The sequence below is a fragment of the Bacillus sp. DX4.1 genome, assembly GCF_030348195.1.
Lineage (GTDB): Bacteria > Bacillota > Bacilli > Bacillales > Bacillaceae_G > Bacillus_A.
In genome coordinates, this window is sequence record NZ_JAUCFT010000006.1 from 173,014 (window position 1) to 288,356 (window position 115,343).

The following is a 115,343-nucleotide window of genomic DNA, read 5'->3' on the forward strand; positions in this document are numbered from 1 at the left end:
TAGCGGACATACAAACACGATTCCCTCAAAATTTCAGTCAAGACATATGTAATTATACTGAAAAAGGAAGACAAAAACTTATCAAAAGCTTAAAAGGTAACATTGCTAATGAAATACAAAAAATGTTGCTATCCTCCAGTAAAGGGAAAAACATGGAGTATACAGATAACAGAATATCGAGATATTCCATGCAAAATGGTAAATGTGCTGTCACAGGAATCTTTTTACTAGCTGATGATGCGCACTGCCATCACAAACTACCGAAAGATATAGGAGGAACTGACGAGTTCAATAACCTAATTATTGTACATAAATTTGTACACAGACTGATACACGCTACAAATGAAGAGACGATTAGAAAATATATGAGAATACTTCAATTGAATGATAAACAATTGAAGAAAATAAACAAACTCCGTAAAGTTTGTAATCTAGTTGCTTTAGTATAAAAGGATAAGATGGGACGCTGTATGCGATGAAAGTCGCACGTACAGTGTTAAGCGGGGGAAAAGATGGAGATAACTTCAAAGTCTTACCTATCGCAACTAAAAAGCAGCTAGCAAAAAGCTAACTGCTCCATCAATTCTAAAATTAGTCTTTAGATGTGTCTTTAACTTTGTAGTTTTCAGCAGAATTTACAGTAGCTGCGATTTTTTGTTGCTCATTACCAGCAACATGTCCTTCTAAATAAATTTCAGGTGTCGCATATTCTCCTGAATGACCAATACTCGTAATTGTCACATCAACATTATTTTCTTTTTTAAAGTGTTCAATAGTGGCAAGTTTAGCAGTTTCTTCGGTTTTTGGCCATGCTTCTTTACTGAATTCGTCTGGTGTGCCGTAATCCATAATTGCATACACATAAGCACCCAGTGTTAGTAACATAGCACTTCCTAATACAAGTAGGGGTTTCACTAATTTCTTACTCATGTTCATTAACCTTTCAATTCCATTCTATTGTGTAGTTGTTTTGTTCTGGTGAACACTTTGAAATATAAACTATCTTAAAAGTTTTTACTATTTCATTAGGTGACAATAGTATTACAGTTTTGTAAGGTTCTTTAGAAAAATCAGTTCAATAAAAAAATTAATAAAATCGTTATTTGAATAAAAGAAACCCCGGTTATTTACGGGGCTTCTAAGGGTAATTGTCAAGTAATGACGTACTCGACTAATTAACAATAACATGAATTTTTTGGCAAAAATACTGGTAAATGTGTCCAAATGAATAGGGTCATCATTTTGAACAAAAACGCTATTTTAGTAGCAAAGGAGGTCTTTGGAAATGGAAAAACAAATCGCAAGGTTAAAAGAGGAAATTCCTGCAAATTTACGACTAATCAAATAAAAGAAGCCCTGCAGGAAATGTTACAGGGCTTCGTACAGCTGAGATGTGTCGTACTCAACAAAGAAATCGTAACATGAATTTCTTGGAAATAAAACTGGTAAATGTGTCCAAATAAGACAAGCCCTAGCCAGGGTAAGCTAGAGCTACTAAGGGTGTTAGATTGCCGAATATGACAGATCTACTTTTTAAGTGTAACACGTGATTTTAGAAGATCTGATAAATAGATTTTACAAAATAATGAACAAAGAGGAAATTGGAAATGAAGTATGTAATCCAAAACGTAAAAACAAAGAAATATCTTAAACACAATGGCAACTACAATCCAGACGCTTATCACTTTAGCGATGTTAAGACCCCAGAAGAAGCGGAAAAGTATCCGTCAAAAGAACATGCTGAATTCGTTCAAATGTGGCATGCGGATACGTCTCAGGAATTTGAGATTATTGAGGTATAAATGAACAAAAACTTCATTTTGTAGAGAAGAGGGGCAAGAATAATGAGTACTTATTGAGAAAATGCAGTTAAAGAGTTTTTTGAGAAACAAGAGAGGGAATATAGAAACAAAAGAGCAGCTAGCAAAAGCTAACTGCTCAGCCCTTAGGGGAAAGGGAGAAAGAGATTAGGGAACTACAGATTTGGATTATAGCTGTTTATCAGCCTACTTACAGTATTGACGGGATTTTGAATATTATTCAGTAGGGGAAGAGAGATGGGAAAAGAAATTTATCCATTTAAAATCATACTTAGAAATGAAGATATAACAGTCGGAGGGAAAATATTCGCACCAAACGGACGAGAAGGAACAATTACTTGGTTCTGGTGCAAAAATCATTTAATAGAGACATAGAGAACCTACACAATCTGTTCAATTCCAGATTATGATACAATTCCAAATAAGTTATGTACAAATTTAACTTCATTTTGGGTAGACTTCACCTGTCGGTGAAGTTGTCCTTTTTTCATCATATGCATGGCTTCAACACCACTCAATATAGAAATTGCTGTTTTAAATGACTTGAATCCCAACATAGAACGCACACGTTTCTTAATAAAACGGTGATCTTGTTCCACTATATTATTGAGATATCTAACTTGCCTTAGTTGTATGCCTTCAGGCATATGTTTCTCTTCTTTCAACTCTTGAATCGCTACAGGATAGGCAGGGTTCTTATCTACTGTTATCACGCGAGGTTTAGAAACGTACGAAAAAGCCAAGGCTTTCTTGAAAAAGCGCTTGGCTGCTTGTTTATCTCTTGATTTACTTAGATAAAAATCAATTGTATTACCTTCTGAATCGACTGCACGATATAAATACATCCATTGCCCTTTTACTTTAATATAAGTTTCATCGACTCTCCACGAGTCATTTGTTGATTTAAGATGATGTCGTACTTTCTCTTCTAATTGAGGTCCATATTGATGAACCCAACGCATAATCGTTGTGTGAGCAATTGATAATCCTCTTTCCTCCATCATTTCCACCAGGTTACGAAAGCTCAAATTGTACCGTCGGTACCACCTTACTGTTAATAAGATTAGTTCAGGCTGATAATGCTTCCATTTGAACAAATTTTCCTTTTCCATACTGATCACACACCTTTTGTAGAGTAGTAATATCAGTATGTCCAAATTTAAGAGATTTTTTGCACCAGAACCCTCATTTTTAAGGGCACAAAGTATTTTAAGAGTTTTTTCGTTCATATGAACGAAAGTTCATTTTATTTTGGCTCTTAAGTTGATGGGCATGGGGTATCGCCACACATCCATCAACTTAAGGATTTGGACTATTCTTGAAGTTAAAAGCACGTTACCATTCTCTTATATTAATGAGAAAGGGTGACGTGCTTTTTATGAATATGCATCAAAAACAAGAGTTGTCTTTATTTGCCGAAGAGTTATATCGATATATGTCTCCCGCTACACTTAATCAATTGGCTATAGAAGCAGGCGGCATGAAACGAAAACGTAAATGCCACGGGCATCATTTTTTATCTTTGTGTGTATGGTTAAATCAACAGGTCGCTACTACCTCTCTTACTCAACTTTGTAGTCAATTAGAAACTTCAACAGGAGTTTTATTAAGTCCGGAGGGACTTAATCGACGATTTAATTCGGCTTCTGTAGCCTTCTTTCGAACTGTATTTACTACACTTCTACAAGCTAAAATTGGAGGGTTATCTAAGATTTCTCATTCTCTTTCTGCTTACTTTGAGCGCATTCGTATCCTTGATTCTACAACCTTTCAAGTTCCAGATCGATTCGCATCTACTTATCCTGGTGCCGGAGGATGCAGTCATAAAGCTGGTGTAAAAATTCAACTAGAGTATGACTTATTGAGTGGAGAATTTTCTGATGTGAAAATTGAACCAGGAAAACGGAGTGATCAGGCGTATGGTGCGACTCGAACAGGTATGATACAAAAGAATGAACTATATATTCGTGACCTAGGATATTTTCGTTTACAAGACTTTAAGTCTATCCAAGATAAGCAAGGATATTATTTATCACGTCTTAAATTACCAACTAAAATATATAGAAAAGAATTCGAAACAGTGGTATTTAAAACAAAACCCGCTCAATTGAGACCAGTATATATACAAGTTTATCTGGAAGATATCATGAAAGAATTACAACCTGGCCAAGTGTATGAGTTACATGATGTATATGTAGGGAGTAAAGACAAGCTTCCTACTCGTATTGTGGTTTATAGATGTACGGAGGAGCAAACACAGAAACGCCTACGTGATCGATCTATTCGTGAAAAGAAAAAGGGGATTACATATACAGATCGTACGAAGCTTTTACAAGGAATTACGGTATATATGACAAACATTCCTTCGGAATGGGTACCAAAAGAGAAAATCTATGATTTATATTCACTGCGTTGGCAAATTGAGCTGTTATTTAAAATATGGAAATCTTGGTTTCAAATTCATCGTTGTAAATCTATAAAACAAGAGCGGCTAGAATGTCACCTTTATGGACAACTCATTAGTATCCTATTATGTTCTTCTACTATGTTTAAAATGAGAGAACTCCTGTTACGTAAGAAACAGAAAGAGCTAAGTGAATATAAAGCGATGTACATGATTAAAGGTTATTTCTTACTGTTTCATCAAGCATTACAAAAAAACACCCAAGAATTATCAAAGATTCTCCTTCGTCTGTTTAACCTCCTACAGCGAAACGGACGAAAATCCCACAGATATGAGAAAAAAACGGTCTTTGATATTTTGGGTGTTGTTTATGAGTATACCACTTCCATTCATCAGGTAGCATAATTATAGTGAAAAAATTGTAACCCGTCAGGGTTTATTTGATATGCCTACTTTTAGGATATCTATAAAAAATAATGAAAAACTACATGGAAAGATCCGCCTTTGTATAAACATATACCTTAAGTTGATGGATGTGGGGTATCGCCACATGCCCATCAAGCTAAGAAAAGCAAATACCCCCAAAACGAGAAATTTGACATCTCCAGGTAAAAATGTACAAACTTTTTGTTTTTGGGGCGTTATAAAATTCTTAAGTTGATGGAAATGTATGGTGACCCCTATAATGAATTTATTTATAAAAAACGCAAGTTTTTCAGTGGCTTCTTGGAATACAGGGTTCAAGCCGCTTAAAGTATTTTTATTATTTCCACTGTCTACTTGACAGGGAGCTGTTCAAAATGGATCCTTTTATTTCGAGATATCAAAAATTAAAATATTCCCCTCTTATTATCTGAAGAATATGTTATATATTTCAGGCGTCGTATACAATTTTCCTTACAGTCACATATTTTAATTGTTAAGTTGAAACTTAATCGGGCTTTTACGGCATAATCTCACAGATAATTCACCATGTTAACTATACGTTATAAAAAATCACTTTTCTTTCATACGAGTAAAAATAACATCATACATATCGTTTCCATAATTTAAAGATCGCTTCACACGAGAAATTGTTGCTGTACTAGCACCTGTCTCCTCTGCTATATAATGATAAGTATTATCATTATATAGCATTTTAGCTACTTTAAATCTTTGAAATATTGTCTTCATTTCATTCATTGTGCATAAATCATCAAAGAAGCTATAACACTCCTCAACAGTTTCCAATGCTAAAATTACTTCAAAAAATTCATCTAAATCTTTTCCACGTAATTTATCTATCAGCATATGCTTACCTCCACTTTCATTAGAGTAGCCGCTACACCACAAGGGGCTTGCTTTTCATTTCGTACCCTTTCTTATACAATTTGTATTTTTTCTACTATGATGTATACCTATATACACTCTGATTTTTCTAATTCTTATTCTTTCCTATATCAAATATACTTACTCTAACATGTATCCTACTTAAAAAATTAACACCATTTATTTTCCAAATGCAGATTATATATTTCACATTTTAACGCTTTAAAGGGTATAAAATATTATATCACTATTTTTTATTTTTGAATTACACCTCTATATTAAATATTCGTGACGATTTTTTGTCTAAATTACGTATTTTCACAAACTAATTATTGAAAATAATACACCAATAACTAGTCTTCTTTTTGTCAAAAAAACAATACAATCATTATGATAGTTAAAATATCTCTCCTCTTAACATAGAAAAATCCCCTCTAAGCCTCATTCTTCCCTCCACTTTATCATGGAGTTTTGTTGAATTACTACTTAAAGGGGATAATATCAAACAATAGCTTTTATAAAGCGAAAAATATTGTAAGATTTAACCAGCCTTTTTATGTCCTTTTGATTGAATTTTCGAATTTCCAATAAAACCCAAGGTAATATGAATAATAGGAACTACAAAACAAAATACAGCGAATGGAAGATAATGCAAAGTAGATACACCAAGTGTACCAGTAATAAATACACCACTTACTCCCCATGGAATCAATGGATTAACAGCCGCCCCAGCATTCGCTAAGATTCCGGAAAGGTTTTTTGAATCCACATGAATTTTTTCAAATTGTGATTTAAATGCTTCACCTGGTAAAATAACTGATAAATACTGTTCTCCTAGCAGAATATTGACCCCCATCGAACTTAAAGCAGTCATTAGTATTAAGTTTCCTTTCTTACTAACCATACTCGATATTTTAGAAATTAACTTTTCAATAATTTTCACTTCTACTAACAATCCACCTAATGCCAAGGCAAGAAGAATAAGAGAAACAGACCACATCATACTTTGCATTCCACCGCGAGTCAGTAGTAAATCTACATTCTGCACACCTGTTTTAGAAACAAATCCATCTTGCATAAAGCTAGCAATTTGCTCAAAACTAGTATGTGGGTGGTACATATAACGTATAAAGACTGTAATAGTTATACTAAGTAATAATGTCGGAATAGCAGGTACCTTTTTTCTAGCACACAAAAACAATACAAATACTGGAACTAATGTGAAAACTGAAATAGTAAAAGATGAATGAAGCGTTTGAATGAGTTCTTCGATTTTATCTCCATCTGATATCGAAGTGCCATGTCCCAAAAATAGGAAAAAGATAAGGGTTATAACAAAGGCTGGAATAATTGTTCGCATCATACTACGAATGTGTTCAAATAAATCCACTTCTGCAATAGCTGCTGCTAAATTTGTTGTATCAGATAACGGTGAAATATTATTCCCTAAAAATGCACCTGAAATAATAGCACCTGCAATCATCGCTGAATCTAAGCCCATCATTTGACCCATTCCTAAAAATGCAATACCGACAGTTGAAATTGTTGTGAAAGAACTACCCACCATGATTCCAACAAGTGCACATACAACAAAAACAGAAGGTAAAAAGAATTTTGCTGATATAATTTTGAATCCATAAATCATGATAGTAGGAATTGTTCCTGCGGCAATCCAAACGCTAACCAAAATTCCAATTAGCATAAATATAATAATTGGAATTAATCCTGGTAAAATTCCATTTTGGATTCCTTTATGAATTGCATCCCAAGAAACACCTTTCATCCTAGCAAATAAAACAACAATTCCTATCGCAATTAAAATTGGTACTTGAGGAGGTAAACTGAAGCCTATAATACAAGTCCCTATAATTGCTAATAAAACGACTAAAAGAAAAGTACTTTCTTTAATAGTTACATCTCTTTTCATTTCAATAAACTCCTTATCAGTTAAATGGTCATTGAATTCTTTCCATTTACTATCAACGTTTGTGAAAAATTACACATTTAATATCTAAACATTATATTTAATCAGAAGCAATAGAAATCGAATCCATATCCAAATCATAAAAGGGCATAAACAAAATGTTGGATGAGTATATACATGAATTACTAATCATACCAATAAATGTTTATGCCCTCTTTATTTACCTAAAAATATTTAACAGTTAACGTAAATCAGCTTTATGATAGGCACCGTGCCAAACTGGACCAACAAATTCATTAAAGTCAAAACCAGACTTAATCCCTTCTGTTGTAAAGTCTTTTGCCTTAGCCACAGCGGCTTGAATTGAAAGTCCTCTAGCAAGTCCAGCTGTAATCGCTGCTGCAAAAGTACAACCAGCACCATGGTTACAATTCGTATGAATTTTCTCTGCTTCATAAAGAACAAACTCTACTCCATCATAAAGTAAATCAATCGCACTATGGTTCGTTAGGGACTTCCCGCCCTTAATCACAACATTCTTAGCACCAAAATCGTTAATTCTTTTTGCTGCTTCCTTCATATCATTTACTGTTTTTATCTCTTGCACTCCAGATAACTGACCTGATTCGAATAAGTTTGGTGTTACAATTGTTGCCTTTGGTAAAAGAAAATCACGAATTGCAATTCTGTTTTCAGGATGGAGTGGTTCATTTTCTCCCTTACAAACCATGACCGGATCAATGACAACATTTTGCATCTCATATGTTTCAATTACATCACTTACGAGCTTAATAATATCTATAGATCCAAGCATTCCTGTTTTCATTGCATCTAATTTGCCATCAGAAAAAATTGTTTTTAATTGTTTTTGTACAAGTTCCTTATCAATTGGATAAACATGATGATGCCAGTTATGATCAGGATCCATTGTGACAATTGTTGTGATGGCACTTAAGCCAAAAGTACCATACTCTTCAAATGTTTTAAGATCAGCCTGCAATCCTGCGCCTCCACTTGAATCAGAACCTGCAATCGTTAATACTTTTTTTACCGTCATATTTTCACTCCTCAATTGTTCTTCTAAAGTGAAACTTTTCTTAGTGGGATTTCCCTTCAGTCCTAACCTAACTTCTTTATTTCCACCGACTTTTAAGAGGAAGGTCTACTGCCCGCGAATAACAGGATAATCAAAAGCAATTATATAAAGATGAATGCATAACAACTTCCTAACGTTATGCATTCATTCTATAAAAATAATTTTCTACTAAATTTATTCCGCTACATTGTAGATTTTTTCAAGTTTCTCTTGAATTGCTTTTTCCATCTTCACAGCATATTCTTCAAATACATCTTTATCATGAGCATATGGAGATAATGCACAAGCACGTAGTACTGTTACTTTACCTTCACGATCCCATTCTCCTTCACTAAATCCTAGACTCTTCACAAATGGAAGTGGGCTGTTACCATAGTCAGGAGTAGCAAAGTCTGTGTGAGATGTAATAAATTCATTATTATATAATCCACCTTTAACGTAAGAAGCGTGATCAAAGAAATCATGATTTAATTTGTTCATTTTTTCTAAGTCTGTATTCCCTTCTTCATTAAACACATAATCAACCATGTTGAAATCAGGTTTTGTTAATGGATGCACACGAATTGTTTTATCGCCAACTTTAAATTCTTTTTCACTTAAGAAATCATAGAAACGATAAGCTCCTTCAATACTTGCACCAATTAATTTACCATAACCCGTTACATTTAGCGGTAACACTTGATGAGCTGTCCAAACTGCCGCTGCAGTTGCCCCTGCTTTAGAGCCTTCTAACATATATGCACCTAATAATGCTGGAATATCTGCACCTTTTTCGAATACATAAGTTGCAAAGTACGAAATCACATCACGCATTCTAGTATCTTTAATAACAATACCGCCTGCAGAATAAGGAATATATCCCATTTTATGTGGGTCAATTGTAATCGTTTCTGCTTGATTCATTGCTTTAAATGAATGATACACTTCTTTCGTTAACCATTCACATTTTTCAGTGAAGATGTTATGTTTTACGTACATTTCTTCTAATTGATCCCATTCGATAAATTCGTTATTTTCATCTAAGAAAATAGAGCGAGCATAACCACCATATGCAGCGTCTACATGAATGTAGAAGTAGATACCTTCTTCTGCTAATTTCTCACGAAGTTCTACGATTTTATCAATTCGATCGATTTGACCTTCTTCTGTTGTACCGATAACCCCAACAACACCTAGAACAGGAATTTCTTGCGCTGCTAGTTCACGAATTTTTTCTTCTAATTTATTAATATCCATACGATAGTGATCATCAACATCTATTTGCTCTACAGAGTCAAGACCAACACCGATAATATCAGCAGCTTTTAACCAGGAATAATGTTTTGTTTGTGGGATTAACCATTTACCTAGTTTTTGTAAATGTTCACCACTACGTGCAGAATGACTTTTAATTTCATCAATTTTTTCAGGAATTTGGTCTAAAATATCTAGAATTTCTGCTGTAGACATATTAAGTAATTCCCATTCAGATTTACCCCCAACAAATTCAGGAGCCACTTCTTTAATAGCTAGTGGTAAGGATTTCATATTACGTGCATACCATAATCCCTCTAAGTTAGCGATGGAACCATCTGCGCAAATATGTCCCCAACTTTCACCTTTTTTATAGCTCATAAGCGCAGCAAATTCATGTCCAACTTCCTCTTCCATTTGAGAAGTACCTGGTGAAGATTCATATGCTACGTTATTACCATTCCATAACATTGCAGCTGTATAAGCAATGATAGAAGGCATTAATGTTTCAGAGTTCATATGTCCCCAGAAGCGACCAGCAGTATGCCAAGGTAAAGAATGTGTACGTAATTTAGAAGATAGTACATTGAATACACCACGGATATGATCGGCAGTTTCTTGGAAGCTTTGAGAGCTTCTATCTTGAGGTGTAATAACAGGTAAATCTTGTGGCATATAATTTTGTCTCCAGCCAACATGCTCATCTACCATTTTTAATAACAATTCTTTAAATAAATCTGCATTTTCTCCTTTGTCTCCTAAGAATAATGCTTTTAAATTAATATCGGGCATTTCGTATTTCATTTTTATTTCCTCCATTATCTTATAAAATAAATTATTTAACGTCGTTAAGTTTTTAATTTTAGTTTGCTTGTTTTAAATTTTCCTCTTTATTATCTTCTTTCTTCCATTCTGGTTTCTTACATTTGTTGATAATAAGAGCGATCCCAATCATAACGACTGTAGCACCCACTTGATAAATTACGTAACCAGTATACTGACTTGGTTTTAGAATGGATGGCGGAATCAAACTTACAATAATCGTAAGTACAATACCTATCATTGAGAGAATAGATACAAACCACATTAATCCATTCCCTTTATTTCCTAATCTAAAAGGTCTCTTCACATTAGGCATGTTATAACGTAAACGGATCGCTGAAATAGCAATTAAAGCATATACAATACAATATAAAATCGTTGTTGTAATTGTAATAATTAAGAACGCACTATTAACATCTGGAACTACTACATATAAGAAAGATACTAACGAAATAACAATCGCTTGAATCATTACAAACGTGATTGGAATGTCTTTCTTCGTTCTCTTTTGAAAGAACTTCGGTAAATTTCCTTCCTCTGCCACTTTAATCATAGATTTACTTGGTCCAAGTACCCATGCACTTAGCTGTACTAAAACACCAATTAAAATCATTAAAGAAATAAGGTTAACAAAGATGGATGGAATTCCTAAATCTTCACAGAAAATTAAATACGGTTGTGTAATGTTCGCTAATTCTAACTCACCGCGTGGCACTGCATTAGAAACTGTTAAACCAGCAATAATATTAAAGATTACTAATAAAACAACAGAGGCAATAACAGCAACCGGATAGTTACGTTTAGGATTTTCAATATTATTTGCATGTACAGATGAAATTTCTACCCCTGCAAAAATAAAGATGATACCTGATAAATACGTTAAGCTGCCTAAATCTTTGAAATTAGGAATTAAATCACTTGGTTTAAAATCTCCTAAGTAACCGTTTGGTTGAACTCCATTTTTGATCATATAAATAACACCTAGAACAACGAGAATAACAAATGGAATATATACACCAATAACTGCGCCCCAGTTACCTGCAACTTTAACCATATCAAACTTAAGGTTTAATAAAGTTACGCCCCAGTATGAAATTAAGATTAAAGCAAAGATAAAATAATTGTTTGAAGATAGCTCCGGTTTATCAATAACATAGCCTAGTAAGACACCTACTGTTGATGAAACCATTACCATTCCAAAAAACATTTGAACCCATAATAACCATGAGGTAACAAATCCCCACTTTTCGCCTAATGCATTTCTCACCCAAACTTGAGGCCCACCTTCTTCAGGAAATCCTGTTGAAAGCTCCGCCGACATCAAGGCAATTGGAAGGGCGAATACAAGTGCAGCAACTAACATGTAGAAAATTTGCGTCCATCCTGTAATGGAAAGCGTTGGTACACTACGTACTGTGCCAAAGAATGCCATCGTAATACCAATTAGCCCAAATAGCGTTAATTTTTTTGTCTTGGCCATAACTATATCCTTCTTTCCTTTATTTAATTTTTACGGAATCCATTATTCCTGATTCATACAATGAACTAATACGCTAATTTTTAAAGAAATTGTATCGTCTAAAATAAACTTTTTAAAAACTAGGGTATTAAAACAAAGTCTTTCATAAAGTATATAGAATCTATAGCACCAACCCTTTCCGCTACTATAAATATGATTTTTTCGAATATCTTTTCTGTTCCCCCTTAAAACACAGTGAATAATATTCATTCAAAATCATATATTCCTCACAAGAACCTTTCATAAAACTCAAGTTTTAATTTGTGTAATGATTCACAAATTAACTTACGACGTCAGTTTACTCCTGCATATTTGTTTTGTCAACAACCATAAAAACCTTTATATCACTATGTTTGTCGAATAAAATGAAAAACTTTTTATTTAAAGCATTAAAGATTTAATGCTTTTATCTATTAAAGCGTTAAACCTTTCATTTATAAAAATACAAAGAATAAATATACATTTTTCCTCAAAAAAATTCATTTAAATTAGCACAAAAAAGAAGAGTGAACCTTCTTCACTCTTCTTTATCAACAGCTATTCCCTATAGAATTACTATTCTAAAAAAGGATTCATCCTCTCTTCTCTTAAACCAGGATGCCATTCTAGCATATGCATAAACGCCTGATTAGCAACTGGATCGTCTATGCATAATTTATTCACCCCTAAATGAAAATCATTTTCATTTATTGATTGGTCTGCTATACTTTTTAACAATCTGCTATATCCAACTAGACGTCTAGATGTAATAATCTTACTTTTCCGAAGCGGGATCTCACTTTTTTGTTCACGAAACTTTAACAATTTTTCTTGGAATATTTCACGTCTATCTTCTTTTCCATTCATTACTTTCACACTTACATATAAATCAGTTTCTAACCCTACTGCTCTGCTCCACAATGAGATCCAGTTATCATATTTAATATAGTATCTCCCCTGAAAATAACTTTTTATCATTGGAAGTAAAATATGGATTCTTGGATGATACGTGTCACCTTTTCTTATAATATCCAACATTCTAAAATAACCTAAATTTGCTTGTTGTATAGCTTTATACTTAAATAACCGATTAAAACCAATTAACATCTTATCTAATACATCATTAATTTGTTCTTCACTTATATTTTCTAACCCCAGATCTATTAATAACCAATTTACTTGCTGTTTTTTATTTATTTCTGTTGTGACATGGTGATTAAAGTATGCTAATTCTAGTGTTCGTTCCCATGATGGCAGCATAATTAATCTCCTCGCTTTCATTCTATAGCGGATTCTATTCTTCTAATTTCACCAAAGTGTAATTCTTTTTACCTTTACGGATAATGATAAATCTTCCATCAATTGAATTACTCACTTTAAAGTCTGCATTCACATCTGTTACTTTGTCTCCATTCATTAAAATAGCCCCATTATTAATATCTTCCCTTGCTTGACGTCTAGAAGGCTCAATTCCTAAGTCTACTAACCACTCAACAATATTTTTTGTTTCTTTAGAAGCCTGGAATGTCGGCATATCTTTAAATCCTTGCTCAATTTCATCTGCATTTAACGATTTAATATCTCCACTAAATAAGGCTTCTGTAATCTTTACCGCTTGTAAAAATGCGTTCTCACCATGAACAAATTTCGTCATTTCTTCTGCTAGCACTTTTTGTGCTTCACGTTTATGAGGCTCTGTTTGAACTTTAACTGCTAATTCACCAATTCTATCTTTTGTTAAGAATGTGAAGAACTTTAAGTATTTAATTACATCGCGATCATCTGTGTTTACCCAGAACTGGTAGAATTCAAATGGAGTTGTCTTTTCAGGGTCTAACCAAATCGCTCCACCTGCTGTTTTTCCAAACTTCGTTCCATCTGATTTTAATAGTAACGGAATTGTTAACCCAAATACTTTTGCTTCATGTCCTTCTAATTTACGAATTAAATCTAAACCACTCGTAATATTTCCCCATTGGTCACTACCACCGATTTGCAGTTGAACGCCTTTTTCTTTGTATAAATGATGGAAGTCCATAGATTGCAATATTTGGTAAGCGAATTCTGTAAATGAAATCCCTGTATCCAAACGGCTTGCTACAATATCTTTTGCCAACATACTATTTACACTAAAGTTTTTGCCGTAGTCACGTAAAAATTCGATAATGTTTACTTGATGTGTCCAATCGTAGTTATTTACCATTTTCACTTCATTATTGCCACCAAAATCAAATAATTTTTTCATTTGTGCTGTTAATGCGTCAACATTATGTTGTACTTGTTCTAATGTTTGTAACTGGCGTTCTGTTTGTCGTCCACTTGGATCTCCAATTGTTCCTGTTGCTCCTCCAATTAAAATGACTGGATGATGCCCTGCTAATTGGAAGCGTTTCATCATCATAAATGGAATTAAATGTCCAATATGCATACTGTCACCAGTTGGGTCTACACCGCAGTACAAGGAAATCTTTTTCTCTTCTACTAGTTCACGTAATCCTTCTTCATCTGTTTGTTGATTAATTGCGTCACGCCATGCTAATTCATCAATAATGTTCATGTCTTTCCAGCTCCTTTAATTTATAAGTTTTCTTTACTTTAAAGTAGTAAAGAATATAAAAAAAGTCCCTATGTCTATACTAGACATAGGGACGATTTTTAACCGTGTTACCACCCAGATTGTACAAATAGTATCCATTCTGCTATTCATACCACTCTTAGCAATAATATCGATTGCTACTCCGCTTAGCATTACCTAAGATACTCCAGAGTGTAATTCACAAGTTTGTTTGTGCCAGGTTCCATCAACCCCTAGCTTTCTCGATAACAGTGACAAACTGCTACTGGGCTCTTTCAATGTATTTGTTATGTTAAATTATAGTCATTATAGTGAATTAAAATTTCATTGTCAATGACATACAATAATGTTCTAAAAATATTCATTTTTATTTTTTATTATATCAAAAAATAAGGATGGACTTGTCCTCAAATATTTAATTCCCTTTGTAATTCAATATTTCAATAGGGTTTTACTATTTATTTTTCTCTTGAACGGAGATTTCAAAAATATAAATAATATTTAAATATACTTTTATTTCTTGATTTAAAAAATACTGAAATAGAAATTAGGTTTCGCTGGTTCTGTTGCAAAGTGTTTAAAACTAAGCTAAACTTTTGCAAAACAGAGTGAGGGGAATCATAAATGAGATATTTTAAAGGAAAACAATTTAAAAAAGATATTATTTTGGTAGCCGTTGGCTACTATTGTCGTTTTTCTTTAAGTTATCGTGATGTCTCTGAAATTTTGAAAGAACGTGGTGTTTCAGTTCATCCAACAACTATTATGCGCTGGGTTCATGAATATGGGCACCTGATCTATCAAATTTGGAAGAAGAAAAATAAAAGAGTGCAACTATCTTGGAAATTGGATGAGACGTATATAAAAGTCAAAGGAGAATGGTGTTACCTGTATCGTGCAATTGATAAAGAAGGGTACACATTGGATATTCAACTTCGTAAAAAACGAGATCATCAGGCTGCATATGCATTTATGAAAAGATTAGTGAAAACGTTTGGAGAACCAACGGTTCTAACAACAGATAAAGCACTGGCATTACTTTGTGCACTCAAAAAATTAAAGGAACAAGGCTTTTATAAACATACAACTCATTGTACAATCAAGCATTTGAATAATCTCATAGAACAGGACCATAGACATGTAAAACGCCGCTTTGCCAAATCTGCAGGATTTCAAAGTCTTCGCCATGCTTCGCGCACTTTGAAAGGAATCGAAACGATTCATGCTATATATAAACGAAAACGAAGTTTGCAGCCAAACTTCATTTTTTCAACGTACAATGAATTACAGCAATTACTCACAATTTCATAGAATTCAGCTATACCCCATCCTAACTTTCTATCTGTAAAAAAACTTTGCAACAGAACCGAAAGAAATGTAAAGGCAGTTGGTGGAAAGATTATCAATATCAATGTACAAACAATTTGCATACACGGTGATGATGAGCGGGCAGTTCAATTTTCAGAAAGAATTCATCCATCAGTTGTTTGGGATTACTGCGTAAACCTTGATTCCATTAGGAATCTGTATGCACCTTCAAGAACCTCGCATATTTGCACCAGAACCTGATTCTCCGCATTCATTTTTTCTAGAGTTTAGCTTAACTTAGAAAACTTTGCAACAGAACCCTTCCGTTCATTTTTCACAAAATTCATCTTAGTTTAGGAAGCTTTGCAATAGCGCCTTCCTCAATCTACCAAATCTTCATCGCACATAATTATCAATTAATATGCTCACTTTAAAGAGGACTTAAAAAGCATTGTATTAATCTATTGGGTGTATCCATCTTTAACAATATATCCAATTGAAAATTGAATACGAGTAAGGGAAGGAACTTTATGTCTAAGATGAAAAAATTAACGCTTTTTGGATTAATTGGTATTACAATGGCTTTTTTTGGAACGGTACGAAGTGTACCAACTCTTGCTATTACTGGTTGGACCCAAATTTTCTATATGTTAATAGCTGCGTTTGCCTTTGCTTTACCTATTGCGTTAATGTCAGCTGAACTTTCAACAGGATTTCCTGAGGAAGGAGGACCTCAAGTTTGGGTGAAAAATGCTTTAGGTGAAAAATGGAGTTTTGTTACTTCTTGGTTATTATGGGTTCAAATGTTTTTTGGGATGGTAATGGTTTCTTCAACTGTGGGTATTCTATTGGGGTACGTCATAAATAAACCTCAATTATCTTCAAATAATTATTTTATTTTCATCCTTATTCTAATTTCATACTGGGGTGTTACCTTATTAAATCTTAAGTTTGATATGGTCAAAATTGCAGGTAACTGGGGAGCTATTATTGGCGTATACATTCCGTTTGTTATTCTTGTTGTTCTAGGAGTTATTTATATGATAAAAAACGGTATTCAGCCTAACAGTTATTTAGGAAATTTCAAGACCAGTGATCTGGTTCCTAATTTTAAAGATTTAGGAAGCTTAACTTATTTATCAGGGATCATTTTTATTTTTGCAGGGGTAGAAATTTCATCTGTACATGCGAATAATATTGAAAATCCAAAACGTAATTATCCTATTGCCGTTATCATGTCTGTAATTTTATTAGCAATTTTTAATATTATTGCGGGTTTAACTGTTTCAAACGCAGTACCAAAAGGTGAATTGGAACTTGCCAATATTACACAACCATATTTAATTTTCTGTAAAGATTTAGGTATTCCCTCTGTTTTCGTAAATCTCATTTCATTGATGATTTTAATTGGAGTTTTAGTACAGTTAAGTGCCTGGGTGCTTGGACCGAGTAAATCTATGATTAAAGTTGCAGAAGAAGGGAATCTCCCGAAATTCTTCCAAAAGAGAACAGATAAAGATATTCCCATTACATTTGTACTCATCCAAGCAATTGTAATTTCCTTAGTATCTATCTTATATGTGGTCGTTCCAGATGTTAACAGTGCATTCTTAATTATTACAATTACCACAACAATTTTATATTGTGTTGTATACGCCTTGATCGCAATTTCTGCTATTCGTTTGCGTTATAAGATGCCAGACGTTAGTAGACCATTCAGATTGGGTAGTAAAGGGAATGGCTTAATGTGGATGGTCTTCATTTTTTCGATAACGTGTATTATTTTCACAATTATTGTAAGTCTGATTCCACCATCTATTTTAAAGCCAAGTCAATATACAGGATATATTATTTATCAAATAGGCGCTACAGTAGTAATGATTGGCATAGCACTTATCATTAACAAATACAAAAAACCAGAGTGGAAAAAAGAAAATAGGTCGTCTGAAAATTTAAAACGAGAAAACTAAAGAAACCATAAATTCTCGGTACTGTTCCTAAACTTTTGTTATTAAGTGGGTTAGTTCATTTAATTAACGGTTTTTGAATACCTTGTGTTTTGATAACAAATATTGATTTATGTGTAACATGAGATTAGTGAAACAATCTGATACTATATCTTTTCAATCAGCGCAGATATTTTAAAGAAATGTACTGCTCTAAGATTTAAATATATTATATTTTGTGTCATCTCAAAGCGGATATTTTAATGAATTTGGAGGAAATGGAAGATGAAAAATGAAATACCTGATATTAATCTGAAAGCATTATTCTTAGGTGATAAGGGGGAAAATGCTGATTTATTTAAAGAGTTGTTAATCAAATTAGTTAATGAACATGTAGGATGGCGTCAAAATTACCAACCACAAGATTTACCAGTTATTACTCCACAAGATAAAAGTTCGAAAAGTTTTTTAATGACTGCAGATCATATGCGCAGTGTGTTCAATGTACTATCTTCTAAATTACGTACAAACTCTTTACCTTGGCACTCTGCTGGCCGTTTCTGGGGACATATGAACTCTGAAACATTAATGCCTGCTATCATCGCTTATACAGCAGCAATGTTATGGAACGGTAACAACGTAGCATATGAATCTTCACCAGGTACTTCTCAAATGGAAGAGGAAGTAGGACATGAATTTGCTGCACTTATGAGCTATAAAAAAGATGAAAGCTGGGGGCATATTTGTGCGGATGGCTCTATCGCTAACCTAGAAGGTCTTTGGTATGCAAGAAATATGAAATCCCTTCCTTTAGCGATTAAAGAAGTAGCTCCTAAATTTGTTGAAGGTAAATCTGAATGGGAATTACTGAATATGTCTACAGAAGAAATTCTAGATATTTTAGATCAAATCCCTGAGAAAATAGATGAAATCAAAGCGCATTCTGCACGTAGTGGGCAACACTTACAACAATTGGGTAAATGGTTGATTCCACAAACAAAACACTACTCTTGGCTAAAAGCGGCGGATATTATTGGTATAGGTCTTGATTGTGTAGAAGCAATTGACGTTGATAATAACTATCGCATGGACATTAACAAACTTGAAGAAAAAATTCGAGAATTAGCTGCGAAAAAAATCCCAATTCTAGGTGTAGTGGGCGTAATTGGTACAACAGAAGAAGGACAAGTAGACCGTATTGATAAAATTGTAGCATTGCGTGAAAAATTAGCGAAAGAGGGTATTTACTTCTATATTCATATAGATGCTGCTTATGGTGGATATGCTCGATCTATCTTCTTAGATGAAAACAATGAATTTATTGATTATGATATAATTGATGGAGTTTATGAAAAATATGGTATTTTCAGTACGAAAAACGAATGGTTGACAGAAGATATTTACCATTCCTTTAAAGCAATGAACCAAGCTGAGACTATTACAATTGATCCGCATAAAATGGGGTATATTCCCTATTCTGCAGGCGGTATTGTTATTAAAGATACTAGAATGCGTGATGTGATTTCGTACTTTGCAACTTATGTATTCGAAAAAGGTGCAGATATTCCAGCATTATTAGGTGCATATATTTTAGAAGGTTCTAAAGCAGGTGCAACTGCAGCGGCGGTTTGGACAGCTCACAAAGTATTGCCACTAAATGTAACTGGTTTCGGGAAATTAATTGGTGCAAGTATCGAAGGAGGTTATCGTTTCTATGACTTCTTAAGTGATAAAGAATTCAAAGTTGGCGATAAAACAATTCGTGTGTACCCATTAACAAAACCTGATTTCAATATGGTTGATTATGTATTTAATGAAGAAGGTAATACAGACTTAGAAAAAATGAATAAATTAAATCATGATTTCTTCGGTCAGGCTTCTTACGTTAAAGGCGGATTGTATAATAATGAATTTCTTACATCTCATACAGACTTTGCTACTCCTGACTATGGTAACAGCCCACTTCCATTTGTGAAGAGCCTTGGATTTAGTGAAGCAGAATGGGATCGTGAAGGTAAAGTAACAGTGCTTCGTGCGAGTGCATTGTCCCCGTATGCTCATGATAAAGATGTATTCGAGGAATATGCGATTAAGATTGAAAGAGCAATTCAAGATAAACTTGAAACAATTTATCATGTAGAAAAATAAATCTAAAAGCGTGACATCTGTTAAGCCTACAATACTATTCGCAAGTTAAAGTTTACACAGTAAAATGTGAAGCATTTTAAAATATTTATTTTAGAATTATAATAAATAAATTTATGAATTAAAATTCGAAGTATCTATGGTTATGCTAAGCAGAGTAGCATAATGGTACAGTCACGGTGATAATACGATTGTTTTTAGGCAAATTTTAAAAGAGAATTCTTATCATTAATGGAGCTAGAAAATCATGAACATCATTGATGAATTAGGATGGCGTGACGCCATTAATCAACAAACAGATGCAGGGTTACGTGAATTAGTAGAAAAGAAAAAGATTTCCTTGTACTGTGGTGTAAATCCAACTGGTGACAGTATGCACATTGGGTATTTAATTCCATTCATGATGATGAAACGCTTCGTAAACGTCAAATAACTCCAAAATGTACGACAAAAGTTAATTTTGGAGTTATTTTTTGTTTGCTTCACTTTTTTTCGATACTCTGCATCTAGACGGTAAATCCGTTGACCATGGCAAGACTTTATCAATTTCTTTTTTATTGTTTAAATCGATATTGGGGAGTGTTTCAAACAAATAAAGAAGATAATGATAGGGACTTAAATTCTTCTCTTTTGCGGTTTCAATCACACTATACATGAGGGCACTTCCTCTAGCACCTCGCGGTGTATTTGAGAACATCCAATTTTTTCTCCCAATTACAAACGGTTTAATAGAACGTTCACTTCTGTTGTTATCGATTTCTAAATGACCGTCTAATAAGAAAACTTCAAGATGATTCCATTGATTCAAACAATAATTGATGGCCTTCCCTAGAGCGCTTTTGGGTAGAACACGATCTTTCTGCTCATGAAGCCATGCTGAAAAAAGGTCCAGAATGGGCCTGCTTTTTTTTAGTCGCTGCTCATATCGTTCTGTAGGATTGACATGTTTGAGCTTCCTTTCAATCGCTACTTCTGATATGATTGTTGTTTTTCACCGTCTGCATCACTTGTAGGAGCACCTGTGGAGTAAAAGGAACATCTAATTCAATGGTTGCTTCTTTCATGTGAATTCGAATAGTGGCATGTATTTCTTCTTCTATGACAGGGACCTTCATAGAAATCCAAGTCGCACGCTCATTTTTATCCTGATCTTCAGTTTCAGGCGATAATTTTTCCAGCCAGTAATATAGCTGATGAACTGGTAGGTTCTGTTTTTGACACCAAGCAGCTTTTGATAATCCACTGTTTTTATAGTCTTGAATATAAGCTTCCCATTCTTTCTTTAATAGGTGTTTTTTCATAAAAAAACCTCCACATGTAGCATGTAAGGAGATTATCGCATGGGTTATTTACAAATTGTAGGTGGGGAATATTTGACGCTTACTTAAATGTTATGTAGCCATTGTTAATTTTTGTGATTATTTATACGCTGAAAAAGCACAGTCTGTTTGAAGATTGTGCTTTTGTTTATAAAAGGCATTAATGGCATTTATATGAAATTCGTTCTTCTTTTGCTTTTTCCATGTAAAAAGAAAAGAGGGGTCTGTGTAGCAATGGAACTTTTTTACGCAACAAGTATTAGCGGACATTTATTTTAAGGGTTATTTCGTATATTAGTGGACATAAAATGCCTATTTTTAGTGATGTGATGTCCGCTAATGATACTTATAGGACATTCCACATGAGATATGTCTTTGAATATTTTCTAAAAATGGCTTGTGAAATTAAAAATCACCACATCTTAACATGAAAAAGCGGCATTTTTATTGCTTATAATGTCCGCTAATGCTTATTGCGTGATTCGGTTCCATTACTACACAGACCCCTATTTAAGAGTATTAAAATCTCTTAAGTTGAGGGGCATGGGGTACAGCCGAGATACGTGTAAAAATAGGTCATAGAATTACTTTTATTTCCAATTCTTCTTCGTGCTTGTCTCTCCCTCTGTATAAAATAGCTACCTACACTTTTAGTTTAGGGAAAAACAAACAATAAAAAAAGCCAGGATTGACTTCAATTTTATATATACGAATAGCTACTTTGCGGTCTACAGCAAGAACCCTGTGATTAAGCCAATAAAAAAGAATTCAAATTAACTCCAAACAACACCTCGCCTCTCGTATTCCATTCTATATTCAACGGCAGCTGCAATTTTGGGGCTTGCGAACCTTTCCGTGATCCAAAGCCCCAAATCAAGTCCTGAAGTGACTCCTCTTGCAGTGATAATATTCCCTTGATCAACAATTCTGTAACGAAGAAGCTCTGCCCCGTATCCAATGATTTCATTCTGCGCCAAATAGTGCATCGTCGCCTTTCGACCATTCAATATACCGGAGGCAGCTAGTAGCATACCTCCTGTACAAACTCCAGCAACGATCGTTCCTTCGTTGTGCATCTCTCTAATCATTTCGGTCAAGGTTCCAAGCTCTGCTTGCTTTCGTGCCCCATGTTCAGCTTTATGATTCCAGCCACCACCAGGTACAATTAACAGATCTGGACGATTATCCATTCGTAAAAAATCATTTAGTTTAACCGTAACTCCAAACGAAGTAGTAATTTCTTTTTTTGGTTCACTTGATATTAGTTCAACCGTAAATGGAGCCCCTTCTTCTATCGCTCTTTTGAGTACCTCAAAAGGTGCGAAAGAGACAAGCTCTCCGAAGCCGTCAAACAATACAATTTGTATTTTCATTTTTATTACACCTCATATGCTTTCTTTTGTGAATCGTAGACATATAAAACGATTCGGCGATCATGTAATTGATTTACAAAAAATCCCCCATCCAATAGAAGAAGCAATACCTCTATAAGTACAATAGGTCATAGCTGTAAATAAAAGTAAGCTTATGACCTATTTTTACACGTATCTCGGCTGTACCCCTTTCATAAATAAAGCTGTCCATAGCGCAGGCACACCAAATACTTCATTTGATTGTTCAATTTCTTTCATCTTACGTATTTCTATTTCAGAGAAGTCTTTAAAAATGGTTCTTAGCTTTTCATCTGTAAAGCCTAGTCCTCCCTTAAGACTTCGTAATCTGTATACTTCCCAATCTGTTATGTCTGCTCCACCTAATTCTCCACCTTGAACAAAGCAAGTGATTGCAAAATGCCCCTTTGGTTTTAAAGCTTTTTTTACCAAATTTATATAACTCATTCTTCTGTGTGGAGCAATGTGATGAAAACATCCTGAATCATACACAATATCATATGCTTCCTCTTCAATTTGTAAGTCAAAAATATTGTCGTAAATAAAATTTACATTTACATTTTGCTCTTTCGCTCGTTCTGTTGCCCATTGAATTGATTCTTGCGATAAATCTACTGCATCAACTAAACATCCTTTTTTAGCAAAGTAAATTGCATTCCTACCTGGACCACATCCGAGTTCCAGGACTCTTCCTGAGTTAAGTAATTTTTTCTCAAAATATTTTACTAAATTCTCATCTGGTTTATTAGCAAAAAAGGGGATTCCTTTTTCACGATTAGAATAAAAATCATCCCAAAACTGAGTTGGTTCACGTAATAATGAATCTAACATCTCTAATAAATCTTCATAACTACTAATTGTTTCTCTCAAAATGATCCCTTCTTTACAATTAAATTTTACACTTTAATTGTACTAATAATTCTAAAAATTGTTGTTTCATCGGTGTTAAAATTACTTTAAATTGAAGTAAACTTAAATACCCTAAACATTTCTATTTATAGTCATTTAACACACATAAAGGTCCCAATTTTTTCTTTTATATCACGTTAAAGGAATTGGTTTACTTTTTATTAAAAACTCATCATACGTTTAAAAATGCTGTTAGAATTAAAGATTAATTTCTATTTTTTAAACTTATCATTACAAATATTACAATATTTTTACAGAAAATGATTACACGTTCTTGTTAAATAAATCTCTTCCTTTAACCCTGTATGGATATTCCCAAAAGTTTATCTGCACCAGATTAAAAAGGATGACATTTTCCACCTTACTTTACCCTGTGTACAGAAAATTGTACTTATGTGAACGTAAATCCCCTTCAGATTTTCTGAAGAAGATTTTTTTAGGTTCCTAGATAGATTGACTACTGATAAGAGGTGTTATGTAAACTTATATAAACAGCGGTTCTGGTGCAAAAAATTCAAAATATCTGGAAGTAATCTCCCAAACTTGGACATACTGATACTAGTACTCTAAAAAAGGACGTGATCAGTATGAAAAAGCAAAATCTATTCAAGTGGAAACAATATCAACCTGATATTATTTTATTAACCGTAAGATGGTACCTACGGTACAATCTCAGTTTTCGTGATTTAGTCGAAATGATGGAAGAACGCGGGCTATTTATTGCTCATACAACCATCATGCGCTGGGTTCATCAATATGGCCCTGAATTAGATGAGCGATCAAGGTGTCATCTTAAGCCAACCAATGATTCTTGGCGAGTCGATGAGACATATGTGAAAGTCAAAGGTCAATGGATGTACCTATATCGTTCCGTTGATTCAAAAGGAAATACGATTGATTTTTATTTAAGTAAAACAAGAGATCATAAGGCTGCAAAGCGCTTTTTCAAGAAAGCTTTGCGGTCTTTTCATGTTTCAAAGCCCCGTGTTATCACAGTAGACAAGAACCCAGCCTATCCTATGGCAATTGAAGAGTTGAAGAAAGAGAAAAAGATGCCCGTAGGCATTCAAATAAGGCAGGTAAAATATCTTAATAACATTGTGGAACAAGACCACCGGTTTATTAAAAGACGAGTTCGTTCTATGTTAGGATTAAAGTCATTTAAAACAGCAATCTCTATATTGAGTGGTGTTGAAGCCATGCATATGATGAAAAAAGGGCAACTTGTTTTAATGGACAAATCTGTCCAAAACCAGAAAGAATTTATTCGTAAATTGTTTGGCTTAGCTTCATAAAATAGAAATGTAGGGGAAATTGCTACTCTATGTTTCTATCTAATATTTTTGCACCAAAACCCTCCTATTAATCATACTAAAAAATGACGCAGAATACATATTCTACGTCATTTTATGTAAGGAGGTAAACATATGATTAAAAAAATCAAACCCTTCGAACGGATCTCCTTGGTTCAGAATTTTTAACAGCAGTTACCATATCATGTATCTTAGTATTTAGGAACTTCTAATATACTCTTTTTCTTCCCGTCATATACTATAGCTGTTTTTGCTTTTATATTCTCATTGTTATATATAAAATCTTGGTTTGAGAAATTCACAATCACTTTCATATTTTTTCCAAATGTCGTACTTTGAACTTGCCGATCTTCAGACAATACTTCAAAATTAGTCATTGGTTTTGTTACGGCTTTCTCATGAAATGGAGACCATACTTTCAAATAAGAGGTAATGATGGATTTACTTTTCTCCCATTCATTTTTATCAATATGATATAAAGGTGGTACATTATACAACATTTCAGATAACATTCTATTTCCTATCTCATCCTTAATTCTAAAACTTCCCCATGACCATTGGTGAGTAGTAATAATTGAATCATTATATACAAGTTTATATAACGGAATTGAATATACAGGATTATTATAAATATTTTTATAAATAGGTTTGATTGGTATTGTTTTGGCATTCGATTCTGGAATAGCACCATCTGGTGAAGTGGATTTATATCCGCCTACATAATATGGGTTCTTTTTATCTCTCATATCAGAGTCGGGCCAAATCCCAGGTGTTTCTATTCCATGCGCAAAGGCAATTATATTACTAGCAAAGTCATTCCCACCTTCTGATCCGACTACCATATGTTTTTCTTCGCTAATATATTTCATTCTTTGCAGTCTTGCTTTTACATCTTGTTCCTGAGTAGTAATGTGATTTGGAGAATAATCATCGTAAATTTCGCCTGTAGCATCGCAATCGACAAACCAAGAATTAAACGGTATATTATTTTGTAAAATATCACCTACACGTTCTTTCACACTAGGTAAGGATAAAGTTGGATTTAACTTTCTTCCTTTTCCTAAGAAGCCGCCTATTTTTTCTCCTTTTTCATTCGATATTGTAGCATTTTCATATAAAGTTTTATCTTTAAAAGAAGCAGTATTCCAATCTCTACTTCCAACTTCATGAATCGAGTGGTATGAATCATAAGGGCTGATTAAATACCCCATTCTATTTGCTTCTTCTACCATTTTGGGATTCATTAATCCATTAGCCCAATTAGGTAAACCTATCCATGCTTTTTTAACATTCGATTTCTTCATATCAACTAAAACATCTGTTGTTTCTTTCTGTTCCCATCTGCTTACTTCATCTACTGTATCTGTTAACTTACTCTTAATTAATCCTTTATTCAGTGTATATAGTTCTTGTTCACTCAAGTTTTGGATTCCTTTTTTCAACAATTCATTTGTTCCAGTATCTGGATTACTAAAAATGTCTTTATTATAAAGTTGTTCTAATTTTAATACCTGATTTATCGCATTAACTATTACTTTTTGTTGACTTTTATCGATAGCTTGTTTATTTTTAATATCTTGCATAACAGTTTCAAAATCTTTTGAACCATCTTCCGTATTTGCTTGTAACAATTGTGCAATCCAATTTGTAAATGCCTCATCCATTTTTTGTGTGAATTTATCCCACTTGATATTTTCTACTGAAATCCCAGGGTGATCCCAAAAATAAATATGAGGAGCACCATATAATTTTTTAATGTTCGAATTTGTTTTTGCTTTTTCTTCTAGGGTCTTAAATTCTCCCTGTTCCTTTATATAATTTTTATAAATGTTTGCCATCGAAACAGGGTTTTTATCTGTTATATATAATCTAAATCCATATTCTTTATTCTTATTATTAGAAGGGTATTGATGTGTAAAACTAAACTGTATATCGGAATCAGCAGTGAAATGAATATTATCATTATACATATTATCCGCTATATACATAATAGAATATTTAGATTTGTTCAATACAAAGAATCTCATAGAAAAACGTTCTATGAATGACATGTCTTCATCTTTTAAATATTCTTTCCAGTTTGGATCATTGCTAGGTATATTTTTTCCTTCCCATAATGGTAACGTATAGCTGTCCGCGCTTACTTTAGGCCATGTAAATTCATTAGCTCCTTCAGACTTAGTAGATTTTAACTTAATATTTAAATAAGACTCTTTCTTTTCAATCTTCACATCTATTTGGTCATCTGGATAACTCCATGATATACAATCATCTTTTTTTATCAGATTTGTTATTTTTTTCTTCGGTAGTGGTAAGGAAGCGTTTTCTTTTACACCATCTTTTTCCACAAAAATTTCACCGGTTTCAGGATTCACATCAAAAGTGAAATTTTTGTATTGAGAAACTACGTTTTGTCCCTTTGTTGTAATATCCTTTTGTTGCGCATAACTCAGGGATGGTAATGTAAGACATATTGAACTCATCAAAATTGGAATGACTAGCTTGTTCATTTTTTTATTCATACTTATAAACCTCCTTTTTTGTATTTCTATCATACAAATACATTGTGACAGGAATGTGACAATATATTTTATTATTATTTAGCTTCATGATGAGTGGCTCAAAAAAGAACGAATTCTTGCCGTGCCCCCTAAGCAAATTCCGATGTAAAAAACGTTGATTTTACTACTCTAAGCAATTTACCAAATCTCAAAAACGAGGGTATTTGAGACAAATGAAATTTAACCTAAAATAAGCTGAAAATAGCTTGAAATGTGTCTCAAAACTAATCTCTAAATCAAAATCTCAATTGGAATTAGTAGCAATGAGTTTTAAGAATCTCTTAGCGTATAAAAACGTTAAAATGTGCGTGCTACCCCTTTTTATGGTAATTTTAAACAAAAAGGGGTATTTTGTATGATTAAAATTGTTGGAGAAAAAATTATATTAAAAAAAGCTACTGATCAAGATCTTGATAAATTATATTATTGGAAATTTGAAGAAGAAGAACAAGAAGCAAAGAAATGGAATGGTCCATATATAATTGAACCTAAAATATCAAAAGAAGAATTCATACAAAAATGGAAAGATAATTGTTTGTCTATTCAAAAAGTACCTGATGCGTTAGTTATTTTTGTAGGAGATGAATTAATTGGTACTGTAAGTTCTTATTGGGTAGATAAACATACTAATTGGTTAGAAACTGGTATTGTTATTTATGATAAGGAATACTGGAATGGAGGATATGGTACTGAAGCTTATAAACTTTGGATTGATTTTCTATTCAGATTTACTGAATTGCATCGATTAGGGATGTCAACTTGGTCAGGAAATTTAAGAATGATGAAAGTTGCAAAAAAATTAGGGATGAAAGAAGAAGCGAGAATAAGACAAGCGAGAATGGTAAATGGTGAATATTTTGATGCGGTTAAAATGGGGATTTTACGAAAAGAGTGGGAATTGAATAAAATGTGAAGAGAGTCCTATTTATTTTAGGACTCTTTTTTAATGTGTAAATTTCCATAAGTTAAATATTTAAATGATGTGTTTTTTGTTCTGCATTTTTTATTTGTATTTTATAAAATGCAAAATAACCTAGAGCTATTGTTACTGTTCCTAAACTGTAAATAATTAACATAGTTTGGATGTTAAAGTTATCATAAATTAAAGCGCCCAAAAATCCACCTATAGAATCTCCAATTAGGGGTCACCATATCAAAAAGAGAGCAGATAGTCTGCTCTCTTATGATGCCTCATTATGTTCAGAGGAGTGCTTAACACTTCCCATTCTCTTCAATTTATTCCATCCTACCGCTACCCCTCGAATAGATGAAAATACAGATTTAATTACAACATACGTCATAAATTGACGATAAATAAAGCGTTGTAAAATTAACCATGCTAATGGTTTAGGACTCTCTTTCTCTAATTTAAATGCAAAAAGAGAAGCGAGAAGATCCATTGCAAAGAACACAAGATAAAATCCTAAAACTTTTAGAGGATTACTACCAAACATCCCCATAATCATTAATATATCTGCTAAAGGAGCAATGAATTGCAGGACATATTGGAACAACCACATATTAGGTAATGCAACAAACCCTAATGTTTTATGCTTTGCATTAAACAATGCCTTTCGATGCTTCCAAAGACATTGGAGTGTACCATACGACCAACGATATCGCTGTTTAATGAGACTTTTCACATCTTCAGGCGACTCCGTATAAGCATATGCTTTTTCTTCATATACAATTCTATGCCCTTGACGTAAAAATGTTATAGTAAGATCCGTATCTTCTGCAAGTGTATCTTCACTTAAATATCCAGATTCAACTACATTCTTTTTACGCCATGCTCCAATAGCTCCAGGAACTACCGTGATACAATTCAACTCATCAAAAGCTCTGCGTTCTAAATTAAATCCTGTAATGTATTCAACATGTTGCCAAGTAGTTAACAAATTTCGTCTATTTCCCACTTTGACATTGCCTGAAACTGCTGCTACATTATGATCTTCAAAGTGTCTAATCATTAGAGAAATAGCATCTTGCGCAATAATAGTATCCGCATCTAAAGTGACAATGATTTCTCCTCGTGATTTTTGAAATCCTAAATTCATTGCGGATGATTTCCCACCATTTTCTTTCTGAATTAAACAAACTTTAGGATGTTTATGAAATGCTTCTTGAATTACTTTTGACGTACCATCTTTCGATCCGTCATCAACAACAATAACTTCAAACTCTCTATAATCACTATCCAAAATTGAGCGAATCGTCTTGGTTATAACCTTCTCTTCATTATATGCTGCTATCACAACACTAACGAAAGGTTGATAAGACGAATTAGTAAATAAACGAGATCTTGTTTTCCTTTTTTGCTTGAATGCAAAATAAATTAAAAATAAGAATCGGAAAATACCTAATCCAATAGCAATATAAAAAATAGTTGTTAATATATGTTTAGAATATCCCGCTCCTGAAAAAACAGCTTTATTGTAAAGTAAATATTGCTTATCCTCAGAAGAAACGGGAGGCATGACTTCATCTCGTTCTTTATCCATTAAATCTGAAATTGTCACAAAACTATATCCATGCTTTTTAAGGTCTTTAATAATAATTGGCAGCGCCTCTACCGTATGGGCACGATTCCCTCCTGCATCATGGAGAAGAATAACATTTCCCTCCCCCTTATAAATGGAATTAAGAGCACGCTTTACCAATTCATTTGTTGATGGCGTCGCCCAGTCCTCAGGATCAACTTTTTCTGCAACCATTGTATAGTTCATATTTTGTGCACGCAAAATAGGCAATATTTCATTTGGTGAATCCGGCTCAGCATCCGCTTCATATGGTGGCCTAAATAAAACCGTAGAATGTCCAGTTATTTCCTGAATCAGGCGCTGAGTTGTATTCAGTTCTACTTTTGTTCGTAGTAAAGACGTATCAGCTACGTTAGGATGTTTGAAGGTATGATTGCCAATTTCATGGCCTTCATCGTATATTCTTTTAACAATACTAGGATTTAGTTGGGCGTTTTCACCAAGTACAAAAAAGGCTGCTTTTATTTTATACTCTTTTAATATATCTAGGATTTCCGGTGTGTATTTAGGATCTGGCCCATCATCAAATGTTAGTACTACTTGTTTTCCTTTTGGTTTTCCATAGCGTTTCACTTGATATGAAGATGGTAGTGATTGATACACTTCATCTGTAAGATAACCTTCTTTGCTTACTTTAAAATCTCTGAATCCATTTTTCTTTGCATTCTCAATCTGTAAAATTTCTCCTTGTCCAGAATATTTTACTTCATCTAAACTAGCGATTTTATGTAATGTATCGGGATTATTTTGTACCTCTGTAGGATCTTTTAATGCTTTCCATACAGTAGGATCTTCTGCTCCTAGTCTCCATAAGGCAAACCCCTTTGCATTGTTTTTCGTTGCGATTTTTACTTGATTATAAAGAGTAACACCATCTAAGAGCCAAACAGTATGTTCTTTCGCTCCTTTTTTATATCGAAAATAAGGGTTTCCACTTATCTTATCCCATTGAATTTTTATATTTGAATCATGAGCCATTTTCATACTTTCTGAGAAAGTTAAAGACTTCGCAGTTTTTTTGCTCTTTACTTCCCAATCATATCCATAGTTACCGAAAGCAACTATAAGTTTTTCAGAGGGAATATTTAAATGATTGAGCGTATGTTCAAACCATTTATTTGAAGCAATTGGTCCTGGTGTACCTGCTCCATAGTGTTCATCATACATCATTACAATCATACGATCTATTACTTTGGCTAATGCCCCATAATCAAAGGTTTTATCATTAGCGGGGACATCTTGCGTCACAAGCAAATGATGTTTGTGAAAGACAGTAGTAAGTTCTTTCATGAAATTTGTTAATTTATCTCTATCGCCTTCAGGTATTGACTCAAAGTCAATATTAATACCTGCAAATTGATTCTCTTCAATTCGCTTTACTAAATCATTAATAAACTTTGTCTGTACATTATCTGGAGCATTCAGTAACTTATGAATAAGTTTACTATCAGGACCAGAAGCTTCTTGCGTATAGTTAGTAAGCAAAGGCATAATTTTTACATGATTTTTTTTTGCTAACTTTACAATCTCAGGTTTAATCTCACTACTAATTGTTAAGTTTGCTTTTAAGTGATACCATTCTGGAACTAACATGGTTAATGAATCGATATTTTCTTTTAAAGAAGCAGTACTATTTTCATCCCAGTTTACATAAAAACCATAAACTTCTTTAGGTTGTTCGCCATTGTCTGTTGAATTTTCGGAATTTTCATTATTGTTTATTTCGGTATTAGGAGATTTGAATTCTTCCTTCTTTAACTGCTGGTCGCTGAGTTTTTGATTAATAGGTACAAGTTTAGTATCTTGCTTTACAGAAGGATTCATATTTGGAATTTCTGGTGTTGAAAAAATACTTCGAAAGAAAAAATACAATACAATACTTATGCTAACTATTGAGATACATAGAAACCAACTAAAAGCTAGTTTTCTTCTTCCTTTAGGATCATAAAAAACGGGTTTTGAGTTATCTTTCTCTTGTTGAATTTTTTTCTCCATTATTTTTTTACATACTCCTTTTCTTTTTATTCTAAGTACAAACGCAAACTATTTTAATAGATAGACCTTCTAGGGTTTTGGTGCGAAAATAGCTTAATAGGAATATAGAACAGTAATTTCCTGTTAACTTTGAGATCAAACGACTAATCCGATATCTTATGAATGACTTCAACCTCATTTTGGGCAGATTTCACCCTTTGGTGAAGTTGCCCTTTTTTCATCATATGCATGGCTTCGATACCTCTCAAAATCAAGGTTGCTGTACGAAATGATTTCAATTCTAATTGCTTTCTTCACTATACATATTCGGAGGAAATAAAAATTTTATGGGGGTCAAAAAAATATTTTTTTATAAAAATAGATAAACAATTTTTTTCAAAAATAAAAAGCTGACAATTTCATCAACTTTTTCATAGATTCATATGTGAAAATACTCGCATTCGTTTTATCTCGCTATTCGCGGGCAGTAAAACCCTCACATATCAATATTCGGTTTTGGTGCAAAAATCATTTAATAGAGACATAGAGAACCTACACAATCTGTTCAATTCCAGATTATGATACAATTCCAAATAAGTGGTTCTGGTGCAAAAACTTTAAGACTTTTGCAAGTAATCTTCTAAACTTGGACATACTGATACTAGTACTCTAAAAAGGACGTGTTCAGTATGGAAAAGCAAAATTTATTCAAGTGGAAACATTATCAACCTGATATTATTTTGTTAACAGTCAGATGGTACCTACGGTACAATCTCAGTTTTCGTGATTTAGTCGAAATGATGGAAGAACGTGGCTTATCTCTTGCTCATACCACAATCATGCGTTGGGCTCATCAATATGGTCCTGAATTAGATAAGCGGGTACGACGTCATCTTAAGCCAACCAATGATTCTTGGCGCGTCGATGAGACGTATGTGAAAGTTAAAAGTCAATGGATGTACCTATATCGTGCCGTTGATTCAGAAGGAAATACGATTGATTTTCACTTAAGCAAAACTAGAGACCACAAGGGTGCAAAGCGATTCTTCAAAAAAGCTTTGCGGTCTTTTCATGTTTCAAAGCCCCGTGTGATCACAGTAGACAAGAATCCAGCCTATCCTATGGCCATTGCTGAGTTGAAGAAAGAGAAAAAGATGCCTGTAGGCATCCAAATAAGGCAGATAAAATATCTGAATAACATTGTAGAACAAGATCATCGTTTTATTAAAAAGAGAGTTCGTTCAATGTTAGGATTGAAATCTTTTCGTACAGCTAAATCTATTCTTTCAGGAATAGAAGCGATGCATATCATTAAAAAAGGCCAACTTATTTTACGGGACAAGTCTGTCCAAAATGAAGTGAAGTTTATTCATCAACTATTTGGAATGGTGGCATAAGAACAGATTCCAATAGAGATCTATATACCTTTTTCAAATAAATACAATCTTTGCACCAGAACCAAATTTCTTTTCCACACTGATCACGTCCTTTTTAAAGTACTAGTATCAGTATGTCCAAATTTCATAGATTCCTTGCACCAGAACCCATAAGAGTGTCTTTTAATAATGACATAATACCCACACAAGGTGTAGGAATCGTAATAGGATACTTTATTAATTTTTACAGTATTAGTAGCGGTATGTCCAAGTCCCAAGATTAGTTACCATTATCTTGAAATTTTTACACCGCAACCAAAAAAGGAGCTAAACTTAAAAACACAGCTCAACTCCTTAATTTTATCAATTACTTAATAATAAAAGATAAAATCCCTAAAATTATACACAATATTCCACCTAATAATTGTCCGAGTCCAGACGTCTCTCCTAAAATCAAGAAATTAAAAATGTTTTTCCTTGTTTGTGTTTTTCCTACAAATGCATCATCCGTTTTCATTCTATATATACCCCATAATACTAAGACTACTCCAAAAAGTATAAATAATAGTTTTAAAATCATAATATATTTACCTCTATTCATTATTCGTATTTTACTATATTGTTTAAATTTTTCTCGTTAATTGTACTTATATACTACTATTAGTCATCTTCTTCAAATATAAAAACTTCTTCAATTGATAAGTTAAAAACCACAGATATTCTATATGCTAGTAAAACAGATGGATTATATTGTTGTTTTTCTAACGAAATAATCGTTCGTGAAGATACAAATACTTTATCAGCTAATTCTTGTTGTGTTATTCCATGTTTTAAACGCAACTCTTTTATTCTATTTTTCATAGAAATCTCCTAATTAAAGAAAACCATTATAATATTTTTTAGCTAATATTTTAGTAATTAGGCAACATATTATTATAAGAAATAGCCCAGTATTTGTTGGAATTATAACCCATTTCGAAAGGAACATCATAAGAATAATTATAATCATTAGAATACTTATGGTGAATTGTGCAACTTTCCCTTCTATTAAATCATCCCTTTCATCATATTCCTTTGATAGCTCTTTTTCTAACTGTTTGTGATTAGATTTGTATTTAGTTTGAGAAACTAACGCGAAAATTAAAAGCATTGCTCCTGTAAATATCTTTAAATTCCCCCAATAAAAACCTTCACTAAAATTAGCTTCAGTGTGATCAAAAAATATTTCAAAAAAACCCATTGCAATTATTGCAAACGAACATAAATAAAGCTCTTTAAATCTATTTTTCAAACAAATCACTCCTAACACAGTCCCGTATGAAGTTTACTTCATGTGAAGCAAACTTCATATTACACTACCTTGAAGAGAATGTCTAGAATTAATTTGTTTTAGAATCTCGTTAATACTAAATTCAGTTTTACTAATAATAATCGTGTTTTCAGTTCCATTTATTTATCCATAGCTGTATAAATTGCTCTAGAAGTTGCGTTTAACAGTGACTGTGCGACCATGTTTTTCAGGGATTTAAATTACAAATTGATTAGAACATAGTTCCTATATTTTTCTTTTTTTGATATGGGGTAGTCACAGGGTTCTTGTTATGAACCGCAAAGTAAACTCTTTAAATAATATAAAATATCCAGTTCCATTACCAAAAACCATCGTTTTTGGGATACTAGTTTACAACAATTCATAAATGATCCAAAAGGTCTATGTATATAACTTTAGGAGATAATTTGCGTAGTTTTTAAATGATAAAGGGGGGGTGCGTAGCAAAGGAACCAAATCACGTAGTAAACAGTAGCGGACATTAGAAAGGTTAAAAAACACACTCTTTGAGACATAAACAACTATCAACTAATGTAAATATTCCCCAATATGACTCCCCTTTACAAAAGGTAACCAATAGTGTAATATTACACTATTAGTAGAAATGAACACTAACCCATGAAGGTGATGTTATTTGAATAAAGAAACTGTAATTGATTTGATTTCTAAGAATGTTCGACTGATTCGTCTTGAAAGGGGATATTCTCAAGAAAAAATGGCTACTGTTCTAGGGATTTCTAAAAAGACACTGGTTCAAGTTGAAAAAGAAAGAACATCCATTGGTTGGACGAATGCAGTCGTAGTTTGTGCTTTATTTAAGGATAGTCAAATCTTAAAACATATTTTAGGAGAAGAACCTTTTGAAGTAATTGAAACACTAGCTCACGATGGTATGAATACTCCAAAAGTAAAAACATTAGGTGGAAACATGTTTTGGAATGAGATTACGAAAAAAGGAAAGTTTCGAGTACAACAAAATGTGATTAGTCAGCATTTTCGTATTTTAGATGATAGTGAGTATCGTTGGTATAGCACGTTTGAAGAGAAAGAAGTCATGAATCGTTTTTACGAATTAACTAAGGAGTAATTAAAATGGAGAAAAACAAGAAAGTCATTATATTAAATAGCCTATTAGTAGGAACTATCATACTAAATCTTTTTATCTTTACTTCACGTATGCGCTTTTTCCCTTGGTTTATTGAAGATGCATGGGGATATTTTGGAGTATTCCTTACTGCACCAATCTTAATAGGTATTTATTTCATACTAAGACATTTTTACAAGAAACAACTAGTCACAAACACAAATAAGGTAATTCCATTATTTGTCGCAGTAACATCATTGATTATTGTATTTTGTCCGATAACTGACTTTTTAAATATTGTTGCCCTTGTAATTAATGTAGCTACGGTATTTTTAGTAGCAATTTTCCTATTCAATCAAAATGAAGGAAAAAAATAATTACGGATTTAGTATTTCGGGGTCTGTGTAGCAATGGAACTTTTTTACGCAATAAGCATTAGCGGACATTCGAATAAGAAACACGAATAGCCCAGTTGTAGTCTATTTTTCAAGAACTACTCATACTGGGCAATAACATCTAAATTCCGGATATTATGTACACTTTATTAGCTACTTTGCATACTATCGTTATTGGGGTACGTGAACATCGCCATCAAGCTAACTAAAATGAGATACCCCCAAACCGAAAAAAAATGGGAGTATCTCATTTTTATATATCTAACTCAATTTCTTTGTTCATGCAACAAAATTTGTATTTCTTACCACTGTTACATGGACAATTCTCATAAATATTTGCTGGTCTTGAGCAATCTTTGATTGCTTTTTTTAAATCCGATATATCTTCATTGAATTCTAGCCCAACTATGTAGTAAAAATTGTATGCCTCACAAATCGCAGCCACTTTCTCTGCTCTTGTTTGAGACGAAACCTTTACGATGATGGGATGTTCTTTCGAACCCAGTGGATACATGTCTGATTCCCTCTTTCCTTTTTCTTTCTAATGTATAAAATTTAAGAAAAAGTGGAGGAATATCTATGAAAAAATTTTCTAGCTCTCAAGTGTTTCGACTACTTGCAGAGGAATTACAACGTAGCTTTTCACCACAAGCATTAACCGAACTTGCCAAACAAACTCAGTTTGTTCAACGTACGAGTAAATTTCGGGCACAAGATCTATCTTCATTATGTATTGGGATGGGACAAGATACTGCGAGTCATTCTCTGGCTCGATTATGTGGCATTTTAGAATCAGAAACAGGTGTCCTTATCAGTCCGGAAGGACTGAATCTCAGGCTAAATACAAAAGCAGTGGAATTTTTACGCTCTCTATTCTCACGGTTATTACAAAAACAATTGTTATCCACGAGGCCTCTTCCTTCTTCTTTTTCAGCATACTTTCGTCGTATTCGGATTCTAGATGCTACTACATTTCAAGTCTCGGATCAACTTGCAGCGTCCTATCCTGGATCTGGAGGAAGCGGAAAGGCTTCTGGTGTGAAAATACAACTAGAATATGATTTGCTGAGTGGACAGTTTTTACATGTTGAAGTGGGACCTGGCAAACAAAATGATGTGAATTATGGAAAAAAAGTTCAACATACTGTTGATTTACAAGACCTATGCATACGAGATTTAGGTTATTTTAGTTTAATTGATTTAGATGCGATACAGAAAAAAGGGGGTTCTGGTGCAAATATATGAAGAAGAACATGGATGATAGTAGATTCCTAACGGAATCGTATTTTATGCTATAAGTCCAAACACTCGGTGGATGAACTCTTTCTGATTTTGGACAGACTGATTCTGTAAATCAATTTGTCCCTTTTTTATCATATGCATGGCTTCCACATCACTCAATATAGAAGTTGCTGTTTTATATGACTTAAATCCCAACATAGAACGCACACGTTTCTTGATAAAACGATGATCTTGTTCCACTATATTATTAAGATATCTAACTTGTCTTAGTTGTATGCCTTCGGGCATATGGCTCTCTTCTTTCAACTCTTGCATCGCTACAGGGTAGGCAGGGTTCTTATCTACTGTTATCACACGAGGTTTAGAAACATACGAAAAAGCCAAGGCTTTCTTGAAAAAGCGCTTGGCTGCTTGTTTATCTCTTGATTTACTAAGATAAAAATCAATGGTGTTCCCTTCGGAATCTACAGCACGATATAAATACATCCATTGACCTTTTACTTTGATATAGGTTTCATCAACTCTCCATGAGTCATTTGTTGATTTAAGATGATATCGTACTTTCTCTTCTAATTGAGGCCCATATTGATGAACCCAACGCATAATGGTTGTGTGAGCGATTGATACTCCTCGTTCTTCCATCATTTCCACCAGGTTACGAAAGCTTAAATTGTACCGCAGGTACCATCTTACTGTTAATAAGATTAGTTCAGGCTGATAGTGTTTCCACTTGAATAAGTTTTGCTTTTCCATACTAATCACGTCCTTTTTTAAAGTACTAGTATCAGTATGTCCAAGTTTCGAAGATTCGTTACATGAGCCTTATAGTTTTTGCACCAGAACCGCCTTTAATTATGTTTCTATTAAAAACCTTCGCTTCTCCTAACCTGTAAGGAGGTTTCAATAATCATATCCAATAGCTTGCTATAGGTGATTCCTGCCGCATGAGCGCTTTTGGGCAGTAAGCTATTTTTTGTCATCCCCGGTAATGTATTAACCTCCATGACATATGGGATTCCATCCTTTACGATCATATCAATTCTAGCATAAACACTGCATTTTAATACTCTATAGCAGGCCATTGCAGCATCGGCGACACTTGCATGTATTGCAACTGGAAGTTCTACAACCTCTTCAATCGTAGCGGCATTATTGTATTTCGCATTATAGTCAAAAAACTCAGCCGCATGTTGGATCGAGATGATTGGTAAAAGCTTTCCGTCAAAAATAGAACACGTAATTTCTTCGCCCTTTATATACTTTTCAATAACTATTTCAGAATCCCATTCGAATACATCGGCAAGCGACGATAATAAAGAATCCTTATCGTATACTATTTTTACCCCTACACTGGAACCACCCGAATTTGGTTTTACCACTAACGGATACCCCATTTTGTCTAATTCATCCAACTGAAGCTCTTCCATATTCGAAATATGAATCCAATCCGGTGTTTGAATGCCTTCATAACGAATAATTTTTTTCGAAATGTTTTTATCCATACAAATACCGCTTGATAGCATGACACTTCCGGTATATGGTACGCCGAGGGTTTCCAGTGTACCTTGAATCGTGCCGTCCTCCCCGTATTTTCCGTGAAGCGCTAACAAGGCAATATCCAGATTTCTTGCCTTTTCAACAAGCTCTTTTTTGTCATTTAGTTTAATAGGCACAACTTCGTACTTACTCTTATCCAAATGTGCAATCATTTCTTCCCCTGTCATGAGGGACACTTGTTTTTCGGAGGACACTCCTCCCATAATAACGCCAATTTTCATTTTTCAAGGTATCACCAATTATTCTAATTCCATGGATAATATCCTCTTCTTTTAACCGGGAAAATCCTAATCGAAACGTATTACTTCCGCCTCCATCCGTGTAAAAAACATCCCCAGGAGAAAAAACAACTCCCTTTTGATAGCATTTTTTCAAAAGTGTACGTGAATTAATTCCTTTTTCTAACTCTATAAAAAGATGAATTCCGCCATCCCCAGTCATTCTTTTAAAATGAATGTATTGATTGCAAGCATGAAGAGCTAGTTCATATTTTTTCTTATAAACTGACTTGGCCTTTTTTAAATATTTTTCGAAATAGCCATCCTGCAAATATTGATAAAACACTGCCTGATCCAGTGTGGATGTATGAATAGTCCGTGCCCTTTTCATACTTTCCAAGCAGCGGATTAATTCCTTATCTGCTAAAATCCAGCCAACACGTAAGCCTGGAAAAAGAATTTTTGAAAAGCTGCTGATATAGATAACATTGTTTCCAGGTCCCGCGAAAGTCAATAATGGTGCTAAATGGGAACCTGAATAACGTAATTCCTCATTAAATCCATCCTCCACGATAGGAATTTGATATTTAGAAAAAAGTTTCATAATTTCAGTCCTTTTTTCAGAGGAGGTGACAATCCCGGTAGGATTATGATAGGACGGGATTAGATATGCAAAATCAAACTCCGTTTCGGATAAGCTTTTCTCAACTTGACAAATATCGATACCATCATCCCTCATTTCTATCCCGTGGATGTCAAATCCATGTAATCGAAAAAGCTTTAATGCGGCATGATGGGTAGGGTTTTCGCAAATAATACGCCCAGATTTTTTAGCTAAGGAAGACAATAAAATATCCAGACCCTCGGTGAAGCCATTAGTGATAAGAATATCCTTATTGGAAATATCTACTCCTTTCATTTCCATATAGTGAAGAAGGTAATTAATTAGGGGTTTATAACCTTTTGCATATCCGTAGTTCAAAACGATATCTCCTTCAATGGACATCCGGGTCAAAAAAGCCCTTTTAAAATTTTCGACATCAAAAAGCTTTTCGTCTGGGGCAATGCTATTGAATGAAATCATGCCTTTTTTCCAGCGAACACCGTGCTTCATTAAGTCTAATTCATCAGCTAGCAAGGTAGCTTCATTGAGCTTTTCTTTCCAGTTTAGTTCGATGGATGGAGTTTTGGATGTTTCGACTTTCCCTACAAAATTTCCTTTTCCTTTTATTGCATAGATTAGACATTCTTGTTCTAAATCCGCGTAAGCAGTGAGAACGGTAGTTCTGCTGACCGATAATAATTTACTAAGTTCTCGGGTAGATGGAAGCTTCTGGTGCTCCAGTAGGTGTCCTTTCATAATCATTTTTTTAAAATGATCCTTTAATTGAATATAAACTGGACGATCATCCACAAGCTTAAAATCATTAAACACTTCCTTGCCCCCCTTGCTATCATTTTTACATAACTATATCTATCCCAAAAGGTCCACAACGTATGTATTTTCTTTAACCAGCGGTATGGTTTTAGGCACCATTCATACAACTTTGATATCAATAACGTGGTAAGTTTAAATTCCCTTCACTCTCTTATCCAATAATAATTAAGGTTCTGTTGCAATATGCTATAAGTCCAAACTACAAAAAAGGGTTCTGTTGCAAAGTTTTCTAAAGTAAGCTAAACTCTGTAAAAAACAAACAAGGAGCGTACCAAATGGGATATTTTAAAGGAAAACAGTTCGAGAAAGATATTATCTTGGTAGCCGTTGGCTACTATTGTCGTTTTTCTTTAAGCTATCGCGATGTGTCTGAAATTCTCAAAGAACGTGGTATTTCTATTCATCCAACAACTATCATGCGCTGGGTTCATGAATATGGAAATCTTATCTATCAAATTTGGAAGAAGAAAAACAAAAACACATTGTTATCTTGGCGTTTGGATGAAACCTATATCAAAATTAAAGGAAAGTGGTGTTATTTATATCGAGCAATTGATAAAGAGGGACAAACACTTGATATTCAACTTCGTCAAAAACGAGACAAACAAGCAGCATATGCTTTTATGAAAAGACTCGCTCGAACTTTTGGAGAACCAACGGTTCTGACGACAGATAAGGCTCCTTCTTTAGCTTCCGCATTCAAAAAATTAAAGGAGATAGGTCTTTACAAAAATACCTTTCATCGTACAATAAAGTACCTCAATAATATCATCGAGCAAGATCATCGACATGTGAAACGTCGATTTTCCCGTTCCTTAGGCTTTCAAAGTCTTCGCCATGCCTCACGTACTATTAAAGATATAGAAACTGTTCATGCCATATACAAACAAAAGCGAAGTCTTCAACCAAACTTCGTTTTTTCGACGTATAACGCATTACATGAATTATTAATAGTTTCATAAAACTGGTCTGCAATATTCCCCATCTCTTTATGTCTTCGGAAACTTTGCAACAGAACCTCCTTTTTCATACCGATCACACACCTTTTTTAGAGTAATAGTATCAGTATGTCCAAAATTTAGAGGCTACTTGCATGTATCTTGAAGTTTTTGCACCGGAACCGAAAAGAACAGAATGGAGATTATATTGCCGACCTATCACTTTTTTTACGAGACTTTAACACGGGTACAGCCGAGATATACACGTATCTCGGCTGTACCCCTACTAGTATCAGTATGTCCAAGTTTACTAGATTTCTTGCACCAAAACCATCCCTAATACAGTGAAAAAGGACACCCTCGCCAGATACTCCTAGCAAGTGTGTCCTTTTACATTTTTCTATCAATGAAACTATTATTTTACTCCTACGTCATTCCAAGCTTTTTGTACAGCTTGATATGTCGTACTGTTAACACCGTAGTAATCAGCAGTAGATTGTAATAAAGCAGCACGTGCCTTGCTGAAATCACTTGTTGGTGTAAGGTACGTTGTTAAAGCACGGTAATAGATTTTTTCTGCTTTTTCTTTACCAATAGCATTGATTGTTAAATAAGCAGCTTTATTTGGAATACCGCTATTGATATGTACGCCTCCATTGTCTCCTTCTTCTGTTGGTGGTAAATATTGATAATCATTCATATGAGTAGGTTGGTCATACTTTTCAGGATTTGATAAGCTGCGAAGTGCATCTCCTTTAACTCCAGGCGTATATACAGCTTCTCCTAAATCCCAGTTGGCTGGATCAACGAAATATCCAAATACATCAGAAAAAGATTCATTTAGTGCCCCGGATTGATTTAGGTATTCAAGCTCAGCTGACTTTTCAGTTACCGCATGTGTTAGTTCGTGTGCAACAACATCAAGAGAACCTGACAGCGGTGCGAATTCAACACCATCGCCATCACCATAAATCATTTGTTGTCCATTCCAGAATGCATTATTGTAGTTGGTTCCGAAATTGATTCCAGAACGAATCGTTGCACCTTTTCCATCAAAACTGTTACGGTTATGAACATTTTTATAATAATCATATACTTTTCCTGCATTAAAATGAGCATCAACTGCAGGAGCTTGGTTCTTATCTACCCAAGCATTATCTGTATCGAATAGATAGTAATTTTTTATATTCTCGTAATCAGAGATATGATTAACAGTAGCTGTCTCAATAAAGCCACCATTCATCGGCTTTGTTGTGTCTTTTAAATAGTATTTTCCAGATTGACTGCTATAAGTTGTATTCAGGTTTTTTCGATCACCAAATACGCCGATGCCATAGCCTTTTTGCGGAGTATCTGCATCTGTAACTGCATTATATGAATCTACAATTGTTCCATCTTCTGCGTTTACATAGATTTTCCAGTTTGCTCCATAAGGTTTAATGAATTGTAATTGTACTTTATAAGTTAAGTAATAATTCCCGTCTTTTTCATAAACAACTAAATCTGCCTTTTCATTTGTAGATTTTGCGGTTTCTTTAATTTGTTCTAGCTGAGTTCCACTTGTTTCTACAAATGTATCTTTTTTTGCTAGATTAATATGTTTCCATGCATTTGAAAGGGCAGTTTCATTTGAGATCTTTGCCTTTGTATTTTCTTTCAAACGGTCAGCAGCAGCGGGATGTACGTCTCCGTTTACTGTTGTTACTTTTCCATCACGATTTGTATGAACAATGAAACGTGCCCCATCAACTGGAACTTTATTAATAGATTGAATGTACACATAATGTTTCATTCCTAAATCATCTGACTTTACTTCTTTCAGTGTTAAGTCAGTTTGTGGGTTGATTTTAAATAATTCTTTATTTTCTTCAAGGAACGCTTTTACTGCTTTTTCTGAATCCACTTTTCCATCAGATAATTCCCCTGAAAGGAAGGATGGATTTCCTTGTTCATCATTCCACTGTTTTTGAACGACCTCCATTTTGTTCAAGGCTTCTTGCTGCGATACTTGTTCTGCTGCAAAGGCACTTGAAAATGGAGCACCTAAAACCATTCCGGTTGCTAGTAATGTAACGACGGATTTCTTCATTTCTATCTCTCCTCTTAATACTACGTATAATAAAGATGCATCTTATTAGGGAGTATACAAAAAAAACATATTCTTGTAGTCATTAATGCAAAATTGCATATATTAAATTTTGTATTATTCATATTTTAGAGAATTTTCCTATTTCTTGTTGGGGTATGGAAATGATTCTGGGTATGAGGGGCCACTCTGGGATTTAATTACAAATTAAAAAAGAACTTTATTCAAGTTCTTTTAATCGGTTCTGGGGTTCTGGTGCAAAGATAAAATAAAAGAGACTATAGCTCATATATTTCTAGCGGAATTCTATTTTATGCTGTAAGCCCAAACAATCGATGGATGAATTCTTTCTGGTTTTGGACAGACTGATCCCGTAAATCAATCTGTTCTTTTTTAATCATATGCATAGCTTCCACTCCTGCAAGAATGGATGTAGCTGTGCCAAAAGACTTGAACCCTAACATAGAATGAACACGTTTCTTAATAAAACGATGATCTTGTTCCACTATGTTATTGAGATATCTAACTTGCCTTAGCTCTATGCCTTCAGGCATATGCTTTTCTTCTTTCAACGCTCGAATTGCTACAGGATAAGCGGGGTTCTTATCTACTGTTATCACGCGAGGTTTAGAAACATACGAAAAAGCCAAGGCTTTCTTGAAAAAGCGCTTGGCTGCTTGTTTATCTCTTGATTTACTAAGAAAAAAATCAATGGTGTTCCCTTCGGAATCTACAGCACGATATAAATACATCCATTGACCTTTTACTTTGATATAGGTTTCATCAACTCTCCATGAGTCATTTGTTGATTTAAGATGATATCGTACTTTCTCTTCTAATTGAGGCCCATATTGATGAACCCAACGCATAATGGTTGTGTGAGCGATTGATACTCCTCGTTCTTCCATCATTTCCACCAGGTTACGAAAGCTTAAATTGTACCGCAGGTACCATCTTACTGTTCATAAGATGAGTTCAGGCTGATAGTGTTTCCACTTGAATAAGTTTTGCTTTTCCATACTAATCACGTCCTTTTTTAAAGTACTAGTATCAGTATGTCCAAGTTTCGAAGATTCGTTACATGAGCCTTATAGTTTTTGCACCAGAACCTATTTGAAACATGTCAATATAATTGTATATATTTTGAAACGTTTATTTTTAAAAGTAACCAAAAGTCCTTATGTATAAGGACTTTTTTACAATATTTTTTTGTTATTCCCCCTTTTCGAGGGGGTGGGCAAAAATACCCACATCTTAACATGAAAAAGCAGCATTTTTATTGCTTATAATGTCCGCTAATACTTATTGCGTGATTCGGTTCCATTACTACACAGACCCCAAAAACAGCATTTCAATTAAAGTATGATACGGTTATAAAAAAGGAGGGAACGATATGCACACTTTACAAAAAGATATGTATGAACAATTGAAAGAGAAAACAAGCGAAGTCACTATAGTTTTAAAGAGTGGTGTTCGCATAACTGGACAGATCATTGCAATGGATAGATTTACTGTCCTTATGATGGTTAATGGTAAGCAACAGCTGGTCTATAAACAAGCCATTTCTACAATTGCTACGTAATACATACTGGATTTAAGGGTTACCATATCAAAAAAAAATTGTACGTTAGTTAGAAAGGAAATGAGGAGGAAGAGGGATGAAAAAGAAGATATATGCTGTGCGAAAAGGAAGGAAAATCGGTATTTTTTATTCTTGGAAAGAATGTGAAACACATGTAAAAGGATATTCAGGTGCTCAGTACCGCTCTTTTCCTTCAAAAAAAGAAGCACAACAATATTTGTCATCCACTCTCATTCAAAATAAAAGGAACCAGGTATCTTCTTCTTCTCAAAACATAAAAGAACAACCAACGAAGCTACACTCTTCAAGTGTTTCACAGGAATCCATCGTAGAAGTCTATATTGATGGAAGTTATAACATGAAGCGGAAAATTGCAGGATATGGCTTAGTCATGATTGTTCAAAATCAGGTGTATTTAAAAGATTTCAGTGCCTATCCCTACTCAGATGTAACAGCAACTCATAATGTTGGTGCTGAGCTCATGGGTGCAAGACGTGCGGTAGAATTGGCTTTAGCGAATGGCTGGAAACATATGATTTTGTACTATGATTATACAGGAATTGAAAATTTTGCAACAAAATCCTGGAGAGCTAAAACCACTCAAACACAAGAGTATCAAGATTTTATGCAAAAATACATGCGTAACATCGAAATACAATTTGTAAAAGTAAAGGCTCATAGCGGTAATGAGTACAATGATTTAGCAGATCGTCTTGCCAAATATGCAACGAATCTATAAAAATAGTTGGGTATGGGATGAAGCCCCAAAAATGATGGTATAGGCATAAAAATGTTAAGAAGTAAAAAAGGACGGGGTGCATGAAAGTAGCTTAAAAACTATCTAATTTGAGTAAGTGAAAAAAATTTATCAATATACAAAAATCAAAATTTTATGATACAATTTTTTAAGGAAGGGGTTGTTTTTTTTGAAAATTATAAAAAATACTAAAGGAATAAAATTCCTAGCATGTTTATTAGTTAGTTTATGCACTATTAATTATTCATCTATTTCCTTCGCGGAAACACAAACAGGTAATTCAGCTGATGCAACAAAAAATGCTAGTGGCATTGATACTGGCATAGCAAATTTAAAGTATGATAGTAGAGATATTTTAGCAGTAAATGGTGATAAAGTAGAGAGTTTTGTTCCGAAAGAAAGTATAAATTCAAATGGTAAATTTGTAGTAGTTGAACGTGAGAAAAAATCACTTACAACTTCACCAGTCGATATTTCGATTATTGATTCTGTGGCTAATCGTACTTATCCAGGAGCAGTACAACTTGCAAATAAAGCTTTTGCAGATAATCAACCTAGTTTATTAGTGGCTAAGAGAAAACCTTTGAATATTAGTATAGACTTACCTGGCATGAGAAAAGAAAATACAATAACTGTCCAAAATCCAACATATAGTAATGTGTCTGGAGCAGTAGATGATTTAGTATCTACTTGGAATGAAAAGTATTCAACAACACATACGTTACCTGCAAGAATGCAGTATACAGAATCTATGGTTTATAGTAAATCTCAAATAGCAAGTGCTCTTAATGTTAACGCTAAATATCTTGATAATGGGCTGAACATTGACTTTAATGCGATTGCAAATGGAGAGAAAAAAGTGATGGTTGCGGCATATAAGCAAATATTTTATACCGTAAGTGCAGAACTACCTAACAATCCATCAGATCTTTTTGATAATAGTGTTACTTTTGGTGAGTTAACTCGTAAAGGGGTAAGTAATGCGGCTCCGCCTGTTATGGTGTCAAATGTAGCTTATGGCAGAACAATTTATGTGAAATTAGAAACAACATCTAAGAGCAAAGATGTACAAGCTGCCTTTAAAGCCTTAATTAAGAATAACAGCGTCGAAACGAGTGGACAGTACAAAGATATTTTTGAAGACAGTACTTTTACCGCTGTAGTATTAGGCGGAGATGCAAAAGAGCATAACAAGGTTGTTACAAAAGATTTTAATGAAATACGAAATATCATTAAAGATAATGCAGAATTAAGTCCTAAAAATCCAGCATACCCAATTTCATATACAAGCACTTTCTTAAAAGATAACGCAACTGCTGCTGTTCATAACAATACAGATTATATTGAGACTACAACTACAGAATATTCCAGTGCTAAAATGACGCTTGATCATACTGGTGCATATGTTGCTCAATTTGATGTATCTTGGGATGAATTCTCATATGATCAAAATGGAAAAGAAGTACTAACCCATAAAACTTGGGAAGGAAACGGCCAAGACAAAACGGCTCATTACTCTACAGTTATACCTCTTCCACCGAATTCAAAAAATGTAAAAGTCGTAGCGAGAGAATGTACAGGTCTTGCATGGGAATGGTGGAGAACAATTATTAATGAACAAAATGTTCCATTAACAAATGAAATAAAAGTTTCAATTGGAGGAACGACATTATACCCAAGTGCTAATATTAGTCATTAGGTAAAAGTGAAGCGCCCTGTTTACAGGGCGCTTTTTTACTTGGCCACAAGTATATGGGGTATGGAAACGATTTAGGGAATGAGGTGCCACTCTTTACTTACAGAATGATTTGAGGAATGCTCTGACATATCTAAATCTTACCCATTTAAATTTATAAAAGAAGAGTCCATTTTGGATTCTTCTTTTTTGTTTTATCTTTTTATCAGAACTACATTAAATAAAGAGCTATCTACTAATAAACTTATTCATAACGAAGGGCTTCAATCGGATCTAATTTTGCTGCTTTGTTCGCTGGAATCAACCCGAAAATAATACCAAGTGTCATAGAGAATAACACACCGCCAACGACTACTTGCCATGAAACAAGTGGTGGCCATTTTGCAAATGTTGACACAATATATGCACCTCCATAACCAATTCCAATTCCAATTAGTCCTCCAAGAAGCGTTAACATAACAGCTTCAATTAAGAACTGTAGTAAGATTTTACTACGCGTTGCTCCAAGTGCTTTACGTACCCCAATCTCACGAGTACGCTCTGTTACAGATACAAGCATAATATTCATAACACCGATACCACCAACGACTAGTGAGATACCAGCAATACCACCGATAATCATCGTCATGATATTTGTCATTTTAGAAATACCCTCTTGAATTTCTTTTAAGTTTAGTACCTCATATTTACCTGTAAACTCACTTGGCTTACGACTATTTAATACATCAGCTGCTTTCGTTCCAGAGGCATCTAAATTATCGACTTTTTTCGCTTGAACAGAAATACTTTGAATTTCATCTGTTCCATACAACGTTGGCCATAACGTTAATGAAATTAACGCCTCGGAATCTCCCATTCCCATAAATCCACCTGTAGCTTCATATACACCAATGATTTGCATTGGTTGGCCTTTCATTTCGATGATTTTTCCAATGGGATTCTCTTTTTCAAATATCTTTTTTTCTAAACCATTGCTAATCATGACAACATTATTTCCTTGTTCAATATCTGTATCATTTAAAGAACGACCTTTTTTCACCTTAACTTTATTTACAGCAAAGTATTCACCGTCTAGCCCTTTTATATTTACCATCTCTTTTTTATCATTAACATCAAGTGTTTCCATATTTGAATTTGTCTTAATTACATGTGCAATCTCTGGAATCTTCTTAATTTCAAAAATATCTTCTTCCGTCAATTTTGGTTGTCCCAATGATTCCATACCGGATGGATCATTCATGTCAGCACTATAGTGAATAGAAATCACACTATTTCCAGAACCAACAAATTGTGATTTTAATGCGGCTTCCCCGCCCTGCCCAATCGCAACAACAATAATAATGGAACCGACGCCGATAATAATCCCGAGCATCGTAAGTGCTGAGCGCAGTTTATGAGCTAGAATAGAAGATAGGGCAATTTTTATACTATCTAGTAAACTCATACCGCACACCTTCTATCTTCTGTAATTTTCCCATCTCGTAGTACAATTCGGCGTGAAGAATACGCAGCAACTTCCTCTTCATGCGTAACCATAACAATTGTTGTACCTTCCGCATTTAACTTTGTAAAAATATCCATAACCTGTTCACCAGATTTCGTATCAAGTGCACCGGTTGGCTCATCAGCCATAATAAACGTCGGATCGTTTGCGATAGAACGAGCAATGGCTACACGCTGCTTTTGCCCACCTGATAGCTCACTTGGTAAATGACGTACTCGGTCTGACAATCCGACTTTCCCAAGTGCCTCAAGAGCCCGCTGGCGGCGCTCTGCTTTCTTTACGCCGCTGTATATAAGCGGAAGTTCGACATTTTCTACTGCTGAAAGACGTGGTAGTAAGTTAAAATGTTGAAACACAAAGCCAATATATTCATTACGAATGAGGGCAAGTTTCTTCTCATCTGCTGTTAAGATATTTACATCATTCAACATATATTCGCCTTCTGTTGGACGATCTAAACAACCGATAATATTCATAAGCGTCGATTTCCCTGAACCAGATGGTCCCATAATAGAAACAAACTCACCGCTTTGAATTGTTAAACTAATACCATGTAAAATCGGTACCGCCAGCTTCCCTTGATAATACGTCTTGTGAATATTATTTAACGTAATCATTTTTCTTTCACTTCCATTCCGTCATACACGTTGTCGGAAGGATTTTTAACCACCTTTTGTCCTACTGTTACGCCTTCAGCTTCTGTCCAATCGCCGTCAGTGGAACCTTTTTTCACATTTTGTTTACGAAGCTTGCCTTTCTCTTCCACATAAACAAATGCATCGCCATCTTTTTCTACAATGCTCTTACTAGGAACAGCAATCATATTCTTGTTTTCTAAATTGACTTGTAAGGATACATGATAGCCTGGAGACAATCCTTCTTGTCCATCTAAACTAGCTTTATATGTATACTGAGACATATTTTGTGTTGCTTCACCGCCTGCGCCAGCTGCTGCCATTTCTGCACTCGTTGGGAACTCACTTACTTCTATGATCTTCCCTGTCCACTTCTTCTTACTATTCGCTTTTGTAGTTACAGTGAATGTTTGATCTTTTTGAATTTTTGATTTTTGAATTTCTGTTAATGTCCCTTGAATTTGGAATGGATCTTTAGAAGCAATTTGTAAGAATGCTTTTCCTTGTCCGCCCATTGCTTGCGCTGAGCTTTGTGCTGCATCTTTATCTAGCTTTTGTACAACACCCGAAAAATTACTATAAATAGTAAGTTCATTTTGTTTTTTCTTTAACTGCTCTGTTTGCAATTGACCTTTTTCTTTCTCTAGGTCAGTTGTTTTTTGCTGTACTTCTAATTGACTTACTTGCTCTTCTAACGGATCTGTTACTTCTTTCCCAGCACCGCTATCTTTCGCCTTCTTAATCTCTTTCTTTATGGAATCTATTTTCTTTTGCCCTTGATCATAACGCATAGTAGCCATTTTTTGATCAAGCTCAGCTTGCTTCATCTGTAAATTAATTTCTTCATTATCATAAGAGAATAATTTCGTTCCTTTCTCTACTTCTTGCCCTTCTTTCACTTCAATATTCTTTACTTTTCCTTTTGTCGGATCTGCATAAAAGCTTTCAATATTCCCAGGTTTCACCTGCCCTGAAATCAATTTTGTATTATTAAGTTTACGCTCTGTTACTTTTTCGAAGCTAACAGCATCTGCCTTTGCCTCACCCTTCTTCTTACCTTGCATGACAAAAATATTGATGGCTGCAACGATAACAATTAATGTAATAACCCCACTGATAATCCATTTCTTCTTTTTGTTAAGTTTACGTGTTGTATTTGGTAACATAGTGTATCTCCTTTCATGATTATATACTTTTTAAGTATATTATAATTTTTAAACATAACATGAATAACATATGTAATATTATGCAATATTGCATATAAAAATGTATTGATATATATGTAAGCGCTTACTATAATAAGGGTATAAAGATTTACAACATACTATACAAAATAAGAGGAGGAAATACTATGGCAATCGCAATGGCAGTTTTAAAATTTTTAGGTGGAATCATCCCGTTCGTAGCAGAACTTTTAAAAGCAGTAATGTAAGTTCATTATCTTACTATACAAAATAGGAGGAGGAAATACTATGGCAATCGCAATGGCAGTTTTATCATTCTTAGGTGCAATAATCCCATTAGTAGGAGAGCTTTTAAAAGCAGTAATGTAAGTTCATTATTCCGCAATTGCAATTATATGTAAAAAAACATCATACAAATGATCTGTATATCAAGAATGAATTGATGTGCAGATCATTTGTGTGAGCAAACTTTAAACCAGAAAAAGAATCCCAGAAATGAAGTGCACCCCAATTGTTAGACACAGTCTAACAATTGGAGGTGCTTTTCTTATGGCCAAATTTACAGTTGAAGAGAAAATAGAAGCTGTAAAACGTTATTTGAATGGTAAAGAAAGTCAAAAAACCATCGCAGATTCTATCAAGGTGGCTCACCCTATTTTTCGAACATGGATTCAACAGTATCAATTTCATGGAGAAAAAGCTTTTGAAAAAAGCCATACATCATATACTTTGCAACAGAACCAATTATAGTATTTACTCTCAGGATGACCCTTGAACCCAATAGTCGTTTCCGTTTTACTTTATCCCGCTATTTGCGGTCAGTAAGACTTCCACATCAAGATTCAGAGAGAAACAAAGAAGATAGGTGGGGGATGAAGCCCCCCACTGTTAGAAGTTTCACTTTATAACATACATAACTTTTTCCATGTATAAGTTTATTTTGTTATTTGTTATTCACGTACGTATCAAACCATAAATGAATATATCCAGCTGTAATACGCTGTGCTTCCATTAAACGTTTTCCTGTTACCGGTGTTACTTCAGCACGCCATTTGTCAGCAGAGTCTTGTGATACCGCTGCTTTTAAGAACCAATTCTTCGTATTGTCATTAACAATTGATGGAAAATCAGCTTTTGCTGCAGCTGCTGATGCATGAACCCACTCTTCTGGATTTGCACTTTGCCAATTCCAATAGCCATTTCCATCCGTTACTTTATAATTGTCTTTCACTGTATCAACGAAGTTTTCATATTTTGAGTGGAAGCCAAATGGATGCGAAACGTTAGTAAAGTTTGCTGCATGCATAGGCTGGTTAACATCCCCTAAATAATGAAGTGATAATCCTAAATAAAAGAATGCATTTTTCAAATCTTTATTTTGATAAGCTTCACCAGCTAGTTTAAAATATTTCGCTCCTGTTTGCTTTGCTTGTTTAGCAAATGGAATATACGTTTTTCCTGAATCAGGATCATAGAAGTGTGAAGCGAATGTGGAATTATCATAGTATGGGTTTTGATAATCCGCAGAGTAAATGCCTTTCTCTAGATCCGTACGCCATTCATTTAATAGAGCTGTCTCATTTTGCTTCACAACAGTCGTATTTTGGGACATAATATCAATGGCTTTGTTTACAATCCATAAATGAGAACTTACTCCTTCATTATGTATAGATTCTGCTGACCACTTTAGAGCAATTGGTGGATCTTGATGGGCATTTTCATGTGCAAACGCCACACTTTGAATAGGAGCTGTTAAAGCAATTACAGAAGCTATAGCAAACATTTTTCTTTTCATAAATATTCCTCCATTTGATGTATAATTTAACTTTCCTTCATAGAGTTTTCTCTTACCTTACCGGAAGACACATTACATACTAATAAGTGCAGTTATATAAAGCTGAATGTAACAGACGTTTTATTGCAAAGGTACTAATTCGTAGCCAGCAACGCTTTTAGGAGCAGAAATTGCCCACATTTTCTCGTGATCTGAGCCTGGGTATTGTGCTATCTGTACTTGGAAAGTTGATGTAACTCCATAATAAGAGTTCTTTGGATCTGCACTGTACCAATCACAAGGTCTACCAAATTTATCTCTAAGAATCTCGGTGGTGCCTGTTGCTAAGTTTATTTCCTTCGAATTTACTTTCTGAACGATTAACTTGCTTTTTGATTGGTCGCTAAAATAAATCCATCCAGCATCCTTTGCATTTATATATTTTTTTACTCCTCCTGCCTCAGCATTTGGTCCACCAATCCACATTGACGTGGTAACTGGCGTATTATGTCTTATATATCCATCACTGTTTAATCCATCTGGAGTTTCAAAATTTATAGGTGTACCATAGTACTCATTGCCTTTTGTATCTTTATGTATTTCCGCTGATCCATAATAAGATGCTTTTCTATACTGAATTGCATAATGCCAACCAGCGTACTTCTCATAAGTTACTCCAAATCTATTCTGACCTACAGGTGCTATACGGTCTTTAGGATGAACTCCCACCACGTCCCAGTACTTATTTATTAATATATAGTCTTTATTTGTGGTAATTGGATCACCATAAATATCAAGGATACGATCTTCTTCATCTGCATAAGCAGAACTTGTAGGAAAAATAGTTACTATCAAACTAAAAATTATTGCTAAGAATGTAAGTATAGGTAGTTTTCTTTTAATCAACATGTCTTAATCCCTTCTTATTTTCACTAATGGTTTTACTATCTGCGCGCATCGTCTACTAGTAGATCAGCCTCATCCTAGCTAACAAATCTTTCATTTCTCTTTCATAAATGTTACAAAAGTCTTTCAAAGGTCTGACGTATTTGCTGATGAAACTAGCACACAAAGAAGGAAACCTGCATGTTCATTAGCTTTATAGGCAATCTATTTAATTAAATATATAAATTATATAAAAATATGCAATATTGCATATCGAAATGTATTGATATTAATGTAAGCGCTTACTATAATAAAAACATAAAGATGGACCATATCTTAATACATAAAAAGAGGAGGAAATAACATGGCAATCGCAATGGCAGTTTTAAAATTTGTAGGTGGATTACTTCCATTCGTACAAGAGCTTTTAAAAGCATTTATGTAAGTTTATTATTCCGCAATTATTTATAAAAATTATCATACAAATGATCTGTATATCAAAGATGGATTGATGTGCAGATCATTTGGGTGAGCAAACTTTAAACAAGAAAAAGAATCCCAAAAATCATAAGGGATTCTTTTTCTTTATTTGTAATTATGGCTTTAACATTTTTCTACCGATAATGACGACTTATGTAAACCTACCATGTATGGAATATACATCCAAAATTATGCAACACATTACTTCTTCCAAATGGTACAATGTGGTAAAATCGTTGTTCTAATAGGGGGAAAATCATGCGTATTCGAGGTACATTGGACATTCGGCTCTTAATCATAGGATTGATTCTGTTTACAGGAGGAACCTATGCTTCTCAATGGGAAAACATGGTCGCTCCTGCCACTGCTGCCGCGATTATTGGCGGAGTCCTAATGGGATTAAGTCCAGTCATGCAACTGTTTAAGAAATAAACCTCTTTTTGATGGGAGGGGTTTGCTTTTACTTCCGAAAACGAAGATTATGTAAATAAAAAGGAAAGCCTTATTATACAGGCTTTCCTTTTTATTTAGGTTCTGAATTGATATTAATTAAATCATTACTTATTGATGTATAACCAAGAGCTTGTACATGTATATGATTATGTAGCACTTTACCTTTTATATTCCATTTTAAGGACCATCCATCTGTTCCATCAGTATCATATCCCAGTAGCTTTCTTTCCTTCCATGTAGCTGTACCTGTTGGTACAAGCCAAAACAGCATGGTTTCTGTATTTTTAGCTTTCACGTATATAGTGACTTCCTCAGTTCCCAGCGGAACACTAACCCAGTTATTTATTTCAGGGATATTTGTATATGTCTTTATGATTTGGGGAGTAGGCTCTTGTACCTGTTGTACATTACCTAAATGCAAAGAACTTATAATACTATACAAGATAAAGCAGTTACCAATAAACATAGATCACCTCATTAAGTAGTATGCTCTAAAGGAACTTTCGATAGTCTGAATTATGTGAATGAAAAATCCCTTCAGAAAATCTGAAGGGATTTTTATAGATTTCTAGATAGATTGACTACTGATAAGAGGTGTTATGTAAACCTCACATGTACAAGATATACAGTCCTTTTTATAGTAAGCTTGGATAAAAGGGGGAGAAAGAAGTGGTCGCTATGAATCAAACACAAAAAGTTTGGGAAACTAATTTAATTCAAACAAAGAGAGGGATCTTTGAAGTATTTACAAAAGGAACGGGAGAACCTCTTTGTATTACACATTTGTATTCAGAATTTAATAATAGTGGCGATTATTTTGCTGATACTTTTACAGATACACATCAAGTATTTCTAATAAATTTACGTGGAGTTGGTTGTTCTGAAACCGAAATACACGAAGAACAACTAAGTATGTTAGAAACTGTTAGGGATTTAGATGCTGTAAGAGAATCTTTAGGAATTTCCACATGGTATTTTGCTGGTCATTCTACAGGAGGAATGTTAGGTCTTTTATATGCCATTCACTTCAGTTCTTCCTTAAAGTCATTAATTATTGTCGGATCAGCAGCATCAAAAGATTATGCAATCATAAAAGAAAGTATCTATAACCCAGAACATCCTCAATTTGACTATATGCAAGAGCTAGCTGAAGCTTTAAAGGTTCCAGACATAACCCCTGAACAAAGAAAAAAACTATCAATTAATCGAACAAAGCTATCACTCCACAAACCAGAGAATTATCACACCTATTTCAATAAAAATATCCAAAAACGCATGTCGGCTAAACGTATGAATTACTTCTCTAAGGAGTTTCCTAATTTTGATTTAAGATCTGAATTGCAAAGTATAAATGTTAAAACCTTGGTGATCTGTGGAAACCATGATGTTCAATGCCCTATCCAATGTTCCATAGAAATAAATGAACAAGTTGCTAATTCAACTCTAATTCCCTTTGAAAATAGCAATCATTATCCATTCTTAGAAGAACAAGAGAGATTCATAAATACGATTCATGAGTTTTATATGCAATGATTTCTTAGAGGTGAATAACATGAATTTGGGGTCCTGCCGCATGCCCATCAAGCTAAGGTCTTGAAGTACCCCCTAAACGAAAAAATTGTACATTTCCACCTGGAGATGCCAATTTTCTCGTCTTGGGGTATTTGCTTTTCTTAGCTTGATTGCGATGTGGCGGTACCCCGTTATTACATTTTATAATCAAGAACGTTTTCAAAAAAACTTCACGGCCTTTCCCAGATAGAATATCGGGAAAAGGCCGTGGTATAAAACTCTTTTTATTGTTGTCTACTTGACGGAGAGATGACCACAGGAACTATCAAAGATTCTTCGTCTGTTTAACCTCTTACAGTGAAATGGACGAAAGAAAACATTACAAGATAGACTCCTTAAAAAACAACCATCATATCGTATATCTATACAATGAAAAATTTCAAATAAAAATTTAAATTTATATATACATTAGAATAGATTTATTTTACTAATAATGAATATGTCCCATTTCTATTTTCCTCTTCAAAAAATGCAACTACGTAATACTTCCCAGGTTTCGCTTCAAATTTCCCTTTTATATTATTTCCATCCGTTTGGCCCGTAATGACAGGATTTCCTAAATCTGATTCGTGATATACATCCCATTTTATTCCAATCCCCTGTTCGTCTATAAAAGAAATATCTACTTCTTTTGGAGATGTAACATTGAATGTGTACATATACGCCATATTAGGCATATCCATATTTCCTTTGAAAAGCTTATTAAAACGAATTGCCTTTGCGCTGCCATATCCATGACCTACTGGCTCATCCTTTTTTACGGTAACCGTTGTTTGTCCACGGCCTACTTTTCCTTTATTATCTTTCACTGTTAGCCTTGCAGTATATGTTCCCTCTTTTCCATATACATGAGTAGGATTTGCTTCTGTACTTGTTGTACCATCCCCAAAATCCCAGAGATACGAAACAATTTTTCCACCTATGCTTTCTGTACCATCGCTATGAAACTCAACTTTTTCATTTAACATCTCATTGTATGGTCCATTCATATTTACTTTAATCGTCTGTTTTTCTTCTTCTCCCGTTGCAACACCATGGAATACAACATCGTATTCAAATTGATTGTTCGCATTCACACGATAATTAACAAAATACGCTGTAACTGTTTTGTAGCCGCTCCATTCTTTTTGCGTTAACTGTTCTAAAGATTGATTAATTTGCTTGCTCATCGTTTTCCAATCTTCAGATTCTCCTTTTGTTACGCCGCCTGTATATGTTCCTTCTAATGTAAACGTATCAAAGAATTGAGACTTATGCTTTGTCATTGTTGCATCTTTTATACGTGCCACATTTTCAATTTCTTTCTTTACATCAGCTAGTGGCTTTGGTGCATGTTCAGCTAAATAATCATCGGATACTTGTGGGGTATTATATGTATCTTGATTATCAATTAACTGCTTCATATAGTCTTGGTATTCTTTATTTAAATTTGGATCCTTACTTAAAGCTTCACGATATGCATCGTAATTCTTCACATCATTTGCACGAATTAAATCTTGAATCTTATCGAAAGTTTCAAATTGATGAGTATATAAGTAAGACTGCAGTGCAAAAGAATAATTATAAAAGTCCCATGATCCATATTTCGAAAATAATGTTCGTTCTGCTGTATAACGTTCTGCAGGATTAGATGATAATCCTTTAATTACACTTTTGCGCGGAACAACGTTATTCGTACGAGTAGATCCCGCAAAAAATTCTGCATTTCCTTCATCAAACCAAGTCATACGTTCATTTTGATATAATTCTCCTTGTCCCCATGATCCTGGAACTTCGTATCTTGCCTGTAAATAGTGTGTAAATTCATGACGGAACAATTCTTCTAAAGTATAACTACTTTGCTGCGGTGTACGTTCAAATGTAAAGAACGTTCCTTTTCCTTCAATGTAAATGCCACCATTATTCGTGTCATATCCATATAATTGGCTATTTCGTTTATATTCATATGGATCATTATAAATTACGATTGTCAGTACATCATCAGCTTTCCCTGCTTCTAACGCTGCATCGTTTCCAATTACACGATGATATTGTGCTTTTACTTCTTTAGCAGCCCAATATAGTCTCTTAACCTTTTCTTCTGTTACTTTATCTCCTGTTTTAAATACGATAGAACCGTCATCGAATGTATACGTTTTTGGCAAGTATTGCTGTTGGCCTTCTTCACGTATTTTCTGTAAATCTACTGTATTTCCGTAATAATCTTTTCCACCATAGTTTGTTGAAATTTGCTCTACCGCATTAAAATAAGCTTCACTTAAACGAGGGTACATATGCATTGCTTGTGTAAGTACTTCTAAAGGTTTATTTTGATTACTATGGAATTTCCCTAAACGACCAGTATAATAAACACCATTATTAATTAACCAGCTATTCTCTGTTGTTACATGATTCAGAAGAGCCAGTCGACTGATTTCATTTATGAAACCATCAATTTCCCCATACCATATTGTTTCATCCGCTTTTTTCCTTGTACCATTCAAGTAAGACTGTATATCATCATCAATCCCTTGTATAAGATTATACAAGGCGTCCCCTTTATTCTTGTCACTTACATATGTAGAAATATTATCGTTATATTGTTTTAATATATTTTCTGCATATCGAACTGTTTCAGCATCACAAGAAGCGTTATGAATTAATTTACCATATGTAGATACCACTTTATCTTGTTTATCTGTACCAAGTTTAAAATTCGGATTTCTTCCAATTTCTTTTAATGCAGGTAAGCATTTATCCTGGAAGCTTCGCTCATTTAAGTAGTTTAACTCTTTATTATTAAAGCCTAAATAAAAACCGCAACATAATACTTCAGCAAACGTCTCAATCCCTTTTGTATCATCTTTTGTAAATGTGCTTCCGCGACGACCTAATTCATCAATAATAACCTGTATTCGCTCTTTATTTTGATAAAATACTTTTGTTTCTTGATTAAATTGAGATAAATCTGTAATTTGATCCCAACTAACATTTGCCAATGTATCAATTAATTCGTCATCACTCATTCTATTCAGCTCTGCCACAGAATACTTTTGCTGAAATTGTTTTGCCGCTGCTCGTTTCACGACCGGAGTCGGACGTTGTGAAAAATCGCCTACTTTTAAACGTTCTTCATAAGACAATGTTTCGTCTGCTTTTGTAGAATGTGCAATTTCATCTGTTGAAGTTTCTATCCCAATTGGTTTCTTTTGTAACACATTATAAGGTGTGTTTTCTTCCGCTGATACTTGTGTTTGAATACTTCCAAATGATAAGGCCACTGTACTAATACCGAGCATCATTTGAGTAAATTTTGATTTCTTGTTCATAACATTTCCTCCGTTTAAAAGTTTCATAAAACAACATATTATTATGATAAATTAATATAAAGTAATTCATATTACTTCTTTGCATATTTCTATACACAGGAATACCATATCAAAAAGAACATGATACCTTTTGGTGCAATTTAAACACAAAAAAGCACTCTAATGAGTGTCGAGTGAGTACTTTTTACGGTTTAACCTGAATACGCCAAAGGATAAACATTTTGTACATCATTTGAGCCTTTTATAAAATATTTGATCCTATAGATTTAGTGTGGACAGGTTCATTGTAATAACATAAATCCACAATATTATATCTGTGTGAGAATCTACCAAAGTAATAATAGAGATTTCTATATGCTAGTAATAATGAAACTGAGCTTAATTTTTCTGTTTTTTACTTAAGATGTAAGAGTTAATAAAATACCTACTGGATAATCATATGTTTTTCTTAAATTAGATTTATGCAACCTCTCCCTTTCTTTCATCATTTCTACAAGATTATAAAAAATGAAATTATACTGTACATTGCTTATACTTTTTACTTCAGATTAAAATAAAAACACCTTCGATATGTTTATCTTAGTATATATATATTTCAATTTTATTTCATAAATGTTACAAAAGTCTTTCAAAGATCTGACTTCTTTCCTGATGAAACTAATAATCAAAAAGGGAAACCTGCATGTTCATTATCTTTATAGCTATTTTTTAAGTTATATATATAGATTATTTATTAATATGTAATATTGCATATTAGGGGTCACCTGTAGCTTTATAAATAAGTTTGATTAAAAATACTTCTCAAACCTATATAGTGCGATAAATAAGGTTCTGGTGCAAAAATAAATTATAAAAAAAGTAGGACCTGAATTTCCTACTAAATTACAGATTATGATGCGATACCAAACAATTTATCAATGAAATCTTTTTGATTTTGGGCAGACTTTACCCCTTGATGAAGTTGCTTCTTTTTCATCATATGCATCGCTTCTATGCCACTCAGTATGTAAGTGGCTGTACGAAATGATTTGAATCCTAACATCGAACGCACTCGCTTTTTAATAAATCGATGATCTTGTTCCACGATGTTATTGAGATATTTCACTCGCCTTATTTGGATGCCTACAGGCATCTTTTTTTCATTCTTCAACTCTTCAATTGCTATAGGATAGGCGGGATTCTTATCAATGGTTATCACACGAGGCTGTGAAACATGAAAAGACTGCAAAGCTTTCTTGAAGAAACGCTTTGCAGCCTTGTGATTTCTTGTTTTGCTTAGGTAGAAATCAATGGTGTTTCCTTCTGAATTAACTGCACGATATAAATACATCCACTTTCCTTTGACCTTAATATACGTCTCGTCTACTCGCCAAGAATCATTCGTTTTCTTAAGATGACGACGAACTCTCTTATCTAACTCAGGACCATATTGGTGAACCCAACGCATAATCGTTGTATGAGCAATGGATAAGCCCCGTTCCTCCATCATTTCGACTAAATCACGAAAACTGAGGTTGTACCGTAGGTACCATCTTACCGTTAATAAGATAACATCAGGCTGATAATGTTTCCACTTGAATACATGTTCCTTTGCCATACCGATCACACCTTTTCTAGAGTAATAGGATCAGTATGTCCAAGTGTTAGAGATTACTTACACGTATATTAAAGTTTTTGCACCAGAACCGTAAAATGAGAAATGATATTTTTATGTAAAAGTGAATAATCTGTAGTCGAATTTTAAAATAAACAAGTTAATTAATCTAGCTTGTTTATTTTAGTTTAATATTATGCAATATTTTCATGCAAACGATTGCGTTTTTCGTATATAATGAAAACGGATACATAAGTGTTTTATAAATTTAAAAAAGGGAAAAGGAGAAAAGGGATGAAAAAACAGTTTCAATATTATGGTATTGTCATTTTATCTGTCTTGATGTTATTTGTATCTCTATTAATTCCACAAGCAAGTTTTGCAGCCGTAAATGGAAAAGGAATGAATCCGGATTACAAAGCTTACTTAATGGCACCATTAAAAAAGATTCCGGAAGTAACAAATTGGGAGACATTTGAAAATGATTTAAGGTGGGCAAAACAAAATGGTTTTTATGCTATTACTGTTGATTTTTGGTGGGGAGATATGGAAAAGAACGGGGATCAGCAATTTGATTTTTCATACGCACAGCGTTTTGCTCAATCAGTAAGAAATGCAGGTATGAAAATGATACCTATTATTTCTACACATCAGTGTGGTGGAAATGTTAGCGATGATTGTAATACACCAATTCCTTCATGGGTTTGGAATCAAAAAAATGATGATAGTCTTTACTTTAAATCTGAAACCGGAACCGTTAATAAAGAAACATTGAATCCACTTGCTTCAGATGTAATTCAAAAGGAATATGGTGAACTATATACGGCATTCGCAGTAGCTATGAAACCGTATAAAGATGTAATCGCAAAGATATACTTATCTGGGGGACCAGCTGGAGAGCTGAGATATCCTTCCTACACATCTGCTGATGGAAGCAGTTATCCATCACGTGGAAAGTTTCAAGCCTATACAGAATTTGCAAAATCAAAATTCCGTTCCTGGGTATTAAATAAATATGATTCCTTAAATGAAGTGAACAAAGAGTGGAGTACAAAACTTACTTCTGTTTCAGAAATTTTACCACCAAGTGATGGGGAACTGTTTCTAAAGAATGGATATAACTCTTCATATGGAAAAGATTATTTAGAATGGTATCAAGGTGTTTTAGAAAGTCATACAAAATTAATTGGTGAATTGGCACACGATGCCTTTGATCCAAGTTTTCAAGTACCAATCGGCGCAAAGATTGCAGGAGTACATTGGCAATATAATAATCCGGTTATACCTCACGGGGCAGAAAAGCCAGCAGGGTATAATAATTATAGCCATTTACTTGATGCTTTCAAAAGCGCAAAGTTAGATGTAACATTTACTTGTCTAGAAATGACAGACAAAGGTAGTTATCCAGAATATTCAATGCCTAGAACATTAGTACAAGAAATTGCAACATTAGCTAATCAAAAGGGAATTGTATTAAATGGTGAAAATGCTTTAAGTTTAGGAAATGAGGCAGAGTATAACAGAGTTGCAGAAATGGCTTTTAATTATAATTTTGCTGGATTTACGTTACTTCGTTATCAAGATGTAATGTATAACAATTCATTAATGGAGAAATTTAAGGATTTATTAGGTGTGACTCCTGTTATGCAAACGATTGTAGTAAAAAATGCTCCTACAACAATAGGAGATACTGTTTATATTACTGGGAATCGTGCGGAATTAGGAAGTTGGGACACGAAACAGTATCCAATTCAATTATATTATGATTCTCATAGTAATGATTGGAGAGGAAATGTTGTGTTGCCAGCTGAAAGAAATATAGAATTTAAAGCATTTATTAAAAGTAAAGATGGAACGGTCAAATCATGGCAAACCATACCACAAAGTTGGAATCCAGTCCCACTGAAGACTACCTCTCATATAAGTCGGTGGTAATTATATTATGTAAACAAAAAAGATCCTTTAATATGTGATAAAGGATCTTTTTTGTTTTTGAAGGAAAAATAAATCTTAAAAAATGTCACATTCCTCTTTCTAGTTCTGTTGCAAAGTTTCCGAAGACATAAAGAGATGGGGAATATTGCAACAGAACCTGTGAGGTGCATGAAAATACAAAGAGGGAAAAGAATGATAAACATTCTTTTCCCTTTTTACCTACTGAAACTTTCATGCTCATTAGCTTTTCGGTATATCGAAAAATGCTGTAGAATTTCTCTTTTCGATTATAGTAATAAAACCAGCTTATGTTATATGAAATATTGCATATTAAAATTTATTGATATATATGTAAACGCTGACTATAATAAGGGTATAAAGATTTACAACATCTTACTATACAAAATAAGAGGAGGAAATAATATGGCAATCGCAATGGCAGTTTTAAAATTTTTAGGTGGAATCATCCCGTTCGTAGCAGAGCTTTTAAAAGCAGTAATGTAAGTTCATTATCTTACTATACAAAATAGGAGGAGGAAATAATATGGCAATCGCAATGGCAGTTTTATCATTCTTAGGTGCAATAATCCCATTAGTAGGAGAGCTTTTAAAAGCAGTAATGTAAGTTCATTATTCCGCAATTGCAATTATATGTAAAAAAATATCATACAAATGATCTGTATATCAAGAATGAATTGATGTGCAGATCATTTGTGTGAGCAAACTTTAAACAAGAAAAAGAATCCCAGAAATCATAAGGGATTCTTTTTCTTTATGTAATTACGGCATTAACATTTTTGGTTCTGGTGCAAAAACTCCAAGATTCCTGCAAGCAGTCTCCTAAACTTGGACATACTGATAGTATGACTCTAAAAGGCATACGGCAACGATTCAAGGAATAACCCGCCACATCTGAAAAATTTTCCAATTTAACTTTGGTACAAGTCATTTGAAGCACTTTCACCTTAGGAAAATCAATAAATAGTCCGCCATCCCAATAGAGTGTACTCAATTGGGACGAATAGTCTTAGATTTTCAATAGATACCACATTAAAAACAGTTCAATTAGAGTATTTTCACTTCAAAAAAAGTAAGAAAAATACAGAAATTCTATTTTTTACAGATGTGGCGGGTCAGTATACGAATCGTTTCCGTATCCCATATACCAATACAAAACCCAACATAATTGATATTATGTTGGGTTTTATTCGTGCAAAATTACTTAGTAATAATTGTCTCTTTGTAAAATTAATTAATTTTATTAATTATCTTTCCGTTTTTATCAATTTTAAGCTCCCACAATTCTTTTGACATTTTTGTTTCTTCTTTTAATTGTAGTTTTATAGCATACACATCATAAGTTTCATTGCGTTGTACATTCTCTAATTTTCCATTTGTAATAAGTTTACCTTTTGAGATTGTTGTATAAACTTTTTGAGATAATGCTTGTAATTCTTGCTGGCTTAATTTATTTATGTCTTTTCCTATATTATCTTCTGAAAAAGACATTGGCAGAAAGGAACTTTGAGTATAAAGTTGATATAAAAAATTTTGTACAGCCCTTTCATTCGAATCTTCTATTGATTTCTTTATGTTTTTCTTTTCTTCAGGTGTATACTCTTGTTTCTCTAACATAATTTCTGCTTGCTCTTCATTTAGTTTATCGCTATCGTTCTTCTTTTGTTCCTCTACAACCGCTTGCTCTTTAGTTGGTTTATCACTATCGTTCTTTTTTGTTCCTCTACAACCGCCTGCTCTTCAGTTGGTTTATCACTATCGTTCTTTTTTTGTTCCTCTACAACCGCTTGCTCTTTAGTTGGTTTATCACTATCGTTCTTTTTTTGCTCTGAATTTTGACTCTTCACAGCCGTTTGCTCTTCAGTTGAAATTTTACCTGATTCCGCATACACCTTATCCATTTTACTCAAGTTCAAATCTTTATCAGAGATTAACTTGAAGATACTGCACATTGTGATAACAAATACTGTACTCCATACTATTAAAGTTTTTCTTTTCATAAAAAAACATCCTTTTCATAATACGTGATAAAACAACACTATCTACATAGCTAAACATTTAGATAGTGTTGTTAATATTAAGCTATTAAATAAATCTAAAATCTGCGAGACCTATAAATCTAATATTTTTGAATTTATGTTTCTCAATAATCTTCTTAACTCTTTCCGTTACAATAATGACCCCAAACCAATTCCTAAAGAAAAATATATCTGAGCCGTCCCATTCTTTTATATTGACACTTAATCCTTCTATAGAACGTCTATCCCCTGCGATTTTCCCACAATACTGACATTTTTTAATCTGTTTACCTTCACTATTGCATATATAACCACCATCACCATGGACAACCAATTCTTTTAATGTTTCCATATGCTCCATTGGTAGTTTCATAAAAGGTAATACTTCTTCCTGCAAACCAATAGGTTCAAGTGAAAATCCTGTTATTGAATTTTCTAGTAATACCTTCTGTATATTATCATTGATAAACGTATATTGAGGTATAGTATAAAAATCGGCCATTCTCTTTCCTTGAAAATAGATCTGCAGAGGATGCGTTTTTACTCTTAAGACACCACCACATATTTCACAAACTTCTATATTAAAACGATTATTACCTTCTATAGGTTCTGCAAAGTTAGAGTAAGTTTCTCTCATTATATAAAATTTCAATATAATCACTTCCTATTATTTTTTTGGCTTAGCTTGATACGATTTCATCCCAGCCTTTTCAACCATGTACTCTAGAGTCTTTTCTATAGTTGTCATTTGATTTCCATAAATTAAAAAGTGAATTTGATTAGCAAACAATACAAAGTGGTAATTAATTAGAGGTGGCGCAATTCGCTGCTTTTTTATTTTGCATAGAAAAAAGGAACCGTTATAGATTCCTTTTCACAGTGCGACATTATACTTATTAATTTTTTGTTTAACATCCACAAAAGCTAAGAAGGATGCAATAGTACAAATACCGGATTAACCCCCTAATTTTGGACACATACTACTCTTAACTCGTTATTTCATAGAATTACTCAATATTTCATTTGAGGTAAGAAAATTCTCTCACCTCAAACCCGCACTTCGTTAATTTTTAACTTTTCTTTTTGAATGCGTTGATAGAAATCGCTTGGTGATAAGTCTAAAATACTGGAATGGATTCGACGATTATTGTAAAAATCCATGTACTTAGCTACTTCACCATAAGCTTCCGCATAAGATCCAAACACGAATCTTCTTAAACATTCATACTCTAGTAAACGATGAAATGACTCGATATGGGCATTCATATTTGGTGTTCTCGGTGGAATCCGTTCGTGCTCAATTTGGAATGTTTCACATGCCTTCTGAAATGTTAATGAAATAAATTGTGGGCCGTTATCTGTTCGAATAACTGGCTTTGATCCTTCATCAAACTGTTGCCGTTTAAACAAAGCACGTTGAACGAGCTGACCAGCGTCACAGCCAGTGCACTGTAAACCAATATGATAATCAATAATGGAACGATCATATACATCGATAAGGGACAGGATAAAAAAGAAACGCTCTTCGCCTTCAATATACCCGTATTTGATATCTGTTTCCCAAAGCTGATTAGCCCCCGTGATGATTCTGTTCCGCGAAAGTTTCCTTGGATATCGAAGCTTTATTTCTCGTTGCGGTTGTAAGATATCAAGTTCTTTACACAACCGATACACTTTCTTTTTGTTAATCTTTAATTCATATATTTTTTGAAGGAGAAGACATAACTTTCGATAGCCATAGATACCAGCTTCACCGGAAATTAGCTCCATCAACCATTCCTGTATTTGCTCATCGGGTATCTTTTTTCCTTTCCTAGTACATGAATAACCTGGAATTGGTCGCCCCTCACTCACAGATTTTTCTTCTCTTTTACGCTGATAATAGTACGTAGAAGGGGAAACCCCTAAAATCTTTAAGACTTTACGCACAGAATAGCCTTTCGCAATCCACTCGTCCGCTACTTCAAGCGTTTCAGTAAGTGAGGGTTCTTCTTTTTTAGCACGTCACGAAGAATAGAAATTTCTAGGTCTTTTTCGCCTAATAACTTTTTAAGCTGGTCGTTTTCTGCCTCTAGTTGTTTAAGTTCTGAAGGGGAAACTCCTTCTTGAACACTGGAAGTATTTAAAGATCTGCTTTCTTGAAAAGCTTTCACCCATTTGCTTACAAGGTTAGGACTAAGTTCATAACGCCTTGCCACTAAAGCTCTATTTCCGGTATCAATCACCTCTTGTACCACCTGTTGTTTGAATTCTGCAGAATGTTTTCTTCTTTGCATCAAAAAGCCCCCCTTCATTTTTGGCTACCTTAAGTATAAAACCACTCTTAACAGGTGTCCAAATTCATTAGGGGGCTAAATAGGTTATATTAGAAAAAATCCCAACATAATTGATATTATGTTGGGTTCTATATTTAGTAAAATTAATTAATCTTCTTCATAAAAATTATCCACGGACTCTTGTAAACAATCTAATAAGTAGCTATAAAAATTATTATAGGTGATTTTATAGAGTTCTTTAGTAAAACGGCTCCATAAAATGACTGGACATTCCTTATTATTCATTTGATTTACATCTAGGCAAGTCACTGTACCATCTATATCATTGAGCACAACATAATTTAAAGATAAATTATACTGCTCTCTATACATATTGGTATGATACACAACTGAGGAGTCTTCAAACGTATCTTCACACCCATAAATCTCCATACCAGCAAGTCCTCCACTACCATATGTATTTAAAAACCAACGATAGCTTTTTGGGAATTTTACCTTCAATAGCTTTTCAGCATTTTGAATAAAATCATCATTTATTCCACCTAGAAAATCATCTTCTTTTTGATAAGTATTAATAATTTCTGTAATTTGTTCTTGCATTATTTCACTTTCTTCCGAAAATTTTTCACACACTTTCCATTCATAATATATCATATTGGTTTTTAAAGTTATCGAATATGTTTGGATTGTTAATCCTCATAATCTTCAATTGCTATTTCTAATCTATCTAAAAAGAATTCATAAAAATTATTGTATTTAACATAGGGTCTTTTACTTACAAAGTCCCAAGATAAAACTGGGCATTCACCCTCTATTAAATTCCCAGTATCTAAGCAGTATACATATTCATCCAAATCATATATAACTACGTATTCTTCAGGCATTCCCATGGTACGATATGATTTTGTATTAGAAATTAGTGTTGAGGTTTCTAAGCTTTTTCCACCAGTTATGTCAATTCCTAAGACTCCACCACCACCATATTGATGTAAGAACCAACGATAGCTCTCAGGAAATCTACAATTTAAGTGCTGTTCATATTTGCAAATTAATTCCTCATCAATCCCACCAAAAAAATCTCCAGGTTCTTCAAATTGTTTTGTTAATCTGGAAATTATGTCTTTCATGATTGTAGTCTCCTTATAATATTTATTTTTGAAATTCTCTAGCCCTCATTTTCCAGTAATGATCTCTAAAGCGATCATACTGGGCATCTAATACCTCATCATTTCTAAAGCTGTCTCCATTTTCAATTGTACCATGTAATTGTTTAGAGTATTTTTGATGTGTACTTTTTGGTATTTCAACCATTGATCCTGGTTCTCCTTGTGTTGTAGGGGTACGGAAACGGAAACATTCGTATACTGACCCGCCACATCGCTATCAAGCTAAGAAAATACAACTACCCCTTGTACGCTAACATGATTTTTCGTTCCTTCTATGGTTTGTACTTTATATTTCTTACTATTTCAGAGAAAATGATATGTAGGACATATACCATCCATTTAAATAGGAGGAAACACGAAATGAAATGTTATCAATTGCACTTGGAATTAGTGGGATGCCCTTTTCCCTATTTGGAGACGAGTTATCCTACCAACAGATTTATTCTTTGATGATTTGCATGATGTGATTCAATGCTTATTTCAGTGGCAACACCAACATTTATTTGAATTTACTGTGGGGAAATATGTAATCTCCTCCCCACCTGATCCAAGCATTTCCTTTCATACATTGGCAATGACTACTTCGTCTCCTATGTTACATGCAGATAAAACCATGCTACACCAACATATTGGAAAAACGGATCAGGCTTTTCAGTATGTATATGACTTTGGAGATCATTGGCTGTTACAGATTCAAGTTGAAAATATACTCGATCAACCTTCTGATGAAATAAAATGTATAGGAGGAGAAAATGCGGCACCATTAGAGGATATTGGGGGCATTCCAGGGTATATTGAATTTTTAGAAGCGATAAAAGATTCTTTACACCCACAACACAAAATCTACGCAGAATGGGATTTATTAGATTTTGATTCATCTTTCTTTGATATATACGAAATTAATAAGGGATTATCCTATTGTGATTAAGTGATAAATGAATGCTAGTTTGTTTATGTAAATTCGAAAAAGGAACTGATTTTTTGACACTCAAAAAATCAGTTCCTTTTTCATGTCCAGAAAATTTATGTTTATGAACAGAGGATAAAACTCAATAATATCAACGTTTTCTAGCTATAATCATGTTCATAAATTTTGTAAACAATTCAATGTTCAATTAATCTTTGGTTTATATCTTTCTGAACATGTATTTATCTAAAAAAACGCTGTCAGGGTAAGGATTTGTAGTCCTTAGCGTACAATTTTCCCGAAATGATATAGTGACCCCACCAAAAGAATAGCGTTTTTTTTATTATTTAAATATGATTTCATCTAAATTTAATCGAGATACCCCCTACAAAAGTAGTAGAATTTTTATTTGAATTTGCTACCTCAGTTAGATTTATCATATTTTAATTTCGATATAATAGTAAATAGATATATCGGACATGGAGGTACATTACAATGATTACACATATTTCAGATCTAGAATTACAGACACTTTCTTTAGAGGGGGTAAAGCAGGTCTATCGAGATATACTATGTTTTCCAATAAAAAGTGAGACTAAATCATTTGTTCAATTCCAAATAACCCCTTATACAACAATTAGTTTTCGAGAGGTGTTAGAACCAATCACATCAGCCCATTTTGCTTTTCAAGTTCCAATGTCTATTTTTCAAAATATTGTTCCTTGGTTACTTCAATCAGGTATACAAATTTAAAAGATAAAAATGGAGATTATATCATTCATAATACTAAACAAAGTAGGTCGTTATATTTTAAAGATGGCGATGGAAATATACTTGAAGTCATATCACATGATTATATTGAAGAGGGAATTCTAAATCCAGTGGGAAAGTTACAAGTTATATATCTAAGAGAAATAGGTTTCCCTGTTGAATCTGTACCGGTGTTTCGTGATTGGCTAAAGCAAACATTACAGATGAGGACGTTAGAAGATCAAGATATATTTAATCTAGTTATAGGAGGGACCGCTCATGCTGTGGTTGTTAGTAAAGGAAGACCCTGGATTCCTATTGGTATGAGGGCATTACCACCTAAAATGCATGTCTCCTTTGGAACAACAAACCTCTCTTTTTTACAAGAGATTCAAAGTAATCTTCGTCAAAGCAATGTACAATTTCATTCTAATACTAACGAAATATCATTTATACGAGAAGGGTATTCGTTTTCGATACGCCATACCCAAAATTTCAAAGTCGATATTCCCAAAAAATTAAAATTACCACTTTCGATTTAAAGAAATAGAAAGCCAAATAATATAAAACAGTTTAAGAAAAACATGACCACCCGCTAATCTATGGGTGGTCTTTTTGCTACCAAAAAATAAGCATAAACAAACTTAATCGATGAAAATATCGTTGTGGGGATGTAAATTCATATAAGCTTGATGGTAAACGTCAAGTAACTCCAAAATATACAACAAAGGTTGATTTTAGAGTTACTTTTTGTTTTCTTCACTTTTTTTCGGTACTTTGCAACTAGATGGTAAATCCATTGACCACGGTAAGACTTTATCAATTTCCTCTTTATTGTTTAAATCGATATTTGGGAGCGTTTCAAACAAATATAGAAGATAATGATAGGGACTTAAATTGTTCTCTTTTTCGGTTTCAACCACATTATACATGATGGCACTTCCTCTAGCACCTCTCGGTGTATTTGAGAACATCCAATTTTTTCTCCCGATCACAAATGGTTTAATAGAACGTTCACTTCTGTTGTTATCGATTTCTAAACGACCGTCTAATAAAAAAGCTTCAACAGAGTAGAAACATGATTCCTCCCAAAAAAAACTAGCGACTATAAATCACTAGTTCAGATTGTCTTGAAGTTATTTTTCTTTCTTCTTTTTAAATGCCAAAACATAAAATAATATTGGGATTAAAAAATATGCCAATAACTGTCCCTTTCCATAAGGACCGCCCTTAATATCTCCTCCTGCTAGCTGCATAATAGATGATATTGTAAACAAAATTGCTACAACTAATGCCCATTTACGTTGAATTAATTTATTATTCATTTTTCTTCACTTGCTTTCATAAAATATTTTTTTCATACAATACCCATTATGGTAGTAATACCTATATTAATTAGGGTTTATTTCGTATGCGAATTTTTAAATAATCTACACTGATCCCCTATAAAAAGCAAAAAAACTCCCCTAAAAATTTCCTAATGCAGTCTTAGCTTGATAGTGATGTGGTTGTGCCCCCAAGTATATTGTATTTCAATCCAATTACTATTTTACCATATTTAACTATATTGTTGTTAAGAAAGGTGAATTAAATCAGTATTTTATATTTCTCAAAATAAAAGCACCCTTTCGAGTGTTCCGACTTGAACCACTTTAATTTTATTAAAAATCGCTTGGGGCATCGATTGATGTGGATTTAAAATAAAGTCACGATGTTTCTAAAAAAGATGCGATGTTTTGAAGAAACTCGCGATGTTTTATTTTTTCAATTAAAGAATTCTAAATGTGTTTTGATTAAACTTTTTTATAAAACTAAATTTGGGTGTTTTTGCCCAAATCCCCGAAAAGGGGGAATTAGCTTAATTAATTAAAAAATTATACTCTGTGTCAAAAAGTACACTTTATGACACAGCTAAAAATCTAGACTTTTTCATTTCAAAAATACAACTTAAACACATTTGAAATATGTCAATACAATTGTACATGTTTTGAAACACGTATTCTTAAAAGTAACCCAAAGTCTTTATTTATGAGGACTTTTTACAATGCGTTTTTCTTATTCCCCCTTTTCGAGGGGATGGGCAAAAACACCCTATATAATTTATTTCCTTGCTTGGATTAAAGTGAACCAATTATTTCCGTTTAGCTTTCCAGAAACTCTGTATACTGGCTGGTAGAAACCTTTCGTGTCATACATATACGAAAGCTCAATTAATTCAATATCAATATGGTCGCCTTTTTTTATAATAAGTTCTTCTTCCTTTACCAGTGCATTATATTTTATTTGGGGAAATTCTCCATTCTTTATTCGCTCATACACCTCTGCAGTAGACAAGATGTTCACGTCCCGTATAAATTGATTTTTATTAAGATTATACGTTAACGAATAAACACTGCCATCTGGTTTAAGACCAAGACCTATATCTCCACTCCAATAATCAATGTTTAATTTAGGACTATCCGGAAGGCTCCATTCAAATTCTCCACTCTCCAATACAGAAAATTCAGCATATTGGAGTGGTATTGAAAATTCGCCCATAATTACCTTCGCCTTTTCAAGCATTGGATCTTGCTCAGCCAATGAAGTTTGCTCTGGCGTATAATTGTTCTGCGTTAATGACCAATGCCCCTCTGAACTTATAAACAACGTGTATTGGGCCCCGGCTTTGTCTTCCAATAGAATCTCACGATCGCCATTAAAAACCTGTGTATTCAACTCTGATAAACCTAATTTTTGTTGCAGCAGGGCTTCAACTCCATCATGATTAATGATTTTCTTATATACTGGGGCAACTGTGGGTAATGAATTTAATTCCAATGAAGTTGATAAATGTACATCTGGCATATTCGATTTCGTATAGGCGTTTATTGCTAGATGACCAAACTCCTGTTGGGCGTAGACAATATTCATACCAATAAAAATCAAACCCATCAAGAGAGGTATTGCAAGGTTTCCAATCAGACTTTTCATTTTTACTTTTTTGTGATGAGCAATAGAAGCCCCTTGTCTGTATAACTGGTATCCAATAATACCACCAAGTAAGTTGTTAATTAAATCATCAAGCTCAAAAATCCCTGCTCCTGAAAGTGTCTGATATGTTTCAATAGATACGGTTGTACTTACAACTACAAGAAGAAGCCACTTAAACTCTTTAAATTTAGGGATAATTAAAGGCAACAAAATTCCCAGTGGAACAAACATTAATATATTAAAGATACAATTCTGGAGATCACGTAAAGAGTATTTTTTCCACGCGTCAACATAACCACTGAACGGATGAAGGTTCATCTGCAGGTAATGGGAAGTTCCACGGCCAATAATAGTTAGCTCAAACACAAAAACAATATATCCGATGAAGACTGCGCCAAGAATATGCTTCATTATGTGAATCTGTTTTTTTCGTTCTGATTGTTGTTTTCTATAATAAAGGAAATAATATAGTGCGATAATTAAGAACTCGATTCCAATAATTATTATTACTGGCAACATTAAATCACGAATATTGCTAAAAATTTCTGTAATACCCAAGGTAGAGATTCTCCTAACTATTTTTTCTGATGATTTTCAAACGCTACATGTAAAGAGAGAAAAGTAAGGAAAGATAAAGTAGTTTCGTTCCAAATCCGATAAAAATTCATGCTGCCTTCTCGCTTTAATGCCTTTTAGCCTCGTTGACCGACCTAACGAGGAAACGTCTTGTATCTTTAACTACGGTTGATAGTCTGCACCGATTCCTGTCCCGCGACCTTCTTTAAGCCACTTTTCAACTTCAGATGTTCTTCTTCTTTAGACATAAAAACACCCCTTTAGACAATCTTATCCAAAGGGGTAAAACGGTGCAACTTTTTTATAAACAGTTAATCTTTATTCAAAACGGTTAAACTTTATTTCAAACCAACAATTACATCTAAATTAAAAAACCTAAAGGGAATATATGATGAAAAATTACCGATGAAAATTATACTGGGACTTTTATGGGAGAAATTTATTGTAAATGAAGAAAATGCATTAAAAATACAACCGTTTATATTTAGTATGGTACATAATAATTGCTGTGAAGGGTTCGATAATGTAGATAAACAGCTGTATAATTTTAATGAGGAAATAAATTTAGCCGCAGATAATATATATGGGAATCTAGAAGATATTAGTCAAGAAATAAAAGGATTTTTATCTATTTATAAAGATTTTAGTATATATTTTTGTTTACCTTATGGTGGGCTGAAAGATGAATAAAAACAACAGGTCTCAAAGGCTCTTAGAACTTCTTGAAGCAAATAGAAAAAAGCATAAACCTACTCATGGTGCTTTATATGAAGAATGTGTCTGCGTGTTAGGTGCTGAAACTAAAGAATTATCTCCTGAAAGAGGAGCAGAAATATACAAATTATTAAATGATTCTTACCCTTTTGAATGGTGGGGACGAATCAATTGGAATAAGGTTGCCCTTAAACATGCCATTGACTCAATGGATCAAATATTTCATCTTATCCCATTGGAAAGTAAAGTCTATATCCTATGGAGTACTGGAACTGCTCCTGTTCTCTATGCAAATTTAAACGATGTATTACGTAATATTGACGATGTAACGGCGGTTGGTAGCGACACTTATCTTTTTTGTCCAAATAATTTTGTTATAGAATTTTACCATGAAGGTGAAATCATCATTGGTTTTGGAAAAGACCGCATTTAACAGCTCACATATAAAGAAAATTGAAGGGACTTTTCTAGGTTGCCAGATACATTGACTGCTGATAAGTAGTGTTATGTTAACCCCACATGAATACAATATACAACCAAAATCACACAACATATCACTTCTCGCAAATGGTATAATAAGGAAAAAGGAGGTTCTGAATAATGCCTTTAGGAACCACTATTTATTACATCATTATTGCAATAATCATCGGTGCACTGTTTGGCGCGATTATACGTATACTTCGATATACTAGCAGTCGCAAAAAACAAAATCCAGTTGAGCAAAAGTTAGATAAAGTTATTCAACTGTTAGAAAAACAAAAATTGACCCTCTCTCCGAATGGGAGGGGTTTGCTACGTAAAATAATGAATGAGAATAAGGAGGACATAGCATGAACAGATATTGGATCTACATATATACGTCAATTTTAATTATGTGTTTGATTCTAATTACAATAGGTTTTAAATCAGGATTAGCATATCAATCTTTATCCTGGAAAATCACTATGGGTGTTTGTGCTGGTTTCGGATTTTCTGCACTTATGAATTTAAGAAGAAAATCTCAAGAAACTAAAGATGTTTAATAGACATAAATAACTTCCGCTTTCGAATTTTACGTCAACTAGCATCTCTTGAGGGGAAACTAGTTGTTTTTTTTGCTTAGCGTGTTTTTTTTCTAAAATGCTGGCGGTACCCTGTTAGATTTGAAATGTATCAAGTATATTGTTTTTCTCTTCTTTATTGATTTCGATATGTTTAAGTGTGATTTGTGGTGTACTATGATTGAGTATTTCTTGCAACATGGGGTCCCACCAATATAAAGGAATAAATTGAATTTTTGAGGAGCAATACAAGGTTTCAAAGCTATTTTTGACTGAGTATACAAAAGAACGGATTGAAAGAGCATTAAAATAGATTAATACTCCATAAATTAACACAATGTAATATAATGTAATATGTATGTCCCATTATTTAAAAATTGAAAGGAGTCATTGTAATGATTATTTGGAGAGGTAAAGGAATGTTAGTAGCCTTAGCATTTATTTTAGGGTTTATGATAAATGCAATCCTTTTTAGTTTTTTGCAAGTGAACACGGAAGATAAACCTGGATTTATTTTGCAAGGAATATTTTCGACTATATCTATAGCGATGATTAATTATTTTTTCACTAAAAAGTTTATATCTGATAGTGTACGAACATTCGTCGATGAAAAAACCGGAGAAAGAGTTCAAATAAAAGATAAATCTTCATTATTTTTCATTCCAAATAAGTATTGGACTTGGATTATTCTAGTTTTAGGTGTTGTAATTATTATTAATGTTAGTGCGCAATTATCATAATTTTTTTTATTATATAAGGGATCACCATATCATTTAAAAAAACTCTGATCTTTTTAAAATCAGAGTTTTTTATATTAACTACTTTTAATAATTTAAATTACATATATTCATAAATTGATTTTATTTAAAATAAAATTTTTATCCATGGGTTTCTGTACCTCTTTATTTATATTGTTTTGAATGTATACTTTTCTTGCTGATTTTGAGGATATCAAGAGGATTGGGATAAAGTTAATGTTTTAGGGGATTTGAATGTAAACAAATATATAAAAGTTTACATTGGTGATTTTCTAGATTTAATATAAAAAATAATAGACAGGCCATTATTTTTATCGATTAATGGGTTTGTCTATTATTTTTATGTTAGGGCATTTATTTGTTAATAAATTAATGAATTCTTCTTCTTTTTTTGGTACACATACTGTTAAAGTATTAAATAATCCATACATAATTTCTAATCGTTGTCTTGACCAATTTTTTGAATTCAATGATTTTCCATGGTATTTGATATGCTGGATATCTTCAAAAGGTATTTCAGTATTTGTAAAATAATATTTGATAATTAATGATTTGTCAGTAATTTTATAAGTGGATCTGTAAATAAATAAAAAATTGATTATGTTTAACAAAATCATACAACTTAGGTAAATATTATTAGCACCTTGTATGAAAAGCATAGCAATAAAAATGAAAATAGTTAATAGAAATATCATCATATGAATAGGATTTTGTTTAATCTTAAATTGCATTCATGTTCACCCCTTTATAGTAAGTATAGGGAAAAATGGCTATAATATCTATAAATTCGTATATTATTATCAATATATTTAAAATGTAAACTAATATTCAAGATGCAATCCCCTTTTGTGTATGTAAGACAGAGAAAAAAGCACCTAAATGAGTACTTTTTCAACTTGAATCACCATTTTACTTTTTGAGCTGTTGCTCTATGCTTATTTTACCATATTTATCTATAACATTTGGTGATTAAGTTATTTTATTCCAATTTATTATGATTCATAAACGTAGGTATCAGCGACAGAGTTTTTGAGATGAGTTTTGGGAAAGTTTTTCGATAATAAATTGGCGGAAATCGCTTGATATTCGATTGTCCCAAAAATAATCGTTTTTGAAGCGATATTATAAAGTTATTATTTAGTTGTGTTACCATAATTGACAGCTCATTTTCCTGTTCCATTAAAAAAATGTATTAGACTGACCTTTATTGATACTAGCTATCGATTTAACAACACAGCTTCTAAAAGAATAGGGTCGATTTCATCACATGATTAGAGATATGCGCTCTAAACTGAACCTATTCGAAGCGCTAAGTATTATTAGGGAAATATAGTCGATCATTGCTATAATTAAATTTATAATATATTTTAGGGAGGAACTCAATTTGAAGAAAACATTAATTGTTGGAGCATTATGCTTATCACTCGCTTCTTTAACTGCATGTGGTAATAACAGTGAGGAATCATCCACTGTAGCGAACAAAAATGAGATTGTTATACACATACCTAAAGAAAAGTCTAGAAACCTAGAACGATTTGAAACATTTTCTCAAAATGTAAAAGATAAGAAAAATGACGAAATAAAAATTAAAAATTATTTATATGACTATGAAGCAAAAGTACCAGCGCTAAACACTGTAACTTATAAAGACGAAAAATTCACTTTTACTGATAAATACAATTCTAACTACAGCAAAGATGTATGCAATAAGCTGGTTACTCCACAAGAAACTCATGGTCTTGCATATATGCTAAGAGATTGTTCTCAGTCAGAGGATGGTATTATACTTCATTACACAGCGAAGGACGGTGAAGGAGTAAACTCCATAAAAAATAAATCTATTGAATTTATTGAAGTTGAGGGGGATAAAAAATACATATTCGTACAGCAACTAGATGTTGGAGCATTCGTGAACGCTATCGAAACTACTAACTTTGATTCCCCTCCTAATATATCTAATACACAAAAGTCAAATTTTAAAGTAAATGTTCACTTTTTAAGTGGAACAACTCAAACATACTATTTGTGGATCGACAAAGAGAAATCACAAGGAATAATTATGGATTCAGAACAAACAAACCATGGACATGAAATCAATAAAATATATGTAGATAACATAATAGAAGTGTTAAATTAAAAATGACATATTTTAATGCTCCTCGTTAAGATGCATTTTTTAGATGGTTTCATGAGCTCCATTACTACGTAAAAAATTGACCGCCCTCACAGGCGGTTTTCTTCTTATACGCTGCTGTCCTTCCAACTCCGTCAGTCATCTCGTCCAACACATTCGCCTTCAGGTACAGAAAGCATCTTTTCAGTCTAGAACTATTTTTTAAAAGTCTAATACTTTTTTCGGTTCTGGTGCAAAAAATCTCTTAAACTTGGACATACTGATATTACTACTCTACAAAAGGTGTGTGATCAGTATGGAAAAGGAAAATATATTCAAATGGGTTCTGGTGCAAAGATAAAATAAAAGAGACTATAGCTCATATATTTCTAGCGGAATTCTATTTTATGCTGTAAGCTCAAACAATCGATGGATGAATTCTTTCTGGTTTTGGACAGACTGATCCCGTAAATCAATCTGTTCTTTTTTAATCATATGCATAGCTTCCACTCCTGCAAGAATGGATGTAGCTGTGCCAAAAGACTTGAACCCTAACATAGAATGAACACGTTTCTTAATAAAACGATGATCTTGTTCCACTATGTTATTGAGATATCTAACTTGCCTTAGCTCTATGCCTTCAGGCATATGCTTTTCTTCTTTCAACGCTCGAATTGCTACAGGATAAGCGGGGTTCTTATCTACTGTTATCACGCGAGGTTTAGAAATATACGAAAAAGCCAAGGCTTTCTTGAAAAAGCGCTTGGCTGCTTGTTTATCTCTTGATTTACTAAGAAAAAAATCAATGGTGTTCCCTTCGGAATCTACAGCACGATATAAATACATCCATTGACCTTTTACTTTGATATAGGTTTCATCAACTCTCCATGAGTCATTTGTTGATTTAAGATGATATCGTACTTTCTCTTCTAATTGAGGCCCATATTGATGAACCCAACGCATAATGGTTGTGTGAGCGATTGATACTCCTCGTTCTTCCATCATTTCCACCAGGTTACGAAAGCTTAAATTGTACCGCAGGTACCATCTTACTGTTAATAAGATTAGTTCAGGCTGATAGTGTTTCCACTTGAATAAGTTTTGCTTTTCCATACTAATCACGTCCTTTTTTAAAGTACTAGTATCAGTATGTCCAAGTTTCGAAGATTCGTTACATGAGCCTTATAGTTTTTGCACCAGAACCTTTTCTCCATATCTTTCTTCATTCTAATAATCATAATATCGCCCCCTTTTATCTTTTGAACCTATTTCGTTACGAACCTAATAAGTAGTATTGTTATATGTTAAGAGAGCAGACACTACTAGATAGGGGTCTAGGTCTTTTAACAAGTTCTCCTTGACAATTAGGACATACATAATTCATTAATTTTGTACACTCCTCACAAAATGTACATTCATGTGTGCAAATAAAAGCCGAAGATTGCTCTTCAATCTTATTATTACATTTCTCACAACATTTCCTCATCTCAAGTCCCATTTTTATTCCTCCAATAACATTTTTTTCATTATATACATAAAATTATAAATATAATATAATTTTGTTTAAATACAAATTATTAGCTATTTCATCCAAAAGACTTAAAAAATTTATTCATTATAAGCGTTTTGCTTTAAATAAAAAGGGGATGTTTAGAATAGACCATATTGACCGAAAAATTTTACATATTCTTCAAGAAAATGGACGTATATCTATGAGGGGTACGTGAACGATTCGGGATTTCAGGGGCCACACTTCAAAAAAATGTAATTTCAACGTCTGTTATAGGCGATTTTATAGCTTCTATAAATTATGTTTAGTTTTTGTTATGAGTTTTTAAGTAAGTTATGTTTAATTTTTAATGAAATTATAGAAAGACAGTCATGTGAAACCCAACATAATTGATGTTATGTTGGGTTTTCTAATGAAAATCAATTGTGTAACCCTTAATTTTGGATTTAATTTCCAGAGTGGCACCTCATTCCCTGAATCGTTCACATACCCCTTTTACATTTCAGCTAACTTTGCAACAGAACCATAAATGCTATACTTTGGATAGGGCTACTGTAAAGGAGGATATGGAGATAGATGCTTTTAGATATTGGAATTATGGATATAGAACAGTCTAATGATTTTTTGGGAAGTCTATGGGCAGAGCTTGAAAATGAATTTGGGAAATGTCAGTGTAGTTATTATGCACCTAGAAAAGACAAAGAAGAAAAGAAAATTCATTTTGGCATCATGGACATAGGTATTACATCTCTAAATGTTGGTATTACATACAAGCACAATGGCTCAATTGTTAATCTGTTCTTTGAAGATGTGGACAATAGACAAGAATTAGAGGCAGACTCTCCTTTAGGTCAAAGACTTAGAAAAGCTGTGAGAAAAGCAAGAAAAAACAAAGGGGCTTATGAAAAATTCTTTGTTAAGATAGGTATTAAGTCTCATTATTCTCTATCAAGTTATAAAGGTGAAAATTTCACAACAGAGGTATCAGCAGATGGATTTACCGATATTACTTTCCCTATATATGCTCATGGTAAAAGTCAAGTGAATAGTAAGTTTTTTCCTAAGTTAAAGCAGATAATGGACTTTTTATCAGTAGAAACAAATGCCCCTTTTGAGAGAGATTATAAATATTATACAGGTCAAAAACTTGCAGAAATATCACCTAATGAAGTGTATCAAGTACCAGTCTCTATAAATGATTCCTTTACATATCAGCCATTTGTTAGGAATGGATATATCGTCATTTCAGAGATAGGTCAAAGGTTTGTGGACTATATAGCTAACACTGATAAATTAGATAAGGATTTAGCTTTATTCTTAAAGGCTTGTTCCCACTACCATACTGCAAGAAAGCATGATGACCAATTGACTGAAATAGCAACAATCTTATACCTGTCTGCTTTAGAGGTTACTACCTTAATTGGGTTTCAGGAGGAGAAATGTAAAGAGTGTAGTCAGCCTAAATATCAGATTTCTAAAAGGGTAAGGGGCTTAGCTGAAAAATACCTGAATGCAGATGTAGCAAAGGCTTTTATTGAGTATTATGATAAAAGGTCAAAATATCTGCATAGAGGAGAGATGCTATCTGAGGATAGTCTTTCTTCACACTCATTCCCAATGCTTGATAAAGATAGTGAACATGGCTGTAAAATGGGAGCACATATAAATTTAATGGATATTAGGGAATATACAGGTTACATGCTAAGGGAATTTTATAGGGAATATTTTGTAAAGAAATGTTAGGGTGAGTATTATAAATAATTACAGATGGGAAGCAGATGTATTAGAGCATCTAACTCCTCTTGTAGGTGTGGATTTGAAATAAAGTCACGATGTTTTAAAAAAAGACGCGATGTTTTGAATAAAGTTGCGACGTTTCTAAAAAAGATGAACCGAAATATCTTAATAAAGAAGGGGCTTTGTTTTTTATTGTACACACGGAGCAGTTTACTTTAATAGTTAGATTAAAATAACCTGTGATATGATTAGTATTGGATTTATTAATAAGGGGGTTTTTAAATGACGCCAGAACAAATTGTTAGAAAATTTTTTGAAGAAGTACGTTCAGGGAATAATCCTGACTATTCAAATCAATTAATGGCAGAAAAAGTATTGGCACATCAAATTGTATCTGAAGAAGAACAAACAGTTTGCAGAACGCCTAAAGATTATGCTGAACATGTAAGAGAGATGATTGAAGTATATGGTAATTTTTCTTTAGAAATTCAAGAATTTTTAGTACAAGGAAGTAAAGTATATGTACGTTGGAAACAAGTAGGTACACACCTAGGAGAAATCGATGGATATCAACCTACAGGACTCCCAATAATTCAAATGGCAAGTGCGGTGTATAGAATAGAAGATGGGAAAATTTCAGAGTATTGGATTCAAATTGATAGGTCAGGAATTCAAAATCAATTAGAGTTCAATAAAAATATTCAGTAGTTAATTTTTAAGAGTAATAGAAAAATAAAGCACTAAACAAAACTTGTTAACAAAATCTTGTTAAGCGGAGTGCTTCTGTTGAATAAGGGGTACAAAACGATTAAACTTTTTTCTAAAAGAATCATTCAAATTAACACAAGAAGAGCATGTTTTGATCGATCTTTTTTAAAATACGCTCTTTTCTTTTGTTCGTTTATTAAGGTTAATGGCATTATTTCGATTAAACTTTATTTTAAAGCTACACGTAACAAAAACGAACGTTTATGTTACAAATAGCACTGCAAAACATCTATTGGTAAATAATGTATCCTTATGACCTAGTTTTACACGTATCTCGGCTGAACCCCTAATTTGTTTAGAACTAGAATCAAAAAGTTCAAATCCAAATTCTTCATTAATTTCAAAATCATTACTTGTTACAAATCTATACTTTGAAGGGATAGATTCTCTGTCTATTGTTAAATGAAAAGCATAAGAATAGATTCCATTAGGAATCTATATACCTCTTTCAAATAAATGCAATCTTTGCACCAGAACCGGAAAAACATACTATGTAACAGCAAGCGAAGCCTATGTATATGTGAAGTAAAAAGAGCCACCCCTTATTGGGTTGGCTCTTTTCTTGTTTATCCATCATAGGATTTTTTATAACGCGTATACACAATATAAAAATAATTGTGTATACAATTCTACCCAGTTATATTAGAAGTAAAGAGAGGGTGATTGTATCTATGAAAATTCATATTCAAGAAACAGTTGAGATGGATAACAAAACAAAAATAATTGTGCATAATGTTTCTGTTGTCAAAATTACCGAAAGGTATTCAAGCTATAATTACTTGATTCGTATTGACGGTATGTTTAAGAAAAAATGGCAAGATAATTTCGAAGAGGCCTTTTTTACCGTGCCATTGTGTATAGAAGATAGATTAGGTATTTGGGCCATTGATTCCGACGAAGCTGATACGTTTAATTTTTTTGATCTAAGTTATTCGGATAAAGCTACAGAACGTGCACAATTTTTACACCACTGCTTAACAAAAGATACAATCTTAAATACAATCAAAAAAGATTTTGGTGAAACATCTGATATTCTTCGCTGGATTATAGATGAATGTCCTGTAACCACTGATGAAGTGGATAAACTAAGAACATGAAGAAATTTAAATTTATGTAAAAAGTAAAAAAACTCCTCATTTTTCATGCTCCAGTTCATTTTTTCTAGAGTGTAACTTTGTTTCAAAAACTTTGCAACAGAACCCAAGAAATCCCCCCCTTCAAAAGGTACACCTTTTGAAGGGGGGGATTTCTATGAAAAACAATGTGTCAAAAAGTTCGAGATAACATTTTAAAGTATTTCAAAAATACATAGACCTTTTGAATCATTTATGAATTGTTGTAAACTAGTATCTCAAAAACGATCGTTTTTGAGATTAGTGATATCGCTTAGAGTATTAAATTCAACGTTTTTTTATGTCGAATTTGCTTAGCGTATATTTTCGTGAAAATGTGGGCGGTACTCCTTCCTAAAATATTAATATTGTCTTGGTCTATTGAAGAGGGATACGGAAACATTTAATATTCAAATAAAAGGATATTTGTGTTAAAAAATAGAATTTTTACCTTTGGTGGGTAATTTAAACTAAGGGGTATAAATTCGATGCGAAGAGAAAAGGTTTTGTTAAAGCAATGGAAGGCGGATTTACAAACTGTTCAAGAAGAGAAGCGGTTGAAGAAGGAGACTAAGAAAAAGAATAAGAAATATAGCATTCCTGGCAATACAGCTGACTTTATGAATGGCAAGAACACTTATCGTAAAGAGAATGGGGTATGGAAACAAAGAAATAAATAATGTGAGGATAAATGGGGCACGGCAACATCGCCATCAAGCTAAGAAATTGGTAGTTCCCCAAAACGAAGAAAATGAGAACCCCATATAGGGAAGTAAAAAGACTTTATTTAAGCAAAATTGGTAAATGGTCTCGAAAAATAGAAAGCGAATGGGACGTACAAACATCCAATAATGAAGACAAAAAAACATTAGAAGAAAAACTTGAAAAGAAGAACCCTTAAAATTAAGGTTCTTCTTTTCATTTCATTTTAGAAGGATATTTCCAATCACGATTTCCTTTAGAAACAGTCGAAGAGGTTTCACTTTGTTTAGTTAGGCTTTGTTTCTCTATGTTTTCCAGAGATTTTTGCATCTGTTCCATTTGTTCTTTTACTTTTTTTATTTCAAACTTCATTTCCATAAGTAACCGTAAAATAGCATCTCCTTTATTCATTGCAACATACTCCCTTCATTTTTCTCTTATTGCTTTTCTATTAACTGAATTTGAAAAATATCTGATTCCTTTATACCTAGAACTCTCATTTCATCTTTAAAAGTTCGCCAGGACGCAACTTTAATGGATTTTGTACTTTTATCCTTTAATGTGTACACTCTTATGTACTGTATTTCCTGTTTCTCATTTCTTTCCACGTTGTCTTCCTCCGTTATTTTTGATTGATGTAATCATAATATCTTTTTAACGAAAGTTTAGATTTAAAGCCTACTTGTTTTATAATTTCTTCCTCTGAAACATGATGCTCAATAAGTCTTAAAATGAACGTGTTCCGTAAGTGTTGCGCTGAGATCCCTTTACGTAAATTTGCTCGAGCAACTTCAAGTCGAATCATCTTTTGAACAGCAATCTCTGTTAGGGCTTTCGGTGCATCGTTTTCATATGACCAACGATAAGTATTCCGAGTAAAATCGAAGGCTATGAATAAGGGATCATTACTATGATATTTAGGACGAACAGGTTCAGGAATGATTTTATAATAGTTAAACAATCGTTTTTTATCATCATCAGTTAAAAGGATTGTTCTTTCTATACCCACTATTTTTGGTACTGAGATTGTATTGTTTTCAAAATGAACGTGCTTCATCTGTAAACTTACAAGTTCCTGTAAGGATAATCCATTATTGATGAGTAAATGTACAATAGAAATGTTGCGATCCATAAGTACTGGACGAACAGAACGTTGTTTTTCCGTTAATTCTTCTAATGAAGTTAAAATATACTTTAACCTTTTTTCTTCCTCTTTTGAGATAAAGTCTCCATCACGTGACGCACGATTGGGTTGAATACTAAATTGCATCTCTTCTAACGGATTTGGCAGTTGTAAATACTGATACATTCTATTTAAGACAATATAGACACGATGCATTGTTTTATCAGAGTACTGTCGTTGCTGTTTTAAATCATAGAAATACGCTTCATAATCCTTTGTACCAAGCGTCGTCCATATATTGCGTGTAGGGAGTTTTTTAGATTTTTGCAACCAATGACCAAAATCTTCAAGATCATAGACGTATCGTTTAATTGTGGAAGGTTTTCGACCTTTATTCAATAAAAATGAAGAAAAAATTTGTATTGTATCTTGAAATTCTTTTGTTGGCATACCCTTATCATCCTAATTTTTTCTTTTAGTATATCAAATTTTAATACATACATTAGAAGTGTCGATTTAGTGTATTCCCATTTTCTCAATAAACAATATAGGTAAATATGGTAAAATGGTAAGTGGATGGGAGTCCAGCACTCATATTATTAAAAGTAAAGTGGTTCAAGTCGAAGAAAGGCACTCATTAGAGTGCCTTTCTTTTTTAATGTAAACTAAAGTATATTAGTTTACATTCAAATCCCCGAAAATATTGACATCAAGCCAAATCCCCTGATATCCTTAAAATTAGCAAGGAAAGTATACATTCAAAACACTATAAATAAAGAGGTACAGAAACCCATGAACAAAAAACCACATCTCATTGATGTCCAACCCATCCGAAGTAAAGAACAGATTGAAGATATGAAATGGGCTCTTAAACGTCACTGTTCAGAAAGAGACTATATCTTATTTATTATTGGGATCAATACAGGTTTGCGAGTAAGTGATTTATTAAACCTAGAAACAAATATGATTTTGAAGTTAAAACGAAAACGTAGAAAAGAGTTAAAAGTAACGGAAGGAAAAACAAAGAAAGAACGTATCATTAATCTCACTTCTATTTTTGACGAAGTATATCAGTATGCTCAAACGATAGAAGGTACCTGGTTATTTCCTTCTCGTAAAGGAAATCAACCCATTAGTAAAATCCAAGCCTATAGACAATTACAAAAAGCCGGAAATTTTGCCGGCGTAGAATCGATTGGTACCCACACCATGCGCAAAACCTTCGGCTATTGGTTCTATAAACAAACAAAAGATGTCGCGATGTTGCAAGAAATACTCAATCACAGCACACCAAAAATCACATTAAAATACATTGGTATCAATAAAGAAGAGAAAGATAATGTACTAGATACATTTTATATTTAATTAAATTCATCTAGAAATCCCTTCCGTATTCTACGAAAGGGATTTCTTATTCACATAATTCTCGTTAACGGCAGTCAATTTATTAAGTAATAAAAGAAATATTTAATCTTCATATGGATCTTTTTCTACAACCTTGGAGGCTAACAATAAATTAGAAAACTTATCAGCAACTAATTCTCGATTTTCTATAATTTCGTCTGTTTCTTCCCCATAATCATGAACTAATCTATAAACTGGCGGATCTTCTCCTTCATGAATACAAATAAAATAAGGATTTCCAGTTTTCATAAGACAGTGACCAATAGGAATATAACCTTTTTCAAATACAGCATATCCAGGTACAGCTTCAATAGTTTCAATTATCATTTCATCTTTATCTAAAAGTAACATTAAAGACATTCCATCATCATCTTCAGAAGGTAAAAATTCTTGCCAAATTATTTTACTTGCACAAAGAGGGGTTGTTCTCATTAAATCTGTTAACCATTCTGGTAACAAATTCATTAACTTAGACTGTAATTCTTCTATTTCTTCCACAGTAGCAATTTTACCCGATGTAAGACTATTTTCTATCATATATTTAGCTGCTTCAAAAACTTGTAGACTCATGTGTCTTCATCCTTTGTTATAATATTATATTCTATATATTTAATATTACATTATTTTTAGATAAGACCGTTAATTTCAATTATCATGAATATATATCTTATTCTAGTAAGGTTTACATAATCTATCATTATCGGTAGCAAACATGTTAATGCCGTAATTACATAAAGAAAAAGAATCCCTTATGCCTTTTGGGATTCTTTTTCTTTTATAAAGTTTGTTCACACAAATGATCTGCACATCAATTCGTCTTTGATATACAGATCATTTGTATGATAATTTTAAAAAATAAGTGCAGAGAATTATATTACATGAATGCTTTTATAAGTGTTGTTACTAATGGAAGTACTCCACCTAAGAATGTTAAAACTGCCATTGCGATTGTCATATTATTTACTCCTCTTTTTTGAGTATTAAGATGTGGTAAATCTTTATACTCTTATTATAGTAAGCGCTTACATATATATCAATACATTTCAATATGCAATATTTCATACAATATAGGTGGTGTATTTTGTTATAATAACAAAGGTGAATTGTACATCCTTCAATTCATTACAACGGCTATCTAATGATAATGAAACTCCAAGTAGGTAGAAAGGGAGAAGAATGTTTATTATTCTTCTCCCTTTTTATATTTTCATGAACCTTACATAACTATTGTAAGAGAGTGCCTATATACGATTGGTCTTACCCCTGTCAAGTAGACAGTAAAAGATTAGATGCCTTTTCATTAAGCAGCCTTAGTTCCAAATTCAGCAGGACTAAGGTTGTTTAATTTTTTTTGGAATCGTTTGTTATTGTAATACCTCATATATCTTCTAATGGCTTTGAAAACTTGCTCTTTTTCATGAAACTCATTTCTGTAAAAACATTCTGTCTTAAAATGACTAAAAAAACTCTCTACACATGCATTATCATAACAATTGCCCTTCCTAGACATACTTACATTCATTTTGTATTTTTTAAGTAATAGGTTGTATTTTTTGGACGTGTATTGATACCCTTGATCGCTATGTAATACTGTTCCGTGGACATTTCTTTTTCTTAAGGCCTTATTCACTGTGTCTATAACTAATTTTAAATTGTTGCTTTCGCTTACTTGGTAGGCTACAATTTCGTTATTATAAAGATCCATTATCACTGAAAGATACATACGCTTACCGTTAAAAGTGAGATAGGTTATATCTGTAACCCATTTTTCATTTGGCTTGCTGGCTGAAAATTCCCTGTTTAAACGATTTTTTGATACGACACATTGTTCTTTTAAGCCAAAATGCCTCCACTTTTTCTTTCGAATCTTAGCTTGTATCCCCATTTTCTTCATTAAACGGTACACTCTTTTATGATTTATCTGTAAACCACAATACTTTTTGAGCCATGTACAAACTCTTGGATAACCAAAACTACCATTTATATCTGGATCTAGTTCGCATTCCACTATTTTGGACATAATAAATTGGTCTTCCTTCATCTTTTCAGAGGGATTAGTTCTTCTTTTTTCCCATTTGTAATATCCACTTCTTGAGACCCCCGCAATTTCACAAAGAAACACAATTGGAAAGCTATGCTTTAATGTATGAATGATCTCGTATTCTATTGATTTGTCTCTTTTGACCTCATCTCCTTTTTCGCAGCTAAGAGCTTTTTTAAGTATGCATTTTCTACTTCTAATCGTTCTATTCTATCATCATGACTTGTTTTTATTGAACTTGCATTTGTTTGTCTAGATCTCCCTCGTTTTTCTTGTAGGCCAAGAATACCCTCACTATTGTAGTTTTTAATCCATCTGTCTATAACTGAATATGTAACTCCTAATTCCCTTCCAATTAATTTACTACCCATTCCTCTATGTAAGTACATTTCAATAGCTTTCATTTTAAAATCAATCGAAAAAGTTCTTCTAATTTTCCCCATAAAAAAATCCCCTCCATAATAAACAGTACAGTAACTTTCTTTCAACTGTCTACTATGAGGGGATAATACCACAGTACCGAAACCATCTTTTAAGTGCTTAATTTTTTAAGGCCCTTTTATTAAACTGTCCATTTTAGAGGGTACAGTTCAGATTTCCCTTGGTTTTTTATTAGAAATAAAATATGTATACAAAATAAAGGTAGTATCTAAATACTAATTATTTTTCAAATTTCCGTTTTTTGGTGTTCTTTGTCTTCAATATCAGTTTCCGGCATTCCGTACAATCCATTCATGGCTTGTTCTACTGGTTGAAGTCCAGTTTTTGTAGTATCTGATTTTAAGTTTTTTGAGTCGTTACTCTTTTCTTTTTTAGAATGTGAAAAATTCATTTTTACACCTCAAAACACTAAATTTTTAAAAAATAAAAAGCGTATGAAAGAGTTTGGCAGATAAACAAATGTATTATCTGCCAATTGAATGACCAATTATTTGAGCTATTGATGTAATAGCATATACATAGTATGTCATCTTTTCTAGAAAATATGTGAGATGATATAGAAAATTTGTACGTTAGGTGTGGATTCAGGAGATTTCTACCAAATGTACAATAATCAATTTGTTTTTCTCGAATACAAAAGGGGCCGTGGAAGTCTGGTTTGATAAAAATAATTAATACTTTTATGGGAAAAAAGATATAATAGGGAGACTTTTGCGTGAAGAAGTGCTTTAAAGCAAGTATATATTCTATACTCATTATAATATTTATAGGAACAATTTTCTTTATTACTTGGTCTCAATTTACTTACACACCAACGAAAGAAGCTTTGTCATTAGTAGAACAAAAAGATAAAGAAAATCTTATTTATGGAAAGAAAGAGGCTAAAATTGGTATTATTTTTTACCAGGGAGCGAAAGTAGAAAAAGAATCATATAGTTATATTGGGTATGAACTTGAAAAAGAAGGTTATTTTGTTGTAATTCCAGAACTACCATTAAACTTGGCAATACTTGGGACAAATGACGTTGAAACCATTATTAAAAGATATCCCGAAATTGAAAAATGGTATGTTGTTGGACATTCAATGGGTCGATCCATGATTTCTAGTTATGCCTTTAACCATGAAAAAAAGGTAGACGATATCATTTTCTTAGCTTCTTATCCTGCAAATGATTTCTCTACTAAATTGATTCCAATGTTATCAATTTATGGTGAAGTAGACGGTTTAGCAACTGTAGAAAAAATAAAAAATCGAGAGAAGTTAATGTCAAAGAATGCAACCATGCACATGATAAAAGGTGGTAATCATGCTAACTTTGGTATGTATGGTAAGCAAAAAGGGGATAATGCTAGTTTAATTACGTCAAAAGCTCAACGTGAGGAAACGGTTAAAGTAATTGAAGAATGGTTACTAAAACAACAATAAATTATATCAATTAATTAAATGTTTTTCCTTATGTATAAATTAAATGATATATATATAAAAGAATCCAAGTGGATTCTTTTAATTAATGTCTTCCCGTACTTATCATTGTATCAATAAAATCCTTAATAAATTCTTTTTGATTGATTTTCAACCCAATCCGCACCCCTGTAGTTTTTGCACCTGGACGAAAATCAGCAACAGTTTGTCCTCTAAAAGATTTTACATCTACTTCTACTTTACGGTACATGTATTGAAAAAATTCGGGATTGGCCAATGCACTCATTGCAACAACATCGTGTAAAGGTGCTCCTTTAATGCTTGGATTTAATTTTTTATAAGCACTGTAATAATAATCATAGATTGGTTTAATTAACGATTTAAATGGGATATTTGTCTGTTCCACAATGTAATTTACTTGGCTTGGAAGCAAAATAGCTGAATTCGTTATATTTAAAGGAATCATTGTTAAATTTTTTGATTGATTAATTACAAATTGAGTTGAGACTGGATCTCCATATGCATTTGCCTCTGCTACGGGTGTGACATTTCCAGGTTGTAGAAATACCCCAGACATAATATATACTTCTTTTATACTCTGCATCATTTCTTTCCAAAGGTTTAAAGCAATTGCGAGAGAGGTAGATCTACCTACATCAACAATTGTTAGTTCTCCCTTGTACTTTTCAACAATTGATGGGATTAGACTAAAGTCATGAATGGGAATAGATGCTACACTTTTTGGTGGCTGAATAGGCCCAAGCCCTTCCTCACCATGTATTTCTGGATAATAAGCAGTAAACCCATTAAAGAATGGTAAAGTAGCGCCGCTTATAACAGGAATATCTTTTCGTCCAGCTAATTGCAAAAGATAAACAGCATTTCTAGTGGTTTGTTCTTTGGTAACATTTCCATAACTCGTAACAATTCCAACAATTTCAATCTTAGGATTTAACAGACCATATATGATAGCTAAGGAATCATCAATACCTGGATCTCCAAATAATAGTACTTTCTTCAAAATATCTCTCCCTTCTTAGATAACCAAATCTCACAAAAAAACTTATAACATGTATATGCAAGATGTTCTCTTTAAATCTAAAATTTCTTGAAAAAATATTATAATTACATCAATTTTCTATAGTCTAAAACATTTTTAATTGCCCATTGTTGAAAAAAAGAACACCAAAAGAAAGAATTGAATTAAATCTATTGATTTGCAACGAAGTATGTCCCACATGGGTTAAATCAATTAGCTAAAAGCTTTTCCATAATAAAGAAGACATAATTTTAGGCACTAAAGATAAAAATTTAATAATGAATAACTGTACCCAATAGATTTTATAAAAGAAAAGGTGATGGAATGGAACTGTTTAACGAAGGCAAAACTTATCATGCTGGAGATATTGTCTATGTTTTTTACCGAAACCCCCACACCCAGGATGTAGCAAATATACAAGCAGCAGCCGTTGTAAATAACCCTGAAAATCCAAATGAATTAGCTTTATTTCTTTATGAAACTTATTATCCATTATCAAATGAAATGGCTGTTTATTCTACAGAAGAAGAGGCAAATCAAGCTTACAATTACTATTATGGAGATGATTTAGAGGGGATATTAGAATGAATAATCCATTTATACCTAAGCTAGTATACTTTGAACCAAATGCATTAGATTATCCGTTAGGAAGAGAACTTCAAGAAAAATTCAAAAAAATGGATGTAGAAATTCGGTATACCACCTCACATAACCAAGTGAGAGATCTCCCAGGAGAAAATGATTTTCAAAAGTATAGGGTAGCAAAATCTACTCTTGTCGTTGGTGTGAGAAAGACACTAAAATTTGATACCTCAAAGCCTTCAGCTGAGTATGCTATTCCCTTTGCAACAGGGTGTATGGGCCATTGTCATTATTGCTATTTACAAACAACGATGGGAAGTAAACCATATATCCGTACTTATGTAAATGTGGCCGAAATTCTTGAGGCTGCTGACAAATATATCGAGGAACGAGCACCTGAACTGACAAGATTTGAAGCATCCTGTACATCTGATATTGTAGGGATTGATCACTTAACTCATACTCTTAAGCACGCAATAGAGCATTTTGGAGAATCTGAGTATGGAAAATTGAGGTTTGTTACTAAGTTTCATCATGTAGATCATTTACTTGATGCAAAACATAACGGGAAAACAAGATTTCGGTTTAGTGTAAACGCTGACTATGTTATTAAAAATTTTGAGCCCGGCACCTCTCCCCTAGCAAAACGGATTGAGGCCGCTGGAAAAGTAGCAAGAGCCGGATATCCACTTGGGTTCATTGTGGCCCCTATTTATCTGCATGAAGGTTGGCAGGATGGGTACTATCATATGTTTGAACGTCTTGATGCTGAATTACCACTTGATGCACGTGATGATATCACATTTGAATTTATTCAACATCGATTTACAAAGCCTGCCAAACGAGTAATTGAAAAAAATTATCCCATGACAAAATTAGAATTAGATGAAGAGAAAAGAAGATATAAATGGGGGAAATATGGCATTGGAAAATACATTTATCAAAAAGAAGAAGAAGAAGATATAAAAAATTATCTTTATTCTTATATGGAGAAATTCTTTCCCAATGCAAAATTAGAATATTTCACATAGGAGAATACCAATCACTTTACGGCTACGGCAACAATTGATTGTTTTTGAATCCACTCACAAACGTAAAGCAAGAGAGGGGGAATATATATTGTCCTCTTCTCTTATTTCCACCGATCTATACCCTAGGTGCTTACTGTATTTTAAGTGTTAAATAAATTAAGGAAGGGATATCTAGGGTCTGAAGGAGTTATCATGGAAAAATTCGAGATTTCCTTGATACTAAAACATAATATGTCTCTTATCATTTCTTGCCAAAAATATTATTTAATCCACTAAGTAAAAGTGCCAGGCAAGGGAATGAATAAAAGGTAATTTGATGTACACAGACAAATAAACCTATTGCAGATGCAATCATTAAAAATCCAGCCTCTTTAAATGAACTTTTGGCTTTTATGAATCCAAAAAATCCTAAAATAGAAAATAATATTCCCATACATCCAATGGTAAGAGCTTTTTCAGCACCTTCCATCCGTCCCATTTCGTCAGCTAGTCTTCCTAGAAACAAAATGACTAATGAACATAGAAATCCTAGCAATGCACCAATCAGTCCAATTACATCCTCACCTGTTCGTTTCAATATAGCTACCTATCCTATTTTTCAATTTATGTATATTTTATATCTGTAATATAATTGATGTTTATGTATAGCACCTTATCCTGCTTATCAATAACTCTTAACTCATTTCGAGATGTATCATAATAATGAATATTCCCTGTTTCAAAATGAATTTTATTATGTTTAGAGTAGGAGATGGTTACTTCTAGATTTTCAGACATTGCCCCACACACAACATCATTTATTTCTTCTAATTGTTGCTCATCTAAAATAGGCATTGGTATTTCATTTTGTTTATCATATATTTCATTTAATCCTTCAAATTGTTCTTTTATTGCTGAAAATGGTGCCCATCTCATCATACCTCGATCAATCATGACTTGTATTCCTCCTTATGCCTTATGACCACCTATTTTCCCGTTTTTTTCCCTTTGAGTAGCCCCTTTAATGTAGCTAACACCTCTCATAATTGAATTTTTACCGAACTTATGCCGGATACCATCCATTGTTTTTGCTAATTTCCTTTGAGCATCTTTTCTTGAAGTATCATCAAACAATGACATTTGAATTGCATCATCTCTGGTCAAATTCTTTAAAGTTATATGTATTTGTCTCACAGGATGACCACTATGAAATTTCTTTAATAACTCTAAGCAGGCTTCATAAACACCTTCAGTTAAACATGTGGGTTGATCCAGCGTAATGGCTCGCTTAAATCCTCCACCAATATATTTGCTATAGCCTATTGCAAGCTCAACCGTTCTACAACATTTATCCATAGAACGTAGGCGAAAACAAGTTTCCTCAATCTGTTATAAAATGAGTAATTTTAATTTATTTAGACTAAAGCAATCTTCTAATAAGATTTGCCCTTTTGTTATGGAGGTACTTTTAGGAATGTATTTATTAGCAATACGGCTTTCATCAATGCCATAGGCAAAACGATATAGCTCTTCACCTTTGACTTTGCCAAAACGCTTTATTAAGTGCTCTTTGGGAGTTTTGGCAACATCCTTTAAGGAAAACAGTCCCATCCGGTTCTGTTGCAAAGTTTTCTAAAGTAAGCTAAACTCTGTAAAAAACAAACAAGGAGCGTAACAAATGGGATATTTTAAAGGAAAACAGTTCGAGAAAGATATTATCTTGGTAGCCGTTGGCTACTATTGTCGTTTTTCTTTAAGCTATCGCGATGTGTCTGAAATTCTCAAAGAACGTGGTATTTCTATTCATCCAACAACTATCATGCGCTGGGTTCATGAATATGGAAATCTTATCTATCAAATTTGGAAGAAGAAAAACAAAAACACATTGTTATCTTGGCGTTTGGATGAAACCTATATCAAAATTAAAGGAAAGTGGTGTTATTTATATCGAGCAATTGATAAAGAGGGACAAACACTTGATATTCAACTTCGTCAAAAACGAGACAAACAAGCAGCATATGCTTTTATGAAAAGACTCGCTCGAACTTTTGGAGAACCAACGGTTCTGACGACAGATAAGGCTCCTTCTTTAGCTTCCGCATTCAAAAAATTAAAGGAGATAGGTCTTTACAAAAATACCTTTCATCGTACAATAAAGTACCTCAATAATATCATCGAGCAAGATCATCGACATGTGAAACGTCGATTTTCCCGTTCCTTAGGCTTTCAAAGTCTTCGCCATGCCTCACGTACTATTAAAGGTATAGAAACTGTTCATGCCATATACAAACAAAAGCGAAGTCTTCAACCAAACTTCGTTTTTTCGACGTATAACGCATTACATGAATTATTAATAGTTTCATAAAACTGGTCCGCAATATTACCCATCTCTTTATGTCTTCGGAAACTTTGCAACAGAACCCTTGGTCGTCTATGACGCTAATCTGTTATAAATCAAATTAGATGTAATTTGATTATTGTTTTGGCATAATCCATACAATTTGTTGAATGCGTACAATATATGGTACCGTATCTTCAATGAGCAAATGATCTGGTTTCACATCCTTTAACTTTCCTCTTACATTACCTCTTACAGTTTCAATAACCACATGTTTACCAATTACTGATTGTAATGTCTGATATACGTAGGGATTAGGTACACTTACCATGTTTTGTTCACTAAAGTCATTTCCCTCCAAATAACTCATTCTATAAAACTCCTTTCTAACTTGCATTCTTTCTCCTAATATATGATATAAATCTTATAAATATGCTAGAAGGATAATTCATTATAGGAACGAAAATAACATTTTAATAAGGTACGTTTTCTATTCCTAAATTACTAAAAAATTATTTATATAAGATTATTTTTTACTAGTTAATAGGTAATGATATAGGGATATTTTGAATGTACATCTAGGTTGTTCCTTTCAAGATATTTATCATTTTATATACGCCCTTTATTAGAATACTGCTTATACTTTTTTTGAGATTCTTTGGTAATACGTGCGTTAAGTAAAATTGCTAACAACAAGAACACTCCATATTTTCCCCCTGTAGCTCCTATGATAATCACACTACTAAAAACAAGTACAATTAATAGGAGAAACGAAAATAAATAAATACGGTCATAGTTCTTTGACATTTTCTCGTATTTTATGCGTTCTTTCCTTGCATCCATCTAAATTCCTCCTTTAAATTATCCATTTCACTATAAAATAAAACTCGCCCTTAAAAAGAAAACAATATATCGTTTCAAGTAATTAGTTTGTTTTTTTATCAACTAATTTATATAATATAAAAAGAAATACTACCAATATTAAACTTACCACCACAATAATCCCAACCCTCTCCTTCCTCTTAATCCCATCACATCAGATGAAATTTATGTATATCCTATTATTATCAGCAGCAAACAAAAAGGATCCTCCCTTCTCTTAAAGGCTGATCCTTTTCTTCGTGCATTCAACTATTTTTAGCTATTCTTGATTAATTAGAATAACAGCTGGTCCATCTACACGAATTCCACCAACTTCGATTTTTTCATAAGACTCAACTGTAATAGAAATGACCCCTTCCCGCTTCTTTAATTCATTACTTAATTCTTTTGTTAACATTTTTTTCATGTGTGCACTCCTTCTTACTGCTTAATTTACTATTGTTATGTAAATGAAATTAAAAATGGTTTCCTGGTCTGGAAACCATTTTTGTAGTTGACCATATGGTGTTACCAATTCGTTTATCAATTTTACGTAAAGAAGATAAACAATTACTATTCACTGTCTTAGTAGATGTAAGAAATTCTTAAAGATAGCGGTGAGATTGATTGTTTTTTCTTCTAAAAATAATGACTTAGATATATATACCTAAAACAATGAAAGCCCTACCTCTCTTTCATCCTTACGGCTCCTTGTCCGTGCCAGTGTGAATCAGGATTGCAAAAATCAAGTGACTATTTGATCGAGTTATTTGATGAAACTTCGAACGTTCGTAAAAGAAATTTAAAAATAAAAATGGATTAGATTGAAGTAATAACAAAAGAGGTTCATACTCTAAAAGTGAGTTGAAGAAGTTGAATGTCTTTGAAATGATTTACTTTTAATAATAATCATATTCCCGAAAAATTCAGGATATTTTCGGGGGATGTAATACATTATCTATAATGAACCTTAACAGAAACTTTTTATTTGATTTTCAGTGATCCCTTTAATTAATCCTAGTTCACAAATCAAAAATTCATGTGCGTTATCCAACATTTTTTTTTCGCTTGTATTAAGTGCTTTTTCTTTCTTCATACGCATTAAATCACGTACAACTTCAGCACCTTCTTGTATTTCACCCGTTTTTATTTTGTCCGTGTTCACTTTATACCTTTGTTTCCACGGCAGTAATCTATCTGATTCTCCATGCTGAAAAATGTGTATAATGTGTTTTAATGCAAGTATATCAGTAACTGGGCGTATACTCGAACTCAATATTTTACCCGTAGGAATCATGACTTGCATATTACTGATTGACATTTTTATGACATAATACTGTTGTTTTTTCCCTGAGAATTCTTTTTCTTCTATGGCTTCAATTATACCTGCTCCGTGCATTGGATAAACAATGTTATCGCCAATTTGAAACATATAATCCACCTCCATATATGGTAACCTTCTTAACCTTAACATATATATGATTTTTTATCAAAAATTTAATAATATCATAAATTTATTTTTATCGTCAACCACTTTTTCTTTAAAAATTAAATTAAGTAAAAACAGCACCAAAATAATAGGGAGCGTGTCAGATTTCCAATAAAGGGAAGGGGAATTTCCCCGCGTATATTCTGAAACCTCTACTAATTAACGTAGATCAGTTTTCCCTTGAAAACGACCAAATCGATCCCGTATTTTTTTCAATCTTGTGTGGTACCCCAAAATCTCAATTCTTGCTTTTTCAGCTAGAGGTGCAATTGGTCGTAAGTCTTTTAACCCCCAATAATCAACCACTACATCAAGTACTTGATCAAAATATTGCAGTGGCCCATAGTTAGCTTCTTTTGCAATCACAGCCATTCTATTTTCAAAATCAGGCATGACAGCACCTGGCATTTTAAAATTCATAATCACATTGGCAATATGATAGCAATAATTAGGTTCCAATTCCAAATGTGTTCGAATGACGTCTCGATAAAACGCATAATGAAGAGTTTCATCTTTTGCAAGACGGCGTAATAATGTAGCAAGATCTGGATCATGCTTACTTGCAACCTTAGCTACATTATTGTAAAACACCATCGTTGCAAGTTCTTGTAGCGTCGTATACGTCATTGCTTCGATTGGTGTGTGAAAATCGGGCTCAAATCCCCCCTCAACGACTGACTTTCTTAATTCATGTAATCGTTTAGGGTTCACACTTCGAGTGAGTAGTAAATAGGTCTCCAATAAATTCGAATGTTGATCCTCTTCTGAAGTCCAAGTATGAATAAAGTCTGTAATAACAGAAAGGGATCCTTTAAAAGTCGCAGATAAATAAGTTGTAAACCATGGTAAATTCACTTCTGTTAATAAAGCTGTTTCAATGGCCGTAATTACACCAGAAGGAAGAGTAACTTGACTTTCATCCCAAGGAATTCTTTTAAAGTCCATTCCCTTATCCCATGGTAAAAACTCATGATAACCCCAGTCTATCTTCTGCGCTCTTATTTTATGTTGTTCATACAGTTCTTTTAAACGTGGTTCTAATCGGAAATCTAAATCATTTGTTAGCATATATAAGTGCCCCCTTTTCTTATCATAGATAGTCATTCTATTTTTACATTCATTTTTATCCTTAAAAATTTTCTACAAATAAATATTACTTTCCTTTTTTTAAGTCAAACATAACAAATTTTTAACAAAACTCTTTAAGAACGCTTTATTTCTATATGATTTTTTCATATCAAAAGGGGAACCGTTACATATATTGTCCTTTTTTATAAAAAGGGTTCTGAGGCATACGATATGTTGCTTAGCCTAAATAAAAAAACTATCCTCAGTAAATAGAGAATAACATTCATGGATGAAGATACTCGTCATGTTGTAAATCTTGGTGAGTATAAAAAGGTGCATGCCCATAAAGAATCGTTTTATAATAAAGATTGATAAACAATTAATCTTTCATGCGTTTTCGCTACTTTCCAATTTTGTTATTGGTAGCAAAAACTTAAAAGATTAATGGTATTTTATACAGACCAACAACTTATTTAGATGTAAGATCCAAGATGTTAGATTAAGCGCTTGAAAAATATATACAGTTGATGAGATAGCCTTAAATGATAATTCCCAACAAGATCATTGTACATTGGCAATGATGGGGTTATTTACACGGGTTAGACCGTATTTTTGGAAACAGTATACAGCACAAAGGGAAGAGGCGATAAACATGCAGTCAACGGAAGCGCATATGAAAGAAAAACAACGTAGAGAAAAAATAGAAATAATATTTAGTCACAGGGTAAAAGGAGAAAGTTATTTTCACGGTTCCTCCTATCAATGGAAAAACATTGTATACCAAAATTATAATAGGATACAACATAAAGAGTTGGAAATTGAACAACTCATTTTTAAAATGGAAAAAGAAGGGATTCGTTTTACGCAGCACCGTTCACTAATACACTATCCCGTCATTGATTTTGTAAAATATATAGCTAAGGTTTATAAGGAAACCCTCGAAATACAATAATCATGATTATATGTTCAAAATAAATAATCATATTCAAAAGAAACCTTTATAAAAAGTTTATTTTTGAAACTTTGTTAACAAAAAGCTCAAAAACTCATTATAATATTCTTTTTATTCATAACGATCTTAATTTTTATTATAATAATAACCATAACGTATTCTAGTCGTTTGTATATCTTCAGATTTTGTAAATTTTATTACACAAAAAGACAACTCTTAATTAGAGTTGTCTTTTATTTTTTCTAGATATACATAATACTGTTCTGGTGCAAAAACTCCAAGATTCTTACAACTGGAGAAAAAGTAGGATTTCTCATAGGAAAGATGCTACTTTGTTTCCTCATATTCCTTCATTATTTTATAAAACGTATTTTTCTTTAGCTCTAACATTTCCATAAACATAATAGCTGTTATTCCTCCACTTTTCCATTTAGAATAAGCTTCTTCTATTATATGCATTTGTTGTTTGCTTAGGGTTGAAAGGTTCACCTGAGGACGTCCTAAATGTTTCCCTTGAGATTTAGCTACAGCAATCCCTTCAGCTTGTCGCTGCCAAATCTTTTTACGCTCTTGATCTGCAACATAAGATAGCAAAGATAAAAATTGATCTTCCATTAGCCGTCCCATGTCACCCATCTCACGAAACTTTCGACTATCAAACAGTGTTTCATTTTCTAAAACCACAATATCAGCTTGTAATTCTCTTGTTATGTACTTCCATTCCGAAATTACCTCATCATAATTCCGACCCATACGATCTAAAGCATCTATGTAAACAATATCACTTGTACTCAATATTTTTCGTAATAATTGATACTGAGGACGATCAAAATGTCGTCCACTTGCTTTATCGACAAAAATACGTCGAGCTTCCACTCCTCGTTCCATCATTTTATGTAATTGACGTTGTTCATTTTGATCTTTTGTACTTACACGTATATATCCATAAATATTCGCCACGTTTGATATTCTCCTTACATTTGTTACTACAATTATACCATTTTCGTTTATAAAGCTGTTCATTGAAAATAAACGTTTATAAAATGTTTTATATAACCTTTATAAACTTGATGTTCCAATGTTTCATAGATATGGACCAACCGTTTATAAAGGTATACCTTTAAGGACAAAAAGAATCCTTTTAAAATAAGGATTCTTAAACAGGAAATTACAAATTTTTGGATTAAATACAAATCTTTAAAGTAACAAGGTTATTTTTTTCTAGAATCATCGCCAAGAGTATAAATTAAAACCCCTACTATGATTGCAACTCCAACTGCAAAGCGGATGAACCACTCCCACATATAACTCACCTCCAAAAAATATATTTACACGAATAATAGATGTGCATTTACACTTATAAATCCGTCTGTACTTTCCTTAACAGTCTTACAGTGTTCTACTTAATTTCTGCTCATATGTCTTTAACTAATAAACCATGTCTTAAAATTTCTTACAGTTTCAACTTCACTGAGCTGTCTACCATGAACGGAGAATAGGTTTAAGTTGAAATCAACATTCTATGTTCCTCCTTTCTGAGTTCATACCTATATATTTGTGTTTGTCCTTAAGTAAAAAGTTAATGACAAGTCTACCAAGAATAGGTTCGTATGTTTTTATGTGGAAAGTCAGTTTGAAAAATTTTCACAGTTTTAATTTCACTAAATCGTCTACCAAGAGTAAAAGGGAGAGGTTTAAGCTGGAAATGTAGCTTTAGAATAAAGATTGATCAAATTAATACTAATAGCCTTGATAAACAAGCAAAAAGAAAGAGCGTGTTTTGAAAAAAGATTAATCAAAACACGCTCTTAATATATTTTATTGAATCATTCTTTTATAAAAAAGTTTGATCATTTCTATGATATTCCCTCCATTAAAGCGCCCGTTTCTTGAATATGTACATAACTTGTATTAGCTTAGTACTTAGGACATATTGAACTAAAACTACCTTTAGTAGCAAGATACAGCGCTTCACTTTAAACACTATCTATGATTTTATATTTATTATCTCGATATTCTCCAAAAATCCGGTCCATAATTCTTGTTACAAAATTCAACTGGAATTCGTGTCTTTGAAAAATTATCACCAACGTTTATCTGATATAATTTATTATGTAAAGGAGAACCATAGGAAAACTCAAGTTGGCAATCAGTTAGATTAAACAAAATTGAATGCACTGTTCCAAAGTTTTCTTTATAATTATGAATGGACACCCCTTTCGGAAACTCCGTTGAAAGAAGTTCTTTAATTTCGCAAGCAGTTCTTTTACCATTGTCACTAAATTTATTCTCTAAAATATTGTATCGTAGTTGAGATTGTTCTAGCTTGCCTGGTTCAAGATTTTCAATTTCAGGAAATAGCCCATGATTTGTTGCAATTAAATAATCTAGTTCTGCTTTTTTAACTACTTTAACTCCGTCATATGTTCCAACTAAAGCTGCCTCACCATTTGCATCCGCTAAAAGTAAATTCATATTCGTTCCAACAGGCATGTTTTTCACAGCATAGACGGCTTCTTCAATATTTTTACACGTCTCTAGTATGGCTCTAACAACCACCATAAACTGCAACCCAGTAACTACTGGTTCTCTCATACCTGGATATTTACCTATCGGCATGCCACACGAAGCAAACGCTACACATAGACCTTTCTCGTTTAATCCTTCACTTCGACCAAATGTAGAAACAGAGAAACCGGTATGCGTGTATCTTCCATCTACTTTAGTTGTACAAAGACGCATGTCCGAAATATCAGGAGAGAGGTCGTAGTTTCGTAATACGTATGTTTTACCATCGGACATTTTTTGGGGCAAAATTGCGCCTAGACTACACCCTCCAGGTATTAACCAGGCATCGTCATAAAACTTTAATTGGTTTGGTTTATAACCAAATCCTTCCGCAAAACCCTCTAATTCCTCATTTAATCCCGGACAATACTCCTCGATTTGGGACCTAATTTCTAAATACGCTTTGGTAGAATCAGATTGTTCCCTAAAAAAAATTTCCTTAACGTGTGCACTTTCATAGTATTCTAATGCTTGTTGTTTTCCAATTTCATACGAACTTCCTTTAAGATAAGTAAATTTCCCTGTATGAGTATTCATTCAAAGCTCCCCATTCTGCATTTTAATAGCAAGACATATATACCTTGCTATAAACAGAATAAACCCTCCAGTAACTAGAGAGTTAACCTCAATTCGTTATTCAATTATTCGGCGTTGTTACCTTTACAAACACTTTTGTCAAAAAATCATTGGGATGTATCTCATTGTTCGGTTTAATATTTATTGGATTCACTACTTTGGATGGGACGAGTCCCTTTAAGTACTGTTCCATATACTTTCCTTCAACATGAAGGGATTGTTCTGCCACCCATGCCTTTAAACGATTGTAACCATAGTGAAGTTCTGAATACGGCCCTTTTACATTGACACATGCATACATTCCTCCAGGCAATATCGTAAGATACTCCTCATTTTTCTCGACTTTTACGGGTAAAAGTAATTCAACATCTGCTTTCTTTTGTCTCCAGTCTTTTTGATGAAAAATAGCTAGTAGCTCCCCATCCATATTAAACTGATATGCATATATCCTTTCAAACAACATTTTAACGAGTGTGTCCATTTCAAACATGTTTATTGTTTTGCGAATAGACACAACCTGTATATCTTTTCGCTCCTCTATGTAACAACTTGACAGAGTGGGCTCAGGAATGAATGTTTCATCATTCTTTATGAACTTCTTTATTTGCTGGATGTTGTTAATTTGCTTGATGATTTGTTCTTGCTGGTACTTTAACTCTTCTGTTTTTTTCTTTAATCTTACATCCAGATCTTTCATATCTTTACCTTTTAAAGCTTGCTCAATTTCGTTTAACGAAAACTGGCAGTCTTTAAGCACTAGGATAGTTTTTAGCTCTTTCATCTTATCGTAGTCATAGTAACGATAGCTCGTCTCGGGATCTACATAAGAAGGTTCGAGTAAACCAATGTCACTATAGTAACGAATTGTTTTCACAGGTACATCGCACAGATTTGAAAATCTTCCAATGGTATACATAGCAAAGCCCCTTTTCCAAACGACATTTATTTCTAAACAATTTGCTCAAATAAATCCCATTATAAATCATAAACAAATCAATCTGACACTTCAACTTTCCACTTGAGATTCTTATTGATTTTCGTGTTGCTTTTAAATAAATTTTGATCAAATTGATACTAATAACCTTGATTAACGATCATAGAAAAGAGCGTGTTTTGAAAAAAAGATTGATCAAAACACGCTCTTAATATTTTCAGTTGGTTCTTTCTTTTAGGGGTCCCACCCCATCGCTATCAAGCTAAGGTTAGGAAAGGTCAGTTTCAGAAGAAAATTTTTTCTTTTTCTAAAAATCAGTGTAGATCATTGGGAATTTTGCATATCAAATAAACCCTAACGGGTTTCACTTTTTTTATTAAGCTGCTTGATTGTCCGACATGGTACAATTGTAAACGACACCTAATATATCAAAGACTGTTTTCTTCTTGTATCGATGAGATTTCCGTCCGTTTCGCTGTAGGAGGTTAAACAGACGAAGAAGAATCTTTGATAATCCTTGGGTGTCTTTTTGCATTGCTCGAAACAGAAGAAAAAAATAGTCTTTAATCATATATATGGCTTTATATTCACTCAGCTCTTGTTTCTTTTTTATGAGAAGTAACTTCCGCATTTGAAACATAATAGAGGAACAGAGTAGAATGGCAATCAGTTGCCCATACAAATGGCATTCCAATCGTTCTCGTTTTATCTTTTTACAATGATGAATGTGAAAGAATGATTTCCACGTTTTAAATAAAATTTCGATTTGCCAACGTAAAGAATACCAATCATGTACTTGTCCCATCGGGACAATATCTGTAGGGGTATTTGTCATATATACATTGATACCACTGAGTCGTTTACTACGAGGAGAATACTTCATTCCTTTCTTCTTTTCTCTTACAGCTTGATCTTGTAATCGTTTTTTTTGTTGTTCTTTTGTTAGTCGATGTACAATCACACGAGTTGGTACTTTATCAGTCATTCCTACATAGGCTTCGGATATTTCACATGTTTGTCCTGGCTGAAGAGAGTTCATTAAGACCTCCATATCTATCTGTATATACTCTGTACCTTTCTTAATTCTTCCATCTTGAAAGTAATCAGGGTTGGAATTTTTTTGATAAATACGTGTATTCGACTTGATACGAGAGATATAGTAAGCTTTTTTATCTTGTATATGTTGAAGATCTTTCAAATGAAAATAACCTAAATCTCGGATACATAAATCATTCGCTGTTATAGTTGGGACACACAGAGAACCGTAGGTTCGATCATGTTGTTTACCTGGACCTGTATGAATATGTAGGAACTGTCCGCTTAACAGGTCATACTCAAGTTGAATTTTCATCCCAGCTGTATGACTGCAGCCTCCTGCACCTGGATAAACGAATGAAAAGATATCTGGAAGTTGAAATGCGGTGGAATCCAGGATCCGAATACGCTTGAAAACAGAAGTGAATGGAGAAGAAATCGGTATAAATGAGGCTAATTTTTGGTTTAGAAGTTCGGCTAATATGTGTTGCAAAAATTGAACGGCCGCTTTATTAAATCGTTGATTTAGTCCCTCAGGACTGATGAGAACTTCTGTTGACGCTTCTAAACAGCTAGATAGCTGAGTTAAAGAAGTCGTAGCGACATTTTGACTCATCCATACACATAAAGCGACTAAATCTTTGGCTTGGTACTTACTTGTTCGTTGCACAAAGCCAACATCTCTAGCAAGATTTCGTAAGATATTAGGGGATAAAAAGCTTTGAATTTCTTGAGCAAATAGTTGTAATTCATCAGATACAGAAATTGACATACAAAAACGCCATCCTTTCCTATGATTCTACAGAAAGAATAGCGTATTTTTTCATTTTAGGGGGAATTTTGTTTTGTTAGCTTGATAGCGATGGGGTCCCACCCCACATCCATCAACTTAAGGTATATGTTTATACAAAGGCGGATCTTTCCATGTAGTTTTTCATTATTTTTTATAGATATCCTAAAAGTAGGCATATCAAATAAACCCTGACGGGTTACAATTTTTTCACTATAATTATGCTACCTGATGAATGGAAGTGGTATACTCATAAACAACACCCAAAATATCAAAGACCGTTTTTTTCTCATATCTGTGGGATTTTCGTCCGTTTCGCTGTAGGAGGTTAAACAGACGAAGGAGAATCTTTGATAATTCTTGGGTGTTTTTTTGTAATGCTTGATGAAACAGTAAGAAATAACCTTTAATCATGTACATCGCTTTATATTCACTTAGCTCTTTCTGTTTCTTACGTAACAGGAGTTCTCTCATTTTAAACATAGTAGAAGAACATAATAGGATACTAATGAGTTGTCCATAAAGGTGACATTCTAGCCGCTCTTGTTTTATAGATTTACAACGATGAATTTGAAACCAAGATTTCCATATTTTAAATAACAGCTCAATTTGCCAACGCAGTGAATATAAATCATAGATTTTCTCTTTTGGTACCCATTCCGAAGGAATGTTTGTCATATATACCGTAATTCCTTGTAAAAGCTTCGTACGATCTGTATATGTAATCCCCTTTTTCTTTTCACGAATAGATCGATCACGTAGGCGTTTCTGTGTTTGCTCCTCCGTACATCTATAAACCACAATACGAGTAGGAAGCTTGTCTTTACTCCCTACATATACATCATGTAACTCATACACTTGGCCAGGTTGTAATTCTTTCATGATATCTTCCAGATAAACTTGTATATATACTGGTCTCAATTGAGCGGGTTTTGTTTTAAATACCACTGTTTCGAATTCTTTTCTATATATTTTAGTTGGTAATTTAAGACGTGATAAATAATATCCTTGCTTATCTTGGATAGACTTAAAGTCTTGTAAACGAAAATATCCTAGGTCACGAATATATAGTTCATTCTTTTGTATCATACCTGTTCGAGTCGCACCATACGCCTGATCACTCCGTTTTCCTGGTTCAATTTTCACATCAGAAAATTCTCCACTCAATAAGTCATACTCTAGTTGAATTTTTACACCAGCTTTATGACTGCATCCTCCGGCACCAGGATAAGTAGATGCGAATCGATCTGGAACTTGAAAGGTTGTAGAATCAAGGATACGAATGCGCTCAAAGTAAGCAGAAAGAGAATGAGAAATCTTAGATAACCCTCCAATTTTAGCTTGTAGAAGTGTAGTAAATACAGTTCGAAAGAAGGCTACAGAAGCCGAATTAAATCGTCGATTAAGTCCCTCCGGACTTAATAAAACTCCTGTTGAAGTTTCTAATTGACTACAAAGTTGAGTAAGAGAGGTAGTAGCGACCTGTTGATTTAACCATACACACAAAGATAAAAAATGATGCCCGTGGCATTTACGTTTTCATTTCATGCCGCCTGCTTCTATAGCCAATTGATTAAGTGTAGCGGGAGACATATATCGATATAACTCTTCGGCAAATAAAGACAACTCTTGTTTTTGATGCATATTCATAAAAAGCACGTCACCCTTTCTCATTAATATAAGAGAATGGTAACGTGCTTTTAACTTCAAGAATAGTCCAAATCCTTAAGTTGATGGATGTGGGGTCCCACCCCATCGCTATCAAGCTAATATTTTGAGATAACCCTATAACGAAAATTTTGTTTCCATTTGGATAGAAAAATGCTTACTTTTATCGTTTGGGGGATTATCTGTTTCTTAAGTTAATGGGTGCACGGTTAGTCCCCTTTTATAAACTCATTATTTACCAGACAGGTCTTAACCTCGATGATGATTTACCTTCATTTGCTTCATAAACTAACTTTGTTAAATCTTCCTTGAGCATTTGCATTCGTTCAGCGCCTATGTTTTCAATCCAACGTTGTTCAATTTCAGTTAGTATCTTCTCTTTTGCTTGCACTACTAGCCAACCTTTTTCGGTCAAAACAATAATTTTCCCTCTCTTATCAGTTGGATGAGCTTTGCGCATTACATAACCACTTTTCTCAAGATAATCCACCATTTTACTCACAGCTTGCTTTGTAATTCCTAAATATTCGGCTAGTTCTATACCTATCGCTCCATTAGGAGTGATGCATTTAAACATAAAACCATGTACAGGTCTAATATCTCCAAATCCCAATTCACTCAATTTGTCATGTAGTTCATTGATTGATGAGCTAAAGGATAATGACAAAAGTGACGTAAGGTCCAATTCACTAAATACTTGATGACTCATACATAAAACCTCCTTAAATAAAGTCAACACGGTTGACTATATCTGATTTCCATTGTACTATATGGCATATAGTCAATCAAATTGACTATAATTAGTTATAAGAGATATAAGGGATTCAACGAAACAAAAATTAATAAATTATGGAGGTTTCTCATGGCTAACATCGTGAAAATTAGAGGAAGTGTGTTTGCCCCGTATGCTTGGTTAGAACCTATTAAAGATCCTATATACTGGTGATGCACGTGAATTTACACCTTATGCTGTAAACACAATGCGGTCAAGATTAGAGCAAGAAGTGATTATTGATTTTTATAAAAAAGAAATTTTTTCACATGCAAATGCTTGTATCGTAACTGTGAAAATTACAAATCCAGATGGTTCTATCGAGTATAAAAAAGGGAGAACAAGCACAGAAAATATTGTATGCACTAATGTTGTGTGGGGTACTGATGAAGTTTCTTTTAAAATGAGTGCAAGTGCCAGCAATCCTTTAAATACAGCAGCACCTGCAGCTGACTATGTATTAACTATACACGTTAACAAAAGTGGGGTTGCACATATTGAAGGTGCACATGATGGGTTCCCCTGCTATGAATTTTATAAACAAACAGATTTTGGTCCATTTGAATTAATATATACACATGATTTCAGAAAAACTGGTGACACTCCAGCAGCGCTAGCTGGGGAAATGGAATACAGTTTTAAAACGACAATCTAGATATAAATACTGAATAGAAGTTTACAAGCAGCAAAATTATTTATACGAAAGAAATTGCGATCTGTTTTGCTCAATGGGTCAATATTATTATTACCCAAAATAAAATTAAGAATTGCAGAGGTGTGTCTCATGACTAATATCGTTAAAGTTAGAGCAAGTGTATTTATTCCAATGTCTTGGACTGAACCTAAGAAAGATATTCAAACAGGAAACATGATTCAATTCGAAGGTGACTCACGTGAATTTACACCTTATGCTGTAAACGCTATGCGTTCCAGAATTGAACAAGAAGTAGTTGTAGATTTTTATAAAAAAGAAATTTTCACATATGCGAATACCGGCATAACAACAGAAAGAATCACAACTCCTGATGGTTCCGTTAATAAGAGAACAGGAAAAGCTAGTACGGAAAATATTTTGTGCACTGATGTTGTATGGGAGTCAAATGACGTCAAATTTAAAATGAGTGCAAGTGCTAGCAACCCATTAAATGTATATGCACCTCCTGTTGACTACCTATTAACTGTACATGTCCAAAAAGATGGTACTGTCGATATTGAAGGTGCACATGATGGATTCCCTTGTTATGAATTTTATAAGCAAGTAAATTTTGGTCAGTTTGAGAAAATTCATACACATGACTTCAGAGAAACTGGTGATACAGCTGAAGCTCTAGGTGGAGACATGGAGTATAGTTTTAAAAAGATATTATAAAGAACAATATAATACCCTTTTTATTAAATAAATATATAACAACATAAAAGAGTGAGTAACAGGAGGAAAAGAGAATGACAACAGTTTTATTTGTAAAAGCAAACAATCGTCCAGCAGATCAAGCAGTTAGCGTAAAATTATATTATGCTTTTTTAGCAAGTTATAAAGAATCTCATCCAAATGAGACAGTAGTAGAGCTTGATTTATACAATGAGGAATTGCCATATGTAGGAGTAGATATGATTAACGGCACATTTAAGTCTAGTAGAGGATTTGATTTAACAGTAGAAGAAGCAACGGCTGTTGCTGTTGCTGATAAATATTTAGATCAATTCCTTGCAGCTGATAAAGTTGTTTTTGGTTTCCCATTATGGAATTTAACAATCCCAGCTGTACTACACACATATATTGATTACTTAAACCGCGCGGGAAAAACATTTAAATATACGTCAGAAGGTCCAGTAGGTCTTATTGGAAATAAGAAAATTGCATTATTAAACGCAAGTGGCGGTGTATATTCTGAAGGACCAAAAGCCCCAATGGAAATGGCTGTTAAATATGTAGCAAGTATGATGGGATTCTTCGGTGCAAAAGATATAGAAAAAATAGTAATTGAAGGTCACTACCAATTCCCAGATAAAGCAGAAGAAATTATTGCTGCAGGGCTTGAAAAAGCGAATAAAGTAGCAAGTACGTTCTAATTAACAAAACACTTGTCACTCTATATGGCAGTACCAACACTTTTATAGCGGGTGGTACTGCTTTTTTATTCGCTTAGCTCGCATCAATTGGGCAGTAAGGACCCAATTGATGCGAGCTTTCCATTCTCAACTTATTAAACGATAGAAAGCAGGATTACATTACGATGGAACGTTTATGGACAAAAAACTATATAATGCTGACCATTACAGCATTATTACTATTTAGTGGTTTTTATTTACTCATGCCAACACTACCTATTTTTATTAAACAATTAGGTGGAAGTGAATCTCAAGTTGGATTTATTATAGGAGTGTTTACAATATCGGCAGTCATTTTACGTCCTATTATTGGAGGATTAATGGATCGATATGGTCGACGATTATTTATAATAAGCGGACTACTATTTTTTGCAATTACAATGTATTTTTATGATTGGGTAACAGGAGTTATATTTTTAGTGGTATTACGTATCCTTCATGGAATCAGCTGGGCAATTGCTACAACTTCGATCGGAACAGCTGTGACTGATGTGATTCCACAATCTCGTCGCGGAGAAGGAATGGGATGGTATGGACTTGCCATGACTTTAGGTATGGCTTTAGGACCAGTATTAGGTCTTTGGGTAATAAAATCATTTTCATTCCATTATCTATTTCTTCTATGTACAGGATTAGCACTTGTTGCATTCATACTTGCACTTGGTACAAAAATACCAGCAATTCAACATGCATCAAAAAAACCAATATCATTTTTTGAAAAAACACTCTTACCAATCGCTATTGTTACATTTTTCCTATCTCTTACTTTTGGTGGCATTACAACATTTTTACCACTGTTTGCGGCAAAAATTCAAGTTAATGCTGGTACTTTTTTCTTAGTTTATGCTGTCACACTTACAGTAGTTAGACCATTTGCCGGGAAGGTATCCGATAAATATGGAGAAGGAATCATTATTATTCCTGCGCTGTTTACACTGATATCCGCACTATTAGTTCTAGCAATGACAAATGGGATTGTTGGACTAGTTATTACAGCTATTTTGTATGGGATTGGATTCGGATCAGCACAACCTGCTCTTCAAGTAGCCATGATACGATTAGCTTCACCAGAGAAAAGAGGAATAGCGAACGCTACATTTTTTACTGCTTTTGATTTAGGGATTGGTTTAGGATCCATTCTTCTAGGATTTGTTTCACAACTCATGGGATATCAAATGCTATTTATTGTTTGTGCTATCTCTGGGTTTGTTAGTCTGTTAATTTTTATTTTGTTTGTAAAAAAGACGCTAACATAACTTTTAAATTTACGAAAAAAGCGCTATTCTTTTTGTAGAAATATACAGTGGTCTGACCCCATTTGGTGAGACAAAGAAAAAACACCTAGACAACATGTTTCCTATAACCTATAGGTGACATGTTATCTAATTTTCTCTGAATCCGTTCATTATTATAGTAGTGGATGTATTCATCCACAGTTTGTATTATACTAGCATTATTCGATTGTTTTATATTTTGCGCATAGAATCCTTCGGATTTCAAATGAGAATGAAAGGATTTTATGAGGGCATTATCATGGCAGTTTCCTGTACGAGACATGCTTGTGATAATGCCTTTTTCTTTGGCATATGTTTGAAATTGTTTTGATGTATACACTTTTCCTTGATCCGAATGTAAAATCGTATCAATCACATTTCGCTTTCTTAAAGCCTCTTTTAGAGTATCTAATACAAGAGAAACATCCTGTGTCTCACCTATTTTATAACTTACAATTTCATTGTTAAACCCATCTATAATAGATGAAAAATAAAGAGTCTTATTGCCGAACATCAAATACGTGATATCAGTGAACCATTTTTCATTAGGCTTGGTAGCTTTAAATCTCCGTTGTATTCTATTTTTAGCTACCACTGGTTCATGACCGAGCACAAATATCTTCTTCTTTTTTCTAACCCGAGATAATACGTTGTATTTTCTCATGATACGTAATACTTTTTTATGATTCATTACAATGTTAAATTGATTACGTAGACAAGCTGTAACCCGACGATATCCATACCGATATTTATGATGTTGACATATTTCTATTACGGTTTTTTCTTCATGATTAGTTACTGTCTTCTCGTGCTTTTTCCAACGATAATAAGTAGCGCGTGAAATATTAAATATGGAACACAGTTCTGCAATTGTAAAAATTGATTGCCATTCCTTTATCATTTTCATTATTTCTTCTTTTCCTCCCACCTCCTTAAGGTTTCTTGGCACTTTTCCAGCAATATAATCTTTGCCTTTAAATAACGTATTTCTAATTCTTTTTGTTCAAGTTCTATTAACTTTTTTAAGCCTTTTCCATGTGCAGATTGTCTTCCAATAGATTGTTCAAACCGATAGGCTTCACCTTCACGATACCATTCCATCCAAGTTTTAATTTGAGCCACATGCTTAATTCCTAAGGCATCCATAATTTCTTTATTTTTGAATCCTTGGTGTTTCATTTCAACTACTTTCCACTTTATTTCGGCGGGATAATGCGTCTTTTTCCCCATGCGAAAAACACCTCCATTAAAATCATAACTTACTTACGATTTAGAGAGGTGTTTTTTATCGTCTCATTCTCAGGGTTCACTCCAATACAAAAAGAATAGCGTTTTTTTCGTTTAATGGATATAAATTTATCTGAGCTTGATAGCGATGTGACGAGACCCCTATAAGACTTCGTTAAGGGTATCCCTAAAATTAAAATTTAGGTGATTTTTGTAACAATATATCTTGTTAATTCATTTTTTATAATTTATAATATTAACTGTGTATGGTGTGTATATTGTGTATCATATAACATAACACTTATCGATTGAGAGGTTGTTTAATGAAAATAATCTTAAGTAATGTATCAAATCAGCCTTTATATCAACAGATAAAGGAACAGATTAAAGAATCAATATTTAACAATGAGTTAAAAGAAGGCGAACAATTGCCATCAATCCGCTTATTAGCTAACGACTTACATGTAAGTGTACTTACCACAAAAAGAGTCTATGCAGAACTAGAAGCAGAAGGTTTTATTATTACTAGGATTGGCAAAGGTACCTATGTAGCACCTACAAACCTAGAGTTGTTAATGGAATCTAAGCGCCGCATGGTGGAAGTCAAGCTCGCAGAAGTTTGTCAGATGGCTCGAAGTATAGGAATTCATGCAGATGATCTCCATTCAATATTGGACTTAATTTTAGAGGAGGATAATGAAAAATGAATGCTGTGCTAGAAGTGAATAATCTAAATAAAACTTACGACAATTTTTCATTAAAAGATGTTACTTTTTCACTTAACAAAGACTGTATAACAGGTTTTATTGGAACTAATGGTTCCGGGAAAACCACAACAATTAAAGCAATCCTTGGCCTCATTTTAAAAGATTCCGGAAAAATTAATTTTTTAGGAAAAGATATGGATAAAAATGAAAGAAAGTCCAAAAACAACATTGGCATCGTGCTGGATGAGGGATATTTCTATGATGAATTAACATTGAAAGAAATGAAAAATGTGATTGCCCCTTCCTATACTGATTGGGATGAACCGGTTTTCTTAACTTATATTAAACAGTTTAATTTAAATCTAGAACAGAAAATTTCTACCCTATCCAAAGGTATGCGGATGAAATTTGCAGTTGCATTGGCTCTATCCCACCACGCAGACCTATTAATAATGGATGAACCAACAAGTGGTTTGGATCCATTGGTACGAAGTGAATTAATGAATATTCTCCTAGATTTTATGAAGGAACCAGGGAAAATCGTCTTTTTTTCCACTCATATTACCTCTGATTTAGATAAAATTGCCGATATGATCATTTTAATCGATGATGGAAAAATTTTAGTTAATGAGGAAAAAGATGTGTTAGTAGACACACATGTATTGGTAAAGGGAGACAATCAATTAATTAATGAACAAACAAAAAAACTTTTTTTAAATTTGCATCAATCTCACTACGGATTTGAGGGGATTACTCATAAAAAAGATGATGTACGCCGACTCATGCCTGATGTATTGATGGAAAGACCAACTTTAGAGGATATTATGCTTTCATATATCGGAGGTAATAACCATGTTAATTAACCTTGTAATGAAAGACTTTATACTAGTCAAAAAATATTTTCTAATTTTACTCGTTTATGCTACTATCGCTCCTATTTACATTTCTACACAACTACATTTAAACGATGGCGGTCTTGTTAGCTTTCTTTTAACAGTAATTGTGATGGAGCTTATTTTGTTTAGTACGTTATCCAAATTTGAGGATCAGTACAAGGGGGCCGCTTTGCTTTGTGCAACTCCATACACACGAAATGCATTTGTAAAAGCAAAATATCTCTTTCTCTTTGTAATTTTCATTTGTGTCTCCATCATCCGTATTATTACGTCAGTTATCATACCATCAGGTATAGAAAAACTCAGCGTAAACGCTCTTGGAATAACATTTTTAATTTTTAGTATTTTATTTGGTATACTACTTCCTGTTCAATTTAAATTCGGTTATGACAAAACAAAACTTATATCATTTTTCACTGTCTTTTTAATACCTTTTGTCGCTCCTACTCTTATAAAGGGAGTTCAATCGAGTCACATTGGTTTTACAACCACCTTTCCATTTTCATCAATTGTTCTGGCATGGATGCCTTGTTTTATTTCAATAGTTATTTGTCTTATATCAATGGTGATATCTCTGAAAATATATGCAAAAAAGGATTTATAATTAAATTTTAAATATAATAGGGATAGTTGTTAAAGGAAATATATGTAGTATCGTACAGATTCATTTCTTTTCAGCCATCCCTTTTAAAAATTTAAGTCCCTCTTGTGATGTACCTTTTTCTTAATTAAGTAGATTTTATGGATATTGAAATAAACTAAGTCTTTAAAT

Annotated in this window: 105 protein-coding genes, 18 pseudogenes and 1 other annotated feature (1 of these 124 running past the window's edge); of the genes and pseudogenes, 51 read left to right on the forward strand and 72 right to left on the reverse strand. The window is 33.3% G+C overall.

Features of this window, described 5'->3' with window-relative positions; translation table 11 throughout:
• Positions 1–449, forward strand: a pseudogene (locus tag QUF99_RS01020) (HNH endonuclease signature motif containing protein); its annotated part reaches 409 nt to the left of the window's first position; the annotation flags it as partial.
• 142 nt (positions 450–591) lie between these two features.
• Here QUF99_RS01020 and QUF99_RS01025 read toward each other — a convergent pair.
• Positions 592–885, reverse strand: coding sequence for a phosphoglycolate phosphatase (locus tag QUF99_RS01025; RefSeq protein WP_289368152.1), 294 nt, complete (start codon positions 883–885; stop codon positions 592–594).
• A 722-nt stretch (positions 886–1,607) separates the two neighbouring features.
• Between QUF99_RS01025 and QUF99_RS01030 the strand changes: the two genes are divergently transcribed.
• Together QUF99_RS01030 and QUF99_RS01035 are read left to right on the forward strand one after the other, a co-directional pair.
• Positions 1,608–1,802: a hypothetical protein gene (locus QUF99_RS01030; RefSeq protein ID WP_289368153.1), complete on the forward strand. Its 195-nt coding sequence runs from the start codon at positions 1,608–1,610 to the stop codon at positions 1,800–1,802.
• A gap of 255 nt (positions 1,803–2,057) precedes the next feature.
• A complete protein-coding gene (locus tag QUF99_RS01035; RefSeq protein ID WP_289368155.1) occupies positions 2,058–2,195 on the forward strand; it encodes a hypothetical protein in 138 nt (45 codons plus the stop codon).
• Between the two features lie 29 nt (positions 2,196–2,224).
• Here the strand turns inward: QUF99_RS01035 and QUF99_RS01040 are convergent, their stop codons facing one another.
• Positions 2,225–2,932, reverse strand: a complete 708-nt coding sequence (locus QUF99_RS01040; protein WP_289368157.1) for an IS6 family transposase — start codon at positions 2,930–2,932, stop codon at positions 2,225–2,227.
• A 266-nt stretch (positions 2,933–3,198) separates the two neighbouring features.
• Here QUF99_RS01040 and QUF99_RS01045 point away from each other — a divergent pair, with 266 nt between their 5' ends.
• Entirely contained in the window at positions 3,199–4,629 is a 1,431-nt protein-coding gene (locus QUF99_RS01045) for an IS4 family transposase (RefSeq protein WP_289368159.1), read from the forward strand.
• A gap of 591 nt (positions 4,630–5,220) precedes the next feature.
• On the opposite strand, the gene QUF99_RS01050 is transcribed toward QUF99_RS01045, so the two are convergent.
• From QUF99_RS01050 to tyrS, 7 genes are all read right to left on the reverse strand, one after another.
• On the reverse strand, positions 5,221–5,514 hold the full coding sequence (locus tag QUF99_RS01050; RefSeq protein ID WP_289368161.1) for a YerC/YecD family TrpR-related protein: 294 nt from the start codon (positions 5,512–5,514) through the stop codon (positions 5,221–5,223).
• A 559-nt stretch (positions 5,515–6,073) separates the two neighbouring features.
• Positions 6,074–7,459 carry a Na+/H+ antiporter NhaC gene (nhaC, locus tag QUF99_RS01055; RefSeq protein WP_289368163.1) on the reverse strand — a complete coding sequence of 462 codons (1,386 nt, stop codon included), beginning with the start codon at positions 7,457–7,459 and terminating at the stop codon, positions 6,074–6,076.
• A 238-nt stretch (positions 7,460–7,697) separates the two neighbouring features.
• Positions 7,698–8,513 (reverse strand): pyridoxine/pyridoxal/pyridoxamine kinase, encoded by an 816-nt coding sequence (gene pdxK, locus QUF99_RS01060; protein ID WP_289368165.1) that lies wholly within the window; start codon positions 8,511–8,513, stop codon positions 7,698–7,700.
• Positions 8,514–8,726: 213 nt separating this feature from the next.
• Positions 8,727–10,589 (reverse strand): tyrosine decarboxylase, encoded by a 1,863-nt coding sequence (gene tdc, locus QUF99_RS01065; RefSeq protein ID WP_289368167.1) that lies wholly within the window; start codon positions 10,587–10,589, stop codon positions 8,727–8,729.
• 58 nt (positions 10,590–10,647) lie between these two features.
• Complete coding sequence (tyrP, locus tag QUF99_RS01070) at positions 10,648–12,087, reverse strand: tyrosine-tyramine antiporter (protein ID WP_289368169.1); 1,440 nt, start codon at positions 12,085–12,087, stop codon at positions 10,648–10,650.
• 594 nt (positions 12,088–12,681) lie between these two features.
• A complete protein-coding gene (locus tag QUF99_RS01075) occupies positions 12,682–13,365 on the reverse strand; it encodes a protein rep (protein WP_289368170.1) in 684 nt (227 codons plus the stop codon).
• A gap of 34 nt (positions 13,366–13,399) precedes the next feature.
• Positions 13,400–14,662 carry a tyrosine--tRNA ligase gene (gene tyrS / locus QUF99_RS01080; RefSeq protein ID WP_289368172.1) on the reverse strand — a complete coding sequence of 421 codons (1,263 nt, stop codon included), beginning with the start codon at positions 14,660–14,662 and terminating at the stop codon, positions 13,400–13,402.
• Positions 14,663–14,746: 84 nt separating this feature from the next.
• Positions 14,747–14,968: a binding site (T-box leader), on the reverse strand.
• Between the two features lie 336 nt (positions 14,969–15,304).
• On the opposite strand from tyrS, the gene QUF99_RS01085 reads away from it, so the two are divergent.
• From QUF99_RS01085 to QUF99_RS01105, 5 genes and pseudogenes are all read left to right on the forward strand, one after another.
• Positions 15,305–15,991, forward strand: a complete 687-nt coding sequence (locus QUF99_RS01085; protein ID WP_289368173.1) for an IS6 family transposase — start codon at positions 15,305–15,307, stop codon at positions 15,989–15,991.
• Positions 15,992–16,000: 9 nt separating this feature from the next.
• Entirely contained in the window at positions 16,001–16,249 is a 249-nt protein-coding gene (locus QUF99_RS01090) for a LamB/YcsF family protein (protein WP_289368377.1), read from the forward strand.
• Positions 16,250–16,518: 269 nt separating this feature from the next.
• A complete protein-coding gene (tyrP, locus tag QUF99_RS01095; RefSeq protein WP_289368175.1) occupies positions 16,519–17,958 on the forward strand; it encodes a tyrosine-tyramine antiporter in 1,440 nt (479 codons plus the stop codon).
• Positions 17,959–18,219: 261 nt separating this feature from the next.
• The gene (tdc, locus tag QUF99_RS01100; protein ID WP_289368177.1) at positions 18,220–20,082 is read left to right on the forward strand and encodes a tyrosine decarboxylase; all 1,863 of its coding nucleotides are present in this window, start codon (positions 18,220–18,222) and stop codon (positions 20,080–20,082) included.
• A gap of 244 nt (positions 20,083–20,326) precedes the next feature.
• Positions 20,327–20,497, forward strand: a pseudogene (locus QUF99_RS01105) (tyrosine--tRNA ligase); the annotation flags it as partial.
• A gap of 48 nt (positions 20,498–20,545) precedes the next feature.
• Here the strand turns inward: QUF99_RS01105 and QUF99_RS01110 are convergent.
• From QUF99_RS01110 to QUF99_RS01125, 4 genes and pseudogenes are all read right to left on the reverse strand, one after another.
• A pseudogene (locus QUF99_RS01110) lies at positions 20,546–21,046 on the reverse strand (IS66 family transposase); the annotation flags it as partial.
• Complete coding sequence (gene tnpA / locus QUF99_RS01115; protein WP_289368180.1) at positions 21,039–21,380, reverse strand: IS66 family insertion sequence element accessory protein TnpA; 342 nt, start codon at positions 21,378–21,380, stop codon at positions 21,039–21,041. The gene tnpA and the pseudogene QUF99_RS01110, both read right to left, overlap by 8 nt.
• 791 nt (positions 21,381–22,171) lie before the next feature.
• Positions 22,172–22,771 (reverse strand): DJ-1/PfpI family protein, encoded by a 600-nt coding sequence (locus QUF99_RS01120; RefSeq protein WP_289368182.1) that lies wholly within the window; start codon positions 22,769–22,771, stop codon positions 22,172–22,174.
• A gap of 165 nt (positions 22,772–22,936) precedes the next feature.
• The gene (locus QUF99_RS01125) at positions 22,937–23,659 is read right to left on the reverse strand and encodes a class I SAM-dependent methyltransferase (RefSeq protein WP_289368184.1); all 723 of its coding nucleotides are present in this window, start codon (positions 23,657–23,659) and stop codon (positions 22,937–22,939) included.
• Positions 23,660–24,285: 626 nt separating this feature from the next.
• Here QUF99_RS01125 and QUF99_RS01130 point away from each other — a divergent pair.
• Positions 24,286–24,993, forward strand: a complete 708-nt coding sequence (locus tag QUF99_RS01130; RefSeq protein ID WP_289368186.1) for an IS6 family transposase — start codon at positions 24,286–24,288, stop codon at positions 24,991–24,993.
• Positions 24,994–25,202: 209 nt separating this feature from the next.
• On the opposite strand, the gene QUF99_RS01135 is transcribed toward QUF99_RS01130, so the two are convergent.
• Positions 25,203–27,533 (reverse strand): glycoside hydrolase, encoded by a 2,331-nt coding sequence (locus QUF99_RS01135; RefSeq protein ID WP_289368187.1) that lies wholly within the window; start codon positions 27,531–27,533, stop codon positions 25,203–25,205.
• 394 nt (positions 27,534–27,927) lie between these two features.
• On the opposite strand from QUF99_RS01135, the gene QUF99_RS01140 reads away from it, so the two are divergent.
• Positions 27,928–28,485: a GNAT family N-acetyltransferase gene (locus tag QUF99_RS01140; protein WP_289368188.1), complete on the forward strand. Its 558-nt coding sequence runs from the start codon at positions 27,928–27,930 to the stop codon at positions 28,483–28,485.
• A 268-nt stretch (positions 28,486–28,753) separates the two neighbouring features.
• Here the strand turns inward: QUF99_RS01140 and QUF99_RS01145 are convergent, their stop codons facing one another.
• Positions 28,754–32,107 (reverse strand): trifunctional glycoside hydrolase family 18/polysaccharide deacetylase/glycosyltransferase family 2 protein, encoded by a 3,354-nt coding sequence (locus tag QUF99_RS01145; protein WP_289368191.1) that lies wholly within the window; start codon positions 32,105–32,107, stop codon positions 28,754–28,756.
• A gap of 143 nt (positions 32,108–32,250) precedes the next feature.
• Positions 32,251–32,400: pseudogene (locus tag QUF99_RS01150) on the reverse strand (IS6 family transposase); the annotation flags it as partial.
• A 375-nt stretch (positions 32,401–32,775) separates the two neighbouring features.
• Here QUF99_RS01150 and QUF99_RS01155 point away from each other — a divergent pair.
• A complete protein-coding gene (locus QUF99_RS01155) occupies positions 32,776–33,483 on the forward strand; it encodes an IS6 family transposase (protein WP_289368193.1) in 708 nt (235 codons plus the stop codon).
• 346 nt (positions 33,484–33,829) lie between these two features.
• Here QUF99_RS01155 and QUF99_RS01160 read toward each other — a convergent pair whose 3' ends face one another.
• From QUF99_RS01160 to QUF99_RS01170, 3 genes are all read right to left on the reverse strand, one after another.
• Positions 33,830–34,042, reverse strand: coding sequence for a hypothetical protein (locus QUF99_RS01160; protein WP_289368195.1), 213 nt, complete (start codon positions 34,040–34,042; stop codon positions 33,830–33,832).
• An 80-nt stretch (positions 34,043–34,122) separates the two neighbouring features.
• Positions 34,123–34,323, reverse strand: a complete 201-nt coding sequence (locus tag QUF99_RS01165; RefSeq protein ID WP_286123780.1) for a helix-turn-helix transcriptional regulator — start codon at positions 34,321–34,323, stop codon at positions 34,123–34,125.
• A 13-nt stretch (positions 34,324–34,336) separates the two neighbouring features.
• A complete protein-coding gene (locus tag QUF99_RS01170; RefSeq protein ID WP_289368200.1) occupies positions 34,337–34,753 on the reverse strand; it encodes a DUF2178 domain-containing protein in 417 nt (138 codons plus the stop codon).
• Between the two features lie 673 nt (positions 34,754–35,426).
• On the opposite strand from QUF99_RS01170, the gene QUF99_RS01175 reads away from it, so the two are divergent.
• Together QUF99_RS01175 and QUF99_RS01180 are read left to right on the forward strand one after the other, a co-directional pair.
• On the forward strand, positions 35,427–35,879 hold the full coding sequence (locus QUF99_RS01175; protein ID WP_289368202.1) for a helix-turn-helix transcriptional regulator: 453 nt from the start codon (positions 35,427–35,429) through the stop codon (positions 35,877–35,879).
• A 5-nt stretch (positions 35,880–35,884) separates the two neighbouring features.
• Positions 35,885–36,253 (forward strand): hypothetical protein, encoded by a 369-nt coding sequence (locus QUF99_RS01180; RefSeq protein ID WP_289368204.1) that lies wholly within the window; start codon positions 35,885–35,887, stop codon positions 36,251–36,253.
• A 271-nt stretch (positions 36,254–36,524) separates the two neighbouring features.
• Here QUF99_RS01180 and QUF99_RS01185 read toward each other — a convergent pair whose 3' ends face one another.
• Positions 36,525–36,785 (reverse strand): SEC-C metal-binding domain-containing protein, encoded by a 261-nt coding sequence (locus tag QUF99_RS01185; protein ID WP_000283313.1) that lies wholly within the window; start codon positions 36,783–36,785, stop codon positions 36,525–36,527.
• Positions 36,786–36,850: 65 nt separating this feature from the next.
• Here QUF99_RS01185 and QUF99_RS01190 point away from each other — a divergent pair.
• A pseudogene (locus QUF99_RS01190) lies at positions 36,851–37,492 on the forward strand (IS4 family transposase); the annotation flags it as partial.
• Positions 37,493–37,558: 66 nt separating this feature from the next.
• Here the strand turns inward: QUF99_RS01190 and QUF99_RS01195 are convergent.
• The 3 genes and pseudogenes from QUF99_RS01195 to pdxR all read right to left on the reverse strand — a co-directional run.
• Positions 37,559–38,266: an IS6 family transposase gene (locus tag QUF99_RS01195; protein WP_289368209.1), complete on the reverse strand. Its 708-nt coding sequence runs from the start codon at positions 38,264–38,266 to the stop codon at positions 37,559–37,561.
• A gap of 110 nt (positions 38,267–38,376) precedes the next feature.
• Positions 38,377–39,291, reverse strand: a complete 915-nt coding sequence (locus tag QUF99_RS01200; RefSeq protein WP_289368211.1) for a D-alanine--D-alanine ligase — start codon at positions 39,289–39,291, stop codon at positions 38,377–38,379.
• Positions 39,281–40,723: pseudogene (pdxR, locus tag QUF99_RS01205) on the reverse strand (MocR-like pyridoxine biosynthesis transcription factor PdxR); the annotation flags it as partial. The gene QUF99_RS01200 and the pseudogene pdxR, both read right to left, overlap by 11 nt.
• A 278-nt stretch (positions 40,724–41,001) precedes the next feature.
• Here pdxR and QUF99_RS01210 point away from each other — a divergent pair.
• Entirely contained in the window at positions 41,002–41,688 is a 687-nt protein-coding gene (locus QUF99_RS01210; RefSeq protein ID WP_289368213.1) for an IS6 family transposase, read from the forward strand.
• Positions 41,689–42,079: 391 nt separating this feature from the next.
• Here the strand turns inward: QUF99_RS01210 and QUF99_RS01215 are convergent, their stop codons facing one another.
• Positions 42,080–43,753: a M4 family metallopeptidase gene (locus tag QUF99_RS01215; protein ID WP_289368215.1), complete on the reverse strand. Its 1,674-nt coding sequence runs from the start codon at positions 43,751–43,753 to the stop codon at positions 42,080–42,082.
• Between the two features lie 308 nt (positions 43,754–44,061).
• Positions 44,062–44,769, reverse strand: a pseudogene (locus tag QUF99_RS01220) (IS6 family transposase).
• Positions 44,770–45,143: 374 nt separating this feature from the next.
• Here QUF99_RS01220 and hfq point away from each other — a divergent pair.
• The 3 genes from hfq (at position 45,144) to QUF99_RS01235 (ending at position 47,788) form a co-directional block, all read left to right on the forward strand.
• Positions 45,144–45,332, forward strand: a complete 189-nt coding sequence (gene hfq / locus QUF99_RS01225) for an RNA chaperone Hfq (protein ID WP_289368216.1) — start codon at positions 45,144–45,146, stop codon at positions 45,330–45,332.
• Between the two features lie 76 nt (positions 45,333–45,408).
• Positions 45,409–46,071, forward strand: coding sequence for a ribonuclease H1 domain-containing protein (locus QUF99_RS01230; protein WP_289368217.1), 663 nt, complete (start codon positions 45,409–45,411; stop codon positions 46,069–46,071).
• A gap of 178 nt (positions 46,072–46,249) precedes the next feature.
• Complete coding sequence (locus QUF99_RS01235; RefSeq protein WP_289368218.1) at positions 46,250–47,788, forward strand: thiol-activated cytolysin family protein; 1,539 nt, start codon at positions 46,250–46,252, stop codon at positions 47,786–47,788.
• A gap of 241 nt (positions 47,789–48,029) precedes the next feature.
• On the opposite strand, the gene QUF99_RS01240 is transcribed toward QUF99_RS01235, so the two are convergent.
• From QUF99_RS01240 to QUF99_RS01250, 3 genes are read right to left on the reverse strand one after another with little or no spacing between them, the layout of a single operon-like run.
• Positions 48,030–49,229 (reverse strand): ABC transporter permease, encoded by a 1,200-nt coding sequence (locus QUF99_RS01240; RefSeq protein ID WP_289368219.1) that lies wholly within the window; start codon positions 49,227–49,229, stop codon positions 48,030–48,032.
• A complete protein-coding gene (locus QUF99_RS01245; protein ID WP_289368220.1) occupies positions 49,226–49,906 on the reverse strand; it encodes an ABC transporter ATP-binding protein in 681 nt (226 codons plus the stop codon). Before QUF99_RS01245 ends, QUF99_RS01240 begins: the two co-directional genes overlap by 4 nt.
• On the reverse strand, positions 49,903–51,090 hold the full coding sequence (locus tag QUF99_RS01250; RefSeq protein WP_289368221.1) for an efflux RND transporter periplasmic adaptor subunit: 1,188 nt from the start codon (positions 51,088–51,090) through the stop codon (positions 49,903–49,905). Before QUF99_RS01250 ends, QUF99_RS01245 begins: the two co-directional genes overlap by 4 nt.
• A 567-nt stretch (positions 51,091–51,657) precedes the next feature.
• Between QUF99_RS01250 and QUF99_RS01255 the strand changes: the two genes are divergently transcribed.
• Complete coding sequence (locus tag QUF99_RS01255; protein ID WP_483298582.1) at positions 51,658–51,858, forward strand: transposase; 201 nt, start codon at positions 51,658–51,660, stop codon at positions 51,856–51,858.
• Between the two features lie 193 nt (positions 51,859–52,051).
• Here the strand turns inward: QUF99_RS01255 and QUF99_RS01260 are convergent, their stop codons facing one another.
• Positions 52,052–52,903, reverse strand: coding sequence for a phospholipase C (locus QUF99_RS01260; protein WP_289368223.1), 852 nt, complete (start codon positions 52,901–52,903; stop codon positions 52,052–52,054).
• Positions 52,904–53,023: 120 nt separating this feature from the next.
• A complete protein-coding gene (locus QUF99_RS01265) occupies positions 53,024–53,791 on the reverse strand; it encodes a hypothetical protein (RefSeq protein WP_289368224.1) in 768 nt (255 codons plus the stop codon).
• A gap of 234 nt (positions 53,792–54,025) precedes the next feature.
• On the opposite strand from QUF99_RS01265, the pseudogene QUF99_RS28395 reads away from it, so the two are divergent.
• Positions 54,026–54,212 (forward strand): annotated as a pseudogene (locus QUF99_RS28395) (hypothetical protein).
• A 293-nt stretch (positions 54,213–54,505) separates the two neighbouring features.
• Positions 54,506–54,679: a hypothetical protein gene (locus QUF99_RS01270; RefSeq protein WP_289368226.1), complete on the forward strand. Its 174-nt coding sequence runs from the start codon at positions 54,506–54,508 to the stop codon at positions 54,677–54,679.
• Between the two features lie 91 nt (positions 54,680–54,770).
• Here QUF99_RS01270 and QUF99_RS01275 read toward each other — a convergent pair whose 3' ends face one another.
• Positions 54,771–55,166, reverse strand: a complete 396-nt coding sequence (locus QUF99_RS01275; protein WP_289368228.1) for a hypothetical protein — start codon at positions 55,164–55,166, stop codon at positions 54,771–54,773.
• Positions 55,167–55,378: 212 nt separating this feature from the next.
• On the opposite strand from QUF99_RS01275, the gene QUF99_RS01280 reads away from it, so the two are divergent.
• Complete coding sequence (locus QUF99_RS01280; protein WP_289368229.1) at positions 55,379–56,233, forward strand: alpha/beta fold hydrolase; 855 nt, start codon at positions 55,379–55,381, stop codon at positions 56,231–56,233.
• A 458-nt stretch (positions 56,234–56,691) separates the two neighbouring features.
• On the opposite strand, the gene colA is transcribed toward QUF99_RS01280, so the two are convergent.
• The gene (gene colA / locus QUF99_RS01285; RefSeq protein ID WP_289368243.1) at positions 56,692–59,580 is read right to left on the reverse strand and encodes a collagenase ColA; all 2,889 of its coding nucleotides are present in this window, start codon (positions 59,578–59,580) and stop codon (positions 56,692–56,694) included.
• An 889-nt stretch (positions 59,581–60,469) separates the two neighbouring features.
• Positions 60,470–61,177, reverse strand: coding sequence for an IS6 family transposase (locus tag QUF99_RS01290; protein WP_289368244.1), 708 nt, complete (start codon positions 61,175–61,177; stop codon positions 60,470–60,472).
• Between the two features lie 291 nt (positions 61,178–61,468).
• Here QUF99_RS01290 and QUF99_RS01295 point away from each other — a divergent pair, with 291 nt between their 5' ends.
• Positions 61,469–63,109: a family 14 glycosylhydrolase gene (locus QUF99_RS01295; protein ID WP_289368014.1), complete on the forward strand. Its 1,641-nt coding sequence runs from the start codon at positions 61,469–61,471 to the stop codon at positions 63,107–63,109.
• A 1,248-nt stretch (positions 63,110–64,357) separates the two neighbouring features.
• On the opposite strand, the gene QUF99_RS01300 is transcribed toward QUF99_RS01295, so the two are convergent.
• The 8 genes and pseudogenes from QUF99_RS01300 to QUF99_RS01335 all read right to left on the reverse strand — a co-directional run.
• Complete coding sequence (locus QUF99_RS01300; RefSeq protein WP_289368245.1) at positions 64,358–64,744, reverse strand: hypothetical protein; 387 nt, start codon at positions 64,742–64,744, stop codon at positions 64,358–64,360.
• Positions 64,745–64,797: 53 nt separating this feature from the next.
• Positions 64,798–65,127, reverse strand: a complete 330-nt coding sequence (locus QUF99_RS01305; RefSeq protein WP_289368246.1) for a hypothetical protein — start codon at positions 65,125–65,127, stop codon at positions 64,798–64,800.
• 85 nt (positions 65,128–65,212) lie between these two features.
• Positions 65,213–65,797 (reverse strand): hypothetical protein, encoded by a 585-nt coding sequence (locus QUF99_RS01310; RefSeq protein WP_289368248.1) that lies wholly within the window; start codon positions 65,795–65,797, stop codon positions 65,213–65,215.
• Positions 65,798–66,192: 395 nt separating this feature from the next.
• On the reverse strand, positions 66,193–67,092 hold the full coding sequence (locus QUF99_RS01315) for an IS3 family transposase (RefSeq protein ID WP_289368378.1): 900 nt from the start codon (positions 67,090–67,092) through the stop codon (positions 66,193–66,195).
• 11 nt (positions 67,093–67,103) lie between these two features.
• Entirely contained in the window at positions 67,104–67,421 is a 318-nt protein-coding gene (locus QUF99_RS01320) for a transposase (RefSeq protein WP_289368250.1), read from the reverse strand.
• Between the two features lie 147 nt (positions 67,422–67,568).
• Positions 67,569–68,021, reverse strand: coding sequence for an SMI1/KNR4 family protein (locus QUF99_RS01325; RefSeq protein ID WP_289368251.1), 453 nt, complete (start codon positions 68,019–68,021; stop codon positions 67,569–67,571).
• A gap of 89 nt (positions 68,022–68,110) precedes the next feature.
• Entirely contained in the window at positions 68,111–68,548 is a 438-nt protein-coding gene (locus tag QUF99_RS01330; RefSeq protein ID WP_289368254.1) for an SMI1/KNR4 family protein, read from the reverse strand.
• A gap of 22 nt (positions 68,549–68,570) precedes the next feature.
• A pseudogene (locus QUF99_RS01335) lies at positions 68,571–68,741 on the reverse strand (HNH/ENDO VII family nuclease); the annotation flags it as partial.
• Between the two features lie 309 nt (positions 68,742–69,050).
• Between QUF99_RS01335 and QUF99_RS01340 the strand changes: the two are divergent.
• Both QUF99_RS01340 and QUF99_RS01345 read left to right on the forward strand, forming a co-directional pair.
• Entirely contained in the window at positions 69,051–69,515 is a 465-nt protein-coding gene (locus QUF99_RS01340) for a plasmid pRiA4b ORF-3 family protein (protein WP_289368256.1), read from the forward strand.
• Between the two features lie 474 nt (positions 69,516–69,989).
• Positions 69,990–70,786, forward strand: a pseudogene (locus QUF99_RS01345) (VOC family protein).
• A gap of 201 nt (positions 70,787–70,987) precedes the next feature.
• Here the strand turns inward: QUF99_RS01345 and QUF99_RS01350 are convergent.
• From QUF99_RS01350 to QUF99_RS28405, 4 genes and pseudogenes are all read right to left on the reverse strand, one after another.
• Positions 70,988–71,311: pseudogene (locus QUF99_RS01350) on the reverse strand (IS66 family transposase); the annotation flags it as partial.
• Between the two features lie 69 nt (positions 71,312–71,380).
• Complete coding sequence (locus QUF99_RS01355; protein WP_003202969.1) at positions 71,381–71,569, reverse strand: hypothetical protein; 189 nt, start codon at positions 71,567–71,569, stop codon at positions 71,381–71,383.
• A 775-nt stretch (positions 71,570–72,344) separates the two neighbouring features.
• Positions 72,345–73,772 (reverse strand): VanZ family protein, encoded by a 1,428-nt coding sequence (locus tag QUF99_RS01360; protein WP_289368258.1) that lies wholly within the window; start codon positions 73,770–73,772, stop codon positions 72,345–72,347.
• 39 nt (positions 73,773–73,811) lie between these two features.
• Positions 73,812–74,030: pseudogene (locus QUF99_RS28405) on the reverse strand (hypothetical protein); the annotation flags it as partial.
• A 114-nt stretch (positions 74,031–74,144) separates the two neighbouring features.
• Here QUF99_RS28405 and QUF99_RS01365 point away from each other — a divergent pair.
• From QUF99_RS01365 to QUF99_RS01380, 4 genes and pseudogenes are all read left to right on the forward strand, one after another.
• A pseudogene (locus QUF99_RS01365) lies at positions 74,145–74,480 on the forward strand (hypothetical protein); the annotation flags it as partial.
• On the forward strand, positions 74,473–74,937 hold the full coding sequence (locus tag QUF99_RS01370) for a CDI toxin immunity protein (RefSeq protein WP_289368259.1): 465 nt from the start codon (positions 74,473–74,475) through the stop codon (positions 74,935–74,937). The pseudogene QUF99_RS01365 and the gene QUF99_RS01370, both read left to right, overlap by 8 nt.
• Before the next feature lie 167 nt (positions 74,938–75,104).
• A pseudogene (locus QUF99_RS01375) lies at positions 75,105–75,272 on the forward strand (DUF4083 domain-containing protein); the annotation flags it as partial.
• Between the two features lie 62 nt (positions 75,273–75,334).
• A complete protein-coding gene (locus tag QUF99_RS01380; protein ID WP_289368260.1) occupies positions 75,335–75,526 on the forward strand; it encodes a hypothetical protein in 192 nt (63 codons plus the stop codon).
• Positions 75,527–75,640: 114 nt separating this feature from the next.
• Here the strand turns inward: QUF99_RS01380 and QUF99_RS01385 are convergent.
• A pseudogene (locus QUF99_RS01385) lies at positions 75,641–75,745 on the reverse strand (tyrosine-type recombinase/integrase); the annotation flags it as partial.
• Positions 75,746–75,939: 194 nt separating this feature from the next.
• Here QUF99_RS01385 and QUF99_RS01390 point away from each other — a divergent pair.
• A complete protein-coding gene (locus QUF99_RS01390) occupies positions 75,940–76,284 on the forward strand; it encodes a hypothetical protein (protein ID WP_286117228.1) in 345 nt (114 codons plus the stop codon).
• A 329-nt stretch (positions 76,285–76,613) separates the two neighbouring features.
• On the opposite strand, the gene QUF99_RS01395 is transcribed toward QUF99_RS01390, so the two are convergent.
• On the reverse strand, positions 76,614–77,033 hold the full coding sequence (locus QUF99_RS01395) for a PH domain-containing protein (RefSeq protein WP_289368262.1): 420 nt from the start codon (positions 77,031–77,033) through the stop codon (positions 76,614–76,616).
• Between the two features lie 653 nt (positions 77,034–77,686).
• Here QUF99_RS01395 and QUF99_RS01400 point away from each other — a divergent pair.
• Positions 77,687–78,439, forward strand: coding sequence for a DUF4362 domain-containing protein (locus QUF99_RS01400; protein WP_289368264.1), 753 nt, complete (start codon positions 77,687–77,689; stop codon positions 78,437–78,439).
• 381 nt (positions 78,440–78,820) lie between these two features.
• Here QUF99_RS01400 and QUF99_RS01405 read toward each other — a convergent pair whose 3' ends face one another.
• Positions 78,821–79,528 (reverse strand): IS6 family transposase, encoded by a 708-nt coding sequence (locus QUF99_RS01405; protein WP_289368265.1) that lies wholly within the window; start codon positions 79,526–79,528, stop codon positions 78,821–78,823.
• Between the two features lie 184 nt (positions 79,529–79,712).
• Entirely contained in the window at positions 79,713–79,913 is a 201-nt protein-coding gene (locus QUF99_RS01410) for a DUF1272 domain-containing protein (protein WP_286125492.1), read from the reverse strand.
• 148 nt (positions 79,914–80,061) lie between these two features.
• Here QUF99_RS01410 and QUF99_RS01415 point away from each other — a divergent pair, with 148 nt between their 5' ends.
• The 6 genes and pseudogenes from QUF99_RS01415 to QUF99_RS28645 all read left to right on the forward strand — a co-directional run.
• On the forward strand, positions 80,062–80,142 hold the full coding sequence (locus tag QUF99_RS01415) for an AsnC family protein (RefSeq protein ID WP_289368379.1): 81 nt from the start codon (positions 80,062–80,064) through the stop codon (positions 80,140–80,142).
• 359 nt (positions 80,143–80,501) lie between these two features.
• On the forward strand, positions 80,502–81,668 hold the full coding sequence (locus QUF99_RS01420; protein ID WP_289368266.1) for a hypothetical protein: 1,167 nt from the start codon (positions 80,502–80,504) through the stop codon (positions 81,666–81,668).
• 276 nt (positions 81,669–81,944) lie between these two features.
• Positions 81,945–82,370 (forward strand): ester cyclase, encoded by a 426-nt coding sequence (locus QUF99_RS01425; protein ID WP_289368267.1) that lies wholly within the window; start codon positions 81,945–81,947, stop codon positions 82,368–82,370.
• Between the two features lie 731 nt (positions 82,371–83,101).
• A complete protein-coding gene (locus QUF99_RS01430; RefSeq protein WP_289368269.1) occupies positions 83,102–83,527 on the forward strand; it encodes a hypothetical protein in 426 nt (141 codons plus the stop codon).
• A 503-nt stretch (positions 83,528–84,030) separates the two neighbouring features.
• A complete protein-coding gene (locus QUF99_RS01435; protein WP_286125689.1) occupies positions 84,031–84,222 on the forward strand; it encodes a hypothetical protein in 192 nt (63 codons plus the stop codon).
• Between the two features lie 80 nt (positions 84,223–84,302).
• Positions 84,303–84,443: pseudogene (locus QUF99_RS28645) on the forward strand (transposase); the annotation flags it as partial.
• A gap of 17 nt (positions 84,444–84,460) precedes the next feature.
• Here the strand turns inward: QUF99_RS28645 and QUF99_RS01440 are convergent.
• Positions 84,461–84,655, reverse strand: coding sequence for a hypothetical protein (locus QUF99_RS01440; protein ID WP_289368270.1), 195 nt, complete (start codon positions 84,653–84,655; stop codon positions 84,461–84,463).
• 211 nt (positions 84,656–84,866) lie between these two features.
• Positions 84,867–85,817: a tyrosine-type recombinase/integrase gene (locus QUF99_RS01445; protein ID WP_289368272.1), complete on the reverse strand. Its 951-nt coding sequence runs from the start codon at positions 85,815–85,817 to the stop codon at positions 84,867–84,869.
• Positions 85,818–86,159: 342 nt separating this feature from the next.
• Between QUF99_RS01445 and QUF99_RS01450 the strand changes: the two genes are divergently transcribed.
• The gene (locus QUF99_RS01450; RefSeq protein ID WP_289368274.1) at positions 86,160–86,732 is read left to right on the forward strand and encodes a tyrosine-type recombinase/integrase; all 573 of its coding nucleotides are present in this window, start codon (positions 86,160–86,162) and stop codon (positions 86,730–86,732) included.
• A gap of 102 nt (positions 86,733–86,834) precedes the next feature.
• Here the strand turns inward: QUF99_RS01450 and QUF99_RS01455 are convergent, their stop codons facing one another.
• The 4 genes from QUF99_RS01455 to QUF99_RS01470 all read right to left on the reverse strand — a co-directional run bounded on the left by QUF99_RS01455 (position 86,835) and on the right by QUF99_RS01470 (position 89,644).
• The gene (locus tag QUF99_RS01455; RefSeq protein WP_289368276.1) at positions 86,835–87,341 is read right to left on the reverse strand and encodes an SMI1/KNR4 family protein; all 507 of its coding nucleotides are present in this window, start codon (positions 87,339–87,341) and stop codon (positions 86,835–86,837) included.
• 730 nt (positions 87,342–88,071) lie between these two features.
• Positions 88,072–89,013, reverse strand: a complete 942-nt coding sequence (locus QUF99_RS01460) for an IS3 family transposase (RefSeq protein ID WP_353958373.1) — start codon at positions 89,011–89,013, stop codon at positions 88,072–88,074.
• Complete coding sequence (locus tag QUF99_RS01465; RefSeq protein ID WP_289368028.1) at positions 88,935–89,255, reverse strand: helix-turn-helix domain-containing protein; 321 nt, start codon at positions 89,253–89,255, stop codon at positions 88,935–88,937. The genes QUF99_RS01460 and QUF99_RS01465 overlap by 79 nt, the downstream gene beginning before the upstream one ends.
• A 224-nt stretch (positions 89,256–89,479) precedes the next feature.
• Positions 89,480–89,644, reverse strand: coding sequence for a DUF4021 family protein (locus tag QUF99_RS01470; protein WP_289368277.1), 165 nt, complete (start codon positions 89,642–89,644; stop codon positions 89,480–89,482).
• Between the two features lie 324 nt (positions 89,645–89,968).
• Between QUF99_RS01470 and QUF99_RS01475 the strand changes: the two genes are divergently transcribed.
• Positions 89,969–90,679, forward strand: a complete 711-nt coding sequence (locus QUF99_RS01475) for an alpha/beta hydrolase (protein ID WP_289368278.1) — start codon at positions 89,969–89,971, stop codon at positions 90,677–90,679.
• An 82-nt stretch (positions 90,680–90,761) separates the two neighbouring features.
• Here the strand turns inward: QUF99_RS01475 and QUF99_RS01480 are convergent, their stop codons facing one another.
• Complete coding sequence (locus QUF99_RS01480; RefSeq protein WP_289368279.1) at positions 90,762–91,697, reverse strand: nucleoside hydrolase; 936 nt, start codon at positions 91,695–91,697, stop codon at positions 90,762–90,764.
• 342 nt (positions 91,698–92,039) lie between these two features.
• Here QUF99_RS01480 and QUF99_RS01485 point away from each other — a divergent pair, with 342 nt between their 5' ends.
• Together QUF99_RS01485 and splB are read left to right on the forward strand one after the other, a co-directional pair.
• On the forward strand, positions 92,040–92,303 hold the full coding sequence (locus tag QUF99_RS01485; RefSeq protein WP_286125434.1) for a transcriptional regulator SplA domain-containing protein: 264 nt from the start codon (positions 92,040–92,042) through the stop codon (positions 92,301–92,303).
• Positions 92,300–93,328 (forward strand): spore photoproduct lyase, encoded by a 1,029-nt coding sequence (gene splB / locus QUF99_RS01490; RefSeq protein ID WP_286117264.1) that lies wholly within the window; start codon positions 92,300–92,302, stop codon positions 93,326–93,328. The genes QUF99_RS01485 and splB overlap by 4 nt, the downstream gene beginning before the upstream one ends.
• A gap of 241 nt (positions 93,329–93,569) precedes the next feature.
• On the opposite strand, the gene QUF99_RS01495 is transcribed toward splB, so the two are convergent.
• From QUF99_RS01495 to QUF99_RS28655, 4 genes are read right to left on the reverse strand one after another with little or no spacing between them, the layout of a single operon-like run.
• Positions 93,570–93,905, reverse strand: a complete 336-nt coding sequence (locus QUF99_RS01495; protein WP_286125436.1) for a hypothetical protein — start codon at positions 93,903–93,905, stop codon at positions 93,570–93,572.
• A gap of 26 nt (positions 93,906–93,931) precedes the next feature.
• Positions 93,932–94,261, reverse strand: a complete 330-nt coding sequence (locus QUF99_RS01500; protein ID WP_286125437.1) for a YolD-like family protein — start codon at positions 94,259–94,261, stop codon at positions 93,932–93,934.
• 15 nt (positions 94,262–94,276) lie between these two features.
• Entirely contained in the window at positions 94,277–94,693 is a 417-nt protein-coding gene (locus tag QUF99_RS28650) for a DinB/UmuC family translesion DNA polymerase (protein WP_289368380.1), read from the reverse strand.
• Positions 94,694–94,696: 3 nt separating this feature from the next.
• A complete protein-coding gene (locus QUF99_RS28655) occupies positions 94,697–94,918 on the reverse strand; it encodes a DNA polymerase Y subunit UmuC family protein (RefSeq protein ID WP_289368281.1) in 222 nt (73 codons plus the stop codon).
• Between the two features lie 67 nt (positions 94,919–94,985).
• Here QUF99_RS28655 and QUF99_RS01515 point away from each other — a divergent pair, with 67 nt between their 5' ends.
• Positions 94,986–95,672: an IS6 family transposase gene (locus QUF99_RS01515; protein WP_098929416.1), complete on the forward strand. Its 687-nt coding sequence runs from the start codon at positions 94,986–94,988 to the stop codon at positions 95,670–95,672.
• Positions 95,673–95,781: 109 nt separating this feature from the next.
• On the opposite strand, the gene QUF99_RS01520 is transcribed toward QUF99_RS01515, so the two are convergent.
• The 5 genes from QUF99_RS01520 to QUF99_RS01540 all read right to left on the reverse strand — a co-directional run bounded on the left by QUF99_RS01520 (position 95,782) and on the right by QUF99_RS01540 (position 99,063).
• Complete coding sequence (locus tag QUF99_RS01520; protein ID WP_002068860.1) at positions 95,782–96,015, reverse strand: YuzF family protein; 234 nt, start codon at positions 96,013–96,015, stop codon at positions 95,782–95,784.
• 239 nt (positions 96,016–96,254) lie between these two features.
• Positions 96,255–96,488, reverse strand: a complete 234-nt coding sequence (locus QUF99_RS01525; protein ID WP_289368283.1) for a hypothetical protein — start codon at positions 96,486–96,488, stop codon at positions 96,255–96,257.
• A gap of 298 nt (positions 96,489–96,786) precedes the next feature.
• Complete coding sequence (locus tag QUF99_RS01530) at positions 96,787–96,933, reverse strand: BC1881 family protein (RefSeq protein WP_000738551.1); 147 nt, start codon at positions 96,931–96,933, stop codon at positions 96,787–96,789.
• 543 nt (positions 96,934–97,476) lie between these two features.
• On the reverse strand, positions 97,477–97,938 hold the full coding sequence (locus tag QUF99_RS01535) for a CarD family transcriptional regulator (RefSeq protein WP_286125473.1): 462 nt from the start codon (positions 97,936–97,938) through the stop codon (positions 97,477–97,479).
• A gap of 216 nt (positions 97,939–98,154) precedes the next feature.
• Positions 98,155–99,063, reverse strand: coding sequence for an acyl-ACP desaturase (locus QUF99_RS01540; protein ID WP_286125472.1), 909 nt, complete (start codon positions 99,061–99,063; stop codon positions 98,155–98,157).
• A 652-nt stretch (positions 99,064–99,715) separates the two neighbouring features.
• On the opposite strand from QUF99_RS01540, the gene QUF99_RS01545 reads away from it, so the two are divergent.
• Positions 99,716–100,015, forward strand: coding sequence for a hypothetical protein (locus QUF99_RS01545; RefSeq protein ID WP_286125471.1), 300 nt, complete (start codon positions 99,716–99,718; stop codon positions 100,013–100,015).
• A gap of 327 nt (positions 100,016–100,342) precedes the next feature.
• Here the strand turns inward: QUF99_RS01545 and QUF99_RS01550 are convergent, their stop codons facing one another.
• The 6 genes and pseudogenes from QUF99_RS01550 to QUF99_RS01575 form a co-directional block, all read right to left on the reverse strand.
• The gene (locus tag QUF99_RS01550) at positions 100,343–100,975 is read right to left on the reverse strand and encodes a recombinase family protein (protein ID WP_289368287.1); all 633 of its coding nucleotides are present in this window, start codon (positions 100,973–100,975) and stop codon (positions 100,343–100,345) included.
• Between the two features lie 1,044 nt (positions 100,976–102,019).
• Positions 102,020–103,120 carry a C45 family autoproteolytic acyltransferase/hydrolase gene (locus QUF99_RS01555; RefSeq protein WP_289368288.1) on the reverse strand — a complete coding sequence of 367 codons (1,101 nt, stop codon included), beginning with the start codon at positions 103,118–103,120 and terminating at the stop codon, positions 102,020–102,022.
• 100 nt (positions 103,121–103,220) lie between these two features.
• The gene (locus QUF99_RS01560; protein ID WP_289368291.1) at positions 103,221–104,075 is read right to left on the reverse strand and encodes a MerR family transcriptional regulator; all 855 of its coding nucleotides are present in this window, start codon (positions 104,073–104,075) and stop codon (positions 103,221–103,223) included.
• 394 nt (positions 104,076–104,469) lie between these two features.
• Complete coding sequence (locus QUF99_RS01565) at positions 104,470–105,900, reverse strand: IS4 family transposase (RefSeq protein WP_289368096.1); 1,431 nt, start codon at positions 105,898–105,900, stop codon at positions 104,470–104,472.
• A gap of 237 nt (positions 105,901–106,137) precedes the next feature.
• A pseudogene (locus QUF99_RS01570) lies at positions 106,138–107,568 on the reverse strand (IS4 family transposase).
• Positions 107,569–107,821: 253 nt separating this feature from the next.
• The gene (locus QUF99_RS01575; protein WP_289368293.1) at positions 107,822–108,295 is read right to left on the reverse strand and encodes a MarR family winged helix-turn-helix transcriptional regulator; all 474 of its coding nucleotides are present in this window, start codon (positions 108,293–108,295) and stop codon (positions 107,822–107,824) included.
• A 153-nt stretch (positions 108,296–108,448) separates the two neighbouring features.
• Between QUF99_RS01575 and QUF99_RS01580 the strand changes: the two are divergent.
• From QUF99_RS01580 to QUF99_RS01595, 4 genes and pseudogenes are all read left to right on the forward strand, one after another.
• Positions 108,449–109,013 (forward strand): annotated as a pseudogene (locus QUF99_RS01580) (DUF3238 domain-containing protein).
• Between the two features lie 129 nt (positions 109,014–109,142).
• Positions 109,143–109,727, forward strand: a complete 585-nt coding sequence (locus QUF99_RS01585; protein ID WP_289368294.1) for a DUF3238 domain-containing protein — start codon at positions 109,143–109,145, stop codon at positions 109,725–109,727.
• 74 nt (positions 109,728–109,801) lie between these two features.
• Positions 109,802–110,428 carry an FMN-dependent NADH-azoreductase gene (locus tag QUF99_RS01590; protein WP_289368295.1) on the forward strand — a complete coding sequence of 209 codons (627 nt, stop codon included), beginning with the start codon at positions 109,802–109,804 and terminating at the stop codon, positions 110,426–110,428.
• 164 nt (positions 110,429–110,592) lie between these two features.
• A complete protein-coding gene (locus QUF99_RS01595; protein WP_289368297.1) occupies positions 110,593–111,723 on the forward strand; it encodes an MFS transporter in 1,131 nt (376 codons plus the stop codon).
• Between the two features lie 85 nt (positions 111,724–111,808).
• Here the strand turns inward: QUF99_RS01595 and QUF99_RS01600 are convergent.
• A protein-coding gene (locus QUF99_RS01600; RefSeq protein WP_289368298.1) for an IS3 family transposase occupies positions 111,809–112,971 on the reverse strand; the annotation gives its coding sequence in 2 pieces (ribosomal slippage) (positions 111,809–112,704 and positions 112,704–112,971; 1,164 coding nt in all).
• A gap of 320 nt (positions 112,972–113,291) precedes the next feature.
• On the opposite strand from QUF99_RS01600, the gene QUF99_RS01605 reads away from it, so the two are divergent.
• From QUF99_RS01605 to QUF99_RS01615, 3 genes are read left to right on the forward strand one after another with little or no spacing between them, the layout of a single operon-like run.
• Positions 113,292–113,675 (forward strand): GntR family transcriptional regulator, encoded by a 384-nt coding sequence (locus QUF99_RS01605; protein WP_289368299.1) that lies wholly within the window; start codon positions 113,292–113,294, stop codon positions 113,673–113,675.
• The gene (locus tag QUF99_RS01610) at positions 113,672–114,538 is read left to right on the forward strand and encodes an ABC transporter ATP-binding protein (protein WP_289368300.1); all 867 of its coding nucleotides are present in this window, start codon (positions 113,672–113,674) and stop codon (positions 114,536–114,538) included. Before QUF99_RS01605 ends, QUF99_RS01610 begins: the two co-directional genes overlap by 4 nt.
• Complete coding sequence (locus tag QUF99_RS01615; protein WP_289368301.1) at positions 114,528–115,175, forward strand: ABC-2 transporter permease; 648 nt, start codon at positions 114,528–114,530, stop codon at positions 115,173–115,175. Before QUF99_RS01610 ends, QUF99_RS01615 begins: the two co-directional genes overlap by 11 nt.
• Positions 115,176–115,343: the final 168 nt, after the last annotated feature.

Excerpts from the sequence above, each read along its gene's own strand:
- QUF99_RS01370 (WP_289368259.1), top strand. The coding sequence starts at position 74,473 with ATGAATAAAAACAACAGGTCTCAAAGGCTCTTAGAACTTCTTGAAGCA.
- QUF99_RS01575 (WP_289368293.1), bottom strand. The coding sequence starts at position 108,295 with ATGAGTCATCAAGTATTTAGTGAATTGGACCTTACGTCACTTTTGTCA.
- QUF99_RS01195 (WP_289368209.1), bottom strand. The coding sequence starts at position 38,266 with ATGGAAAAGCAAAACTTATTCAAGTGGAAACACTATCAGCCTGAACTA.
- QUF99_RS01255 (WP_483298582.1), top strand. The coding sequence starts at position 51,658 with ATGGCCAAATTTACAGTTGAAGAGAAAATAGAAGCTGTAAAACGTTAT.
- QUF99_RS01560 (WP_289368291.1), bottom strand. The coding sequence starts at position 104,075 with ATGTATACCATTGGAAGATTTTCAAATCTGTGCGATGTACCTGTGAAA.
- QUF99_RS01390 (WP_286117228.1), top strand. The coding sequence starts at position 75,940 with ATGATTATTTGGAGAGGTAAAGGAATGTTAGTAGCCTTAGCATTTATT.
- QUF99_RS01050 (WP_289368161.1), bottom strand. The coding sequence starts at position 5,514 with ATGCTGATAGATAAATTACGTGGAAAAGATTTAGATGAATTTTTTGAA.
- QUF99_RS01180 (WP_289368204.1), top strand. The coding sequence starts at position 35,885 with ATGGAGAAAAACAAGAAAGTCATTATATTAAATAGCCTATTAGTAGGA.
- QUF99_RS01185 (WP_000283313.1), bottom strand. The coding sequence starts at position 36,785 with ATGTATCCACTGGGTTCGAAAGAACATCCCATCATCGTAAAGGTTTCG.
- QUF99_RS01410 (WP_286125492.1), bottom strand. The coding sequence starts at position 79,913 with ATGGGACTTGAGATGAGGAAATGTTGTGAGAAATGTAATAATAAGATT.
- QUF99_RS01325 (WP_289368251.1), bottom strand. The coding sequence starts at position 68,021 with ATGCAAGAACAAATTACAGAAATTATTAATACTTATCAAAAAGAAGAT.
- QUF99_RS01295 (WP_289368014.1), top strand. The coding sequence starts at position 61,469 with ATGAAAAAACAGTTTCAATATTATGGTATTGTCATTTTATCTGTCTTG.
- QUF99_RS01330 (WP_289368254.1), bottom strand. The coding sequence starts at position 68,548 with ATGAAAGACATAATTTCCAGATTAACAAAACAATTTGAAGAACCTGGA.
- QUF99_RS01030 (WP_289368153.1), top strand. The coding sequence starts at position 1,608 with ATGAAGTATGTAATCCAAAACGTAAAAACAAAGAAATATCTTAAACAC.
- QUF99_RS01025 (WP_289368152.1), bottom strand. The coding sequence starts at position 885 with ATGTTACTAACACTGGGTGCTTATGTGTATGCAATTATGGATTACGGC.
- QUF99_RS01270 (WP_289368226.1), top strand. The coding sequence starts at position 54,506 with ATGCGTATTCGAGGTACATTGGACATTCGGCTCTTAATCATAGGATTG.
- QUF99_RS01230 (WP_289368217.1), top strand. The coding sequence starts at position 45,409 with ATGAAAAAGAAGATATATGCTGTGCGAAAAGGAAGGAAAATCGGTATT.
- QUF99_RS01470 (WP_289368277.1), bottom strand. The coding sequence starts at position 89,644 with ATGAATTTTTCACATTCTAAAAAAGAAAAGAGTAACGACTCAAAAAAC.
- QUF99_RS01420 (WP_289368266.1), top strand. The coding sequence starts at position 80,502 with ATGCTTTTAGATATTGGAATTATGGATATAGAACAGTCTAATGATTTT.
- QUF99_RS01305 (WP_289368246.1), bottom strand. The coding sequence starts at position 65,127 with ATGAAAAGAAAAACTTTAATAGTATGGAGTACAGTATTTGTTATCACA.
- QUF99_RS01320 (WP_289368250.1), bottom strand. The coding sequence starts at position 67,421 with ATGCAAAGAAGAAAACATTCTGCAGAATTCAAACAACAGGTGGTACAA.
- tdc (WP_289368167.1), bottom strand. The coding sequence starts at position 10,589 with ATGAAATACGAAATGCCCGATATTAATTTAAAAGCATTATTCTTAGGA.
- QUF99_RS01045 (WP_289368159.1), top strand. The coding sequence starts at position 3,199 with ATGAATATGCATCAAAAACAAGAGTTGTCTTTATTTGCCGAAGAGTTA.
- QUF99_RS01605 (WP_289368299.1), top strand. The coding sequence starts at position 113,292 with ATGAAAATAATCTTAAGTAATGTATCAAATCAGCCTTTATATCAACAG.
- QUF99_RS01035 (WP_289368155.1), top strand. The coding sequence starts at position 2,058 with ATGGGAAAAGAAATTTATCCATTTAAAATCATACTTAGAAATGAAGAT.
- QUF99_RS01300 (WP_289368245.1), bottom strand. The coding sequence starts at position 64,744 with ATGTTAGAGAAACAAGAGTATACACCTGAAGAAAAGAAAAACATAAAG.
- QUF99_RS01530 (WP_000738551.1), bottom strand. The coding sequence starts at position 96,933 with ATGAAAAAAATGTTAACAAAAGAATTAAGTAATGAATTAAAGAAGCGG.
- QUF99_RS01075 (WP_289368170.1), bottom strand. The coding sequence starts at position 13,365 with ATGCTGCCATCATGGGAACGAACACTAGAATTAGCATACTTTAATCAC.
- QUF99_RS01545 (WP_286125471.1), top strand. The coding sequence starts at position 99,716 with ATGCAGTCAACGGAAGCGCATATGAAAGAAAAACAACGTAGAGAAAAA.
- QUF99_RS01465 (WP_289368028.1), bottom strand. The coding sequence starts at position 89,255 with ATGGGGAAAATTAGAAGAACTTTTTCGATTGATTTTAAAATGAAAGCT.
- tyrP (WP_289368175.1), top strand. The coding sequence starts at position 16,519 with ATGTCTAAGATGAAAAAATTAACGCTTTTTGGATTAATTGGTATTACA.
- tyrP (WP_289368169.1), bottom strand. The coding sequence starts at position 12,087 with ATGGCCAAGACAAAAAAATTAACGCTATTTGGGCTAATTGGTATTACG.
- QUF99_RS01595 (WP_289368297.1), top strand. The coding sequence starts at position 110,593 with ATGGAACGTTTATGGACAAAAAACTATATAATGCTGACCATTACAGCA.
- QUF99_RS01610 (WP_289368300.1), top strand. The coding sequence starts at position 113,672 with ATGAATGCTGTGCTAGAAGTGAATAATCTAAATAAAACTTACGACAAT.
- QUF99_RS01565 (WP_289368096.1), bottom strand. The coding sequence starts at position 105,900 with ATGTCAATTTCTGTATCTGATGAATTACAACTATTTGCTCAAGAAATT.
- QUF99_RS01145 (WP_289368191.1), bottom strand. The coding sequence starts at position 32,107 with ATGGAGAAAAAAATTCAACAAGAGAAAGATAACTCAAAACCCGTTTTT.
- QUF99_RS01355 (WP_003202969.1), bottom strand. The coding sequence starts at position 71,569 with ATGAATAATAAATTAATTCAACGTAAATGGGCATTAGTTGTAGCAATT.
- QUF99_RS01120 (WP_289368182.1), bottom strand. The coding sequence starts at position 22,771 with ATGAAAATACAAATTGTATTGTTTGACGGCTTCGGAGAGCTTGTCTCT.
- QUF99_RS01210 (WP_289368213.1), top strand. The coding sequence starts at position 41,002 with ATGGGATATTTTAAAGGAAAACAGTTCGAGAAAGATATTATCTTGGTA.
- tdc (WP_289368177.1), top strand. The coding sequence starts at position 18,220 with ATGAAAAATGAAATACCTGATATTAATCTGAAAGCATTATTCTTAGGT.
- QUF99_RS01435 (WP_286125689.1), top strand. The coding sequence starts at position 84,031 with ATGCGAAGAGAAAAGGTTTTGTTAAAGCAATGGAAGGCGGATTTACAA.
- QUF99_RS01395 (WP_289368262.1), bottom strand. The coding sequence starts at position 77,033 with ATGCAATTTAAGATTAAACAAAATCCTATTCATATGATGATATTTCTA.
- QUF99_RS01165 (WP_286123780.1), bottom strand. The coding sequence starts at position 34,323 with ATGAAAAATAGAATAAAAGAGTTGCGTTTAAAACATGGAATAACACAA.
- QUF99_RS01500 (WP_286125437.1), bottom strand. The coding sequence starts at position 94,261 with ATGATTGATCGAGGTATGATGAGATGGGCACCATTTTCAGCAATAAAA.
- nhaC (WP_289368163.1), bottom strand. The coding sequence starts at position 7,459 with ATGAAAAGAGATGTAACTATTAAAGAAAGTACTTTTCTTTTAGTCGTT.
- QUF99_RS01540 (WP_286125472.1), bottom strand. The coding sequence starts at position 99,063 with ATGCTAACAAATGATTTAGATTTCCGATTAGAACCACGTTTAAAAGAA.
- QUF99_RS28655 (WP_289368281.1), bottom strand. The coding sequence starts at position 94,918 with ATGGGACTGTTTTCCTTAAAGGATGTTGCCAAAACTCCCAAAGAGCAC.
- QUF99_RS01485 (WP_286125434.1), top strand. The coding sequence starts at position 92,040 with ATGGAACTGTTTAACGAAGGCAAAACTTATCATGCTGGAGATATTGTC.
- QUF99_RS01555 (WP_289368288.1), bottom strand. The coding sequence starts at position 103,120 with ATGAATACTCATACAGGGAAATTTACTTATCTTAAAGGAAGTTCGTAT.
- QUF99_RS01515 (WP_098929416.1), top strand. The coding sequence starts at position 94,986 with ATGGGATATTTTAAAGGAAAACAGTTCGAGAAAGATATTATCTTGGTA.
- QUF99_RS01260 (WP_289368223.1), bottom strand. The coding sequence starts at position 52,903 with ATGAAAAGAAAAATGTTTGCTATAGCTTCTGTAATTGCTTTAACAGCT.
- QUF99_RS01215 (WP_289368215.1), bottom strand. The coding sequence starts at position 43,753 with ATGAAGAAATCCGTCGTTACATTACTAGCAACCGGAATGGTTTTAGGT.
- QUF99_RS01455 (WP_289368276.1), bottom strand. The coding sequence starts at position 87,341 with ATGAGTCTACAAGTTTTTGAAGCAGCTAAATATATGATAGAAAATAGT.
- QUF99_RS01290 (WP_289368244.1), bottom strand. The coding sequence starts at position 61,177 with ATGGCAAAGGAACATGTATTCAAGTGGAAACATTATCAGCCTGATGTT.
- QUF99_RS01130 (WP_289368186.1), top strand. The coding sequence starts at position 24,286 with ATGAAAAAGCAAAATCTATTCAAGTGGAAACAATATCAACCTGATATT.
- QUF99_RS01440 (WP_289368270.1), bottom strand. The coding sequence starts at position 84,655 with ATGAATAAAGGAGATGCTATTTTACGGTTACTTATGGAAATGAAGTTT.
- QUF99_RS01380 (WP_289368260.1), top strand. The coding sequence starts at position 75,335 with ATGAACAGATATTGGATCTACATATATACGTCAATTTTAATTATGTGT.
- QUF99_RS01085 (WP_289368173.1), top strand. The coding sequence starts at position 15,305 with ATGAGATATTTTAAAGGAAAACAATTTAAAAAAGATATTATTTTGGTA.
- QUF99_RS01245 (WP_289368220.1), bottom strand. The coding sequence starts at position 49,906 with ATGATTACGTTAAATAATATTCACAAGACGTATTATCAAGGGAAGCTG.
- QUF99_RS01415 (WP_289368379.1), top strand. The coding sequence starts at position 80,062 with ATGTTTAGAATAGACCATATTGACCGAAAAATTTTACATATTCTTCAA.
- QUF99_RS01585 (WP_289368294.1), top strand. The coding sequence starts at position 109,143 with ATGACTAATATCGTTAAAGTTAGAGCAAGTGTATTTATTCCAATGTCT.
- QUF99_RS01155 (WP_289368193.1), top strand. The coding sequence starts at position 32,776 with ATGGAAAAGCAAAATTTATTCAAGTGGAAACATTATCAACCTGATATT.
- QUF99_RS01425 (WP_289368267.1), top strand. The coding sequence starts at position 81,945 with ATGACGCCAGAACAAATTGTTAGAAAATTTTTTGAAGAAGTACGTTCA.
- QUF99_RS01430 (WP_289368269.1), top strand. The coding sequence starts at position 83,102 with ATGAAAATTCATATTCAAGAAACAGTTGAGATGGATAACAAAACAAAA.
- pdxK (WP_289368165.1), bottom strand. The coding sequence starts at position 8,513 with ATGACGGTAAAAAAAGTATTAACGATTGCAGGTTCTGATTCAAGTGGA.
- tyrS (WP_289368172.1), bottom strand. The coding sequence starts at position 14,662 with ATGAACATTATTGATGAATTAGCATGGCGTGACGCAATTAATCAACAA.
- QUF99_RS01140 (WP_289368188.1), top strand. The coding sequence starts at position 27,928 with ATGATTAAAATTGTTGGAGAAAAAATTATATTAAAAAAAGCTACTGAT.
- QUF99_RS01265 (WP_289368224.1), bottom strand. The coding sequence starts at position 53,791 with ATGTTGATTAAAAGAAAACTACCTATACTTACATTCTTAGCAATAATT.
- QUF99_RS01240 (WP_289368219.1), bottom strand. The coding sequence starts at position 49,229 with ATGAGTTTACTAGATAGTATAAAAATTGCCCTATCTTCTATTCTAGCT.
- QUF99_RS01445 (WP_289368272.1), bottom strand. The coding sequence starts at position 85,817 with ATGCCAACAAAAGAATTTCAAGATACAATACAAATTTTTTCTTCATTT.
- QUF99_RS01160 (WP_289368195.1), bottom strand. The coding sequence starts at position 34,042 with ATGATTTTAAAACTATTATTTATACTTTTTGGAGTAGTCTTAGTATTA.
- QUF99_RS01040 (WP_289368157.1), bottom strand. The coding sequence starts at position 2,932 with ATGGAAAAGGAAAATTTGTTCAAATGGAAGCATTATCAGCCTGAACTA.
- QUF99_RS01615 (WP_289368301.1), top strand. The coding sequence starts at position 114,528 with ATGTTAATTAACCTTGTAATGAAAGACTTTATACTAGTCAAAAAATAT.
- colA (WP_289368243.1), bottom strand. The coding sequence starts at position 59,580 with ATGAACAAGAAATCAAAATTTACTCAAATGATGCTCGGTATTAGTACA.
- QUF99_RS01520 (WP_002068860.1), bottom strand. The coding sequence starts at position 96,015 with ATGAGTTATTTGGAGGGAAATGACTTTAGTGAACAAAACATGGTAAGT.
- QUF99_RS01135 (WP_289368187.1), bottom strand. The coding sequence starts at position 27,533 with ATGAATAAAAAAATGAACAAGCTAGTCATTCCAATTTTGATGAGTTCA.
- splB (WP_286117264.1), top strand. The coding sequence starts at position 92,300 with ATGAATAATCCATTTATACCTAAGCTAGTATACTTTGAACCAAATGCA.
- hfq (WP_289368216.1), top strand. The coding sequence starts at position 45,144 with ATGCACACTTTACAAAAAGATATGTATGAACAATTGAAAGAGAAAACA.
- QUF99_RS01250 (WP_289368221.1), bottom strand. The coding sequence starts at position 51,090 with ATGTTACCAAATACAACACGTAAACTTAACAAAAAGAAGAAATGGATT.
- QUF99_RS01200 (WP_289368211.1), bottom strand. The coding sequence starts at position 39,291 with ATGAAAATTGGCGTTATTATGGGAGGAGTGTCCTCCGAAAAACAAGTG.
- QUF99_RS01275 (WP_289368228.1), bottom strand. The coding sequence starts at position 55,166 with ATGTTTATTGGTAACTGCTTTATCTTGTATAGTATTATAAGTTCTTTG.
- QUF99_RS01450 (WP_289368274.1), top strand. The coding sequence starts at position 86,160 with ATGAACAAAAAACCACATCTCATTGATGTCCAACCCATCCGAAGTAAA.
- tnpA (WP_289368180.1), bottom strand. The coding sequence starts at position 21,380 with ATGAAAAAACACCTATTAAAGAAAGAATGGGAAGCTTATATTCAAGAC.
- QUF99_RS01535 (WP_286125473.1), bottom strand. The coding sequence starts at position 97,938 with ATGTTTCAAATTGGCGATAACATTGTTTATCCAATGCACGGAGCAGGT.
- QUF99_RS01525 (WP_289368283.1), bottom strand. The coding sequence starts at position 96,488 with ATGGATGCAAGGAAAGAACGCATAAAATACGAGAAAATGTCAAAGAAC.
- QUF99_RS01590 (WP_289368295.1), top strand. The coding sequence starts at position 109,802 with ATGACAACAGTTTTATTTGTAAAAGCAAACAATCGTCCAGCAGATCAA.
- QUF99_RS01405 (WP_289368265.1), bottom strand. The coding sequence starts at position 79,528 with ATGGAAAAGCAAAACTTATTCAAGTGGAAACACTATCAGCCTGAACTA.
- QUF99_RS01280 (WP_289368229.1), top strand. The coding sequence starts at position 55,379 with ATGAATCAAACACAAAAAGTTTGGGAAACTAATTTAATTCAAACAAAG.